This is a genomic window from Pseudomonas triticifolii (assembly GCF_014358015.1).
Classification (GTDB): domain Bacteria; phylum Pseudomonadota; class Gammaproteobacteria; order Pseudomonadales; family Pseudomonadaceae; genus Aquipseudomonas; species Aquipseudomonas triticifolii.
Map to the genome: position 1 here is coordinate 1 of NZ_JACONV010000006.1, position 115,343 is coordinate 115,343.

General features: G+C 59.4%; 99 protein-coding genes and 2 tRNA genes (1 of these 101 running past the window's edge). 41 read left to right on the forward strand and 60 right to left on the reverse strand.

Annotated elements, in window-relative coordinates; all coding sequences use genetic code 11:
- Nucleotides 1-61 precede the first annotated feature (61 nt).
- Nucleotides 62-502 carry an REP-associated tyrosine transposase gene (locus H8S56_RS11220; protein WP_187518683.1) on the reverse strand — a complete coding sequence of 147 codons (441 nt, stop codon included), beginning with the start codon at nt 500-502 and terminating at the stop codon, nt 62-64.
- A 182-nt stretch (nt 503-684) separates the two neighbouring features.
- Here H8S56_RS11220 and H8S56_RS11225 point away from each other — a divergent pair, with 182 nt between their 5' ends.
- From H8S56_RS11225 to H8S56_RS11240, 4 genes are all read left to right on the forward strand, one after another.
- On the forward strand, nt 685-1,071 hold the full coding sequence (locus H8S56_RS11225; RefSeq protein WP_024695528.1) for a DUF2946 domain-containing protein: 387 nt from the start codon (nt 685-687) through the stop codon (nt 1,069-1,071).
- A gap of 54 nt (nt 1,072-1,125) precedes the next feature.
- Nucleotides 1,126-1,587, forward strand: a complete 462-nt coding sequence (locus H8S56_RS11230) for a copper chaperone PCu(A)C (protein ID WP_024695529.1) — start codon at nt 1,126-1,128, stop codon at nt 1,585-1,587.
- A 13-nt stretch (nt 1,588-1,600) separates the two neighbouring features.
- The gene (locus tag H8S56_RS11235) at nt 1,601-2,044 is read left to right on the forward strand and encodes a DUF2946 domain-containing protein (protein WP_408003808.1); all 444 of its coding nucleotides are present in this window, start codon (nt 1,601-1,603) and stop codon (nt 2,042-2,044) included.
- Nucleotides 2,045-2,125: 81 nt separating this feature from the next.
- Nucleotides 2,126-3,499 carry a PepSY-associated TM helix domain-containing protein gene (locus H8S56_RS11240; protein ID WP_024688748.1) on the forward strand — a complete coding sequence of 458 codons (1,374 nt, stop codon included), beginning with the start codon at nt 2,126-2,128 and terminating at the stop codon, nt 3,497-3,499.
- A 270-nt stretch (nt 3,500-3,769) separates the two neighbouring features.
- Here the strand turns inward: H8S56_RS11240 and H8S56_RS11245 are convergent, their stop codons facing one another.
- On the reverse strand, nt 3,770-11,302 hold the full coding sequence (locus H8S56_RS11245; RefSeq protein ID WP_187518685.1) for an RHS repeat-associated core domain-containing protein: 7,533 nt from the start codon (nt 11,300-11,302) through the stop codon (nt 3,770-3,772).
- A gap of 499 nt (nt 11,303-11,801) precedes the next feature.
- Here H8S56_RS11245 and urtA point away from each other — a divergent pair, with 499 nt between their 5' ends.
- From urtA to ureC, 11 genes are all read left to right on the forward strand, one after another.
- Complete coding sequence (urtA, locus tag H8S56_RS11250) at nt 11,802-13,067, forward strand: urea ABC transporter substrate-binding protein (RefSeq protein WP_024688750.1); 1,266 nt, start codon at nt 11,802-11,804, stop codon at nt 13,065-13,067.
- 159 nt (nt 13,068-13,226) lie between these two features.
- Nucleotides 13,227-14,816: an urea ABC transporter permease subunit UrtB gene (urtB, locus tag H8S56_RS11255; protein WP_187518686.1), complete on the forward strand. Its 1,590-nt coding sequence runs from the start codon at nt 13,227-13,229 to the stop codon at nt 14,814-14,816.
- Nucleotides 14,816-15,895: an urea ABC transporter permease subunit UrtC gene (gene urtC / locus H8S56_RS11260; protein ID WP_024688752.1), complete on the forward strand. Its 1,080-nt coding sequence runs from the start codon at nt 14,816-14,818 to the stop codon at nt 15,893-15,895. Before urtB ends, urtC begins: the two co-directional genes overlap by 1 nt.
- Entirely contained in the window at nt 15,892-16,752 is an 861-nt protein-coding gene (gene urtD, locus H8S56_RS11265; RefSeq protein WP_187518687.1) for an urea ABC transporter ATP-binding protein UrtD, read from the forward strand. The genes urtC and urtD overlap by 4 nt, the downstream gene beginning before the upstream one ends.
- Before the next feature lie 103 nt (nt 16,753-16,855).
- Nucleotides 16,856-17,554: an urea ABC transporter ATP-binding subunit UrtE gene (gene urtE / locus H8S56_RS11270; protein ID WP_024688754.1), complete on the forward strand. Its 699-nt coding sequence runs from the start codon at nt 16,856-16,858 to the stop codon at nt 17,552-17,554.
- A gap of 48 nt (nt 17,555-17,602) precedes the next feature.
- Nucleotides 17,603-18,448, forward strand: a complete 846-nt coding sequence (locus tag H8S56_RS11275) for an urease accessory protein UreD (RefSeq protein ID WP_187518688.1) — start codon at nt 17,603-17,605, stop codon at nt 18,446-18,448.
- A gap of 183 nt (nt 18,449-18,631) precedes the next feature.
- Entirely contained in the window at nt 18,632-18,934 is a 303-nt protein-coding gene (locus H8S56_RS11280) for an urease subunit gamma (RefSeq protein WP_004887254.1), read from the forward strand.
- A 9-nt stretch (nt 18,935-18,943) separates the two neighbouring features.
- Complete coding sequence (locus H8S56_RS11285; protein WP_024695535.1) at nt 18,944-19,486, forward strand: GNAT family N-acetyltransferase; 543 nt, start codon at nt 18,944-18,946, stop codon at nt 19,484-19,486.
- A gap of 13 nt (nt 19,487-19,499) precedes the next feature.
- Nucleotides 19,500-20,033 carry a GNAT family N-acetyltransferase gene (locus tag H8S56_RS11290; protein ID WP_187518689.1) on the forward strand — a complete coding sequence of 178 codons (534 nt, stop codon included), beginning with the start codon at nt 19,500-19,502 and terminating at the stop codon, nt 20,031-20,033.
- Entirely contained in the window at nt 20,030-20,338 is a 309-nt protein-coding gene (locus H8S56_RS11295) for an urease subunit beta (protein WP_187518690.1), read from the forward strand. Before H8S56_RS11290 ends, H8S56_RS11295 begins: the two co-directional genes overlap by 4 nt.
- Nucleotides 20,339-20,437: 99 nt before the next feature.
- Entirely contained in the window at nt 20,438-22,138 is a 1,701-nt protein-coding gene (ureC, locus tag H8S56_RS11300) for an urease subunit alpha (RefSeq protein WP_024688759.1), read from the forward strand.
- Between the two features lie 59 nt (nt 22,139-22,197).
- Here the strand turns inward: ureC and H8S56_RS11305 are convergent, their stop codons facing one another.
- Nucleotides 22,198-22,407, reverse strand: coding sequence for a thioredoxin domain-containing protein (locus tag H8S56_RS11305; protein ID WP_187518691.1), 210 nt, complete (start codon nt 22,405-22,407; stop codon nt 22,198-22,200).
- Nucleotides 22,408-22,506: 99 nt separating this feature from the next.
- Nucleotides 22,507-23,133: a thioredoxin family protein gene (locus H8S56_RS11310; protein ID WP_187518692.1), complete on the reverse strand. Its 627-nt coding sequence runs from the start codon at nt 23,131-23,133 to the stop codon at nt 22,507-22,509.
- Nucleotides 23,134-23,292: 159 nt separating this feature from the next.
- Between H8S56_RS11310 and H8S56_RS11315 the strand changes: the two genes are divergently transcribed.
- Nucleotides 23,293-24,423 (forward strand): sensor histidine kinase, encoded by a 1,131-nt coding sequence (locus H8S56_RS11315; protein ID WP_187518693.1) that lies wholly within the window; start codon nt 23,293-23,295, stop codon nt 24,421-24,423.
- A 165-nt stretch (nt 24,424-24,588) separates the two neighbouring features.
- Here H8S56_RS11315 and cbpA read toward each other — a convergent pair whose 3' ends face one another.
- Nucleotides 24,589-25,530, reverse strand: a complete 942-nt coding sequence (gene cbpA, locus H8S56_RS11320; protein WP_024689407.1) for a curved DNA-binding protein — start codon at nt 25,528-25,530, stop codon at nt 24,589-24,591.
- A 325-nt stretch (nt 25,531-25,855) separates the two neighbouring features.
- Here cbpA and H8S56_RS11325 point away from each other — a divergent pair, with 325 nt between their 5' ends.
- The gene (locus tag H8S56_RS11325) at nt 25,856-27,121 is read left to right on the forward strand and encodes an Hsp70 family protein (RefSeq protein ID WP_187518694.1); all 1,266 of its coding nucleotides are present in this window, start codon (nt 25,856-25,858) and stop codon (nt 27,119-27,121) included.
- A gap of 24 nt (nt 27,122-27,145) precedes the next feature.
- Here H8S56_RS11325 and H8S56_RS11330 read toward each other — a convergent pair whose 3' ends face one another.
- Both H8S56_RS11330 and H8S56_RS11335 read right to left on the reverse strand, forming a co-directional pair.
- Nucleotides 27,146-28,156, reverse strand: a complete 1,011-nt coding sequence (locus H8S56_RS11330; protein WP_187518695.1) for an AI-2E family transporter — start codon at nt 28,154-28,156, stop codon at nt 27,146-27,148.
- A gap of 187 nt (nt 28,157-28,343) precedes the next feature.
- Nucleotides 28,344-28,634: a PsiF family protein gene (locus H8S56_RS11335; RefSeq protein ID WP_024689410.1), complete on the reverse strand. Its 291-nt coding sequence runs from the start codon at nt 28,632-28,634 to the stop codon at nt 28,344-28,346.
- 152 nt (nt 28,635-28,786) lie between these two features.
- Between H8S56_RS11335 and H8S56_RS11340 the strand changes: the two genes are divergently transcribed.
- Nucleotides 28,787-29,668, forward strand: coding sequence for a DMT family transporter (locus H8S56_RS11340; protein ID WP_187518696.1), 882 nt, complete (start codon nt 28,787-28,789; stop codon nt 29,666-29,668).
- Here the strand turns inward: H8S56_RS11340 and H8S56_RS11345 are convergent.
- Together H8S56_RS11345 and H8S56_RS11350 are read right to left on the reverse strand one after the other, a co-directional pair.
- Nucleotides 29,665-29,892, reverse strand: coding sequence for a hypothetical protein (locus H8S56_RS11345; protein WP_024695538.1), 228 nt, complete (start codon nt 29,890-29,892; stop codon nt 29,665-29,667). The two genes, H8S56_RS11340 and H8S56_RS11345, sit on opposite strands and share 4 nt — an antisense overlap.
- Nucleotides 29,893-29,951: 59 nt before the next feature.
- On the reverse strand, nt 29,952-30,842 hold the full coding sequence (locus tag H8S56_RS11350; protein ID WP_187518697.1) for a lipase family alpha/beta hydrolase: 891 nt from the start codon (nt 30,840-30,842) through the stop codon (nt 29,952-29,954).
- 186 nt (nt 30,843-31,028) lie between these two features.
- Here H8S56_RS11350 and osmE point away from each other — a divergent pair, with 186 nt between their 5' ends.
- On the forward strand, nt 31,029-31,367 hold the full coding sequence (gene osmE / locus H8S56_RS11355) for an osmotically-inducible lipoprotein OsmE (protein WP_024689414.1): 339 nt from the start codon (nt 31,029-31,031) through the stop codon (nt 31,365-31,367).
- A 72-nt stretch (nt 31,368-31,439) separates the two neighbouring features.
- Here osmE and H8S56_RS25105 read toward each other — a convergent pair whose 3' ends face one another.
- Nucleotides 31,440-31,538 (reverse strand): small membrane protein YohP, encoded by a 99-nt coding sequence (locus tag H8S56_RS25105; protein ID WP_445677831.1) that lies wholly within the window; start codon nt 31,536-31,538, stop codon nt 31,440-31,442.
- Nucleotides 31,539-31,730: 192 nt separating this feature from the next.
- Between H8S56_RS25105 and H8S56_RS11360 the strand changes: the two genes are divergently transcribed.
- On the forward strand, nt 31,731-32,264 hold the full coding sequence (locus tag H8S56_RS11360; RefSeq protein WP_024689415.1) for a ferritin-like domain-containing protein: 534 nt from the start codon (nt 31,731-31,733) through the stop codon (nt 32,262-32,264).
- Between the two features lie 165 nt (nt 32,265-32,429).
- Here the strand turns inward: H8S56_RS11360 and H8S56_RS11365 are convergent, their stop codons facing one another.
- Entirely contained in the window at nt 32,430-34,496 is a 2,067-nt protein-coding gene (locus tag H8S56_RS11365; protein WP_187518698.1) for an AsmA family protein, read from the reverse strand.
- A gap of 245 nt (nt 34,497-34,741) precedes the next feature.
- Between H8S56_RS11365 and H8S56_RS11370 the strand changes: the two genes are divergently transcribed.
- The 7 genes from H8S56_RS11370 (at nt 34,742) to H8S56_RS11400 (ending at nt 40,337) form a co-directional block, all read left to right on the forward strand.
- Nucleotides 34,742-34,879: a hypothetical protein gene (locus H8S56_RS11370; RefSeq protein WP_159372164.1), complete on the forward strand. Its 138-nt coding sequence runs from the start codon at nt 34,742-34,744 to the stop codon at nt 34,877-34,879.
- 87 nt (nt 34,880-34,966) lie between these two features.
- On the forward strand, nt 34,967-35,599 hold the full coding sequence (locus H8S56_RS11375; protein WP_024689417.1) for a TetR family transcriptional regulator: 633 nt from the start codon (nt 34,967-34,969) through the stop codon (nt 35,597-35,599).
- 259 nt (nt 35,600-35,858) lie between these two features.
- Nucleotides 35,859-36,359 carry an urease accessory protein UreE gene (gene ureE, locus H8S56_RS11380; RefSeq protein WP_024689418.1) on the forward strand — a complete coding sequence of 167 codons (501 nt, stop codon included), beginning with the start codon at nt 35,859-35,861 and terminating at the stop codon, nt 36,357-36,359.
- Complete coding sequence (locus tag H8S56_RS11385) at nt 36,356-37,030, forward strand: urease accessory protein UreF (RefSeq protein WP_187518699.1); 675 nt, start codon at nt 36,356-36,358, stop codon at nt 37,028-37,030. The genes ureE and H8S56_RS11385 overlap by 4 nt, the downstream gene beginning before the upstream one ends.
- 21 nt (nt 37,031-37,051) lie before the next feature.
- Nucleotides 37,052-37,669 (forward strand): urease accessory protein UreG, encoded by a 618-nt coding sequence (gene ureG / locus H8S56_RS11390; RefSeq protein ID WP_003347890.1) that lies wholly within the window; start codon nt 37,052-37,054, stop codon nt 37,667-37,669.
- 22 nt (nt 37,670-37,691) lie between these two features.
- On the forward strand, nt 37,692-38,264 hold the full coding sequence (locus H8S56_RS11395) for a HupE/UreJ family protein (protein ID WP_024689420.1): 573 nt from the start codon (nt 37,692-37,694) through the stop codon (nt 38,262-38,264).
- 894 nt (nt 38,265-39,158) lie between these two features.
- Nucleotides 39,159-40,337: an AGE family epimerase/isomerase gene (locus H8S56_RS11400; protein WP_187518700.1), complete on the forward strand. Its 1,179-nt coding sequence runs from the start codon at nt 39,159-39,161 to the stop codon at nt 40,335-40,337.
- Here H8S56_RS11400 and H8S56_RS11405 read toward each other — a convergent pair whose 3' ends face one another.
- The 6 genes from H8S56_RS11405 to H8S56_RS11430 all read right to left on the reverse strand — a co-directional run bounded on the left by H8S56_RS11405 (nt 40,338) and on the right by H8S56_RS11430 (nt 46,968).
- Entirely contained in the window at nt 40,338-41,102 is a 765-nt protein-coding gene (locus H8S56_RS11405) for an SDR family oxidoreductase (RefSeq protein ID WP_024685192.1), read from the reverse strand.
- Nucleotides 41,103-41,855: 753 nt separating this feature from the next.
- Nucleotides 41,856-42,572, reverse strand: coding sequence for an ABC transporter ATP-binding protein (locus H8S56_RS11410; protein WP_024685194.1), 717 nt, complete (start codon nt 42,570-42,572; stop codon nt 41,856-41,858).
- The gene (locus tag H8S56_RS11415) at nt 42,569-43,444 is read right to left on the reverse strand and encodes an ABC transporter ATP-binding protein (protein ID WP_024696327.1); all 876 of its coding nucleotides are present in this window, start codon (nt 43,442-43,444) and stop codon (nt 42,569-42,571) included. The genes H8S56_RS11410 and H8S56_RS11415 overlap by 4 nt, the downstream gene beginning before the upstream one ends.
- On the reverse strand, nt 43,441-44,742 hold the full coding sequence (livM, locus tag H8S56_RS11420) for a high-affinity branched-chain amino acid ABC transporter permease LivM (RefSeq protein WP_024685196.1): 1,302 nt from the start codon (nt 44,740-44,742) through the stop codon (nt 43,441-43,443). Before livM ends, H8S56_RS11415 begins: the two co-directional genes overlap by 4 nt.
- A 2-nt stretch (nt 44,743-44,744) precedes the next feature.
- Nucleotides 44,745-45,659, reverse strand: a complete 915-nt coding sequence (locus tag H8S56_RS11425; RefSeq protein ID WP_004883614.1) for an ABC transporter permease subunit — start codon at nt 45,657-45,659, stop codon at nt 44,745-44,747.
- Between the two features lie 172 nt (nt 45,660-45,831).
- Nucleotides 45,832-46,968 (reverse strand): branched-chain amino acid ABC transporter substrate-binding protein, encoded by a 1,137-nt coding sequence (locus tag H8S56_RS11430; protein WP_024685197.1) that lies wholly within the window; start codon nt 46,966-46,968, stop codon nt 45,832-45,834.
- 498 nt (nt 46,969-47,466) lie between these two features.
- Between H8S56_RS11430 and H8S56_RS11435 the strand changes: the two genes are divergently transcribed.
- From H8S56_RS11435 to nadE, 3 genes are all read left to right on the forward strand, one after another.
- Nucleotides 47,467-48,372 carry a LysR substrate-binding domain-containing protein gene (locus tag H8S56_RS11435; RefSeq protein WP_024685198.1) on the forward strand — a complete coding sequence of 302 codons (906 nt, stop codon included), beginning with the start codon at nt 47,467-47,469 and terminating at the stop codon, nt 48,370-48,372.
- A 99-nt stretch (nt 48,373-48,471) separates the two neighbouring features.
- Entirely contained in the window at nt 48,472-49,695 is a 1,224-nt protein-coding gene (gene pncB, locus H8S56_RS11440) for a nicotinate phosphoribosyltransferase (protein WP_024685199.1), read from the forward strand.
- Nucleotides 49,696-49,721: 26 nt separating this feature from the next.
- Nucleotides 49,722-50,549, forward strand: coding sequence for an ammonia-dependent NAD(+) synthetase (gene nadE, locus H8S56_RS11445; protein ID WP_187518701.1), 828 nt, complete (start codon nt 49,722-49,724; stop codon nt 50,547-50,549).
- Between the two features lie 167 nt (nt 50,550-50,716).
- On the opposite strand, the gene azu is transcribed toward nadE, so the two are convergent.
- The 12 genes from azu to rnr all read right to left on the reverse strand — a co-directional run bounded on the left by azu (nt 50,717) and on the right by rnr (nt 68,641).
- A complete protein-coding gene (gene azu / locus H8S56_RS11450) occupies nt 50,717-51,163 on the reverse strand; it encodes an azurin (protein WP_187518702.1) in 447 nt (148 codons plus the stop codon).
- Nucleotides 51,164-51,528: 365 nt separating this feature from the next.
- Nucleotides 51,529-52,419, reverse strand: coding sequence for a transglutaminase family protein (locus H8S56_RS11455; protein WP_024696328.1), 891 nt, complete (start codon nt 52,417-52,419; stop codon nt 51,529-51,531).
- Nucleotides 52,419-54,926, reverse strand: a complete 2,508-nt coding sequence (locus tag H8S56_RS11460; protein ID WP_187518703.1) for a circularly permuted type 2 ATP-grasp protein — start codon at nt 54,924-54,926, stop codon at nt 52,419-52,421. Before H8S56_RS11460 ends, H8S56_RS11455 begins: the two co-directional genes overlap by 1 nt.
- An 84-nt stretch (nt 54,927-55,010) precedes the next feature.
- The gene (locus H8S56_RS11465) at nt 55,011-58,298 is read right to left on the reverse strand and encodes a transglutaminase family protein (RefSeq protein ID WP_187518704.1); all 3,288 of its coding nucleotides are present in this window, start codon (nt 58,296-58,298) and stop codon (nt 55,011-55,013) included.
- Nucleotides 58,299-58,844: 546 nt separating this feature from the next.
- Nucleotides 58,845-61,160, reverse strand: a complete 2,316-nt coding sequence (locus H8S56_RS11470) for a YgiQ family radical SAM protein (RefSeq protein ID WP_024694072.1) — start codon at nt 61,158-61,160, stop codon at nt 58,845-58,847.
- Between the two features lie 160 nt (nt 61,161-61,320).
- Nucleotides 61,321-62,715 (reverse strand): replicative DNA helicase, encoded by a 1,395-nt coding sequence (gene dnaB, locus H8S56_RS11475; RefSeq protein ID WP_024685845.1) that lies wholly within the window; start codon nt 62,713-62,715, stop codon nt 61,321-61,323.
- A gap of 123 nt (nt 62,716-62,838) precedes the next feature.
- Nucleotides 62,839-63,285, reverse strand: a complete 447-nt coding sequence (gene rplI, locus H8S56_RS11480; protein WP_004883587.1) for a 50S ribosomal protein L9 — start codon at nt 63,283-63,285, stop codon at nt 62,839-62,841.
- Nucleotides 63,286-63,304: 19 nt separating this feature from the next.
- A complete protein-coding gene (locus tag H8S56_RS11485) occupies nt 63,305-64,201 on the reverse strand; it encodes a YybS family protein (protein ID WP_024685846.1) in 897 nt (298 codons plus the stop codon).
- A 39-nt stretch (nt 64,202-64,240) separates the two neighbouring features.
- Complete coding sequence (gene rpsR / locus H8S56_RS11490; protein WP_002551829.1) at nt 64,241-64,471, reverse strand: 30S ribosomal protein S18; 231 nt, start codon at nt 64,469-64,471, stop codon at nt 64,241-64,243.
- 28 nt (nt 64,472-64,499) lie between these two features.
- Complete coding sequence (gene rpsF / locus H8S56_RS11495; protein WP_004883583.1) at nt 64,500-64,925, reverse strand: 30S ribosomal protein S6; 426 nt, start codon at nt 64,923-64,925, stop codon at nt 64,500-64,502.
- A 321-nt stretch (nt 64,926-65,246) separates the two neighbouring features.
- Nucleotides 65,247-66,008 (reverse strand): 23S rRNA (guanosine(2251)-2'-O)-methyltransferase RlmB, encoded by a 762-nt coding sequence (gene rlmB, locus H8S56_RS11500; protein WP_024694071.1) that lies wholly within the window; start codon nt 66,006-66,008, stop codon nt 65,247-65,249.
- On the reverse strand, nt 66,005-68,641 hold the full coding sequence (rnr, locus tag H8S56_RS11505) for a ribonuclease R (protein WP_024685848.1): 2,637 nt from the start codon (nt 68,639-68,641) through the stop codon (nt 66,005-66,007). The genes rlmB and rnr overlap by 4 nt, the downstream gene beginning before the upstream one ends.
- 225 nt (nt 68,642-68,866) lie before the next feature.
- On the opposite strand from rnr, the gene H8S56_RS11510 reads away from it, so the two are divergent.
- Both H8S56_RS11510 and H8S56_RS11515 read left to right on the forward strand, forming a co-directional pair.
- Nucleotides 68,867-68,953: transfer RNA gene (locus tag H8S56_RS11510), tRNA-Leu, on the forward strand.
- A gap of 161 nt (nt 68,954-69,114) precedes the next feature.
- Nucleotides 69,115-69,201: transfer RNA gene (locus H8S56_RS11515), tRNA-Leu, on the forward strand.
- A 95-nt stretch (nt 69,202-69,296) separates the two neighbouring features.
- Here the strand turns inward: H8S56_RS11515 and H8S56_RS11520 are convergent.
- The 13 genes from H8S56_RS11520 to H8S56_RS11580 all read right to left on the reverse strand — a co-directional run bounded on the left by H8S56_RS11520 (nt 69,297) and on the right by H8S56_RS11580 (nt 87,506).
- Entirely contained in the window at nt 69,297-72,113 is a 2,817-nt protein-coding gene (locus H8S56_RS11520; protein ID WP_235986776.1) for a hypothetical protein, read from the reverse strand.
- Nucleotides 72,114-72,428: 315 nt separating this feature from the next.
- The gene (locus tag H8S56_RS11525) at nt 72,429-74,363 is read right to left on the reverse strand and encodes a methyl-accepting chemotaxis protein (RefSeq protein ID WP_187518706.1); all 1,935 of its coding nucleotides are present in this window, start codon (nt 74,361-74,363) and stop codon (nt 72,429-72,431) included.
- 194 nt (nt 74,364-74,557) lie between these two features.
- On the reverse strand, nt 74,558-75,850 hold the full coding sequence (locus tag H8S56_RS11530) for an adenylosuccinate synthase (protein WP_024687517.1): 1,293 nt from the start codon (nt 75,848-75,850) through the stop codon (nt 74,558-74,560).
- A 54-nt stretch (nt 75,851-75,904) separates the two neighbouring features.
- On the reverse strand, nt 75,905-77,092 hold the full coding sequence (locus tag H8S56_RS11535) for an ATP phosphoribosyltransferase regulatory subunit (protein ID WP_024687518.1): 1,188 nt from the start codon (nt 77,090-77,092) through the stop codon (nt 75,905-75,907).
- A 283-nt stretch (nt 77,093-77,375) separates the two neighbouring features.
- On the reverse strand, nt 77,376-78,245 hold the full coding sequence (hflC, locus tag H8S56_RS11540; protein WP_024687519.1) for a protease modulator HflC: 870 nt from the start codon (nt 78,243-78,245) through the stop codon (nt 77,376-77,378).
- Nucleotides 78,245-79,417, reverse strand: a complete 1,173-nt coding sequence (hflK, locus tag H8S56_RS11545; protein WP_024687520.1) for an FtsH protease activity modulator HflK — start codon at nt 79,415-79,417, stop codon at nt 78,245-78,247. The genes hflC and hflK overlap by 1 nt, the downstream gene beginning before the upstream one ends.
- 96 nt (nt 79,418-79,513) lie before the next feature.
- Entirely contained in the window at nt 79,514-80,815 is a 1,302-nt protein-coding gene (gene hflX, locus H8S56_RS11550; protein WP_187518707.1) for a ribosome rescue GTPase HflX, read from the reverse strand.
- A gap of 12 nt (nt 80,816-80,827) precedes the next feature.
- Nucleotides 80,828-81,088 (reverse strand): RNA chaperone Hfq, encoded by a 261-nt coding sequence (gene hfq, locus H8S56_RS11555; RefSeq protein ID WP_187518708.1) that lies wholly within the window; start codon nt 81,086-81,088, stop codon nt 80,828-80,830.
- Nucleotides 81,089-81,179: 91 nt separating this feature from the next.
- Nucleotides 81,180-82,151, reverse strand: coding sequence for a tRNA (adenosine(37)-N6)-dimethylallyltransferase MiaA (miaA, locus tag H8S56_RS11560; protein ID WP_187518709.1), 972 nt, complete (start codon nt 82,149-82,151; stop codon nt 81,180-81,182).
- Complete coding sequence (mutL, locus tag H8S56_RS11565) at nt 82,152-84,056, reverse strand: DNA mismatch repair endonuclease MutL (RefSeq protein ID WP_187518772.1); 1,905 nt, start codon at nt 84,054-84,056, stop codon at nt 82,152-82,154.
- 62 nt (nt 84,057-84,118) lie between these two features.
- The gene (locus H8S56_RS11570) at nt 84,119-85,543 is read right to left on the reverse strand and encodes an N-acetylmuramoyl-L-alanine amidase (protein WP_024687525.1); all 1,425 of its coding nucleotides are present in this window, start codon (nt 85,541-85,543) and stop codon (nt 84,119-84,121) included.
- A gap of 14 nt (nt 85,544-85,557) precedes the next feature.
- Nucleotides 85,558-86,028 (reverse strand): tRNA (adenosine(37)-N6)-threonylcarbamoyltransferase complex ATPase subunit type 1 TsaE, encoded by a 471-nt coding sequence (tsaE, locus tag H8S56_RS11575; RefSeq protein ID WP_024687526.1) that lies wholly within the window; start codon nt 86,026-86,028, stop codon nt 85,558-85,560.
- Nucleotides 86,016-87,506: an NAD(P)H-hydrate dehydratase gene (locus H8S56_RS11580; RefSeq protein WP_187518710.1), complete on the reverse strand. Its 1,491-nt coding sequence runs from the start codon at nt 87,504-87,506 to the stop codon at nt 86,016-86,018. Before H8S56_RS11580 ends, tsaE begins: the two co-directional genes overlap by 13 nt.
- 63 nt (nt 87,507-87,569) lie before the next feature.
- On the opposite strand from H8S56_RS11580, the gene queG reads away from it, so the two are divergent.
- Complete coding sequence (gene queG / locus H8S56_RS11585) at nt 87,570-88,649, forward strand: tRNA epoxyqueuosine(34) reductase QueG (protein ID WP_187518711.1); 1,080 nt, start codon at nt 87,570-87,572, stop codon at nt 88,647-88,649.
- A 148-nt stretch (nt 88,650-88,797) separates the two neighbouring features.
- Here queG and H8S56_RS11590 read toward each other — a convergent pair whose 3' ends face one another.
- Both H8S56_RS11590 and orn read right to left on the reverse strand, forming a co-directional pair.
- Nucleotides 88,798-89,409: a trimeric intracellular cation channel family protein gene (locus tag H8S56_RS11590; protein ID WP_024695743.1), complete on the reverse strand. Its 612-nt coding sequence runs from the start codon at nt 89,407-89,409 to the stop codon at nt 88,798-88,800.
- 112 nt (nt 89,410-89,521) lie between these two features.
- Nucleotides 89,522-90,055 carry an oligoribonuclease gene (gene orn / locus H8S56_RS11595; protein ID WP_024687529.1) on the reverse strand — a complete coding sequence of 178 codons (534 nt, stop codon included), beginning with the start codon at nt 90,053-90,055 and terminating at the stop codon, nt 89,522-89,524.
- A 109-nt stretch (nt 90,056-90,164) separates the two neighbouring features.
- Here orn and rsgA point away from each other — a divergent pair, with 109 nt between their 5' ends.
- Nucleotides 90,165-91,196, forward strand: coding sequence for a small ribosomal subunit biogenesis GTPase RsgA (gene rsgA / locus H8S56_RS11600; RefSeq protein WP_024687530.1), 1,032 nt, complete (start codon nt 90,165-90,167; stop codon nt 91,194-91,196).
- Nucleotides 91,197-91,259: 63 nt separating this feature from the next.
- Here rsgA and motB read toward each other — a convergent pair whose 3' ends face one another.
- On the reverse strand, nt 91,260-92,279 hold the full coding sequence (gene motB / locus H8S56_RS11605; RefSeq protein WP_187518712.1) for a flagellar motor protein MotB: 1,020 nt from the start codon (nt 92,277-92,279) through the stop codon (nt 91,260-91,262).
- A 3-nt stretch (nt 92,280-92,282) separates the two neighbouring features.
- Nucleotides 92,283-93,134 (reverse strand): flagellar motor stator protein MotA, encoded by an 852-nt coding sequence (gene motA, locus H8S56_RS11610; protein WP_024687532.1) that lies wholly within the window; start codon nt 93,132-93,134, stop codon nt 92,283-92,285.
- Between the two features lie 206 nt (nt 93,135-93,340).
- Between motA and H8S56_RS11615 the strand changes: the two genes are divergently transcribed.
- The 4 genes from H8S56_RS11615 (at nt 93,341) to H8S56_RS11630 (ending at nt 98,640) form a co-directional block, all read left to right on the forward strand.
- Nucleotides 93,341-94,876 carry an HDOD domain-containing protein gene (locus H8S56_RS11615; RefSeq protein ID WP_187518713.1) on the forward strand — a complete coding sequence of 512 codons (1,536 nt, stop codon included), beginning with the start codon at nt 93,341-93,343 and terminating at the stop codon, nt 94,874-94,876.
- A gap of 45 nt (nt 94,877-94,921) precedes the next feature.
- Nucleotides 94,922-95,737: a thiosulfate sulfurtransferase gene (rhdA, locus tag H8S56_RS11620; protein ID WP_187518714.1), complete on the forward strand. Its 816-nt coding sequence runs from the start codon at nt 94,922-94,924 to the stop codon at nt 95,735-95,737.
- Between the two features lie 55 nt (nt 95,738-95,792).
- Nucleotides 95,793-96,671 (forward strand): archaetidylserine decarboxylase, encoded by an 879-nt coding sequence (gene asd / locus H8S56_RS11625; protein ID WP_167525020.1) that lies wholly within the window; start codon nt 95,793-95,795, stop codon nt 96,669-96,671.
- 178 nt (nt 96,672-96,849) lie between these two features.
- Complete coding sequence (locus H8S56_RS11630; protein ID WP_187518715.1) at nt 96,850-98,640, forward strand: molecular chaperone; 1,791 nt, start codon at nt 96,850-96,852, stop codon at nt 98,638-98,640.
- Between the two features lie 42 nt (nt 98,641-98,682).
- On the opposite strand, the gene serB is transcribed toward H8S56_RS11630, so the two are convergent.
- Nucleotides 98,683-99,897, reverse strand: coding sequence for a phosphoserine phosphatase SerB (serB, locus tag H8S56_RS11635; protein WP_024687537.1), 1,215 nt, complete (start codon nt 99,895-99,897; stop codon nt 98,683-98,685).
- A gap of 130 nt (nt 99,898-100,027) precedes the next feature.
- Here serB and H8S56_RS11640 point away from each other — a divergent pair, with 130 nt between their 5' ends.
- Entirely contained in the window at nt 100,028-101,581 is a 1,554-nt protein-coding gene (locus H8S56_RS11640) for a HAMP domain-containing protein (protein ID WP_024687538.1), read from the forward strand.
- A gap of 244 nt (nt 101,582-101,825) precedes the next feature.
- On the opposite strand, the gene H8S56_RS11645 is transcribed toward H8S56_RS11640, so the two are convergent.
- The 8 genes from H8S56_RS11645 to H8S56_RS11680 form a co-directional block, all read right to left on the reverse strand.
- Complete coding sequence (locus tag H8S56_RS11645; RefSeq protein WP_024687539.1) at nt 101,826-102,521, reverse strand: PqiC family protein; 696 nt, start codon at nt 102,519-102,521, stop codon at nt 101,826-101,828.
- A 182-nt stretch (nt 102,522-102,703) separates the two neighbouring features.
- Nucleotides 102,704-104,959 carry a DNA topoisomerase IV subunit A gene (gene parC / locus H8S56_RS11650; RefSeq protein ID WP_187518716.1) on the reverse strand — a complete coding sequence of 752 codons (2,256 nt, stop codon included), beginning with the start codon at nt 104,957-104,959 and terminating at the stop codon, nt 102,704-102,706.
- Between the two features lie 10 nt (nt 104,960-104,969).
- Nucleotides 104,970-105,491 carry a retropepsin-like aspartic protease family protein gene (locus tag H8S56_RS11655; protein WP_187518717.1) on the reverse strand — a complete coding sequence of 174 codons (522 nt, stop codon included), beginning with the start codon at nt 105,489-105,491 and terminating at the stop codon, nt 104,970-104,972.
- Complete coding sequence (locus H8S56_RS11660; RefSeq protein ID WP_187518718.1) at nt 105,488-106,492, reverse strand: esterase-like activity of phytase family protein; 1,005 nt, start codon at nt 106,490-106,492, stop codon at nt 105,488-105,490. The genes H8S56_RS11655 and H8S56_RS11660 overlap by 4 nt, the downstream gene beginning before the upstream one ends.
- Nucleotides 106,489-108,393 (reverse strand): DNA topoisomerase IV subunit B, encoded by a 1,905-nt coding sequence (gene parE, locus H8S56_RS11665; RefSeq protein WP_024687543.1) that lies wholly within the window; start codon nt 108,391-108,393, stop codon nt 106,489-106,491. Before parE ends, H8S56_RS11660 begins: the two co-directional genes overlap by 4 nt.
- Before the next feature lie 76 nt (nt 108,394-108,469).
- The gene (locus H8S56_RS11670; protein ID WP_024696360.1) at nt 108,470-109,087 is read right to left on the reverse strand and encodes a YqiA/YcfP family alpha/beta fold hydrolase; all 618 of its coding nucleotides are present in this window, start codon (nt 109,085-109,087) and stop codon (nt 108,470-108,472) included.
- A gap of 88 nt (nt 109,088-109,175) precedes the next feature.
- Complete coding sequence (gene cpdA / locus H8S56_RS11675; protein ID WP_187518719.1) at nt 109,176-109,982, reverse strand: 3',5'-cyclic-AMP phosphodiesterase; 807 nt, start codon at nt 109,980-109,982, stop codon at nt 109,176-109,178.
- A 106-nt stretch (nt 109,983-110,088) separates the two neighbouring features.
- The gene (locus tag H8S56_RS11680) at nt 110,089-111,108 is read right to left on the reverse strand and encodes an AraC family transcriptional regulator (protein WP_024687546.1); all 1,020 of its coding nucleotides are present in this window, start codon (nt 111,106-111,108) and stop codon (nt 110,089-110,091) included.
- A 346-nt stretch (nt 111,109-111,454) separates the two neighbouring features.
- Here H8S56_RS11680 and H8S56_RS11685 point away from each other — a divergent pair, with 346 nt between their 5' ends.
- Both H8S56_RS11685 and H8S56_RS11690 read left to right on the forward strand, forming a co-directional pair.
- On the forward strand, nt 111,455-111,778 hold the full coding sequence (locus H8S56_RS11685; protein ID WP_024687547.1) for a DUF7673 family protein: 324 nt from the start codon (nt 111,455-111,457) through the stop codon (nt 111,776-111,778).
- A 195-nt stretch (nt 111,779-111,973) separates the two neighbouring features.
- On the forward strand, nt 111,974-113,605 hold the full coding sequence (locus tag H8S56_RS11690; protein WP_187518720.1) for a methyl-accepting chemotaxis protein: 1,632 nt from the start codon (nt 111,974-111,976) through the stop codon (nt 113,603-113,605).
- Between the two features lie 71 nt (nt 113,606-113,676).
- On the opposite strand, the gene H8S56_RS11695 is transcribed toward H8S56_RS11690, so the two are convergent.
- From H8S56_RS11695 to H8S56_RS11715, 5 genes are all read right to left on the reverse strand, one after another.
- The gene (locus H8S56_RS11695; protein WP_187518721.1) at nt 113,677-114,042 is read right to left on the reverse strand and encodes a hypothetical protein; all 366 of its coding nucleotides are present in this window, start codon (nt 114,040-114,042) and stop codon (nt 113,677-113,679) included.
- The gene (locus tag H8S56_RS11700; RefSeq protein ID WP_187518722.1) at nt 114,039-114,485 is read right to left on the reverse strand and encodes a hypothetical protein; all 447 of its coding nucleotides are present in this window, start codon (nt 114,483-114,485) and stop codon (nt 114,039-114,041) included. The genes H8S56_RS11695 and H8S56_RS11700 overlap by 4 nt, the downstream gene beginning before the upstream one ends.
- A 110-nt stretch (nt 114,486-114,595) precedes the next feature.
- Nucleotides 114,596-114,760 (reverse strand): hypothetical protein, encoded by a 165-nt coding sequence (locus H8S56_RS11705; RefSeq protein WP_187518723.1) that lies wholly within the window; start codon nt 114,758-114,760, stop codon nt 114,596-114,598.
- A gap of 27 nt (nt 114,761-114,787) precedes the next feature.
- On the reverse strand, nt 114,788-115,237 hold the full coding sequence (locus H8S56_RS11710) for a hypothetical protein (RefSeq protein ID WP_187518724.1): 450 nt from the start codon (nt 115,235-115,237) through the stop codon (nt 114,788-114,790).
- Nucleotides 115,230-115,343: the 3' end of a hypothetical protein gene (locus tag H8S56_RS11715; protein ID WP_187518725.1), read on the reverse strand. Its footprint extends 312 nt past the window's final position; the window shows 114 of its 426 coding nt (coding positions 313-426); its start codon lies beyond the right edge, outside the window — the gene reads right to left on this strand; it ends in the stop codon at nt 115,230-115,232. The genes H8S56_RS11710 and H8S56_RS11715 overlap by 8 nt, the downstream gene beginning before the upstream one ends.

A 115,343-nucleotide genomic window follows, 5' to 3' on the forward strand; every position in this document is an offset into this window, starting at 1 on the left:
CTGCGAGCTTGCTCGCGAAGGCGTAAGTGCTGCCAGTACAGATCTAAAGCCACACAGCGTCCTACAATGGGTACTCCCGAACGCTGTTGACCAGACCTGCGCGAACCGGATTGGCGACGATGTAGCGAGCAAAATGGACAAGATTACGCTCTTCTCGAACAGCGATATCATGAAAGCCACTCTGCCAAAACGTTCCGGAACAACCACTTGCCTTGTTCACCGCGATTGCGCTTCTCGACTTCACACGCTGGACCACGCCAGACAGAGAGTGACCTTTCAACTCAAGCAACCAATGAAAATGGTCTGGCATGACAACCCACGCCAATGAATCCGCCAACTGCCTCTCCTGAACATCTCGCAACTCGCTGACCAACAATCGACCCAGGCGCCAGTCGGAGAAAGCAGGCGCACGCTGAAATGTTTTTGCAGTCACCAGATAGATTTGCCCAACGTCAGAAGCCCGTCCAATACGCAGACGGTGTGAGTATGCTTTTCCAGCCATCCCTGGCCTCATTCATTGCCTGTTGAAAACTGACTCTAGCGCCTCGCCGAAGTGAAGGCGTGCTGATCGTTTACCCGAATATTTCCAGCCCGCGACACCCCACCACGCCCTGCCCTTTTTACTTATTCCCGCCATTCAGGCTAAATGGCGGGGTCGATTACCCAACAAGAACGGAACCTGTGATGTCTTCACGACGCACGACATCGGTCTGGATTGCCTGCTTTGCAGTGCTGTTCAGTCTGCTGGCCATGCCACTGTCACCCAGCACGCCACGTGCTGCAGGGGAACAGGTGCTGTGGGGGACGTTCTGTAGCGGCAGCGGCATTCGACTGGTCGCCGTTCCGTTGAACGAAGCGTCACAGAGCATTCCTGACGAGCAGCATCAATCTGCGATGCAGCATTGCCCGTGCTGTTCGGGGTCGGTGTTTGTGGTCATCCCGCCCGGTTTCAGCCATGGGCTGGTGGCGCGTCTGGAGCCCGAGCGCTTTGCGCCCGCGGTTTTCCTGATTCATGCCTCGCCGCGCCTGCAGTGGCCCAGCGCCAACCCGCGGGCCTCCCCGCCGGTCTGATACCCCGTTTGCCCGTGCCTGAATGCACCTGAATGGATTGACCGGAGAACCCCCATGCTCAAAAAAGCCCTCATGCTGGCCGCGCTGCTGCTGCCTGCTTGTTTTGCCCAGGCTCACCAGTACACCGCTGGCCAGATCATGATTGCCCATCCCTGGTCGATGGAGCTGCCACCCAACGCCCCGACCGTGGCCGCCTATTTCGTGCTCGAAAACAAAGGTGACACCGCAGACCGTCTGGTCAGCGTCGATACCCCGATAGCGGGTCAGGCACAACTGCATCAGCACATCCAGGCGGACGGCCTGATGAAGATGCAGCAGGTGCAAACCGTGGACGTGCCTGCCGGTGCCACTGTGACCTTTGCCCCCATGGCCTGGCACGTGATGCTGCTGGATATCAAAGACCGTTCGAAGCTGCTCGTCGGGCAACGCTTCCCGATGACGCTGCATTTCGAGAAGGCGGGCGATGTCCAGGTGCAGGTCGTGGTACAAAAGCAGGCACCCGAACACCAGCACTGAGTAGCCTTCCCGATTGAGCGCCATGCGCCAAACCCGCGAACGATCAGCCGTCCCTGTTAAAAACCGGGCCGCGTGGCTGAGCCTGTTCGCCATGTTGATGATTTTTATCGGTCCGCTGATTTCCCAGTCGATGCCGATGGATCAGCACGCCCCCAGGTTGATGCCGTCATCGATGCCCATGGAAATGGGCAGTTCGGCCGACAGCCACGCCCATCACGGCAGCGAACACGCCACATCGCCTGATGCGGGCATGGGTGATCATGCGCTGTGGGCCAAATGCGGTTACTGCACGCTGCTGTTCAGTTGCCCGGCGTTGCCTTATGTGCCCGTGCTGGTCGCCGACGCCCCGCCTCGCCCTGCGGACTTCTTTACTGCGCAGCCCCGACTCGGGCATGCGCAACGCGCCATCTTTCCCAATGCCCGAAGTCGGGCACCGCCAGCGCATCGCACAGCCTAGAACCAGAAAAATCCCACGACCGCCCTCGGCTCAGGCCCCGGGCGCGTTGTGCTGTGTTATCCCTCTTCGGGAGCGTTGACCGTGTCAAAACCCACTGTTTCTTTCTACAACCTGGCCTGGCGATGGCATTTTTACGCCGGGCTGTTCGTCGCGCCTTTCATGATCCTGCTGTCACTGACAGGGATCATTTACCTGTTCAAGCCACAGCTGGACAACCTGATGTACAGCGATCTGTTGAGCGTAACGCCCGCTCACCACACGATCAGCGCCGACGAGCTTCAACAGCGCGTGCTGAGCACTTATCCACAGGCCGCCATCAGCAAATATTTCCCGCCGGTCAGTGCCGAAGGCAGTGCGCAGTTCGTGATGCGTGATCAGGGACGTGAGGTGAACGTCTTTGTCGACCCGTACCGCGGCGAGATCCTGGGCACTCAGGACGCGAAGCAAAACCTGCAGGCCATCGCCCGCGCCCTGCACGGCGAGCTGATGATCGGAACGGTCGGTGACCGGCTGATCGAACTGGCGGCAGGCTGGGGCATCATGCTGGTGGTTTCAGGGCTCTATCTGTGGTGGCCACGCGGTTCACGCGTTGCCGGCGTGCTGTGGCCACGGCTGACCGCTCGCGGGCGCGTGCTGTGGAAAGACCTGCATGCGGTGACCGGTTTCTGGGGATCACTGATTCTGCTGTTCATGCTGCTCAGCGGCATGACCTGGACCGGCATGTGGGGCAAGCAGTACGCAGCGGTCTGGAACACCTTTCCTGCGGCAATGTGGACCAACGTGCCCACTTCCACGCAACTGGCCGGAGAACTCAACACCGCCAGCGCTCAGACCGTGCCGTGGGCGATGGAAAACACGCCGATGCCGCAATCCACTGGCGAGCATGCCGAGCACATGCATCAGCACGGCATGTCCGCAGGCCCCGCTGCGCCGAAGATCAGCCTGCAACAGGTGGTGGAGATCGCAACCGCCAAGGGTATCGAGCCTGGTTACAGCATTACTGCGCCCAAGAACGCCGAAGGCGTGTTCACGGTGTCGGTGTTCGCCGATGACCCGCGCAAAGACGCCACGCTGCATATTGATCAGTACAGCGGCAAGGTGCTGGCGGATGTTGGCTGGCGGGATTACAGCCTGGTTTCACGCGCGACCGAGATGGGCGTGATGCTGCATGAAGGGAAGTTTTTCGGCTGGCTCAACCAGTTACTGATCTTCCTCGCCTGTCTGATGATCCTGCTCAGCGCCGTCAGCGGGCTGGTGATCTGGTGGAAGCGTCGCCCTCAAGGCAGGCTGGGTGTACCGCCACTGCGTCACGACCTGCCACGCTGGAAAACTGCCATGGTGATCATGTTCGGCATTGCCATCGCATTCCCGCTGGTTGGGGTTTCGCTGGTCGCGGTGTGGCTATTTGATCGAATAGTTTTCTCCCGCTTTGCTAATTCCTCGGCAGCAGCTTAAATTGCACGCACGAGGCCTGAAACCGCCGGGCGGTTTTGTGATGAATTCCTCACCTGACAGGATCAGGCCTCGTGGTTTCAAGATATAAAAAGCCGCCTTCGCGGACTGTGTGAAAACGCAGTTGAAACGCCCCGACTTGTCGGGGCGTTTCCTTTTATGTCGTCAGCCAGTGAAAAAGCCCGGCCTGCCCGGACAACGCCAAGGGCGAAATCCCGGCGTTGTGCCTGCTCAACCATCGCGGCTAAACGCGGGTGAAGGCGTTTATTGCGTTCATGCAAGAGCTCCTGGCCTCAGCTCCCCCAGCGCGTCCAACACGCCCTGGCCCGACTGCTTGAGCTCGCGCCTGAACATTTGCGCCCAACGCATGCTACCCCTGTTTTTTTGGGGCTCTTCATCCTCCGCCTCTGGCAGATAGAGGCTCGCTACACCGGCATAGGTGTCGTAGTAGATCTTGCCCTCCAAAGCGGTACCCAACGCCTCTGCCCCCTCTGCCACCTGCGCCAACACCTTGGTGTGGTAAAGGTGCGCGACTTGGCGCATCACGTTGTGGGAGCCGGGAACATACCAGGCGATTTTCGCCCGCAGGCCCGTAACGGTCCGTACCGCCCCCTCTCCAAGGTACTCGACGTATTGCGTTCCCATCTCGGTCCACGCAATGCTTCCCACTTTTCGACCGGCCGCGACGTCTTTTACGGAAGTTGCCAACGAACCATAGCGTTTGAAGTGTCGCCAGCCTCGAATGGCGCTTCGCACGATCGCTTGGACACGATTGACAAGGCGCCCGATGCCACTGATCGCCCAGCGCAACATCCGGCCTGCTTGCTTGAGGATATTGGTGAAGTTACCGATGGATGCAAAACCCGTCACCATGCTCGCAATACCCAGTTTGTGAGCGAGTTCAGGATCGCTGTCTTCAAGAAACTTAGAGGTCACCTCCAGCGCCAGCGCAGTAAATGACAAAGCGCTGGTGATCGCAAAGAATGCAAGCGAAGCCCCGCCCGACGGAATGGCCAGCAATACCCCCACGACCGTCAACATGAACGACAGGGCGATGCCCCGCCATCGACTGCCCACGGGTTGGGGTCGGGTCTCGCGCAATGTTTGCTCAAGCCGGTCGATCAAATCGTCTTGCCCCCAACGACTGAGCATGATGTGCCCGCTGGGGTCGTGATAATCGATGGGATTACAGCAGTAACTGTATTCGTTGACTCCGCCACCATCGAACGGACTCAAGCTGTCCGGTTGTTGAAAACTTCGTATTTGCGGATGGTAGGCACGGTAGCCATTGCCCAGATGGTAGCAACCGGTCACGGGATCTCGACGCTCACCGTTATAGCCCTTGCAACTGCCCTCAAGGGGCGAGCCGTTTTCACCAAAGGGTGTGAAGGCACTTATAACCAATCCGTCGCAGACGCTTGGGTTATAAGCAATGGGACCGCTGTGAGGGTCGTCCAATGAGAGTGAAATACGGGGCCGTGCTCCGTTTTCCAGGGTCTGCTGCAGATAATCGCTCCCCAACATCACCTGCTTGATGACCTTGCCGTCACGATCAAACCAGACTTCACCGCACAGATGGTCGCCTTCGTAAACCAGCTCACAGGTTTGCCCGGTGGCTGCGACGTACTGAGCCGCGAGTCGCCCATATCCATCATAGGCGTAGCGGGTCAACAGCGTGTTTTGAGGGTCCTTCACTTCCAGCAGTTGCCCTTGAGCCGAATACTTCATCTTGTTGCCATCCGTGTCCTGCTCCATGCAACCATTCAAGCTCCAGGTCAACACCTTGCGGGTGGGTTGCGCACCTTCGATGCTGATCGATGCGCATTGGGTTGGCTCGCGTGTATCGTAGCCATAAAGCTGCGTCTGTTTAGCGTTGTCCACAAACGTCGTCTCACAGCGGTTAAGGCGCTGCAGACCGTCCCACTGGTAGACCTGCCTCCGGATTCGACGCCCCTGGGCATCGGCGGGGCAGTCATTGGCTGCAAAGGTGTCGCACTGATAAGTCGCCAACCGATCGCAGCTGTCGTGGCTGAATGTCTCGGTACGAACCCATTCATTGCCACGGTTCAGGGTCATGCCTGTCAGCAAGCCGTTGTCCGACCAGCGTTGATGCAGTGTCAGCAAGCTACTGCCAGCGCGTTGGTACTCTCGCAGAACTTCCTGCCCGAACACGTCGTATTGGTACCGAGTTGTCAACCGTGTGCCTTCCTGAGCGATCACTGCCGTCTGGCTGAGCAAATGGCCGTCCCGGGTGTAACAAAACGAGACGTCAATGCCGTTGTGACGTTGGCGCAAGGTGTGTTGGTCCCGGTTTAAAAACAGGCGCAGAACGCTACCGTCACTGCGTCGCGCGGCCAACAGATTGCCCATCAGCGAGCGCGTTTCGCTACCTTTACGCGAGCCTCGCGGGGTTCTCACCACGCTTCGCGTGTCGCCCAGCAAGCCGGGCCGGCTCAGGGTGTCGCTGTGGGGGCCGATCAAAAAGCCATCCTGCTGGTTGACGTTTTCGTGGGTGCTGACCGAGAGGGTTTTCCCCAACTCAGTGAATGCGAGAGAGCTCAGCAGATTGCTTGGGGATTTATGGGATGCTCCCATAGATTTTTCCTTAAAACACATGCCTCCCCCCTCCAATAACTCTGCGCGAAGGGACGTTCCGTCTGGTTGCATCATGGCCCCATCGACTAGTGCTACATAAGTACGGAGGCCCCTTCGACTGGTGTTGATTTCCGACGGTTCATCAATGGTTTGGGTGCCGATCTCGATGCCATTGACCGAAAGGCGAGTGACGTGGGTGCTAAAACCACCATATTCCCTGTCCTCCACACTCCCGTCGAGTTTTGTGATCCTGACAACGCGCCCCAGATCGTCATAAACCATCGACACGCCGCTTTGCGAATCACCTCGTTGAAGCTGAGTCAAGCGTCCTGCCACGTCATAGCAAACGCTGACTTCCGCGCGCGCCGATCCATCATCACCTCGATGCGAATGCATGCGCCGAACGGTACCATCCGCAAGCACCTCACTCTTCGACGTCTGCGTGATCACCTTGCCCTGCTCGGTACGCCATGACTGCACGGTCGTGCTTGAACCGGCACTCTCAATGGTTGTTTCTTCCTGATTCCAGAGCAGATTCTTCCTTACGGGCAACACCCTGCGTTTACCCAACTCCGAACGGCGACGCAGCCCGCCCGGCCAATAGTCGTAACGCGTGTGATCGCGTTTGCAGATCAGGCTGTCGAACTCAATTTCGTCCAGGACACACCAACCAGCATGGTTGGGTGCCTTCAGCTCTCTGCGGATGGGTCGCTGTAGTCCGTCGAAAAGCGTTCGAGTGATTTGCCCCATCGCCTGCAGGGTGGTCGCTTGAAGCCCCTTATCGTCGAAGCAGTAGGTGGTTTTCTGTTCCGAGACGGGTTGGGCGGATGGATCGACAGTCTTCTTGCCGGGCAGGAGGGAAAATCGCTGTTCGCTGACGACTCTCCCCATGGCGTCATAAGCCCAGCGAAGCTCTTCCCCCGCTCGACGGCGGATCAGGCAGCGACGCGTCAGACGTGAGCGAATCTCGGTTGATAATGTCTCCTGGCCCTCTGTGGGGTCGGAGGAGTCGGAGGAGTCGAAGGAGGTGGCGGAGGTGCGAACAACAAAGCCTCGCTCCACAGGATTGTCCTCCCAGTGCAATGTAGTAGTAAGGTAGGTTCTCGCCCCGCGGAGATAGGTTCTCTGAATGTTAGTTGATGACCAGGTGAACGCCTTGCACCCCTCATTGGACGTCTTGGTTTTGCGCGGTTCTTCACTGATCCGTTCATGACGGATCAGAGGGGCGGTGCGCCCTTCTGCCAGGCTCAACCTCCAAGTACTTGGCGCCGCCACGACACCTTCGATTTTTACAATATCGCAAGCAGACAAAACGGTGGAGTCGGCACGGCTCTGCCCGCAGTAACCATAGAGAACCAAGGCGAGCGGGACGTGCTTCCCGCCTAATACTTGATACTGATATTCGGCCATCGCCGGTGGCAAGGTATGGTCCGGAACCTGGGGACACTTAAGCGTCACTAAACTCAATTGCTCCAGGTTTTCCGACGCGCTTTCGTCTTCCAAATCATGAACTTCAAACTCTTGCAGAGGACCGGCGTATTCAATTGGCGACATGCCGTCACCACCCGAACGCGGGTAATATCGCCACTCCGTTATCGTGCCATCAGCGGCGATGCTTTGCGTCAGCTGTCCATCGCCGTTATAGGTAAAGGATCGAACGCTGGTCATCGACGAGGCGAATAGCTTCAGAGGATCGCTGCTATCCCTCTTCAATACATCAGGGCTTGTTAAGTCACGCCCACTGAAGTCATTGGAATAACAGTACATAAAAAAGAACCCCCCTGCCCAAGCGTTAGAAGCACAACATTCATTTGCAAGCCTGAACAATTCTTTGTCATCATTTTTCCAGCACGTCACCTCAAACCTTGGCAAGCCCGCCCCGCTCATAGCCTTTTCAGCGACGCCAATCGATTGGTAGCTTATGTACTTATACTCTGAACACCCGTTCCCCGTAACCGCACTCCCTATTTCCTGGTGGGCCGCGTCATAAAACTTTCTGGTCACGAAACGATACCCTTTTTCTACTGAAGCACTTTCTACCCAGTAAAAATACTTGCTCAGCGAATAGTGTCCTCTCTCGCCATTGAGCGCATTACTTATGTACCGATGATATTTATCACAATTAAGACCCTCCGCCTCCTGAATAACAACCAAGACGTCAAGGCTGACGTTCTCCAAGGGCGTCACATAGGTGGAGCTGGAATAACTATAAGTCGTTTGGATATTTTCCTGTTGCCCCCCGGGCATCAGGATATGCCGCGATACACGAGGCAGTGCCGGCTGGCCATTAGAGAACTTCACGGCCTCCACGTAATAGGATACCCACTCAACCGATCCGTCCCCCTCTTCCAGGCGTGTCAATATCCGGTCCAGCGTCGGGTCGACGCTGTAGCCACAATGCACAGACTCAAATAAGTGATCGGACTGCGTGCACCGGATATCGCACAACAAATAATTCGCTAACGTTAACGTTACCTGGAATGCCTCGCTCGAACCGGGCCAGACTTCCATCGAAACCTGCGTATGCGAATACTTTGCCGTGAACAAGACGGTGCTGCCGCTTCTTACTTCAGTGAGTTGAAACTGACCCCGCAGGCGGTTCCAGTTCAGCGACAACTGCCCCCCTGTGGCGGAAATGATCCTGGAGGGCACAAGTTGTACAAAGGGTCTGCGCCAGTAACCCAGTGCATCGTCGATCGCCTTGGTGTTTTCTCGCCATTTCTTTACCGCTTCGTCCCAGTCCAGTTGTTCAGCAATGGCATAGAGCGCCGGACTGCAGACTGCCAATATCCATTGCCACACGCCTTCTGGTTTAGGCGGACAGGGTTTCGCCTTGTTCTTGATTTGCTCTAAAAGGTCAATGATCTTCAAGCGCAGCGCATCATTGGGTTCTACGTTATCGCCTGTCGGTCTGCTCAAGACCTCGCGAGTTCCACTGGGGTAATGCAGGGTGAACTCGCTGTAATCGTTATTGCTTGAAACCCAGCAGGCTCGTTTGGTCAAGCGTTTTCCCTGACCGAGCGCCAACCATTCAGCATCATCGAATTTGATATGCACGCCATCTGCCAGCGTGAGCGCCCGGTCACGCACATCCAGACTTGAGAACCGAAACGCCCATCCATCACCGAGTCCGGCCTCATTGCCGCGCAGCGCAGAGTAATGCAGCGTCAGGTCGCAGACCGGTCCATTGCCCTCAACACCCTGCAAGGTTGCAACCGGGTAGTGGGCGTGAAACAGCCCGGTACGTGAGTCGACTCCGGTTTCACTGTGTCCGCTGACGTCGAACACCTCCGAGCGAAAGGTATTGCCGTAATCCTCGCAAAGCGGGCTCGAGGCCACATAGGGATCAACCGCTTTCGGGGTGACCCGCACAACGGGGTCCCGGCTAAACCAAAAGCTGAAAGCATGCACTTTACCAACGTGCCCCAGTGTCATTGACACCTCAGGAGGCATGCTTTCCGGATAATAAAATTCAAGCTCAATACCCGGAGTAGCCCTGGACGGGCCGCGCCAGTTCGCGGACTCCGCGGTCACGCGGCAGTCGGGGACGCTGGATGAAACCACTTTCACACCCAGCGCACGCGCTTGTGGAGTCAAGCGAAATGCGCTTTCCTCGCTAAAGTCGAGGCGGTTTGTCAAACTATCTACTGAAATCATTGGCGTCGCGGCTTGAACGACGTAATCCGTTATCCGGAACAGCGCACTGTCATCGGCAAGTGCCTGATCCATGTTCTGATAAGACGTAAACACTTCACCCGTTACATGGTCGATGACTTCAACGATATCGCTTGGAAACATTTTAACTTCCGGGCCCCAGGCAACAACCTCCAATGCGACCGTCAGTTCTGAGTCGCGCGGAACCCATAGCGCGATTTCATCCACAGCATTTGCCTTGCAGGCTAATGTTGCGGAGACACCATCAGCACTGCCGATCCTCAAGCAGGGCCACTGCCGTGACTTTATGAAGTCGCAGAACGCAAGAACCCACTGCGCCTTTCCTTTCTCACCTGTTGTCAGGGGCGCGAACCGCGCGCTGTACATGACCTCATGGCTGTGCGGATGGCGGACGATGACAACCAGCCCGGTCTCGTCACCGTGGTAAAGATCCGCCACGCACACGTCAGCCGGCAACCAGTTATCCAGACAGGGTTCTGTGCTGAATACCCTGAGCGCGTCGCCACTTTGCCAGAGCGTCGCCGTGACAGTATTTGGCGCGAGGGCATCGGTCAGGTCATTGCCTATCCGAACATACGGTGCTAACGCAGATTTACCGACAGCGGTTGACCAGGCCGATAACCAGGTATCGCTTTTACCCTTGACGGGAGTCGGAGCGACAAAACTGAACGCCGGGACCACTTCCCTGGCCGAAAACGCATCCATCACGTAGACATTCAGGCATTGTCCGGAGGGTAACGATTTCGCTCCGTCGACGGTCGCCTGGTTGATCCAGTCTGCACACGTCAGTGTCACCGACAGGTCAGAGTCCTGAGGCACCCATAGCGCATTACCTGCGTTCATAGGGGTAATGGTGCAGGTCTGCGCATTTTTAACCCCCGCACGCAACAGACGGCTGTCGCGATTGAGCGCAACACACAGGTCCTCTCCCCATTGTTCGAGGGTCAATCGGTCCTTTTTCACGTTGAAAAAGTGATTCTCGTACAGCGCCTGGGTGCTGATGTCCCGCACTTGAACGCACAAGCGCACGCCTTCCTTCAGCGTCTCGCCTGTTACCGCCAGTGCTTGAACCTGATTGGTGGAGAAAGGCGCCGTCGTAAATGCGCGATTTCGACAGCTGTGGTGCCACAGACGGATAGGCAGCGCTGTTCCGTCTGTCTTGAAGTTGTTGTTGTCGAAGTTGCCCGCGGTGATTGAGCGAAAAGGACGGTTGAATGCTTGTGCGAACGCCGCCGGCCACTGATGCTGCTTGCAGTTCGTGCTGTCCGCGGTAAACGTCACCTCATCTATCAACTTGCCGTCGCTCTGACGGATGAGGCAGGCGGTCAGCGTTTCCCCCACTGCGAGGTCGCGCCCGGCCCTTATCTCGCAAGGGCTGGTCCAGCCGTTTTCCGAGCTGCCGCAGTACAGCCGATCAAAGCCATCCATGTCTGGCAGCGTGTCGTCGGGATCGGTGGTTAGCACATATCCCATGTCGCTGTAATTGATGACACCGGTAGTCGGTGCTGTAGCAGGCGCGGCCGCTGAAGTGGACATTTTTCGGACTCCCTGTCTGAAAAACTCACCAAAAGATGAGGTTACGGTTCTCGATACTCGAAACAGTACTTAGCTTACGACCCGTGCGCCGCGGCGTGACCTGTCACTCTTGACAGCACTTAGACCGTATCGCGATCAGCGTCTGCCGATTGATTTCGTCTAGCGCTGAACGTGCTTGCATGTCTGTACGTGCCCCCAACGCAACGCCCTTTTTCGTCCGAGACAGATTCTGCGAACAGGGCGGCGGCGGGAACAGACCCTGGGTTTTCACACCGCCTGTTCGGGCGGCTTTTCTGGTTTGGCGCACCCAGCGCACCAACAATGCACGTCGTCGCGCACCAACCTCACTTCCGGGCTCCACATCAGTGCACCGCTCATCTTCCATGGCGCTCAAAGGCCCGTTCTAAAGCCGTTTTTCGGGCTGGGCACAGCCTTTGCTTGGGAGCCTTTAAAGAGTCGTTCTGCACAACCAAAAAAACAGATCAACGGAGCCCGTCCAATGAAGCGTCGCAGTCTGATCAAAGCTTTCACCCTGTCCGCATCCATCGCAGCCATGGGCCTGTCATGGACCGTTCAGGCCGCCGAAACCATCAAGGTCGGCATCCTGCATTCGCTTTCCGGGACAATGGCCATTTCCGAGACCTCGTTGAAAGACATGGCCCTGATGACCATTGACGAGATCAATGCCAAGGGCGGCGTAAACGGCAAGATGCTGGAACCGGTGGTGGTCGACCCGGCGTCCAACTGGCCGCTGTTCGCGGAAAAGGGCCGTCAATTGCTGACCCAGGACAAGGTGGCCGTGGTGTTCGGCTGCTGGACCTCGGTGTCGCGCAAATCGGTCCTGCCGGTCTTTGAAGAACTCAACGGCCTGCTGTTCTACCCCGTGCAGTACGAAGGCGAAGAAATGTCGCCCAACGTGTTCTACACCGGTGCAGCGCCTAACCAGCAGGCGATTCCTGCCGTCGAGTATGTGATGAGCGAAGACGGCGGCGAGGCCAAGCGCTTCTTCCTGCTGGGCACCGACTACGTCTACCCGCGCACCACCAACAAGATTCTGCGCGCGTTCCTGCACTCCAAAGGCGTGAAAGACAGCGACATCGAAGAGGTCTACACCCCGTTCGGCCACGCCGATTACCAGACCATCGTCGCCAACATCAAGAAGTTCTCCGCTGGCGGCAAAACAGCGGTCATCTCCACCGTCAACGGCGACTCCAACGTGCCGTTCTACAAGGAACTGGCCAACCAGGGCCTGAAAGCCACCGACGTACCGGTCGTGGCCTTCTCGGTCGGCGAAGAAGAACTGCGCGGCATCGATACCAAGCCGCTGGTCGGTCACCTCGCGGCCTGGAACTACTTCCAGTCAGTGGAAAACCCGGTCAACAAGAAGTTCGTCGCTGACTGGACCGCCTACGCCAAGAAGAAAAACCTGCCGGGCGCTGACAAGGCCGTGACCAACGACCCGATGGAAGCCACCTATGTCGGTATCCACATGTGGGCGCAGGCCGTCGAGAAAGCCAAGTCCACCGACGTCGACAAGGTTCGCGAAGCCATGGCCGGGCAGACCTTCGCCGCGCCGTCCGGCTTTACCCTGACGATGGACAAGACCAACCACCACCTGCACAAGCCGGTGATGATCGGTGAAGTCGAGGAAAACGGTCAGTTCAACGTGGTCTGGCAGACCAAGGAACCGATCCGTGCCCAGCCATGGAGCCCGTACATCCCTGGCAACGACAAGAAGCCGGATCATGCGGTGAAGAGCAACTGATAACGGATGATCGCTTCCACCGCCCTGTGGAAGCGAGCGCGCTCGCGAAGAGGCCCGTGCATTGAACAGCAATGCGCAGCTTGAACAACCGCTTTCGCGAGCAGGCTCGCTCCCACGGGCAGGTGGATTTATCCAGACGTGTCCAGCAAGGCCATTGATATGCCCTCTTACCTCTACCGCCTGATCCTCGCCATCGCCCTGCTGCTGCCTTTCACGGCGCAGGCCAGCGATGCGGGCGATTTCGCAGCGGCCAGTTCTTCGCAACAGGCAGATTTGCTTGAAGCCTGGGCGGCCAAGCCTGTTCCTGAGCGGGTCGAACTGCTTGAAGCGCTGCGCGACGGCCGGGTTGCTGCCGACAGCAGCAAGCGCGCCTGGATCGAAAACAATGACCAATATGTCGCTGTAGACGCCGCGGCCCCGGCTGCGGCAGATGCACCCACACCTGATGAACCGCGCAAACTGCGCCTGAACAACCGGCTGCGGGGTCTGGTCGAGACCGCGCTGGCCAGCCACCAATTGCTCGCGGCCGATGTAAAACTGCGCATGGCTGCCGCCCTGCAATTGCAGAAAAGCGCCCGCCCTGCGCAACTGGACCTGTTGAGCCAACGCGTGGCGACCGAGAAAGACTCCGGCGTAAAAGACGCACTGACCCTGGCACTGGCCAACCTGCAACTGGTCGACAGCAGCCCCAGCGTGCGCCTTGCCGCTGTACGCCTGCTGGGCGAAACCGGTGACCCGCTGGCCCGCACGCGCCTCGAGTCACTGTTGTCGCCGGGCGTTGAAACCGATGCATCCGTGCGGATTGCCGCTGAAACCAGCCTGGCGCAGGTCAAACGCAAACTGATGATCGGTGAGATCCTCGGCCAGGCGTTCAGCGGCATGTCGTTGGGCTCGATCCTGCTGCTGGCCGCACTGGGCCTGGCGATTACCTTCGGCCTGCTGGGCGTGATCAACATGGCCCATGGCGAAATGCTGATGCTCGGTGCCTACTCGACTTACGTCGTGCAGTTGATGCTCCAGCGCTACGCGCCGAGCGCCATCGAGTTTTATCCATTGGTGGCATTGCCCGTGGCGTTCTTCGTGACGGCGCTGATCGGCATGGCACTGGAGCGCACGGTGATTCGCCATCTGTATGGCCGCCCACTGGAAACCCTGCTCGCCACCTGGGGCATCAGCCTGATGCTGATTCAGGCGGTGCGCCTGGCCTTCGGCGCACAGAATGTCGAGGTCGCCAACCCGCAATGGCTGTCCGGTGGTATTCAAGTGCTGCCCAATCTGGTGCTGCCTTACAGCCGCATCGTGATCATCGCCTTCGCGCTGTTCGTCGTGGTGCTCACCTGGCTGCTGCTGAACAAGACCCGTCTGGGCCTGAACGTGCGTGCCGTGACCCAGAACCGCAACATGGCCGCCTGCTGCGGCGTGCCGACCGGGCGTATCGACATGATGGCCTTCGGGCTGGGCTCGGGCATCGCAGGCCTGGGCGGCGTGGCCTTGAGCCAGATCGGCAACGTCGGTCCGGACCTGGGCCAGAGCTACATCATCGACTCGTTCCTGGTGGTGGTGCTCGGCGGCGTCGGGCAACTGGCCGGCAGCGTGATGGCGGCTTTCGGGCTGGGCATCGCCAACAAGATTCTCGAACCGCAAATCGGCGCCGTACTGGGCAAGATCCTGATCCTGGCGCTGATCATTCTGTTTATCCAGAAACGTCCGCAAGGCCTCTTCGCGTTGAAAGGACGGGTGATTGACTGATGAGCCAGCCATTGATGGTAACCGCTGCACAAAAGGTCGGCCCCAAGGGCACGCTGACGGTGGGCATTCTGGTGCTGGCTGTCTTGCTGGCCATGCCGCTGCTTTCGCTGCTGCCCGCCGACAACAGCCTGCAGGTGTCGGCCTACACCCTGACACTGGTGGGCAAGATTCTCTGCTATGCCATTGTTGCCCTGGCGCTGGATCTGGTCTGGGGTTACGCCGGGCTGCTGTCGCTGGGCCACGGCCTGTTCTTCGCGTTGGGCGGTTATGCCATGGGCATGTACCTGATGCGCGAAGCCGCGGGTGACGGCCTGCCCGCGTTCATGACCTTCCTGTCGTGGACCGAACTGCCGTGGTACTGGGCAGGCACGGATCACTTCCTGTGGGCCATGTGTCTGGTGGTACTGGCACCCGGACTGCTGGCGCTGGTGTTCGGCTTCTTCGCCTTTCGCTCGCGGATCAAGGGCGTGTACTTCTCGATCATGACCCAGGCCCTGACCTTCGCGGGCATGCTGCTGTTCTTCCGCAACGAAACCGGTTTCGGCGGCAACAACGGTTTCACCAACTTTCGCAGCATTCTGGGTTTCAGCATCAGTTCGCAGGGCACGCGGGCAACGCTGTTTCTGGCGACCGTGATACTGCTGGTGGTCAGCCTGTACATCGGCTGGCGTCTGGCGCAGAGCAAGTTCGGCCGGGTGCTGACCGCACTGCGCGATGCGGAAAACCGCCTGATGTTCTGCGGCTATGACCCGCGCGGGTTCAAGCTGTTCGTCTGGGTCTTGAGCGCAGTGCTGTGCGGCCTTGCCGGTGCGCTGTATGTGCCGCAGGTCGGCATCATCAACCCGAGCGAAATGTCGCCGACCAACTCCATCGAGGCCGCCGTGTGGGTCGCGCTGGGTGGGCGCGGCACGCTGATCGGCCCACTGCTGGGTGCCGGACTGGTCAACGGCATGAAGAGCTGGTTCACCGTGGCATTCCCGGAATACTGGCTGTTCTTCCTTGGCGCGCTGTTCATTATTGTCACGCTCTACCTGCCTAAAGGCGTCATCGGCGTACTGAAGAAAAGGAACGAGTCATGAAAACCACGCCAACGCCCTCCCTCATGCTTGAGCCCGTGCTGGCCCCCAACTCCGACGCAGGCACCAGCCGCGAAGCGCTGGGTCTCGGCCAAAGTGCAGGCAAGGGGCTGAATACGCGCCACGGCACGATCCTGACCCTGGAAGACATCAGTGTCAGCTTCGACGGTTTCAAGGCGCTCAATGACCTGAATCTGTACATCAGCGTGGGTGAACTGCGCTGCATCATCGGCCCCAACGGCGCGGGCAAAACCACGCTGATGGACGTGATCACCGGCAAGACCCGGCCCAGCCAAGGTAAAGCCTGGTTCGGGGAAACGCTGGACCTGACCCAGATGAGCGAAGTGCAGATCGCCCAGGCCGGGATCGGACGCAAATTCCAGAAGCCCACCGTGTTCGAGGCACTGAGCGTGTTCGAGAACCTGGAGCTGGCGCAGAAGACTGACAAGTCGGTGTGGGCCAGCCTGCGCGCCCGCCTCAATGGCGAACAGCGCGACCGGATCAACGAGGTACTGGAAACCATTCGCCTGACAGGCTCTGCGCAGCGTCCGGCGGGGTTGCTGTCCCACGGTCAGAAGCAGTTTCTGGAAATCGGCATGCTGCTGGTCCAGGACCCGCAATTGCTGCTGCTCGACGAGCCGGTCGCCGGCATGACCGACGCCGAAACCGAATTCACTGCCGAACTGTTCAAGAGTCTGGCGGGCAAGCATTCGCTGATGGTGGTCGAGCACGACATGGGCTTCGTCGGCTCGATTGCCGACCACGTGACTGTGTTGCACCAAGGCAGCGTACTGGCCGAAGGGTCGCTCAATGATGTGCAGGCCGATGAACGTGTGATTGAGGTGTACCTGGGCCGTTGAAAAATCCAGCCCGGTCCGCCCCCACAAGCTGAAAGGCGCCGGGATGTCACTGGCAAGCCGCTCATGGCCAACGATCAAGCTGTCACAAACGAGAACATGAACCATGCTGCAGGTCGAAAAGCTTCATCAATATTACGGCGGCAGCCACATTCTGCGTGGCCTGTCCTTTGACGTGAAGGTCGGTGAAGTCACCTGCCTGTTGGGCCGCAACGGCGTGGGCAAAACCACGCTACTGCGGGTGCTGATGGGCTTGCTGCCGTCAAAGGAAGGCTCGGTGAAATGGGAAGGCAAGGCCATCACAGGCTTCAAGCCGCACCAGCGCGTTCACTCAGGTATCGCGTACGTGCCACAGGGCCGGGAGATCTTCGGAAGGTTGACGGTCGAGGAAAACCTGCTGATGGGCCTGTCGCGCTTTCCGGGCTCTGAAGCGAAGGAGGTGCCCGCCTTTATCTACGAACTGTTCCCGGTATTGCTGCAAATGAAGCACCGCCGTGGCGGCGACCTGTCGGGTGGTCAGCAGCAGCAACTGGCGATCGGCCGCGCACTGGCAAGTCGCCCGCGCCTGCTGATTCTCGATGAACCCACCGAAGGCATTCAGCCGTCGGTGATCAAGGAAATCGGTGCGGTGATCAAGAAGCTGGCCGAACGCGGCGACATGGCGATTCTGCTGGTGGAGCAGTTCTACGACTTCGCCGCCGAACTGGCGGACCAGTATCTGGTGATGTCGCGAGGTGAAATCGTGCAGCAGGGTCGTGGCGAGAACATGGAGGCCGAAGGTGTGCGCGGTCTGGTCACCATTTGATGCGCCAATCCGTTATCGTGCAGCCCTCGACACAGAATTGAAGACGCCATGAATCTGCCTGCCAACACCGCCCTGTTCACTCCCAGCTGGCACGCCGAGCTGGAGCTGGGTTATGGGCGTTTTGACGACAGCACGCGGCCTGTTCAGCGCCGTCACAAAGGCCCGCTGCGGGTGCAGAAACACCTGTACGCGGAAGGACCGCAGGTGTGTCAGCACATCATCGTTCACCCGCCGGGCGGTATCGCAGGCGGCGACCGGCTGGATATTTCAGCGAAGGTCGGCACCGATGCCTGGGCGCAACTGACCAGCCCCGGCGCAGCGAAATGGTATCGCGCGGCAAGCCCTGCCTTTCAGCAACTGGAACTGCAGGTCGAGCCCGGCGCGACGCTGGAATGGTTGCCTCAGGAAACCATCGTGTTCAGCAACGCTCAGGCCGAACTGACCACCCGCATCGAACTGAAAGGCGACGCGAAGCTGTGTTACTGGGATGTCGTGGCGCTGGGCCGTCCGGCCAGTGGCGAGCGTTTTGAGCACGGGCACTTTCAGTCCGCGCTGGATATCCGCCGCGACGGCACATTGATCTGGCATGAACGTCAACGCATTATCGGTGGCGACGGGCTGCTGGCTTCGCCCGTCGGGCTGGATGGCCATACGGTATTTGCTACCTTGCTGATCACCGGCGAAGTAGACAGCGAACTGCTTGAAGCCTGCCGCAGCCTGTCGATGCCCAATCCGGTGCGCGGCGATCTGACCCAACTGCCAGGGCTGGTCGTGGCGCGCTGTCTGGCCGATGAAGCCTTGCACGCGAGGGCCTGGCTGATCGAACTGTGGAAAAAACTGCGCCCGGCCATGCTGGGACGCGAGGCGGTGACGCCGAGAATCTGGAATACATGAAGTCGGGCAACTATAGACAGGCTGGACGTGGGAGCGGACTTGTCCGCGAATGCTGCACTTCAGCCGCTGCATCTTCACCGGACCTGCCGGTTTTTCCGCGGACAACCGGAACGCCGTCCGGTCCGCACACAAAGCACTAACGATGACTGCACAGCACCCCGAACACTACAACACGGAACGCCCATGGACCTGACGCCACGCGAAAAAGACAAGCTGCTGATTTTCACCGCAGGACTGGTTGCCGAACGGCGCCTGGCGCGCGGGGTGAAGCTCAATTACCCGGAAGCCATGGCCTACATCTCCGCTGCGCTGCTGGAAGGCGCGCGCGATGGCCAGACGGTCGCCGACCTGATGCATTACGGCACGACGCTGCTGACCCGCGAGCAAGTGATGGAAGGCATCCCGGAAATGATTCCGGAGATTCAGGTAGAAGCGACTTTTCCAGACGGGACCAAACTGGTCACCGTGCACCAACCGATAGCCTGAGGAACCGACATGCCAGACGCAATTCGCGATGCGCTGCCGGACGATCTGCCCGGCATCCTCGCCATCTACAACGATGCGGTGCTCAACACCACCGCCATCTGGAACGAGCAGCCGGTGGATCTGGCCAACCGTCAGGCATGGTACGCATCGCGCCAGACGCAGGCCTATCCGATTCTGGTTGCAGTGGATGCGGCGGGTGACGTCGTGGGTTATTCGTCGTTCGGCGACTGGCGTCCGTTCGAGGGCTTTCGTCATACGGTCGAGCACTCGGTCTATGTGCGCGCCGATCAGCGCGGCAAAGGTCTGGGGCCGAAACTGATGTCAGCCCTGATCGAACGCGCCCGCACGTGCGATAAACACATGATGGTCGCTGCCATCGAAAGCGGTAACGCTGCCTCCATTTCACTGCATGAGCGACTCGGCTTCACGACCACCGGCCAGATGCCACAGGTCGGCACCAAGTTCGGTCGCTGGCTGGACCTGACCTTCATGCAACTGGACCTGTCGCCCGGCGCTGAGGCGCCTGCTTCGCAAGCCCCCACATCCGCCTAGACGAGAGCCTTGAATGAACTCAGCACAGTTGCGTCGCGTCACCACCGAAAGCTTCGCGCATTACCGCCAGGGCCTGGCGCAGCTGTTGTTCGACACCGTCCACGACGGCGCATCGGTCGGGTTCATGGCCGACCTGAACCTGGAGCAGGCGCTGAGCTGGTGTGAGGGTTTAAGAGCCGACGTTGCCTCAGGCAATCTGCTGCTGTGGGTCGTGGTCGATAACGAACGCGTCCTCGCCAGTGCCCAGCTTGCGTTGTGCCAGAAGCCCAATGGGCTTAACCGTGCCGAGGTGCAGAAACTGATGGTCCTGCCTGCCGCGCGAGGCCGTGGTCTGGGCAGGCAACTGATGGACGCGGTCGAACAGGCCGCCACGAAGCACAAGCGCGGCTTGCTGCACCTGGACACCGAAGCAGGCTCGACGGCCGAAGCCTTCTATCGCTCGATGGCCTATATCCGCGTAGGCGAACTGCCCGATTACTGCGCCACACCGGACGGCCGCTACCGGCCGACCGCCATTTACTTCAAAACCTTGGGGCAACCGACATGATCCCTGGTCAATACCAGATCCAGCCCGGCGAGATCGAACTCAACGCCGGCCGCCGCACCCTGAGCCTGACCGTCGCCAACAGTGGCGACCGTCCGATTCAGGTGGGCTCGCATTTTCATTTTTTCGAAACCAACGACGCCCTGACCTTCGACCGTACCGCCAGCCGCGGCATGCGCCTGAACATCCCGGCCGGCACCGCCGTGCGCTTCGAGCCTGGGCAATCACGTGAAGTCGAGCTGGTGGATCTTGCCGGGTTGCGCAAGGTATACGGGTTTGCCGGTCGGGTGATGGGCGAGCTGGATTGATATCAGACCGGACGCAAACCCCGGGTCGTTCCTGTGCTCCGTGCAGGAATGCAGCCGTGACGCTTTGCGCAGGGCTCTTAAAGAACACAAGGAATCACCATGAAGATTTCCAGACAAGCCTACGCCGACATGTTCGGCCCCACGGTCGGCGACAAGGTTCGCCTGGCCGACACCGAGCTGTGGATCGAAGTCGAGAAGGACTTCACCACCTACGGTGAGGAAGTGAAATTCGGCGGCGGCAAGGTCATCCGTGACGGCATGGGCCAGGGCCAGTTGCTGGCTGCCGAGGTGGTCGACACGCTGATCACCAACGCGCTGATCATCGATCACTGGGGCATCGTCAAGGCCGACGTCGGCCTCAAGAACGGGCGTATCGCCGCCATCGGCAAGGCGGGTAACCCGGACATCCAGCCCGACGTGACCATCGCGGTAGGTGCCGCCACGGAAGTCATCGCCGGCGAGGGCATGATTCTCACCGCAGGCGGCGTCGATACGCACATCCACTTCATCTGCCCGCAGCAGATCGAAGAAGCGCTGATGAGCGGCGTGACCACAATGATCGGCGGCGGCACAGGACCGGCCACGGGCACCAATGCCACGACCGTCACACCTGGCCCGTGGCACATGGCACGCATGCTCCAGGCAGCGGATAGTTTCCCGATGAACATCGGCCTGACCGGCAAGGGCAACGTCAGCCTGCCTGGCCCGCTGATCGAGCAGGTAAAAGCAGGTGCCATCGGCCTCAAGCTGCACGAAGACTGGGGCACTACGCCTGCTGCCATCGATAACTGCCTGAGCGTGGCTGATGAATACGACGTGCAGGTGGCGATTCACACGGACACCCTGAACGAGTCAGGCTTCGTGGAAACCACATTGGGGGCGTTCAAGGGACGTACGATCCACACCTACCACACCGAGGGTGCCGGTGGCGGTCACGCGCCGGACATCATCAAGGCCTGCGGCTCGCCGAACGTGCTGCCCAGTTCGACCAACCCGACCCGGCCCTTCACGCGCAACACCATCGACGAACACCTGGACATGCTGATGGTCTGCCATCACCTGGACCCGAGCATCGCCGAAGACGTCGCGTTCGCGGAAAGCCGTATCCGCCGCGAGACCATTGCTGCCGAGGACATCCTTCACGATCTGGGGGCGTTTTCGATGCTCAGTTCCGACAGCCAGGCCATGGGCCGGGTCGGCGAAGTGATCATGCGCACCTGGCAGACTGCCGACAAGATGAAGAAACAGCGTGGCCCGCTGCCTCAGGACGGCCCCGGCAATGACAACTTCCGCGCCAAGCGCTACATCGCCAAATACACCATCAACCCTGCGATCACTCACGGCATCAGCCATGAAGTCGGCTCGATCGAAGTCGGCAAATGGGCGGACCTGGTGCTCTGGCGCCCGGCGTTCTTTGGCGTCAAGCCGACGCTGATCCTGAAGGGTGGCGCTATCGCCGCCAGCCTGATGGGCGACGCCAATGCCTCGATCCCGACGCCGCAGCCGGTCCACTATCGCCCGATGTTCGCCAGCTACGGCAGCTCGCTGCACGCCACCAGCATGACCTTCATCAGCCAGGCCGCGTTCGACGCAGGCGTGCCGCAATCACTGGGTTTGAAAAAGCAGATCGGCGTGGTCAAAGGCTGCCGCACCGTGCAGAAAAAAGACCTGATCCACAACGACTACCTGCCCGACATCGAAGTCGACCCGCAGACCTATCAGGTCAAGGCCGACGGCGTATTGCTATGGTGTGAACCGGCGGACGTGCTGCCGATGGCGCAGCGGTATTTTCTGTTCTAGAACCCTGAGGGGCCTTCCACAGGGAAGGCCCCTCAGGCCTGGCATGCTCATCAAGCGCTTTACTCTTGAGCCAGCCATTCGTTCAGCCGGGTCTTGAACCAGAACTTCAGATGAAAGTCAGTCACTGTTTCCAGCCTCTCACCCTGCTTGAAGAAAATGACGGTCGGTACAGATTCAACGTTGTAGGCCTTGACTGTCTTTTCACAACTCTCCATCGGCAAACGTAATATCACGACCTTACTGTCATACTCCAACGCAAGGTCATCCATGATTTTTCCCGTCCGGGTACTGTAATCATCTTCGCCGAACGTGTTTTTTCCGGGCCGGCTGAACTCTGCCAATAAAAGCGGCGTATCTCTGGCCGCAATCTAAGCCTTCATTTTTCCAATAAACGTCTCGTCTGCCTGAAGCACCTCAAGCATTTGCAGCACGTCGTTGATGGCATCCAGCATGCCTATATCCTGTGGCGTCGCCTTTTTTTTCAGCACCCTGCGCAAGGTCAGTAGAACGCCCAGTTTTCCAAAGGCGACTTCGTCCAGGCTTGTCGTTTTCTTCTCAACGATGCTGTTTGCGGCAAGATTGATACGCTCTTCAACCCAGTCGAGCGACTTTTGCAGGGAGGCCATCAACAGGTTGTCGATCACCTGAACCATCCGTTCCCTGGTCTGCTCCCCAACGAGTTCGCCCGCTTGCTTGCCGTTGAGCACCATAATCATGGTCGGGCCATGGTTGATGCCATAAGTGCCTGATGCGTCTGGATTTAAAGTGTCTTTCAAGTCCGAATCCAGCTCGATCTCTATTCGGCAGAACACGACCTTTGCGGCGTAATGCGTGCCCAACTCGTCAATGATCGCGTCCATTTTGGCGCTGGCATTGGGTTCGCCTTGTCGATTGAGCTTTTCTTTCGTGGAGAACTCGACCACCACCAGCTTCTTATTGCTGGCCTTGATGACCGCCTCATCGAAGCTCGAATCAGTAACCGTTTCTACGCTCATGCTGCGGACCTCCGCTCAAGTAATCCGTCGATCCACGATAGGGCGTCACAAAAACAGCGTCTACTGACAGAAATGTCAGTCAACCGTCTGTTTGTAGCGCCGTGTAAAGGCGGTAAGATGCGCCATCTCCGTCAAGCTCCCCCAGCAAGGTAACCGGCCATGCGCCTCTCCGAATTCATCGTTCTCCACGTGGATCGCATCGTCGATGAATGGGAAGACTTCGCCAGAACTCTGAAACCTGCTGCCGACACCATGAACAGCCTCGAACTGCGCGACCACGCCAAATCGATTCTGCTGGCGTCTGCGCGTGACATGGACACTGCGCAGAGCAAGAGCGAGGAAATCGCCAAAGCCCGTGGTGAGGAGCTGAACAAGACGCCGAGCCTGGATGAAGCGGCCGCCAGCCACGGCGAACTGCGTCATGAAGTGGGGTTTGATCTGGTGCAGATGACCTCCGAGTTCAGGCACCTGCGTGCCAGCGTCATTCGCCTGTGGGTCGACAGCCTGACCACGCCGCAACTGGCCGATTTTCGCGACGTGATTCGCTTCAACGAAGCCATCGACGAAGCCCTCGCCGAATCCACTGCGGCCTATGCCGAGCGTGTGGCGCGTTCGCGGGACATCTTTCTGGCGATTCTGGGCCATGACCTGCGTGCACCGCTCCAGGCGGTCAGCATGTCCACCGAGTTGCTGGCCCGCAAGCTGGTGATGGACGACAAGACCCAGGGCTATATTTCGCGCATCAAGACCAGTACCCGGCACATGGGCACGATGGTCGGTGACCTGCTGGAATTCGTGCGCAGCCGCCTGGGCGCCAGCCTGCCGGTCGAGCGCAAGTACATGGACCTGGCAGTTGCCTGCCGGGAAGCGCTTGAAGAGGCCAGCGCCGGCCAGCCGGGATCAGCGCCTGTATTGACCATCGAAGGCGACACACAGGGGCACTGGGACAGCGGGCGGATCGGCCAGATGTTGCAGAACCTGATCGGCAATGCCTTGCAGCATGGTGCGGCCAGTCACGAGATCAGCGTACGGATCAAAGGCGGACCGGACACGATCGAACTGGTGGTCCACAACGAAGGCAAGCCGATTGCCGAAGACGCCATCGGCACGATCTTCGACCCGCTGGTGCGCAGCTCGGAAGAAAACAGCGAAAGCCGCACGACCTCGACCAGCCTGGGCTTGGGGTTGTTCATCGTCAAGGAAGTGGTCAACGCCCACAGCGGCAGCATCACCGTCACCTCGACCATCGGCGACGGCACCACCTTTACTGTGGTACTGCCCAAGAGCTGATGGCTGCGATGGCAGTGCCTGCACAGTAAGACCGGGCATACGCCATCTTGTCGGAGATACCGCCGTATTTTCGGGGCTACTCTGTCTGGCAGCAAACACGGAATTGTGGTTTTGCTGTGAGACAGTGCTGCGTCAGACTGAGCAGCATCGCCCACTCACACGCGATCAGTTTCCCCACTGCGCCCGCGGGTCGAACGCCGAGCTGTCGGCCAGTTTCTGCCATAGCGCACGGCTTGCTTCATCAATCTGCTTGGGCATGACGATCTTGAGCTGGGCGTACAGGTCGCCGCGCTCGCCGCTCTTGCTCATCAGACCGTTACCCTTGATACGCAGACGCTGGCCGTTCTGGCTGTCGGGGCGGATGGTCAGGTTGATACGGCCGGTCAGGGTCGGCACCGCGACCTTGGTGCCCAGTGCAGCTTCCCACGGTGCCAGTGGAACGGTGATGACCAGATCATGCTCTTCGACCTCGAACATCGGGTGCGGTGCCAGACGAATGATCAGGTAGAGATCACCATTGGCCCCACCGGCAATTCCGGGTGCGCCCTGCCCTTTGAGACGAATGCGTTCGCCATCGACCACGCCTGCCGGAATCTTCACGTTCAGGGTTTTGGTGATGTCGCTCATGCGTTGCCCGTTGGGGCTATGTTGCGGCACCTTGAAGCTGACCTGTTTGGACTCGGCCGACAGCGTCTCTTCCAGGAAGACGGCCAGCTCCATTTCCACATCCTGCCCCTTGCGACCCGGATTGCGGCTGCGACCACCCTGCTGGGCGCGCCCGCCGAAAATGGAGCTGAAGAACTCGGAAAAATCCGCTGTTTCTTCACCAAACCCGCCCGCACCGGCACGGCTCTGCCAGCCCGGTGGCGCTTGAAAAGGACGTCCCTGACGCCCGTACTTGCGCAGCTCGTCATATTCGGCACGCTTGTCGGCGCTGCTGAGGACTTCATACGCCTCGGACGCTTCCTTGAATTTGTCCTCGGCCCCCGCCTCTTTACTGACGTCGGGGTGATACTTGCGCGCCAGCTTGCGATAGGCGGTCTTGATCGCCTTGTCGTCAGCAGTCGGCTCGACGTCCAGTATCTTGTAGTAGTCTTTGAAATCCATCTAACAATCACCCATCCCAATTATCCAGCGCAGCCAGATGCGCTGGTATAACACGCCCAGCCTCCTCGTGTTCGAGGCACCTGAAAGACTTCACGTCGAAAAATACACCGATAGCCAGCCACATTGGCATGCGGCTCAGGTCCTGGACCACCTGCGCTACCGGCAATCCCTTCAAGATTGGGGGTGATGGCCCTGAGTTCAAGCCCTGAGCGCAAATACCGATAACCCACAATAGATAACCCGCAATAAGCGACGCATCGCCCTACGCAATTGCCCCGCGCTGACATAAACTGCGCGGCCGTTTTTTGACTGGAACGTAAAAGACATGAATAACCAATCCCCGGCCCGTGCCTGCGGCATCGATTTCGGCACGTCCAATTCCACTGTCGGCTGGCAACGGCCAGGGGTGGAATCGTTGATCGCGCTGGAGGACGACAAGATCACCCTGCCCTCAGTGGTGTTCTTCAACATGGAAGAGCGTCGCCCGGTCTACGGCCGCCTGGCGCTTCACGAATATCTGGAAGGCTACGAAGGCCGCCTGATGCGCTCGCTCAAGAGCCTTTTGGGTTCCAAGCTCATCAAGCACGACACCAGCGTGCTGGGCACGGCTATGCCGTTCAAGGACCTGCTGGCGTTGTTCATCGGCGAATTGAAGAAACGTGCCGAAACGACGGCCGGGCGCGAGTTCGAACAGGTGGTGCTGGGTCGTCCGGTGCATTTTGTCGATGACGATGCACTGGCCGATCAGGAAGCCGAAGACACACTGGCCGAGGTCGCGCGCAAGATCGGCTTCAAGGACGTGTCGTTCCAGTTCGAACCCATTGCGGCGGCGTTCGACTACGAATCCACCATCACCCGCGAGGAGCTGGTGCTGATTGTCGACATCGGCGGTGGTACCTCCGACTTCTCGCTGGTGCGCCTGTCGCCGGAACGGCGTGATCATGAGGATCGTCAGGATGACATCCTCGCCACCGGCGGCGTGCACATTGGCGGTACTGACTTCGACAAGCAGTTGAGCCTGCAAGGTGTGATGCCGTTGTTCGGTTATGGCAGCCGCATGAAAAGCGGCGCCTATATGCCCACCAGCCACCACATCAACCTGGCGACCTGGCACACCATCAACGCCGTCTACGCGCAGAAATCCCAGCTGGCGTTGGGCAGCATGCGTTACGACATCGAAGACACCGGCGGCATCGACCGGCTGTTCAAGCTGATCGAACAACGTGCCGGGCACTGGCTGGCGATGGAAGTGGAAGAGACCAAGATCCAGCTGACCCAGGCCGATAGCCGTCACTTGCTGATGGACCGGATCGAACCGGGCCTGAGCGTGGACCTTGGCCGCGCGATGTTCGAAGCGGCAATCGACGCGCAGCTCGAGCGGGTACGCAACAGCGTGACCCAATTGCTGAACCAGGCAGGGGTGAGCGTCGAGCAGGTCAATACGGTGTTCTTCACCGGCGGCTCAAGTGGCATTCCGGCGCTGCGCAACAGCGTGTCGGCGATGCTGCCGAATGCGCGTCATGTGGAAGGCAACATCTTCGGCAGCATCGGCAGTGGCCTGGCGATTGAAGCGAAGAAGCGTTACGGCTGAAGCTGAACGCCGATCGTCACCACGCTAAACCAGCCCTTCCTTCTGCAACTCACTCTTCAGGTACGCGTAGTAAATCGGTCCTGCCACCACACCTGGCAGGCCGAACGCGGCTTCGAACAGCAGCATGGCCAACAGCAGCTCCCAGGACTTGGCATTGATCTGCCCGCCCACGATTCGCGCGTTGAGGAAATACTCGACCTTGTGAATCACGATCAGGTAACCCAGCGCCGCCAGGGCCACCCAGATGGAGATCGACATACCGACGATGAAGATCAGCGTGTTGGACATCAGATTACCCACCACCGGCAAGAGCCCGAGCAGGAAGGTCATGATGATCAGGGTCTTGGTCAGCGGCAGGTGAATGCCACACAACGGCAGGACAACGGCCAGAAACACCGAAGTGAACGCCGTGTTGAGCAGGGAAATCTTGATCTGGGCGAAGACGATATTGCGGAACGCGCGGCTGACCAGATAAAGCCGGTCAAACAAGGCCGAGGCCAGCGGCTTGCGGGTATGCACGTCGGAAATCCGCTGCAGGGCGATGATCGCACCCAGCACCATGCCGATCAGCATGGTGACGAACATATGTGCCGCGCCTTTGCCGATCAGTTGCAACTCGCCAACGTGTTTCTGCAGCCATTGAAACAGCGAAACCTGAAACTCCGCCGCGCTGGCGGGCAGGTAGGAATCAATGAATGGCGGAAGCTGACCACGGGCGCGGTCAACCAGCGTCATGAACTTGTCGAGCGACGCGCCAGGGTTTTCCGCCTCATGCAGGACGAAACTGATCACACCGGCGAAGATCAGGGTCAGCAGACTGACGATGAGGGTTCCCAGCAGCGCAACGGCCAGCCACCTGGCGCGCTCGCCAGCGATGAGTTTTTGCAGCTTGGGGGTCAGCATGTTAACCAGTTCGAAGACCAACAGGCCGGCCAGCAGACTGGGCAGCAGCTTGAAGGGCAATACCATCAACAGACCGCCAAACACGAGAATCCAGCTGGCTATTAACACCTGACGCGCAGAAAACGTTGGCATAGACCCTCAAAGGGCAACACGAAGAGGTGGGCAGTCTGCCAGCGTTCGCAGCCGAGAACCAGTCATCCAGAAGCCGGAAGGCCTGCCGCCTGATCATCGATGCGATGACCGGGGTCACAACGGGACGCAAGCGCAGTGTTTACCGCACTCGCGCCTGTCGCAGGGCGCAACAACCGTCTGCGAAAAATTATTTCTTCTTGAGACAGTCGCTCATGAACGTCTTGCGGGCGTCGCCCTTGAGCGCTTGAGTGGAGGCCGTTGCGTTGCAGGTTTTCATTTTTTCCTGCTGAGTCGCTGCAGGAGCAGGCGTGGCTTTCAGGCAGGTGCTCATGAATGCCTTGCGCTCGTCGCCCTTGAGCGACTTGGCACTGGCGTCAGCATTACAGGTGGTCATCTTGTTCTGCTGCGCTGTAGCGGCAAAACCTTGCGCGGAAAACATCAGGCTAACGAGCAACAAAGGAATACCGAGTGTCTTCATCGTTCGACTCTCCAGGTCCGCTGTACCGGTCGGCACAACTTGAGATCAGTGTAGTCAAGATGTTGCAAAATATGAGGTACAACGCGGCACCACGATTGGCATTCATTTGAAACAGGTGGATAGTTGCGCCTCGTTCAATTTCCGGCACTCCCATGCAATACGCTTTTCCATTGCTGACCATCTTCATCTGGTCCGTCAACACCGTCATCACCAAGGCGGCGTCGGAGGTCATCTTTCCGTCTGAAATCGGCTTTTACCGCTGGCTGCTGGCGGGATTGTTGTTCACGCCCTTCATGCTCATCCCGGTCTGGAAAAATCGCGCAGCGATCAGACCTTTGCTGGGCAAGATCGTGGTCCTGGGCGCGCTGGGCATGGCGGTGTATCAGAGCCTTGCGTATTTCGCGGCGGGCATGACCACGGCCACCAATATGGGAATCATTCAGTCGCTGGTGCCTGTCATGGCGCTGGGGCTGTCCATTGCCTGCCTGGGCATGCGCCTGACCTACGGTGCATTGCTGGGCGCAGTGATCTCTTTTGCGGGGGTGATCGTGGTCGTCGCGGCGGGCAACCTGACAGGGCTCATCGAGCAGGGGATGAATCGGGGGGATGCCATCGTGCTGTTCGCCGCAGCGGCCTACGCGCTGTACAGCATGCTCTTGAAGAAATGGCAGTTGTGCCTGCCGCCGCTGCACTTGCTGTACATGCAGATTCTGGTGGCGATTGTGGTGTTGTTTCCGCTGTTCATTCTGTCGCCGCGCACCGGGCTGAACGCAAGCAACGTTCCGCTGGTGCTGTATGCCGCGATTCCCACCTCGATGCTGGCACCCTGGTTGTGGATGACCTCGATCATGCGCCTGGGTCCAAGCCGCACCACTCTATTCTTCAACCTGATGCCAATTGCCACGGCATTGATTGCCGCCGTGGCACTTGGCGAACAGCTGGCGCTTTATCACCTGTATGGCGGCGCGCTGACCCTGTGCGGGGTCATCCTCGCGGAACGCTGGAAGACCCCGCTACAGTTCAAAGCAGGCTAGGCGGTTGCACTGCCCTCACCGCCCTCCACGCTGTGGATTGACACGTCCGTGATGCCGGCGGCGTGCGGCATGCCGGCTTCGGGAAGGTCATCCAGCTCGACCTGATGCTTGAGCGCCAGCTCATGCACGATTTCAATGATCGGCACGTCCAGGTCTTCGATGACATCTACATGGTGCTCGCCCAACAGGGTGTACTCGATCTCATACAGCTCTTTATCGCCCATCGCATCACTTCCTGGCCGCCCCTTACGAACGGCTGATTACGAATTACTGCCTGATTGAGTTAAAGACCGGCAGCCTTGAGGCGCGCGGCGTGTTCCATGAACAGGCGCACGGGATCTGCGCCTTTGCCGACCAGCCCGAAGGTCTGGTTGACGATGTCGAAATGATCGAGCGCAAAGTCATCCCCGATGACCGTGCCCAGGTGCGAACTGAAACGCCCGACCATGCCATCAGATTGACCTCGCTCTTTCCTGAACGTGCGAGCGAATATTCGACAGGTCACGTTGGTGCCATCAATCAGGTTGCGTCCGCGATTGGTAATGCCCGGTTTGAGGATCCCGGACCAGGAGTAATAGCGCACTCCGCCCACCTGCTCTTCGCCGCTACCACCCCATACTTCGGGTAATCCCTGAGGATATTGCTTGTTGAACAGCGCAACCCCGGTGGTGGTCAGGGACTGATGCGAAGCGGTGATGTCCATCGGCAACTTCGGCCCGCGGTAGCCGGTTTCAAACACGGCGATTGCCCAGGCCAACAGCCCGATCACCGCGTTGACCAAACGCCCGCCCGGCGTTCCCGGTGGATAATGCCGTTCCAGGTAGTCCGCCAGCTCCGAACCATGATTGGGGCCGGCCACGGACGTAACCGATGCCACCAGATCGGGCCGCTTGGCTGCGACATAGCGCACCGTCAGCGCACCCTGACTGTGGCCGATCAGATTGACCTTGGCCACGCCGGTTTCCCGGACAGTCTGCTCAATGATCTTGAGCAACTGCTCGCCGCGTATCTCAGTCGAATTGACCCCGGATACCATCACCGGGATCACCCTCGCCCCGCCACGCTCAAGCGCTTTCACGATGCCGAACCAGTAGGGATACACCAGCAGCCGCACAAACCCTAACAAGCCTGGTACCAGCAACAATGGATAACGCGTCGCCTGTTCTTGCGCCATGTAGATCTCCCTGTGCTGAAACGAGTTGAACAACCCTTTCAACCTTAGCGCTGTTTTTTGGCAAGCCCGAACAACGCGACCATCAGGGGTGCTGCCTAATCGCCATCTTTTTTCGAACTCTTGCACACCTCCTCAGCTCCAACGTGCAACGGGCCAAGACCGGCTCTGACATGTGGAGCAATAACGATGTACAACAAAATCCTCGCAGCAACTTTCGTGTTGGCGACAATGGCTGGCTGCAGCAACACAACCGTGCAGAATCCGGTGGACTACGTCACCTATCGCAATGAGCCACTGGTCAAGCAGGTCGAGAACGGCATGACCCGCCAGCAGGTCCTGACCATCGGCGGTGAGCCTTCGTCAACCATCGACCGCAAAGTCAATACCGGCACCTGCAACAACTACGTGATGAGCAAAGACGGCCATAAACAGGTCTACCACGTCAGCTTCAACAGCGACGGCCGTGTGACCAACAAAGGTTTTATGACCTGCGAACAGCGTGAAATGAACGAACGTTCGATGTAATTCGCGTCGCGAATAAAAAAGCCCGATGCGTGATGCATCGGGCTTTTTCATGTCGACGTTTTTGTGCCCGTGTCAGAACACCAGCTTGAACAAGGCAATCACCACGATCAGGCCGATCAGGAAAATGATACCGATGGTGCTTCCCAGAAACTTGAGCATGTGAATCTCCACGATTGAATAGGTCTCAAGGTTGGGACCGCGCCAGGACGCGCTCGTTTCTTATATTTTTAACAGTGCTGGCGAAGCATGAAACGTGCGAAATCCAATAAAACTTTCTCGCCGTTCGTCACTCACAAAGATTGATGATCTTGCCACGCAACACATAGAGCGAGACACACAACCTGATGAACCTGGAGATAACCCATGAATTCTGCACCACAGCTATCCGATGTAAACAGCCTGCGCCAGCGTGCGCGCCAGAACGTTGAGAATGGTGCGGTCACCGAAGGCTACAACGCCGATCGCGAAACAGTCCTGCGCCTGCTCAACGAGTCGCTGGCAACCGAGCTGGTCTGCGTTCTGCGCTACAAACGCCACTACTACATGGCAACTGGCCTGAAGGCCAGCGTTGCGGCCGCCGAGTTCCTGGAGCACGCACAGCAGGAAGCCGAGCATGCCGACAAGCTGGCAGAGCGAATCGTGCAACTGGGCGGCGAGCCGGAGTTCAACCCGGACACCCTGTCCAAAAACTCCCACGCGCAGTACGTGGCAGGCAACACCCTCAAGGAAATGGTTTACGAAGACTTGGTGGCCGAGCGCATTGCGGTCGACAGCTACCGTGAAATCATTCAGTACATCGGCGACACCGATCCGACTACCCGTCGCATCTTCGAAGAGATCCTTGCACAGGAAGAAGAGCATGCCGACGACATGGCGGACATCCTGAACGACCTGTGATTCGGGACTGAAAGCAGAAGCCAGGATTTTTATCCTGGCTTTTTTGTGCCGCCTGGATAAACGCTACTTTCTTGTGGGAGGCGGCTTGCCGGCGATGCGATGTGTCTGGCGACCTCTTGTTGGCGGCTGGGAGACCCCGCTGTGCCACAGTTGGATGCCAGGCGCTTATTTCACGGTCTTGGGCGCCTTGCCTGAGCGCATCTGCTCCAGCAGCGGCCCGCACTGGTTGGGCTCGCTGTCACCGGTTGCGACCAGCGCCAGCAGCCCTGCCGCAGGCCCGACGGTTGCGCCCAGCAGAATCATCCCCGCACCGCGCAGCAACAGCGGACCGGATTGCACGCCCGCATTGGGCTTGGCAAACGGGCCGTTGACGTACAAAGGCGAGCGCAGCGAGAACACGCGAAACCCTTTGGACTCCGGGTTGATCTGCAAGTCCAATTGCTCGGTCTTCATGTTCGCCGTGCCGCTGATATAGATGATCGCATTCTCGGTGTCGAACACGAACAAGCGACTGGTGGCCAGTCCGTCCTTGATGCCGAAGTCGGACGCCGCACAGTTGATTTTCACGTCCTTGTCGCCGAACAGTTTGCCGACCACGTAGTTGCCCACATTGAGCCCTGCGATTTCCATCAGGCCACGGCTGATCGCGCCGTCGTTGACCAGCATTTTCAGCTCGCCATTGGCCGTGCCCAGCAGCGCAGCAATCGAGTTGCCCCGCCCGCTGATGTCGGCATCACCATTGAGCTCACCGAAACTGGTCTTCATCGGCTCGAACGTCGGGAACAGTTGCTTGAGCTTGAAATTGCGCGCCGACACCTTCGCACGACCTTGCAGCGGCCTGTCGCGACCATCGAGACGAATGTCCGCATCCAGCTTGCCGCCCGCCACACCAAAACGCAGGGGCTCAAGGCTAAGCTGGCCGTCATTGAGGATCAGATGCGTATAAAGGTCGGTGAATGGCAGATCCGGGCTTTGAACAATACGCTTGCCGGTAAACTCGACGTCGGCATCCATCGCACGCCAGCGATCAGTCTGGAACTCCTCGACCGGCAGCACTTTGCCGGCAGGCTGCTTGCTCTCGCCGCCACGCTTTTTCTGCGCAGCATTGGAGTCGGCACCGATCAGCGGCGCCAGATCACTGAACAGCAACTGGTCTGACACCAGCACGCCGGTGAGCTTGGGCCGTGGCTGGCTGGCAACGAAGCCCAGATCGCCGTGAATGTCGCTGTTGCCGATCTTGCCGTTGAATTTTTCGTAGCTGAAACGAGCGCCGTCCGGGTCATGCAGCTTGGCGATCAGCCGACCGTCCGTTGAATACGCAGGCGAATCAGGCAGCGTGACGCCGGTCAGCGGGTAGAGATTGCTCAGGCTGGCACCAGACAGCTTCAAACGCAGATCAAGCGCACCCAGATTCTGAGGATCCGTGACCGTCCCGGCGATCACGCCATGGGTGTCGCCGACCTTTACATCAGCCTGCACCGGGAACGGCTGATTGGCATCTTTCAATGCCAGCAAGCCACCGATCTTGCCTGTGCCGTTGAGCTTCTGACCGTGATACTGACCTTTGACGGCCAGCCCGAACGCGTAATCCTGCGGCACCACACCCTTGTCCTGGGCCTTTTTCGCTTCCTTGCTGCCGACGATTTCGCCGAACGGGATAGGCTTGCCGAGCATCTCGATCACCACATCCAGCTGCGTGTTCAGGGTCTGATCATTGAAGCTGACCAGTCCTTTGTCGAACTTGATCGCACCAATGTCCACTTCCCACTTCGTAGGCTCGGCATTGGGGTCGGACTTGGGCAAATCGAACACCCAGTTGGCACGCCCATCAGCCAGCCGTTCCAGCTTGGCTTCAGGCCCGGTCAGATCAATACGCGGAATCACCACGTGTTGGGCCAGCAACGGCAGCAGCGACAGCCGAAATTCCACTTGCTTGAGCGTGACCATCTGCGGCTGTTTCGACCACTCGGGGTTGCCCAGCGTCAGGTCTTCAGCCACAAAATGCGGCGAGGGCACCCAGGCGCGCCAGCCGCCCAACTCAGGCTCACGCGACCAGCGCACGTCCAGATTGCCATTGATGGCGAACGGGCGATGCAGCGCTTCGCTGACCTTTTCATTGAGGGTGGGTTTGATGCGATTCCAGTCGAAAGTGACAATCACAATGACCAACACGGCCAGCACCACCAGCAAAGTGGCGCCTGTCCACGCGAAAATCCTACGGCTGCGCGTCATGCATGACTCTCCAGAAAACAGTGCCCCTGCCTTGGAACACTGAGTACGACATGCCCGTTCGACTGACAAAAGCGTCGAGGGTTTGATCGAGATGGGCAAATAAGCTGCAAACCTTGCGGCGCAGCGACAGCGACGGAATCATTTTGGTTGATTCCCACCATCAACTTTATGAACTTCTGTCTCGACGGGACCGGCGTCATAGTGCACGCCTGTACCCATCGTCCGCTCTTTCGAGGAGCACAACCATGAAACCCCACCTGTTACTGAGCCTGTTTCTGTCCGTCTTCGCCGCCAATGCCTACGCCGCTTCGGCATCCGAGCGCGAACTGCGCATTGCCGAGAACGGCCCTGATCGCCTGGTTCAGCAGTATCAAAGAGTCTGATCACGCCAAACGCCGAAAAGCCTTTCGACGCAGGCAAAGCGCATTTGTTAAAGTGCGACGCAGTCTATCTCCAGAATCGTTTGAGCCATGCTGCCCCGCGCCGAACAAAAACAACAGACCCGAAGAGCCTTGCTGGACGCCGCCCACCACTTGATGGAAAGCGGACGCGGTTTCGGCAGCCTGAGCCTGCGCGAAGTGGCACGCACGGCGGGCATTGTGCCGACCGGCTTCTATCGCCACTTCGAAGACATGGACCAGCTCGGTCTGGTGCTGGTCAGCGAAGTGGGCCAGACCTTCCGGGAAACCATCCGGCTGGTTCGGCATAACGAATTTGCCATGGGCGGTCTGATTCGCGCTTCGGTGCAGATATTTCTCGAGCGCGTGGCCGCCAATCGCTCGCAGTTCCTGTTTCTGGCTCGCGAACAATACGGCGGCTCGCTGAAGGTGCGTCAGGCATTGGGCGCGCTGCGCGAAGGCATCAGCGCCGACCTGACGGCCGACCTCGCGAAGATGCCCAAGTGGCAGCATTTGAGCGCTGACTCGCTGTCGATCATCGCCGACCTTGTGGTCAAGAGCGTGTTCGCCATGCTGCCCGAACTGATTGACCCGCCTCCCGCCTCGCTCGCGCCGCACCTCACGCCCCAAGCCAAGATCACCCAGCAATTGCGCTTTATCTTCATCGGCGCAAGGCATTGGCGTGGTCTGGGCAGTCACGACTGATCACTCAAAACCAGATTGTTCTGATCGCTCCTGCACTGCGTGCTCATCATTGTGCACAGATTCCGACAAGCCTTTAGAGCGGGCGCGATTCCCGCAAACCCAAACTCGCCCCACGCTGGGGCAGTCTGTCCATTGCGCACCAAAAATGCGCACGACTTATAATAAATAACCCCGCCCCGTCCGTCTTTTCCCTCGTTCTGCACTGTTGGCAAGCCCCTTGCTCTGCTTTGAGGCATCGCAATTGGCTGGAAGCTATCTGATGCTGGTGATTCACAACCGAATCGAACCCCAGGCCGAATGGGCCGCCGAACTGCATTTGAACTTCGAGGCGCGCAGCAAGAGCCGCCTGCGCTGCTTCAGTGCAGAAAACGAGGATGTGGGCCTGTTTCTGCAACGCGGGCAACCGCCGCTACGTGATGGCGAGTTTCTGCAGGCCGAGGATGGCCGTATCGTGCGGGTCTGCGCTCGCCCGGAAAAGCTGATGCATGTCACCTGCAGCAGCACTTTCGAACTGACCCGCGCGGCCTACCACCTGGGTAATCGTCACGTGGCCCTGCAAGTCGGAGACGGCTGGCTGCGATTGCTCGACGACTACGTGCTCAAGGCGATGCTCGATCAACTGGGCGCTACCACTGAAACCATCGAAGCCCCGTTCCAGCCGGAGCATGGTGCTTATGGCGGAGGCCATCATCATTCACGTGCAGGAGAAGAGGATTTCAACTACCCGCCTCGCCTGCACCAGTTCGGTGTGCGCACGTGAACAGCGCCTGGGCGCTTCTGCGCCTGGCCAGTCCGCAGCTACCGATTGGTGGCTACAGCTATTCGCAAGGGCTGGAGATGGCGGTGGAACACGCGATCGTGACCAACCCGCAAACCGCGGCTCGCTGGATCGGTGATCAATTGCTGCTCAACCTTGCGCGCTTCGAAGCCCCGTTGCTGCTGGCTCACTGCCAGGCCGCGGCCGATGAAGACTGGGGACAACTGCTGCAAGTCAGCGAGCAACATCGCGCCAGCCGGGAAACCCGCGAGCTGCATCTGGAAAGCAGGCAGATGGGCTATTCCCTGCAACAGTTGCTCAACGGCCTGCCGGAACTGGACCGCGATGCGCGACGCTTTCTGGAACAGACGACCGAGCCACACCTGGCACTCGGCTGGGCGCTGGCTGCCCGCGCCTGGCAGATCAGCCCGCAGGATGCACTGGCTGCCTGGCTCTGGAGCTGGCTGGAAAACCAGTTGGCGGTGCTGATGAAGACCCTGCCGCTCGGCCAGCAGGCCGCCCAGCGCCTGACCAGCGAACTGCTGCCGCTGTTGCAGCAGGCGCAGGCCAACGCTGGCACACACGATATCCACCAATGCGGCAGTGCGGCCTTCGGTCTGTCACTGGCGAGCATGGCCCACGAACGTCAATACAGCCGGTTATTCCGGTCCTGATATGCATCCATGGAGAACTCAATGAACAGCCAACCCCTGCGCGTCGGCATCGGTGGCCCGGTCGGGTCGGGCAAGACCGCACTGACACTCGCGCTCTGCCTGGCACTGCGTGATCGCTACAACCTGGCGGTCGTGACCAACGATATCTACACCCGCGAAGACGCCGACTTTCTGGTGCGCAACGAAGCACTGGCGCCCGAGCGCATCATCGGCGTAGAAACCGGCGGCTGCCCGCACACGGCGATTCGTGAGGACGCGTCGATCAATCTGGAGGCCGTCGACCAGCTTAATCGTCGCTTCGAGGGTCTGGACCTGATCATCGTCGAATCGGGTGGCGACAACCTGTCCGCGACGTTCAGCCCGGAGCTGTCCGACCTGACCATCTATGTCATCGACGTCTCGGCAGGCGACAAGCTGCCACGCAAAGGCGGCCCGGGCATTTGTAAATCGGATCTGCTGGTCATCAACAAGATCGACCTTGCGCCATTGGTAGGTGCCTCGCTGGAGATGATGGACAGCGACACCCGCCGGATGCGCGGTGAAAAACCGTTCGTCTTCAGCAACCAGAAAACCGGCCAGGGTCTGGAACAGATCATTGCCTTCATTGAACGCCAGGGCCTGCTGAACGCGGCCGCCTGATCCCACGACAAGGAAACTCTCGATGAACACCCAAAAAGTCCTCGGCGCTCTCGCCCTGCTGCTGGTGCCGACCCTGGCCATGGCGCACCCTGGCCATGGTGATAACGGTTTGATCGCCGGTATCAGCCACCCGCTGGGCGGTCTTGATCACTTGCTGGCGATGCTGGCGGTCGGTCTGTGGGCAGCACAACAACAAGGCACAGCACGCTGGGCACTGCCCTGCACGTTCGTCGGCACCATGCTGATCGGCGGCGTATTGGGCTTCGAAGGTTTGAACCTGCCTGCGCTGGAGAGCGGTATTGCAGCGTCGGTGCTGGCGCTGGGCCTGGCCGTCGCACTGGCTGTTCGTCCGCCTCTGCCGCTGGCGGTTGCAGCAACTGCGCTGTTCGCGCTGTTCCACGGCGTCGCACACGGCCTTGAGCTGCCGGACATGTCCAGCCCGTGGGCCTACGCCGCAGGCTTCGTTGCCGCTACTGCCGCACTGCATGCCGCGGGTTACGCCGTCGTTCGCGTCCTGCCGCGCGCCGCAGCACCGCTGGTGCGCCTGGCCGGTGCCGCGTCTGCCGCGACAGGTGTCTGGTTGTTGGCAGGCTGAATAGACATGCCGTGGGAGGCGGCTTGCTGGCGATGCGGTTTGTCAGGCAACGCTTTGGCGACGGGTACAACGCCATCGCCAGCAAGCTGCCTCCCACGATACGTCGGCGGCTGTGAGATCGTGCCGTTTCAGGCTCAGCTGACACAACGAAATGCCCTGGAGAAACACCGTGCTTTCGTGGAAGGCGGCTTGCTGACGATGCGATTTGTCAGGCAGCTCTTTGGCGACAGGTACAACGTAATCGCCAGCAAGCTGCCTCCCACGATCCGTCGGCGGCTGTGAGATCGCGCCGTTTCAGGCTCAGCTGACACAACGAGAGCACCGGAGAAACACTGTGCCTCCGTGGAAGGCGGCTTGCCGGCGATGCGGTTTGTCAGGCAACTCTTTGGCGACGGGTACAACGCCATCGCCAGCAAGCTGCCTCCCACGATCCGTTGGCGGCTGTGAGATCGCGCCGTTTCAGGCTCAGCTGACACAACGAAATGCCCTGGAGAAACACCGTGCTTTCGTGGAAGGCGGCTTGCCGGCGATGCGGTTTGTCAGGCAGCTCTTTGGCGACGGGTACAACGCCATCGCCAGCAAGCTGCCTCCCACGATCCGTTGGCGGCTGTGGGATCGTGCCGCTTCAGGCTCAGCTGACACAACGAAATGCCCTGGAGAAACACCGTGCTTTCGTGGGAGGCGGCTTGCCGGCGATGGCGTCAGGCCTGGTGGTGATGGGCCGGCTGAAAAAACGAATAGACGGCAAGTCGCATCCCACAGGGTTTGCAGTCATCCAGAAACACGTGTGGATAACCATGAGCGCGATGTAACGGGCGATCAAAAGGCCCATCGAGACTTGCGCGGCAATCCTGCTAACATGTCGCGCATCCCGATTCAGCTGCGACGACCCCGATGCCACACGCTTCCAGTTCCGCCCCCACGCCTGAGATGACCTCGGTCTTCGCTGCCTTGCAGGCGCATTTCCTGCAGGTCATCGTGCCGCTCTGGCAAGGCCCCGGCTGGAATGCGCAACTGGCGTTGCCGTACGAAGCCCTCGACGCGAATCATCAACCGCTGCCACCGCAACGCTATCGGGCCATGGCGTGTGCGCGGCAGCTGTTCCTGTTTTCCAGCCTGATTGGCCATCCCGACGTACCCGATGCCCCTGTGCGTGCCGGGGCGCTGTTTCGCTCGTTGCAGCAGCACTTTCACGATGGCGAACATGGCGGCTGGTTTTACAGCATCGACCCACAGGGCAATCCGCTGGATCGTCGCAAGGACCTCTACACCCACGCCTTCATCATCTTCGCCTGTGCGCATTACTGGGCCAAAGCCCGGGATCCGCTCGCGGAGTCGGTACTCAACGCAGCACTCAACGTCGTCGCCGAGCGCTTCGCCGATGAGGCGGGCCTGTACGAAGCACAATTGAACGAGGACTGGTCAACACTGGGCACGGGGCCTTTGCAGAACCCTCTGATGCATCTGGCCGAAGCCTTTCTGGCGACGCTGTCGGTACGTGCCGACCCGCAGACCCAATCGGCAATGGACGCGCTGGCCGTCAACATGCAGCAGCGTTTTGTGGATAAAACGACGGGGGTCATGCTGGAGAAACCGCTGGGGGCTGTGGATAACTGGTACGAGCCGGGCCATCAATTCGAATGGTTTTTTCTGCTGGAGTCTTCCCCCGAGATGCGCGGCAGGCCCCTGCATGCCGCCATGACGCGCGCCTTCGCCTATGCACAGGCGCAGGGCGTCGATCCACAGAACGGTGCTGTGACGGCAACCCTGACGCTGGATGGCAAGGTGCAAGACAGCACCCAACGCATCTGGGCGCAGGCCGAATACTTGCGTGCGATGGCGTTGCGTCCCGAATGCGAGTCAGCGCTGACCCGACAGTTGCTCGACTTCGAGCAGCGCTTCCTGCGTGCGACAGGCTGGAACGAGTGCGTCGACCCCGATGGCACGGTCAGCCGCAGCGACATGCCCTCGACCACGCCTTACCATCTGGCAACCTGCTACATCGGGCTGGCGGACTATCTGGAAAACCGCTTCGTCACGGCCTTCCCGCCGCCCACGCCCGAAAGAGACTGATCAGCCGCGATTACGATCGATCGCAAACCCTGCCCAGGTCTGGCTGACGGGCATCAGTTCCAGGCTATTGATGTTGACGTGGGCCGGGGTGTTCATGATCCAGAAGATCGTATCGGCGATGTCCTGAGGCTGAATCGGCTCAGCCCCGGCATAGGTCGCATCGTACTTGGCCTGATCGCCACCGAAACGCACCAGCGAGAACTCGCTTTCGCACAGGCCTGGCTCTAGATTGGTCACGCGCACGCCGGTGCCGATCAGGTCGTTGCGCAGGTTGAGCGAGAACTGCCCGACAAACGCTTTGGTGCCGCCGTATACGTTGCCGCCCGGATACGGATAGTTACCCGCCACCGACCCAAGATTGACAATGCTCGCGCCACGACCGTGGGCGATCAGGCGTGGCAGCAGCAGGCGTGTGCTGTAGACCAGACCTTTGATGTTGGTGTCGATCATGGTGTCCCAATCGTCCAGATCGCACTTGGGTGCCGGATCGATGCCCAGCGCCAGACCTGCGTTGTTGATCAGGCCCTGAATCGTGGCGAATTCTTCCGGCAGCTCCGCGATGGCGCTTTCCATGGCTGCACGGTCACGTACGTCCAGTACCAGCGTGTGAACCCTGGTCTGCTTCGACAACTCGGCGCTCAGCGTATCCAGGCGATCCTTGCGGCGACCGGTCAGCACCAGCGACCACCCTGCTTCGGCGAAGCGGCGCGCGCAGGCCTCGCCAAACCCGGACGTGGCGCCTGTAATGAATACGGTGGAAGTCATCTCGTTCTCCTGACGTGGCGCAGCCTGTCGTAAAAAAGCGGCGCAACCTGTTAATAAATAAACCCAAAAAAGAAGAATGCCCTTCGCGAACGCTCTGGATCAAGCATGGGGATAAATCGCACCGGCACGCACAGTCAACTGTACAAAAAACGACCAACGCAACCAAAGCCTTGCAGAACAAGGCTCACAGGCAGTTTTGCCCATGTTATCCACAGTCAGACCCACAAAATCCGGGGGCAACTCTTAAACGCCACAGGGCGCGCAAACCGCGGCCTGCAGCGCTCCCTGCAAAGTTTTTACCTTGACTTTGCCTCGCACAGCAAAAGAGGGGCTGCCACACAAATGCTACGGGATGACCTGCAGCCCAGCCAGTATGCCGCTTTCCTCACTATTTCCAACGCTTGCCCACAGACTTATCCACAGGCTATCGCCGTCGCCAAGCTGTATGAACAACCAGTCTCAAGACGGTTGACAAACAGCGTCAACGAACGCCTGAAATCGACTGATCAAATGTTGACCACAATCCTACACGCCTTATGAATAAAGGCCTGCAGCCAAATACACCCAAGTTATTAACAGCCGGTTCCACAGTAAACCTGAACAAGTCGAAACCGTGACAAAACAACCCTTTGCAGCGGTTTTATGTCGCAGTCTGGAGACCTTTCAAAATTGTTTTCCACAATTCTCAAAAACGACGCCCCGGATGTAAAACACCCGAGGCGCACGGTTGAAACAGCAAGCGTTGCGGCGAAATCAGTGCCCGCCCAGATAGGCGTTCCTGACCTCTTCATTGACCAGCAATTCCTGGCCGGTGCCGGACAGGCGGATCTCGCCGTTGACCATCACGTAAGCGCGGTCGGACAGTTTGAGGGCGTGGTTGGCGTTCTGCTCGACCAGAAAGATGGTCATCCCGCTCGCCGCCAGCTCACGCAGGGTGGCGAAGATCTGTTTGACGATGATCGGCGCCAGGCCCAGGCTCGGCTCGTCGAGCAGCAGCAGTTTCGGGCGGCTCATCAGCGCACGGGCGATGGCCAGCATTTGCTGCTCGCCGCCGGACATGGTCATGGCGCGCTGGTTGCGACGCTCCTTGAGGCGCGGAAACAGCTCGAACATGCGTTGCATGTCTTCGGCCGAGTGCTTGTCGCCAATCGGGATGGTACCCATCATCAGGTTTTCCTCAACCGACATGTCGGGAAACACCCGCCGCCCTTCCGGCGATTGTGCGATGCCGTTGGAAGCGATGTAGTGCGACGACTTCTGAGTGATGTCGGTGCCCTGATAGATGATCTGCCCGCTGGCCGCACGTGGCTGGCCGAAGATCGACATCAGCAGCGTGGACTTGCCCGCGCCGTTGGAGCCGATCAGGCTCACCGTCTCGCCTTCGTCGATGTGCATCGACACTTTTTTGAGGGCCTGGATCGGCCCGTAAAACACATCGATCTCTTTCAGTTCGAGGATCGGCTTGCTCATACCAACTCCTCTTCATCAGCGCCCAGGTACGCCGCGATCACTTTCGGATCGTTGCGGATCTGCTCCGGCCCGCCTGCGGCAATCACGTTGCCGTGGTCGAGTACCACAATGTCGTCGGATATCCCCATCACCATGCCCATGTCGTGCTCGATCAGCACAATGGTCATGTCGTGCTCGTCACGCAGCAGGCGGATCATGCCGCTCAGGGCTTCGGTTTCCTGAGGATTGAGACCTGCAGCAGGCTCGTCCAGGCAAATCACCTGTGGACGCGTACACATGGCGCGAGCGATCTCCAGACGGCGCTGCTGCCCGTAGGACAGTTCACCGGCCAGACGGTTGGCACAGTCCACCAGGTCCACCACTTCCAGCCAGTAGAACGCAGTGTTGAGCGCATCTTCCTCGGCCTTGCGATAACCGCGGGTGTTGAGGATCCCGCTGATCAGGCTGCGATTGACCCACATGTGCTGGGCAACCAGCAGGTTCTCGACCACCGACATTTCCTTGAACAGGCGAATGTTCTGGAATGTGCGCGCCAGTCCTGCCCGGTTGACCAGGTGGGTGCCGCCGAACATCTTGTAATACACGCGGTTCAGGAAGCTTTTCGGCGACACGAAATCGGTGCCTTTGAACGGCTCGCCCAGCAGTTTGATCACGTTGGTGGTCTTGTCACGCGTATGCAGCTCGATGCGTCCGCCCGTAGCCTTGTAGAAGCCGGTCAGGCAGTTGAACACCGTGGTTTTGCCTGCGCCGTTGGGGCCGATCAGGGCGAAGATCGAGTTGCGGCGAACTTTGAGGCTCACGTCGCTCAAGGCCTTGATGCCGCCGAAATGCATCATCAGGTGCTCGACAGAAAGAATCACTTCGTTGCTCATTGCGCGGCTCCTTCTTTAACCAGCGCACCCTTGCGCGGAACCACACCGGTACGGCTGATACGGATCAGGCCACGTGGCCGCCAGATCATCATCAACACCATCAGAATGCCGAACAGCAACACGCGGTACTCGGAGAAGCTGCGCAGCAGCTCGGGCGCGACCGTCAGCACGAAGGCTGCGATCACCACACCGACCGTCGATCCCATGCCGCCGAGCACCACGATGGCGAGAATCAGCGCCGACTCGAAGAAGGTGAACGAGGTCGGGTTGACGAAGCCCTGATAGCTGGCAAAGAACACACCGGCAAGACCCGCCGTCGATGCACCGATGGTGAACGCCGACAGCTTGACCAGCACGTGGTTGAGGCCCATCGAGCGGCAGGCGATCTCGTCTTCACGCAGGGCTTCCCACGCACGGCCGATCGGCATGCGGGTCAGGCGATGCTTGACGAACAGCACGGCCAGCACCACGAGGAACAGCACGGTGTAGATGAACAGGAATTTGAGGTCCGGGTTGTAATCGAAGCCGAAGTATTCGTGGATCGGAATCCCGCCGTCTTTCGCACGACGCCCGAACTCCAGGCCGAAGAAAGTGGGTGAAGGCACCGGCACACCATTCGGACCGCCGGTGAACGACAGCCAGTTGTTGAGCACCAGACGAATGATTTCGCCGAAGCCCAGGGTCACGATGGCCAGATAGTCGCCATGCATGCGCAGCACCGGAAAGCCCAGAATGCAGCCTGCCAACGCCGCAGCAATCGCCGCCAGTGGCAGCGCCGACCAGAAGCCCAGCCCGAGGTACTGATACCCCAGCGCCAGACCGTAAGCGCCGATGGCGTAGAACGCCACGTAGCCAAGGTCGAGCAGCCCGGCCAGACCGACCACGATGTTCAGGCCCAGCCCCAGCAGCACATAGATCAGCCCGAGAATGACCACGGTCAGCAGGTACTTGTTGGCGAAGATCGGGAACACGATGGCGATCACGATCAGCGCCGGGATGATCCAGTACAGGCTCGACTTGTGATCCGGCTTGAGCACGTGCACACCCGAGCCTGAACTCTCGAAGCTCTGGGAAATGCGTACGCCTTTGGGTGTCTGCAGAAACAGGCTCATCAGGAAGCGCCCGGCCATGACCACCGCCACCAGCCACGCCACTCGGGTCGGCTGCAGGTTGAAGCTGTAGCCGTCGAGCACAATGCCCACAATCGGGCCGAACACGATCAGCGCCAGCAGACCAGCCACCACAGCGTCGATCAGACTTTTCTTGATATCAACAGGTTTAGCGATAGGAGCGGACATACTTATACCTTCGCCACGAGTGGGCGACCCAGCAGGCCTTGGGGACGGAAAATCAGGATCAATACCAGCAGGCCGAAACTGAACACGTCTTTGTAGTCGGAGTTGATCAGGCCGGAGAACTGCGACTCGGCAACGCCCAGAATCAGGCCACCGAGCATCGCGCCGGGCAACGAACCGATCCCGCCCAATACCGCTGCGGTGAACGCCTTGATGCCGATGACGAAGCCTGCGTAGAAGTCGAAGGTGCCGTAGTTCATGGTGATCAGCACGCCCGCCAGTGCCGCCATGGCTGCGCCGATGATGAACACGTAGGAGATGACCCGGTCGGTGTTGATCCCCAGGATCGACGCCATCTTGCGGTCCTGCTGGGTGGCACGACACATGCGGCCCAGCTTGGTGTACTTGATGATGTAGGTCAGCACGCCCATGCCGACGAAGGCGGCGATGAGGATGAAGATCTTGGTGTAGGTGATCTGCACGAAGCCGGTGCCGATTTCGAAACGCCAGGCACCTTCAAGCAGCGTGGGCACGCCCTGTTGGCGAGCCCCCTGACTGATCTGCGCATAGTTCTGCAGAATCAGCGAGATGCCAATGGCGCTGATCAGTGGAGCCAGTCGGGTCGAGTTGCGCAGCGGCTTGTAGGCCACGCGCTCGATCACAAATCCGTAAACGCCCGTCACCACGATGGTGAAGATCAGCGTTCCCAGAATCAGGAATGGAAAGGATTCCAGTCCGAAGAAAGACAGTACCGCCAGGCCGATCGCGGCCAGGTAGGCGGAAATCATGTACACGTCGCCGTGGGCGAAGTTGATCATGCCGATGATGCCGTAGACCATCGTGTAGCCGATGGCGATAAGGCCGTAGACAGACCCGAGTGTCAGTCCGTTGATCATTTGCTGCAGGAATATACCGTCCATCACGCACGCTCACACACTTGAAAGGCAGCTCAGCATCCCGCCCGCCGAGCCCTCGTGAGGCGCGGCGAACAGGTCCGAAAGCAACAGAAAATGCAGGCTCGCTCATAGGCGAGCCCATCCACCCTTCAGCTCGCGCTCACCTCAAGCGAGCGCGGCTGACGAAGGCACGTTTTTATTTCTGTTTTTCAAGCTGGTGGTATTTACCGTCTTTATCCCACTGGTAAACCACGTAGTCGGAGACTTTCAGGTCGCCCTTGCTGTCCCAGGTCTTCTCGCCCATGACGGTCTTGACCGGGTGTGCCTTGAGCCATTCGGCCGCTTTGTCGCCCTTGTTGACCTTGGCGCCGTTGAAGCCTGCGGCCAGTGCCTGAATCGAGGCGTAAGCGTACAGGGTGTAGCCTTCAGGCTCGGTACCGCCTTTGCGGAACTGCTCCACGACCGCCTTGCTGTCAGGCAGCATGCGCGGGTCGGCACCGAAGGTCATGTACACGCCATCCACATACTGAGGGCCGCCAGCGGTGGTCACCAGTTCGTCGGTCACGACGCCGTCGTCAGACATGAACCTGACGTCCTTGAGGCCTTGCTCGCGCAGTTGGCGAACCAGCGGACCGGCTTCCGGGTGCAGGCCGCCGAAGTAGACCACATCGGCACCGGTCGAACGGATCTTGGTCACCAGGGCGCTGAAGTCTTTCTCGCCACGGGTCAGGCCTTCATACAACACCGGCGTCACGCCGCGCTTTTTCAGCTGGGTCTGGGTGGCATCTGCCAGGCCCTGACCATAAGTGTCCTTGTCGTGAATGACCGCAATCTTCTTGCCTTTCAGGACATCCACGATGTAGTCGCCAGCCACAATACCTTGCTGGTCATCACGGCCACACATGCGGAACATCTCTTTCAGGCCACGCTCGGTGACCTGCGGGTTGGTCGAGCCAGGAGTGATGGCAATGATGCCTGCGTCACTGTAGATCTCCGAAGCCGGGATGGTCGAAGACGAGCAGAAGTGCCCGACGACGCCAATGACCTTGTCCTGATCCGCCAGACGGTTAGCCACTGCGACCGCTTGCTTGGGCTCGCAGGCATCGTCGCCGGCAACCAGCACAATCTTCTCCCCGTTCACGCCGCCCGCTGCGTTAATGGCATCGGCAGCGGCCTGCGCACCCTTCATGTACTGCTCACCGAACGCTGCGTTAGCGCCAGTCATTGGCCCCGCAACGCCGATTTTCACGTCAGCCTGCGCCAACGAAGACACGCCCAATGCAGTTGCTACTGCAATTGTCAGAAAGCCTTTCCTGTAAAACGTATGCGACATGAGTGGTGCTCCTGGATTTTTTTTAATTGGCACTGCGACTACGCCATTGGTTAGAGCAAGGGGCGTGCCATCACTTTTTTTGTTCCGGAAAATGTCATGTTTAGCTTGTCATTCAATGACCTGTTCTCATTGCCCACACGCCGTGCAACCGTCTGGACCACGAAAGGTGCAACCATCGATCAAAAAGTGCAACCAAGACAAAACGGAACAGCAACCGCGACATTGACTGACGTGCAACCCGCCTGTAACAACGTACGTCACCGAAGTGCACACGCCCGGTGCGCAAACGCTACGAGACGCACCATTTGAGGCTAGTGGATCTGGCGAAAAATGCCGCCCCACCTGCAAGCCCATCGCAGCCCTCCTCTGCGATGATGCGGGTCCGCGTAGTAATAACCGGCCTGCAGCAAGGCAACAAACGACCTTTAGGCGAGATATCATTCCGATTATTCATGATGCTCATGCCCGCATCGCGCCCTGTAGAAGAGAAGCCACGCCATGCTCAACAAACGTCATCTGCCATCGATCGCTGCGCTGCAATGCTTTGAGGCGGTGACCCGGCATTTGAGCTTCACCCGTGCGGCCGAGGAGTTGAACCTGACCCAGAGCGCGGTGAGCAAGCAGGTGGCGCAGCTTGAAGAGCTGGTGCAGCACTTGCTGTTTCAACGTGTGCGCCGCCGCCTGCAACTGACCCCGGCGGGTGCGTTGTACCTGGCAGAAGTGCGCAAGATCCTCAATCAGGTCGAGATGTCTACCCACTTTCTGCGCTCTTACGGCGGCGAGACCGAAGTGCTGCGCGTCTCGACACCCTCGACGTTCGGCGCACGCTGGCTGGTGCCGCGCCTCAAGGGCTGGCGCCTGCGTCACCCGCACATTCACCTGGACCTGCTCAACGAACAGGAGTCCGATGATCTGATCAAGGGCCGCTGCGACGTGTCGTTCTACTTTGGCCAGGCTGCTATTCCCGGTGCCGAAAGCGTGAAGCTGTTCGGCGAGGAACTGATCCCGGTCTGCTCGCCCGATTGCCTGCCCGACGCGCCCTTCACCGACCCCACGCAACTGAGCGAACTGGTCCTGCTGCAGAACGCCTTCCGCCCTCAGGCCTGGCATGAATGGTTCGAAAGCCAGGGCTATCACACCGACCACAGCTATCACGGCCCGCGCTTTGAAACCTTCTACATGTGCATCCGCGCCGCACAGGTCGGTTGCGGCGTTGCCTTGCTGCCGCGCTTTCTGGTGGAAGAAGAACTGGCCGATGGCAAGCTGGTGATCCCTTGGGATTTTGCATTGCCCAGCACCAACAGCGCCTATTACCTGTCCTACCCGGAACACACCGCTGACGTGCCCAAAATCCGGGTGTTCCTGCAATGGATGCTCGAACAGTTGGATCAACCGGTCAGTTAAGGGCGACAATGCCCACCCAGCAGGCCGTGAGCTGTCCGTGGCAACAGGACAGGACCTCGCGAGCCCCCTGTTTTCCGGCTGCTCTGGAGACCCGAAACAATGAGCGAGAGCGCCTTCTCCAATCGCATCGTGCAAAGTCTGCTCGATACCGATTTTTACAAGCTGACCATGATGCAGGCCGTCCTGCACAATTACCCCAACGTCGATGTCGAGTGGGAGTTTCGCTGCCGCAACGGCGAGGACCTGCGTCCTTATCTGGATGAAATCCGGCTGCAGATCGAGCTGCTGTGCGAACTGTCGCTGAGCCCTGAACACCTGGCTTTTCTGGAACGCATCACGTTCATGAAGCCCGACTTCCTGCGCTTTCTGGGGCTGTTTCGCTTCAACACCCGCTACGTCAAAACCAGCATCGAAAACGATGAGCTGTGCATTCGTCTGCATGGCCCATGGCTGCATGTGATCCTGTTCGAAGTGCCGCTGCTGGCCATTGTCAGCGAAGTGCGCAACCGCCATCGCTACCCGAAAATCCTGCTCAGCCAGGCACGTGAGCGGCTTTACGACAAGTTCGAGTGGCTGAGCACCCACGCCACGCCCGACGAGCTGGCCGAACTCAAGGTCGCAGACTTCGGCACGCGCCGGCGCTTTTCCTATCGCGTTCAGGAAGAAGTCCTCGGCGTGCTCAAGCATGATTTTCCCGGTCAGTTCGTGGGGACCAGTAATGTCCACCTGGCGCGCCAGCTTGACCTGAAACCGCTGGGCACCATGGCTCACGAGTGGATCATGGCCCACCAGCAACTGGGACCGCGCCTGATCGACAGCCAGATTGCCGCCCTCGACTGCTGGGTGCGTGAATACCGCGGGCTGCTGGGCATTGCCTTGACCGACTGCATCACCACAGATGCGTTTCTGACCGATTTCGATCTGTACTTTGCCAAGTTGTTCGACGGTTTACGCCACGACTCGGGCGATCCGGTGAAGTGGGCCGAAAAATGCATCCTGCACTACCGCAAACTGGGCATCGATCCGATGAGCAAGACGCTGGTGTTCTCGGACGGCCTGAACCTGCCCAAGGCGCTGGAGATTTTCCGGGCACTGCGCGGGCGCATCAATGTCAGTTTCGGTATTGGCACCAACCTGACGGCCGACGTCCCCGGCATCGCACCGATGAACATGGTGCTGAAAATGACCGCCTGTGCCGGCCAGCCCGTGGCAAAGATTTCCGATGAGCCCGGTAAGGCACAATGCAAGGACCCGAACTTCGTTGCTTACCTGCGGCATGTGTTCAAGGTGCCGGATCTGCCGCCTTCTGATAAACCCGTTTGAAAATGACTACTCAAGAGGAGTGAATCATGCACGCCGTACAGCGCCAGATTGCTGAACAGCTCAAGGTCCAGCCACCTTTCGCGGACCAGAACGCCCTGCAGGCCGAAGTCGCCCGCCGCGTCGACTTCATCAAACAATGCCTGCAAAACGCCCGTCTCAAGTCGCTGGTGCTGGGCATCAGTGGCGGTGTCGATTCGCTGACCGCTGGCCTGCTCGCTCAGCGTGCAGTCAAGGAACTGCGCGAGAGCACAGGCGACAGTGGCTATCGTTTCATCGCCGTGCGCCTGCCGTACGTGGTGCAGGCCGATGAGCACGAAGCCCAGGCATCGGTGGATTTCATTGAGCCGGACGAGCGCCACACCGTGAACATCGGCACCAGCGTCAAGGCACTCGCGGCCGAAGTGAAGGCGTTTGAAGGGCATCACGCCAGCACGGTGGACTTCGTGCTCGGCAATACCAAGGCGCGGATGCGCATGGTCGCCCAGTACACCATTGCCGGCGCCTATCAGGGTCTGGTGATCGGAACTGACCACGCGGCCGAGGCAGTGATGGGCTTTTTCACGAAATTCGGCGACGGCGCATGCGACCTCGCGCCATTGAGTGGTCTGGTGAAAAATCAGGTGCGGGCCATCGCGCGTCACTTCGGCGCGCCGGAATCGTTGGTCGAAAAAGTACCGACAGCGGACCTTGAAGACCTGTCACCCGGCAAACCGGACGAAGCGTCCCACGGCGTGACCTACGCCGAGATCGATGCGTTCCTGCACGGCGAGCCGGTGCGTGAAGAGGCGTTCAGGATCATCTGCGACACCTACGCCAAGACCCAGCACAAGCGCGAACTGCCTTACGCACCGTAAGGCAGTCCCACAGCGGCGCGTCGCACGCAGTGCGGGAGTCGGCTTGCCGGCGATTCGTTTTTTCAGACGACATGTAAGCGACTGAAGTGACGCCATCGCCGGCAAGCCGCCTCCCACATTCTGTGGCTGGCGGCGAGGCCGAGCGACGCCGAGAACCCGTCGATGGGTTACTTCAGCGTCACGCTGCCTCTCATCATGCTGATGTGCCCAGGGAACGTGCAGAAGAATTCATAGCTCTCGGCCGGATCAAGCTTCGAAACGTCGAAGGTTACTGCGTCTTTCTCGCCGGCACCTATAAGCCTGGTGTGGGCGATTACGCGTGGGTCGCCTTCCTTGAGGTAGTCTTTGTCGATACCGACGCTCATGCCGTCAGTGGAAATACCTTGGGAATCGGACTTCTTGCTCAACACCCAGTTATGCCCCATGACGTTCTTCGGCAGGCTGCCGGAGTGCGTCAGGTTGACCGTGAAGGTCTTGCAGCTCTTGTCGATTTCGATGGCTTTCTTGTCAAACATCATCTGGTCAGTCGAGTCGATGGTGGTCGAGCACTCGGCGGCCAGCAATTGACCACTGGCCAGCGTCAACAGAGAAATCGCTACAAGCGTGCGGATCATTTGAATCTCCAGGGCAGTTCTTCAGATTTAAAGTGGCTTTAGATTTAAAAACAGACGATTGAAAACAGAGCGTCGAACAGCGGCAGGGTTCCAATAGCGTGAGCCGACCACGTGAACTATCAGGGCCATCGAAACAATCAAACAGCCAGCCATCGAGCGCCACTCTACCATCGGCCTATCACTCCCCTCATGGAAAGACCTTCATGCAGCTCAATAGCCTGTTTCGCAGTTTGCTTGCCGCCTACGCCTGTGGCGCGAGCGCCAGCTGTCCGCATGATGCGTACGACCGGGCCCGGCACAGTGCCTGATGTGCTCGATGCCGCCGAGTAATGAACGTTTGGCGGGCGAAGGGAATTAAGCGCCCGTCACGCGACCGGCATGACCGTGACCCGCACGTCGGGATCATGCGCCCCGCCGCCCAGAATGACGCCACGCAGCGGCGACACGTCCGAAAAGTCGCGCCCCCAGGCCAGGCTGATGTGCTCAAGCGCAGGCTGCACGTTGTTGGTCGGATCGAAATCCACCCAGCCGGACGCCGGGCAGAACACCGACACCCAGGCGTGCGAGGCGTCTGCGCCGATCAGGCGGGGCTGACCCGGCGGCGGCTGGGTCAGTAGATAGCCGCTGACGTAACGCGCAGCCAGCCCACGCGAACGCAGGCACGCCAGCATCAGGTGCGCGAAGTCCTGACAGACACCGCGCCGCCGCTCCAGCACCTCCACCAACGGCGTCGCGACTTGCGTGGCCTCGCTGTCGAAGGTGAATTCGTCGAAGATTTTTTCCATCAGCGCCTGCACGCCCAGCAGCAAAGGTCGCCCCGGCGGGAAGCAATCCTGCGAGAACTCGACGAACGAGCGCTTCAAATGCACATACGGTGACTCGAAGCGGTAACGACAGGCCTCAAGCACATCCTCGGACATCGGCTTGGCGCTGTAGGTCAAGGCACTGCGCGTGACTTCCCATTCCGGCGACAGGTTGAAGTCCAGATAGGGCCGCTCCAGCACTTCGATCTGCAGGCGCGCGTTGACCTGCAACTCATCGTGCGGGCGCTCGAAAGCCAGTCGGGTCAGCGGATTACCAAACACGTCCAGCTCATCGCGGCGCGAGGTGGGCGTGGGAAAAATCTCCAGGCTCTGCTCGGTACAGCGCTGCCATGGATTGCTGCGCGGCCACAGGTGCGCCAGTTGCTGGGCCAGCGACACCGGGCTGTCGTACTTGTAGTGCGTGTCGTGAAAAATCTGGTAAAGGGCGCTCATCAGACAGATACCGTGCGTTGGCTGACATCATCGACGTGGGCAAAGTGGCGCAAGGCCAGACGATCAGAAGCCTGGCCCGCGCACTCACCGATGCCTTGCAGCAGGTCGGCCAGCCCGTCCAGCACCGCGTCGATACTGCTCTGACCAAACAGCGGGTTTTCGAGGCTGCCGAGGTCAAAGCTGGCCAGACGCTGGGCCAGAACGGCCAGGCTGTTGTCACGCGGCGCGTCGAAATTATCGCTCAGGCGGCGCAACGAACGCTGCACCAGTTTGAGCTGAAACAGCACAGCGTGGGGGTTCTGGTCGTCGAGCAGCAACAGGTCCAGCACCGGAATCAGGTGTGGCACTGCCATATAGCGCGAGCGATAGGTGATGCTGCTGTTGCCCAGTTCCAGCAGCCACTCCAGGCCTGCCTGATCCGAAACGGTGGTGCCGCGCAGAAAAGCCGCCAGGCTGATGCTGAGAAACTTCAGGCGCTCGATACGCCGCCCGATCATCAGAAAGCTCCAGCCTTCATCGCGGGTCATGTCGTCCAGTGCGAAACCGGACAGTGCCGCCAGCGACATCACCAGACGGTTGAGGAAATCCAGCAGCTCGCCAAAGTCCGGCTCCTCGGTATCCAGACTCAGCGCTTCACGTTGCAGTTCGACCAGCGCTTGCCAGTTCTCCCGAGACAACTTGCCGCGCACTTGCGAGGCCGCCCACTGCAGACGCTGCAGGTTCGCGCGCAGGCTGAACGGCCACTCTTCACCCAGCAACGCCGTCAACAGACGATGCTGAAGCGTTTCGTCTTCCTCGACCTCAGGCAGCACGCCCAGGCTTTCGGCCAGCGTCACGGCGGCCTGCAGGGCCTGTGGATCGTCATCGTCGACATAACGCGTGAACATGATGCGCAGCAGGCGTGCGCTGTCATCACAACGCTCGCAGTAGCGGCCGAACCAGAACAGGTTTTCCACGACCCGCGACGGCAGGTAGGGATCGCGTCGGATAAGGTCATAGACGCCCAGCGCACGCTGACCTTTCAAGGGTTCGCCAGGATGAACACCACTGTAGGACCGCTCGCCCAACACCCAGGTGTCTTTACTGGCACCGCCCCGCTGCATCGAAACCACATCTGCATCGGCATCGGCCGCCACGCGTGTCAGCCCGCCCGGCAGGACGCGATAGCCATCCAGGCCCGCGACGGCATAGACCCGCATGCCAATGGCACGCGACTGCAAGGCCTCGCCATCGGCCTGCAAAACGGGCGCGTGAGACAGCTGCGCCAGCTCTTGTGCGACATAGGCGTAAGGTCGGGCCTGCATACGGGTCGCAAGCGCCTTGCGCTGCTCCTCATTAAGGTCGCGGCCAAACACCGGCACGAAGTGTTGCGACGGAAACGCAGGCTTGATCAGCAGCTCAGGGAGCTTTTCCAGCGCCTGCGCCAACACCGGCGGCTCGCCGCACCACCAGGTCGCCACGGAAGGCAGGATCAGTTCTTCGCCGAACAGGTATTCGCAGATCTTGGGCAGAAACCCCAACAGGCCAGGCGATTCCAGCACACCGCTGCCCAAGGCATTGGCCACCAGCACGTTGCCTCGACGAACCGCTTCCAGCAGCCCCGGCACACCGAGCGCCGAGTCGGTGCGCAGCTCAAGTGGATCGCAGAAATCATCGTCCAGACGACGCATGATCGCGTGAACCCGGCGCAGGCCGCTGAGGGTCTTCAGGTAAACCGTGGCATCGCGCACCGTGAGGTCGCCACCTTCGACCAGTGGATAACCCAACTGGCGTGCCAGATACAGGTGTTCAAAATAGCTTTCGTTGAATCGCCCCGGCGTCAGCAACACGATCAGTGGTGCTTCATTGCTGGTCGGAGCCTGACGGGCCAGAGTCTGCTGCAAGGCACCGAAGAAGCCGGAGAGGTGCCGGACCTGCAGATCGCGATAGGCTTCCGGCAAGGCACGCGCCACGATCTGGCGATTTTCCAGCGCGTAACCTGCGCCGGACGGGGCCTGGGTTCGGTCAGCCGTGACCCACCAGCGGCCATCCGGCGTGCGGGCCAGATCCACGGCATACATGTGCAGGAACGTGCCTTCGGGCGGTTTCACGCCCTGGCACGGCCACAGAAAGTTGTTATGCCCAAACACCAGTTCAGCGGGCAGCAGGCCGTTGGCGATCAAGGTCTGCGGGCCGTACAGGTCGGCGAGCACTGCGTTGAGCAAGCGCCCGCGCTGGGCAATACCGGCAGCCACGTGTGCCCACTCGTCAGCCGGAATAATGTGCGGCAGCAGATCCAGCTCCCACGGACGGTCAGCGCCCTTGGGATCGGCGTAGACGTTGTACGTCACACCGTTTTCCTGAATCTGCCGGGTCAGCAGTGCCTGACGCTGGGTCAGTTGCGCAGGCGAACTGCGGCGCAGGTGCTCGTACAGACGCCGCCAGTGCGGACGAACCGTGCCATCGGCATCGAGCATCTCGTGGTAGGTACCCTCGGACAGCGGGTATCGGTCAAGCAAGTCGGGCATGGAAGGCTCGGCAGGGCAGCAAAAGGACTTCAAGGGACATGGTCGGGTGTCACGTCCGTGCGCACCCGACTCGTGGAGCCGCTGTTAATCAGGTGAATGCAGGCGCATATCCAGCGTCATCGGCAGTTCGTCGTTAATGTTGAGCGACGGGACCTCCAATTTTCCCGGTGTATGGCCGATGCGGAAGAACCGCGACATGCGACGGCTTTCCGCTTCGTTGGCGTTGACCGGCAAAGTTTCGTAGTTGCGACCGCCCGGATGGGCGACATGATACTCGCAGCCGCCCAGTGAGCGCTGCATCCAGGTGTCGAGCAGGTCGAACACCAGCGGCGCGTGCACCCCGATGGTCGGTTGCAGGCAATTGGCTGGCTGCCAGGCGCGATAGCGCACACCCGCGACGAACTCCCCCGCCTGACCGGTCGGCTGCAACGGCACCGGAACACCGTTGCAGGTCAGCAGATAGCGTTGTGGCGGCAGACCCGTGAGATGGACCTGTAGGCGCTCCAGCGACGAATCCACGTAGCGTACCGCGCCACCGCCCGAGCCCTCTTCACCCAGCACGTGCCAGGGCTCCAGCGCCTGACGCAGCTCCAGTTGAATACCGTTGACGGCGTAATCGCCGACTTTCGGAAAGCGGAACTCCAGGTGGGCCGCGAACCAGTCGGCGCGCACCGGGTAACCGGCGCTGTTGAGGTCGGCCACCACGTCTGCGAAATCCTGCTCGATGAAGTGCGGCAGCATGAAGCGGTCATGCAGTTGCGTGCCCCAACGCGCCAGCTTGGCGGGTGCGTAAGGCTCACGCCAGAAGCGGGCCACCAAGGCACGCAGCAGCAACTGTTGAGCCAGGCTCATGCGCGCATGCGGCGGCATTTCAAAGGCACGCAGTTCCAGCAGACCCAGTCGGCCGGTGGCACCGTCGGGCGAGTACAGCTTGTCGATGCAGAATTCGGCGCGGTGCGTATTGCCCGTCACGTCGATCAGCAGGTTGCGCAGCAAACGGTCGACGACCCAGGGCGCGACCTCTTCACCGGGCTTCGGCATTTGCGAGAAGGCGATTTCCATCTCGTACAGCGAGTCGTTGCGGGCCTCGTCGATGCGTGGAGCCTGCGACGTCGGCCCGATGAACAGACCGGAAAACAGGTACGACAGCGACGGATGATTGTGCCAGTAGCTGATCAGGCTGCGCAGCAGATCGGGACGGCGCAGGAACGGCGAGTCGGCAGGTGTAGCGCCGCCCATGACGAAGTGGTTGCCGCCACCGGTGCCGGTGTGACGCCCGTCGATCATGAACTTCTCGGTGGTCAGGCGCGTGAGACGCGCTTGCTCATAGAGAAACTCGGTGCGCTCCACGAGTTGATCCCAACTGGCGGAAGGCTGCACGTTGACTTCGATTACGCCCGGGTCCGGGGTAATACGGAAGTTGCACAGGCGCGGGTCGCTGGGCGGCTCGTAGCCTTCCAGCAATACCGGGCAGTTCAGCTCTTGGGCTGTCGCTTCGATCACCGCGACCAGCTCAAGGTATTCCTCAAGTTTCTGCAGCGGCGGCATGAACAGGTACAAGCGCCCGTCACGCGCTTCGGCGCACAGGGCCGTGCGGGTCAGCCAGTCGGCGGACTCGTCGAGCTCGGGGGCACGCTCGGCATCGGTGTCGCAGGCTTTGGACTGCGCGATCAGCGAGTCGCTGTCCGCCAGCTCCGGGAAGGCCTGGTTATGGTCAGTCGGATGAATGAACGGGTACTCGGCCGCCTTGACCCACGGCTGCGAAGCCAGTGGCAGGCGATAGCCCAGCGCCGAATCGCCCGGCACCAGACGGCAATGATCGTCACGCAGGTACCAGCGGCCACTCTGCCAGCTGTCGCCGTCAGCCGTGCGCGCCAGCGGCAGGACCTGGCCGATGACCTTGTCCAGCCCCTGAGCGAAGACCTTGCGCAGACGCGACCGCTCCATCTCGTCGCCCAGCCTTGAATCCTCGGCCGTGACGTTCACCGGCAGCGCACCCTCGCGCCACAGGTAGTAATAATTGTCTTCGTAGGCCGGGAACACGAAGCGGGTCGGCAGCTTGAGCCGCTCGGCAACGCTGGCCAGAAAACGCCCCGCCAGCTCGCCCGTGACACCGTAGTTTTCGGTCTCGCTGGCGATCAACGCATTGTTGCGCCAGACCGGCTGGCCGTCCTTGCGCCAGAAACAGTTCAGCGACCAGCGCGGCAATTGCTCGCCCGGATACCATTTGCCCTGACCGAAATGCACGATGCCCAGCGGCGCGTAATGGTCACGCATGCGCTGGAACAGCTCGGCAGACAGCTCGCGCTTTTTAGGCCCGAGTGCAGCCGTGTTCCATTCCGCGCCGTCACGATCATCAATCGACACGAACGTCGGCTCACCGCCCATGGTCAGGCGCACATCATCGCGTAGCAGGTCGGCGTCGATCTGATGACCGAGGGCCTGAATGTCCTGCCATTGTTCTTCCGTATACGGCTTGGTAACACGCGGCGCTTCCCAGACCCGCTCTACCGACATCTCATGACTGAACTGAGTCTCGCAAGGCTCCACCAGCCCGCTGATCGGCGCGGCAGACGACGGTTCCGGGCTGCACGCCAACGGAATATGCCCCTCGCCTGCGAACAGGCCTGAGGTCGCGTCCAGGCCGACCCAACCGGCACCCGGCAGATAGACTTCGCACCAGGCGTGCAGGTCGGTGAAATCGACGTCGGTGCCGGACGGGCCGTCCAGCGCCGCGACATCGGCCTTGAGCTGAATCAGGTACCCCGACACAAACCGCGCCGCCATGCCCAGGTGGCGCAGCAACTGCACCAGCAACCAGGCCGAGTCCCGGCATGAGCCGGAAGCATGCTCGAGCGTGTACTCAGGCGTCTGCACGCCCGGTTCCATGCGGATCAGGTACGCGACGTCCTGACTCAGGCGCTGGTTGAGCCCGACCAGAAAATCGATGGCCGGTATCGGCTCGCGGCTGATGCTGTCCAGGTAGGCTTGAAACCTGGGCGTCAGCGGCAGTTTTTCCAGATACGGCGCCAGCTCGCGCTGTTCCTCGCTGGCGTACAGAAACGGAATGTTCTCGGCGTAAGGTTCGAGGAAAAAGTCGAACGGATTGAACACCGCCATCTCGGCGACCAGATCGACCTCGACGCGGAACTCGTCGGTTTTCTCGGGGAACACCAGACGTGCCAGGTAATTACCCTGCGGATCCTGCTGCCAGTTGATGAAATGATTTTCAGGCAGCACTTTCAGCGAATAAGACAGCACACGCGTGCGGCTATGGGCCGCCGGACGCAGGCGAACAATCTGCGGCCCCAGTTCGACAGCGCGTTCGTAGCGGTAATGCGTGACATGGTGCAAGGCAATATGAATCGACACGGCGTGCCTCCTGCGAGCCTGAACGGTAAATGATCCGCGCAAGACTTATGCCATCCGGTCAAAGTCCTGCGTCTGCGACGCTGGCAATACGTGCCTGAACGGACAAGGCACCAAAATCGCGCCAGCCGACGCCAAGCGTGCAAGGGTCGCACGATAATGTGGCAGACAGTGTGGCAGAGGGATGAGGCGGGAGGTGAAGTATCTGAGTGAAGCGAGGGCGCTGCGGGGAAAGCGGCTTGATCCACGTCATCAGTGCCAGTGGGACGCATGCCAACGCAGGGCATTGGCACGATCAGGCTCATGGCCGTACACACGTCTTGCTGCAACCAACGGACCGTGGGAGGCGGCTTGCCGACGATGCGTTTTTTGACGCGACACATCAGCGGCTGGACAGACGCCATCGCCGGCAAGCCGCCTCCCACCGGGTATGCATTCAGTCAGACACTTTCGTTTTGGCCCGGCTTTGCGCGTCTTTCGGAGTATCACAGCGTGGGAACGATCAGCCTGAGGTGATCGCTACCACGCGCCGCGTCCGCGTGTAGCGACCTAGCGCGGCACCACAGGCTTGCGAGCAGGCTTGCCGCCCTTGCCTTTGCCACCCTTGGCCGCTTCCATACGCTCCTTGGCCGCTTGTTTGTTACGGGCCATGGCGGCAGCCTTGGCCTCTTCGCGCTTGTCCCATGGCTTGCTACCGTCACTGCCGCGTGGCGGCAGACCGGTGTGCTGGGTCTGAATCAGCGTGGTCTTGGCCGCCTTGGCAACCTTGTGGCTGCCAGCAGGCGTCGAATTCTTGCGACGCGCACTCTGGTAGCTGTCAGTGGCAGGCTGATGCAACGGAATCAGTTGATCCTTGCCCGGGCCGATCAGATCGGAACGCCCCATACGCTCCAGCGCCTCACGCAGCATCGGCCAGCCCTTCGGATCGTGATAACGCAGGAACGCCTTGTGCAGACGACGCTGCGCCTCGCTCTTCACGATCGTGACCGCATCGCTCTTGTACGTGACCTTGCGCAGCGGGTTCTTGCCCGAGTGGTACATGGCCGTGGCCGTGGCCATTGGCGAGGGATAGAACGCCTGCACCTGGTCGGCACGGAAGCCATTGCCCTTAAGCCACAGCGCCAGGTTCATCATGTCTTCATCGGTAGTGCCCGGATGGGCCGCAATGAAGTAAGGAATCAGGTACTGCTCCTTGCCTGCTTCCTTGGTGTACTTCTCGAACATGCGCTTGAACTTGTCATAGCTGCCAATGCCCGGTTTCATCATCTGGTTGAGCGGACCTTCCTCGGTGTGTTCCGGGGCGATCTTCAAGTAACCACCGACGTGGTGAGTGACCAGTTCCTTGACGTACTCAGGCGACTCGACTGCCAGGTCGTAGCGCAGACCAGACGCGATCAGAATCTTCTTCACGCCCGGCAAGGCACGCGCGCTGCGATACAGCTGGATCAGCGACGAGTGATCGGTATTCAGGTTCGGGCAGATGCCGGGGAACACGCAGGACGGCTTGCGGCACGCGGATTCGATTTCCGGGCTCTTGCAGGCGATGCGATACATATTCGCCGTCGGCCCGCCGAGGTCGGAAATGACGCCGGTGAAGCCTGGCACCTTGTCGCGGATCTCTTCGATTTCTCGAATGATCGACTCTTCTGAACGGTTCTGAATGATGCGGCCTTCATGCTCAGTAATGGAGCAGAAGGTGCAGCCGCCGAAGCAGCCACGCATGATGTTCACCGAGAAACGGATCATGTCGTAGGCCGGAATCTTTTCCTTGCCGTACGCAGGATGAGGAACACGTGCGTAAGGCATGCCGAACACGTAGTCCATTTCTTCGGTGGTCATCGGAATGGGCGGCGGATTGAACCAGACGTCCACGTCACCATGCTTCTGCACCAGCGCACGGGCGTTACCCGGGTTGGTTTCCAGGTGCAATACGCGGTTGGCGTGAGCATACAGCACGGCGTCGTTGCGGACCTTTTCAACCGATGGCAGGCGGATGACGGTCTTGTCACGGGTCATGCGCGGGCTGGCGAGAATCTGCACAACCTTCGGTTCGTTCGGGTCTTCGACCGGACCTTTTTCCTGTTCGATGGCGCAGGCTTCAGTGTCCTGAGTGTTGACGTACGGGTTGATGATCTTGTCGATCTTGCCCGGACGGTCGATGCGCGTGGAGTCGACTTCGTACCAGCCTTGCGGCGTGTCGCGACGAATGAACGCTGTGCCGCGCACATCGGTGATGTCTTCGACCTTCTGACCGTAGGACAGACGCTGGGCGACTTCGACGATCGCGCGCTCGGCGTTGCCGTAGAGCAGGATGTCGGCGCAGGCGTCGATCAGGATCGAGTTGCGAACCTTGTCCTGCCAGTAATCGTAGTGCGCAATACGGCGCAGGGACGCTTCGATGCCGCCCAGCACGATCGGCACGTGCTTGTAGGCTTCCTTGCAGCGCTGGCTGTAAACCAGACTCGCACGGTCTGGACGCTTGCCCGCCATGCCGCCTGGGGTGTAGGCGTCATCGGAACGGATTTTCTTGTCCGCGGTGTAGCGGTTGATCATCGAGTCCATGTTGCCGGCAGCGACACCGAAGAACAGGTTCGGCTCGCCGAGTTTCATGAAGTCGTCTTTGGACTGCCAGTTCGGCTGGGCAATGATACCCACGCGAAAACCCTGGGATTCGAGCAGGCGTCCGATGATCGCCATGCCGAACGAGGGGTGATCCACGTACGCATCACCGGTCACGATAATGATGTCGCAGGAATCCCAGCCAAGCAGATCCATCTCTTCCCGACTCATGGGCAGGAAAGGTGCTGGTCCGAAACATTCGGCCCAGTACTTGGGATAGTCAAATAACGGCTTGGCTGATTGCATGTTCAGGACCTACGTTTGCACGTTGGAAAAATCGCGGGCGCGGAATATAGCACATTTTTTGATCAAGTCCGACGGCAATGGTCGGAATTGAGTGGATGGCTTCAGCGCCAGCCTCTTCGCGAGCACGCTCGCTCCCACAGGGATAAGTTGTCACCTGATATCAATCATCATCGAAGTTGTAACTGCCCGGCGCCAGGTTCTCGAAACGGGTGTATTTGCCGATGAACGCCAGGCGGGTAGTGCCGATAGGGCCGTTACGCTGCTTGCCGATGATGATCTCGGCGATGCCCTTGTGCTCGGTCTCCGGGTGATACACCTCGTCGCGGTACACGAACATGATGACGTCGGCGTCCTGCTCGATCGCTCCGGATTCCCGGAGGTCGGAGTTGATCGGGCGCTTGTTCGGACGTTGTTCCAGGGAGCGGTTGAGCTGCGACAGGGCAATGACCGGACAGTTGAATTCCTTGGCCAGCGCTTTCAACGAGCGGGAAATCTCGGAAATCTCGTTGGTCCGGTTGTCACCGCTCGATCCCGGGATCTGCATCAACTGCAGGTAGTCGATCATGATCATGGCGACATCGCCATGCTCACGCACCACGCGGCGGGTACGCGCGCGCATTTCCGACGGGCTGATACCAGCGGTGTCGTCGATGAACAGCTTGCGGTCATTGAGCAGGTTGACCGCTGATGTCAGGCGCGGCCAATCGTCGTCATCCAGCTGACCGGCACGCACCTTGGTCTGATCGATGCGACCCAGCGAGGACAACATACGCATGATCAGCGACTCACCTGGCATCTCGAGGGAGTAGACCAGCACGACCTTGTCGCTGCGCAACACGGCGTTTTCGACCAGGTTCATCGCAAAGGTGGTCTTACCCATCGACGGACGACCGGCGACGATGATCAGGTCGGCCGGTTGCAAGCCGCTGGTCTTTTCGTCCAGATCGGTATAGCCGGTCGAGAGTCCGGTGATCGCGTTGTCACTGTTGAACAGCGTATCAATCCGGTCGATGGCCTTGGTCAGCAAGTCGTTGACGCTGACCGGGCCGCCCGTCTTGGGCCGCGCTTCGGCAATCTGAAAGATCTGCCGTTCGGCCTCGTCGAGGATCTCTTCGGCGGTACGGCCTTCGGGGTTGAACGCGCTGTCCGCAATTTCGGTGCTGATGCCGATCAGTTGTCGCAAGGTTGCCCGCGCACGAACGATCTGCGCGTACGCCTTGATGTTGGCGACCGAAGGCGTGTTCTTCGCCAGCTCACTGAGATAGCCAAGGCCGCCGACCTGAGAGGTCTGCCCTTCCTTGTCCAGCTGTTCGGCCAGTGTAACGACGTCTATAGGGCTGTTCTGGTCAGCCAGGCGCGCAATGGCCCGGAAGATCAGGCGGTGGTCGTGTCGATAGAAATCACCGTCCGAGACTTGATCGAGCACCCGCTCCCAGGCGTTGTTGTCCAGCATCAGACCACCGAGCACAGCCTGTTCGGCCTCGATGGAATGGGGCGGCACCTTGAGGGCAGCGGTTTGTAGATCGTATTGCTCAGGGCTGGAGATTTCGTTCATGGCCACTTGAATTCGAGGTTTACAGAATAGGGATGCCATAAAGACAAAGGGCACGACCTGTGAACAGGATCGTGCCCGATGTTAATCCTCTGACGGCAATGCCGCCAGACGATCACGTACTGCTTAAGCAGCCACTACGACAACGCGTACGGTCGCTTCTACGTCGCTGTGCAGGTGCACGGCTACGTCGAATTCGCCAACGTTGCGGATAGTGCCGTTCGGCAGACGAACTTCGCTTTTTGCAACTTCAACGCCCGAGGCGGTCAGTGCATCAGCGATGTCGTGGGTGCCGATCGAACCGAACAGCTTGCCTTCGTCACCAGCAGTGGCAGTGATAGTCACTTCCAGCTCAGCCAGTTGGGCAGCGCGAGTTTCGGCAGATGCTTTCTTGTCTGCAGCCAGTTTTTCCAGCTCGGCACGACGCTCTTCAAACGCAGCCAGGTTGGCAGCGGTTGCAGCGGTGGCTTTGCCGTAAGGCAGCAGGTAGTTACGACCGTAACCGGCCTTAACGTTTACTTTGTCGCCCAGGTTGCCCAGGTTGGCGACTTTTTCCAGAAGGATCAGTTGCATGTGGAAATCCTCTTAACTTTTAACCTTCACCGTTCGCAGGACCATTGCCGGAATCTTTCGATACCCGGCGACCGCGAAAATCAATCAGGCTGTCGACAATGGCTATCACCACGAGCAACGGATAGATCAGCTGCATGAATACCAGCAGCGTGATGTACATCCCTACCAGCCAGAACCTGGACAGGCGCTTTTCAGCGACAAGTCCGTGGATCAGTGCCAGCCCTGCAAATACCAGCGGTACGCTGCAGAGCGGTGTAAGCATGGCCATCTGAGGACCGAAATTCGGCCCCACCAGCATGCACACCACCAGCACCAATGCCGGCACCAGCGGGATTCTCACGGCGCGAAACTCGCGCCCGAAACCACCAGGGTTGTACAACAACGCTTGCCAGTAGCGCCCAAGAATCAGGCTCAGCACACTGACGATTTGCAGCAAAGCCGCTATCAGGCCATTCAGGACGGGGGCAATCAGTGCTCCCAGACGCGCGCGCTCTTCTACGTTCATTTGCTCGTAGAGCCCAGAGAGCATTGCCGGCAGGTGTTTCTGCAACTCCTGCGACATCGCTTCAATGGGTTCGCGAAAAACCGCACCCAGTACCACTGCGTACACCACACCCAACGCTACGCTGACCAGCAGCACGCGGACCCAGGACTCGCTGGCACGCAACACCATTGCCAAGCTCAGCGAACCGGCCAGCACCATGGCTGTACGCGGTTCGCCGAAATACCACCAGACCAAAGCCGGCAGCAGAGCCCAGGACAGGACACCAACGGCATCACTGAACCCGCGCCGCAGAAGCACCAGGCAACCTGCGGCAGCACTCAACCAGAAAAACAGCGGCAATGCCGCACATCCAGCCACTACGAGAGTGGCTTGCATGCGGCCGCGCATGATGAATTCAGCCAGGGCACGCATGCTTTCTATCCCTTGTTACGATTTGTCGACTACCCGGTCTCAGCGGCCGTGGCTGTCGGTGTAGGCCAGCAGGGCCAGGAAGCGGGCGCGCTTGATAGCGGTGGCCAGCTGACGCTGATAACGTGCTTTGGTACCAGTGATACGGCTTGGAACGATTTTGCCGGTCTCGGATACGTAAGCTTTCAGAGTGTTGAGATCTTTGTAATCGATCTCTTTGACGTCTTCAGCGGTGAAGCGGCAGAATTTACGACGACGGAAGAAACGTGCCATGTAATTGGCTCCTCAAAAGGTCCGTGGATTACTCGTCAGCGTTATCGCTAACGTCACTGTTGTCGCCGTCATCGCCATCGGCGCTGTCGGAGTGCTCAGGACGGTCACGACGCTCACGGCGCTCACTGCGGTTTTCTTCAGCCTTGAGCATCTCGGACTGGCCAGTGACGGCTTCGTCGCGACGGATGACCAGGTTACGGATCACAGCATCGTTGTAACGGAAGTTGTCTTCCAGCTCGGCCAGAGCCTTGCCAGAGCACTCAACGTTCAGCATCACGTAGTGAGCCTTGTGAACATTGTTGATTGCGTAAGCCAGTTGACGACGGCCCCAATCTTCCAGACGGTGGATTTTGCCGCCGTCTTCTTCGATCAGCTTGGTGTAACGCTCTACCATGCCGCCGACTTGCTCGCTTTGATCCGGGTGGACCAAAAAGATAATTTCGTAATGACGCATGAATGCTCCTTACGGGTTGTAGCCTGCCGCTGAAAGCGGTCAGACAAGGAGTGAATGACACTGTTAGTCTTGCTCAGGAACAGGCACATGCGCGCCTGCCATGACAGCAAGGGGCGCAATTGTAGAGAAGGGTCGTGGGCGGCGCAAGGCAATTGGTGATTATTTGAGCAGGGCACACAGCGCCCGAAGAATGTTCGGGCAAGGCGAGCGCCGGATGTGGGAGTGAGCCTGCTCACGAACTGGCCGCTACATCCGCCAGACATTCAGCGATTGAAACGCACTATTCGCAAGCACGCTCGCTCTCACACATCAGCCAGTGATTCAGCCTTTCTTGCCAGCCGGCTTGGCACTGCGCTGGCGCAACGCTTCGAACAGGCATACGCCGGTCGCAACCGAGACGTTAAGGCTGCTGACGCTACCCGCCATGGGCAGGCGTACCAGGTAGTCGCAGTGCTCACGGGTCAGGCGACGCATGCCCTTGCCTTCGGCACCCATGATGATGATCGTCGGCCCGGTCAGGTCCTGCTGATACAACTCCTGCTCAGCCTCGCCCGCCGTACCCACCACCCACAGACCGCGCTGCTGGAGTTTTTCCAGCGTGCGGGCCAGGTTGGTCACGGCCACCAACGGAATCACTTCCGCCGCACCGCATGCCACTTTTCGGACTGCTGGCGTCAGTGTTGCAGATTTGTCCTTGGGAACGATGACCGCCAGCGCACCCGCTGCATCCGCCGTACGCAGGCAGGCGCCCAGGTTATGCGGATCGGTCACGCCATCGAGCACCAGCAACAGAGGCGGGCCTTCAGTGCGATCAAGCAACTCGTCGAGCATCGCCTCACCCCAGACCTGGCTCGGACTCACATCCGCGACAACGCCCTGGTGCACACCCTCGACCCAGGCGTCCATTTCGCGACGCTCGGCCTGGCCGATAGTGACGCGATTCTCACCGGCCAACTCGACCAGTACTTGGACGCGAGGGTCGTTACGACCCTCCGCCAGCCAGATATGCTTGACCCGCTTCGGATGATGACGAAGCAACGCTTCCACGGCATGCACGCCGTAGATTTTTTCCAACTGACTCATGAATTAGCCTTGGGTTTACGAGCGCCGCCGCTTTTCGACGATGACGCGGAGCCCGTTTTCGACGAGCCACCTTTACGATGTTTACTGGTTTTGCCTGAGGAAGGTGCAGAGCCCGAAGCGGGCCTGTCAGACTTTCCCGACGATGCCTTGCTACCGCCCTTCGCTTCAGCCAGAAGGGCTTTTTTCATTTCACGACTTTTGCGCACTTCTGCGTTCTTCGCGGCCGCATCGCTCGGGCGATAAGCCTCGACCGGTGCTTCCTTGGAGGCGGCCGTACGGCGCCCGGACTTGGCCGGAGCCTTTTCTTTCTCGGCAGTCGTCGCAGGTGCTGCGGTCTCCTGACCACGGCGCTTGCGCCCGGGCGAGGACGTGCTCGCTGCAGACTGCTCGGAAATCTCGAAGTCGATCTTGCGCTCATCCAGATCGACGCGCATGACCTTCACCTCAACCGTGTCGCCCAGGCGGAAGTTACGGCCTGTGCGCTCGCCGGCAAGGCGGTGGTGCAACGGATCGAAGTGGTAGTAGTCGCCAGGCAATGCGGTGACATGCACCAGGCCTTCGACATAGATATCGGTCAGCTCGACGAACAGACCAAAACCGGTGACGGCAGTGATCACGCCCGGGAACGACTCGCCTACGCGGTCCTTCATGTACTCGCACTTGAGCCAGTTGACCACGTCACGCGTGGCTTCATCGGCACGGCGTTCACTCATCGAGCACTGCTCGCCCAACTGCTCCAGCAACGCTTCATCGTACGGATAGATGCGCGCTTTCGGAATGGTTGCCGCACCGGCACGCCGTACATGCGGTGTGTCCTGCTTGGAGCGGATCACGCTGCGGATCGCTCGGTGAGTCAGCAGGTCCGGATAACGACGGATCGGCGAGGTGAAGTGCGTATAGGCTTCGTAATTCAGGCCGAAGTGGCCGTTGTTGTCCGAGCTGTACACCGCCTGACTCAACGAACGCAGCATCACGGTCTGGATCAGGTGGTAGTCCGGGCGATCGCGAACGGTTTCAAGCAGCGCTTGATAATCCTTCGGCGTCGGCCCTTCCTTGCCCTTGTGCAACGACAGACCCAGCTCGCCCAAGAAGGCGCGAAGCTTTTCCAGACGTTCTGGCGGCGGACCATCGTGCACGCGATACAGCGCAGGGATCTCGTGCTTTTTCAGGAATTCAGCCGTGGCAACGTTGGCCGCCAGCATGCACTCCTCGATCAGCTTGTGAGCATCGTTACGTGTGGTCGGACGAATCTCGGCGATCTTGCGCTCGGAGCCGAAGATGATTCGGGTTTCCTGCGTTTCGAAATCGATGGCACCACGCACATGGCGTGCACCCAGCAGCACCTTGTACAAGGCATAAAGCTGCTTGAGGTGCGGCACCACATTGCCGTACTCGCCACGCAGGCTCTTGGCTTCAGCGGTTTTCGGCTGTTCCAGAATCGTGCTGACCTTGTTGTAGGTCAGGCGCGCATGGGAGTGGATGACGGCTTCGTAGAACACGTAGTCCGTCATCTCGCCAGTCTTGGAGATGGTCATCTCGCAGACCATGGCCAGACGATCGACATGCGGGTTCAGCGAGCACAGACCGTTGGACAGCTGCTCAGGCAGCATGGGCACGACGCGCTCGGGGAAATACACCGAGTTGCCACGCACCTGGGATTCGGCGTCCAGCGCCGAACCAATCTTCACATAGCTGGAGACGTCGGCAATCGCCACGTAGAGCTTCCAGCCGCCGGAGAACAGGCGCAGCTTGCCAGGTTTCGCTTCACAATAGACCGCATCGTCGAAGTCGCGGGCATCTTCGCCATCGATGGTCACGAACGGCAGATGACGCAGGTCGACGCGGTGTTCCTTGTCCTTGTCTTCGACTTCCGGCTTGAGCCTGGCCGCTTCCTTGAGCACGGCTTCAGGCCACACGTGAGGAATGTCGTAGGTGCGCAGCGCGACATCGATTTCCATGCCGGGCGCCATGTAGTTGCCCACCACTTCGACCACGTCGCCTTGCGGCTGGAAGCGTGGCGTTGGCCAGTGGGTGATCTTCACCTCGACGAACTGACCGATCTTCGCGCCATTGTTGCGACCGGGGGTGACCAGCACTTCCTGCTGAATCTTCGGGTTGTCCGGGATAACGAAGCCGATGCCGCTCTCTTCGTAGTAGCGACCCACAATGCTTTCGTGGCCACGAGAGATGACTTCGACGACCACGCCCTCACGACGTCCGCGACGATCCAGACCGGAAACACGTGCCAGCGCACGGTCGCCGTCGAATACCAGACGCATTTGCGCCGGGCTCATGAACAGGTCATCGGAACCGTCGTCGGGCACCAGAAAACCAAAGCCGTCACGGTGACCGGAAATACGACCGAGGATCAAGTCGAGCTTGTCCACTGGCGCATAAGTACCCCGGCGGGTATAGATCAGTTGAGCATCGCGCTCCATCGCGCGAAGGCGACGGCGCAGGGCCTCGAATTGATCCTCAGTGACCAGGCCGAACTCTTCGACCAGTTGCTCACGACTCGCTGGCGAGCCGCGCTCGGCGAGGTGCTGAAGGATCAGCTCACGGCTGGGAATGGGGTTTTCGTATTTTTCCGCTTCACGAGCGGCCTCGGGATCGAGGGACTGCCAATCGGCCATTAGATAGTTTTCACCTTGTATATATGTGGGTTAGTTTGGCATAGACCTTATGAAACGGGAAATTTCACGCTCAAACAGCCCACCGAAAAACGTCCTGGACTGCCCTGAAACACCTGATGCACACCGCTGGCGAATTATTTTAAGTTTTTTTCACCCTTGGGCTTTACAGCCCAAAAGGCGCTCCGTATAGTGCGCGCCATCGACAGGCTGATGCCTCAAGATACTGCCCAGATGGTGAAATTGGTAGACACGCCAGCTTCAGGTGCTGGTGACCGCAAGGTCGTGGAAGTTCGAGTCTTCTTCTGGGCACCAATTCAAGGCAATAGCCTACAACAGGTTGATGCCTCACAAGAACCCGCGAAAGCGGGTTTTTGCATTTCGGGGTTTTGATTATTAAATCAAAACAGGGGTTTACAGAATAAAACGATAGCCGTATAGTGCGCCCCATCAGCAACGCAGGCGTCGCTGATACTGCCCAGATGGTGAAATTGGTAGACACGCCAGCTTCAGGTGCTGGTGACCGCAAGGTCGTGGAAGTTCGAGTCTTCTTCTGGGCACCAATTCAAAAAAACCGAGCCAATGGCTCGGTTTTTTGCTTTCAGACGTGCACCATGCTGTCGATGAGCAAGCCACTTCTATAAAGAACACGCTCGACTTATGGTTTCAAGCCGAAGCCATAGGCTGCCTCCCCGCCTATTAATATGTCTTTCAGATATTTATCCGTGTCGTTATCAGGAAAGTAGCTCTTCCTGGTAAACAAACCACTATCACTCGCCCAGACCCGTCGATCCCACTGCTGCCCCGCAGGTGCAGCCGGGAAATCGACATCCAGCTTTCCACCACCTTCAGCGCGGAGTTTGCGCCAAGTTGCCAGATCCGGTATGACAAGACCTCTGCTGTCGGCAATTTTCTTACACTCTGTATAGGTATTGAAATTCAGGTACTCCAGCGCGGAGATACCCTGAACAACGACCGTCACAAACACAACCTGCCCATCGGAATCTCTCACCTGGACAAAGACAGATCCATTCTTCCTGGCCATCAACAGACCTGTCGAATCGACCTCGACGACAGATGGATCTCCCGACAGGAACGTGTACGGCCCCTTGCCGCCACTTACAAGCACTTGCTGACTCGAACCTGGCGGCACCGCAGCAGTACTGCCAGACTTCGGATACGCAGCTGTTAAAGAGACAGCTGAAAACGTAACACTCAAGGCGTTGCCTTGCGGCTTGATGACCACGCTCAGCACAGGAAAGTCTTCTGCATAAGTGTCATTAAAGTCGCCATCGAGTGTTACCTTTGCAAATACCTGCATCTGACTGCCTCCCGCCAATTTATCGAACTCCGCACGAGCGACAGTAATCGACAGATCCTTCTGCGCTTCGGCGTCAGTCAATAGTCTGGCCGTCCAGACGTTGATCTCCAGAAAACTACCATCCTTGGCAGTACCCTCAAGACGCAGCCACACTCTTTGCCCGGCAGCTATGAACGGCCACTTCTTGAGTGTAACCACGATGTCGGTTGTTATCGCGGTGAGATCCAGCAGATCTCCGGGCGCTTGCCCGATCACCGGCACAGGCAAGTCGTCCGCGCCCAGCATCTCGACCTCAATGATGGTGTCCTCAGACTCTATCGGCGAAGCCAGTCCATTACGCGTGACCTGATAGTAAACCCAGACCTCTGCCCCGGTATCGGCACCAATTGCAGAGGCAGGAATAGTGAACTCCAGCGACTCGCTTACGCTACTCACCGCCTGTTCCGCTATGACTGGCGTCCCGGGGCCGTCAGTACCGATCCAGAAGAGCTGAACCTTGTCACCGACGGCGATAGTAGGGTAAGGGCGAACAACGACCGTCGTGCCGTTTTGTACGGCAACCGGATCAAGTACCCACTCTAAAGACGCTGGAACCTCTGGAGCGGGAAGCAACACGCCAGCCAACTGAGGACCGACCGAGAATGATTCTTCCTGAGACCTGAACTTCTGAGTCTTGCCATCCAGCCCTTTTCGCTCTATGACGTAATAGACGGTCGCCCTCTTGTTGAGCGCTGCGTTGACGGTTGCAGCAGGTATGTTGAACACCAGATCCAGATTGACATTGGCAGCATCAACAGCTTGAGTGCCTAAAACGATGGGATCTCCACCGTCAGCCGACTGCCAATAGGCGGTAACGCTGTCGCCTTCCTGAGTCTCGACATAAGGCACGGTGAGTTTTGTACCGGAGTTCGCCAGAGCAGCATCCATCGCCCCATCTTTGACACCCTCTACCACAGCCCCAGCCAACACCCTGGAATCCGCAGCCTCCCGATCCTTCTGACTGCCTACAAAAAACTGATAGTCGGCAGAGCGAAAGCTGACTTTCCGTCCGTCAGGTAGAACACGCTCAAGCAGATAGAAAACAGTGACTATCTTGCCCCGGTTAAACTCGATGGTGCTGTCAAGATAGACGTCAAACGACATGTCTCCATCGACATTCTGCTGAGTCACGACGCCCTCATCGGTGAAAGTCGTCTGTTTTGAAGAATCACTCCAAAACAGCGTAACCTTGTCATTGACAAGGGTACCGGCCGATGGAACATGAACATTAATGGAGTCGGCAATGCCATCTGGATCCAGGCGATTGTCAACAACCTCGTTGATAAAGGGCGGCAAACTTGCAAGGCTTGGACCGACGTAAATAGTGCGCTTGGGTGAGGTGTACCAGATGCCGTCTCTGTAAACCTTGTAATAGATACTCATAACCCCATTTAGCAGCGGTTTGATATCGGTATCTGTCCAGGTGACTTTCAAAGGACGACGCTGCAGATTACTGGCGCTGATAGGCCTATCCTTGTCGGTAAAGTTAATAGACTTCTGGTTGGCGTCTACGCCCTCTCTGATGAGTTTGACGGTGTCGCCAAGTTTCATATCAGCATAATCAAGACTGACCGTCACAAAGTTGACCTTTACCTTGGTGCTGATATGATCGGGATCGATCGTATCATTCACAGCTTCAATCAACTCGGGCGGCGGAAGGTAAATGCCTCGAATCTCGATGAGAAGAGGTCTCGACGTACGAATTTTAGCAGACGTTGTCGCCCGAGCCGGCCTGACAACATACTCAAGCGTTGCTGTTTTACCCGCCAGTTTCTTTATAATATCCGACGGTACCGTAATGATCCGGACATCACCCTTCGTCACATTCCGCGCGTAGAAAGACTCACTCCAACTGACCGACGACCCCGCAGGCCCCTTGAAGTTTAGTTGAACATGCTCACCCGCCTTGAAATTGAAAAACCCGCTACTCGGCACTGCAGATACTTGAACACTGAGCCCACGCCCAGCCAAGTAAGACATATCCGATAACGATGGGGGCGATGACGGCTTATCAGGATAACCCAACTGAACATAATCAACTTTTTTAACAGCATCATACTTCTGCACCCCTCCAGCAATGATCGGAGCAGAAGGTGTTCCTAACAAAAAAGCCATATTCATTCCATCCATAGAATTGAATGCAAAAAGTCACACCGTGCGTTCGGACTGAGCACAGCGTAGAAGGCTTATCCAGCAGCATAAGCGCTTACATACTCTAGACGACCTACGACCACAGGCATGACTATCAGAAGTAACAGGTAGACATTCAGGAAAGATAAAATCTTTAACAAGGCCCCAGAGGCACTAAAAATGAAACGATCAAAATAAATGCGCCAGACCGACTTTCCATTGGCAGGCTTAAAGTATCTTTCTACGCATCCCACAGGCCAAGGCATAAGCCAAGGCCTTTTCACAACGACATTCGCGCCTTTAAGCCCTGAACTGCCCCAAACTAGCCTTCAATCGCGCCGACAATGTATCCAGCGTCCGGCCACTCGCCGTCGTCTCGACAACGGCCTGAGCCGCTTTTTCGGCCTGGGCATGAATCACCTCTACACGCCCTCTCACCGCCTGCGCACCCTGCGCCTGGTGCTCGGCGGCACGCGTGGCCAGCCCGATAGCCGCATGGACCTGCTCTACCGAGGTCTGCACCGTCTGTTGAAGTCGCGCACTGTCGCGCAGAACTGCCAGACCTTCCTTCGCCTGTCGCCCGGCCAGACCGATAGTCGCCACCGCCTCTTTGGCACCGGCCTGCAATTTGGTGATGTGCTCTTGAATATCGCCGGTCGAACTCTGGGTCTTGCTGGCCAGCGCGCGAACCTCATCGGCCACCACCGCAAAACCGCGCCCCGTCTCACCCGCTCGCGCAGCCTCAATGGCTGCGTTGAGCGCCAAAAGGTTGGTCTGCTCGGCAATACCATGAATGACTTCCAGCACCACCTCGATCTGCTGACTTTGCTGCGCCAGACGCTCGATCACTTGCGAGCCGGTTTCGACCTGGCCAGCCAAAGCCTCGATCAATCCGCCGACCTGATTTGAAGTGCGGGTATTCTCGTCGGTCGCCTGCTTGATATCGATGACCTGACGCAACGCCTCCTGCATGGCCTGACTTTCGGCCTGAGCCTCATCGGCCATTTGCGCCAACGCCTGCAGACTGGCGGCCACTTCGTCACGCTGCAAGGCCGCTGCGGCATCGGCACCTGCGTTTCTGCGGCTCATCGCACCAATTTCAACCCCGGTCAGTTGCGCCACATCTCCAGCCTCGCGAACAATCGGCTGAAGCTTGTCGATGAACCGGTTGACCGCTGCCGACATGTCGCCGATTTCGTCATTGCTGTCGAGTTTGACGCGACGCGTCAGATCACCCTCGCCCGCTGCCAGATCGTTGAGCGCCGCAATCAGCAGGTGCAGTTTGTTGACCACACGACGCCCGAGCACAACAGCCAGCAACAGCAACACCGCCAGACCGATCAGCGCCAGCCCCAGGCCGATGTTCCAGCGTAGGGTCTCAGCCGCTTCCTGGACAGCGGAGCGAGTGTTGCTGGCCATTGCCGTCGCGGCCGACTGCGCTGACTCCAGGCGAGTGCGCAACGCTGCCGAACTGTCCTTGGAAGCGCCTGCCAGGCTCTCGGAGACCAGTTGCTCGCCACTGGTGATCAAGGTCGCGAAACGCTTGTCCAGCGCAGCCAGGTTCTCTTCGACCGATGCAGTGGAAACGCCCATGCGTACCTTGCCGATTTCGACACCATTAGGACTGATGGAGGCTTCGACGTAGTAAACCGACGGGTCGTTTTTCGCGGCGTTAAGGATTTTGTCCATGGCCCGCTCGCCCTCACCTTTGGCGAGAAGCGCCTTGACCAGAGGATTGTCACGATTCATGTACCGCGTCAGGTGCTCGCCCGCCGCATCGTCATACACCACGAACAGCACGTTGGGATTGCGCTGGGCACGACGGGCAAACTCGGACAGCGTCGGCGTGTCGTTATCCCACATGGCGCGCGGCGCCACGGCGGCCAACAGTTCGGCCATGTCGGTAGCGGATTCCTTGAGGTCTTTTTCCAGCGTGGTACGCAGTTGCGCCTGCTCGTCTTTCAGCCGTGTGGACAGGCCGCCACTGAGTCTCTGACGCGTACTGGCCGAGAGCGCCTCCAGACTGGATGTCACCTCGCTACTCGCGCGCTCCAGTTCGGACGATACATGTTGCGAATCTACCCCCAGCCGATTGGCAAGATCCGCTTCAAGCGCGGCGATCGTGCTCCGGGTGAGCGCAACCGCGACCACCACCTGCACCAAAAGGGCAATGCCCAGCGCAATAAAGACTGGGCGCAACAAACGACTTCGTAACAGAGATAAGACAGCCGACACAGGAGAATCCCTCCACCTTGAGCGCCATTAAAATAGTGGCACTAATTTGTCGTTTGTATAGCAAGCGCCGTGCCGTGATGCAATTCACATTTTGTTTGCCATGCAGTACCGGACGCGCAGACCCTCCCCTACAACGAAGCGGACAAAAAAAAGGCCGCACATGGCGGCCCTTCTTTTTTGCAGCTAGCGAGGTATCACGCGAACGGGTGACGCAGAACGATGGTTTCGTTACGGTCAGGACCCGTCGAGATGATGTCGATAGGTGCGCCTACCAGCTCTTCGACACGCTTGATGTAAGCGCGCGCGTTGGCTGGCAGCTCTTCCAGCGTGCGGGCACCCAGGGTGGATTCGGTCCAGCCTGGCATCTGCTCGTAGACCGGCTCAAGGCCGATGTAGCTGTCAGCGTCGGTCGGGGCTTCGATCACCGCGCCGTTTTCGTTCTTGTAACCTACACAGATGTTGATGGTTTCAAGACCGTCGAGCACGTCCAGCTTGGTCAGGCAAAGGCCCGAAATGCTGTTGATTTCGATAGCGCGACGCAGGATGACGGCGTCGAACCAGCCGCAACGACGCGCACGGCCGGTGGTTGCACCGAACTCATGGCCGCGCTTGGCCAGAAACGCACCGACATCATCGAACAGCTCGGTCGGAAACGGACCGGAACCGACGCGAGTGGTGTAAGCCTTGGTGATGCCCAGGATGTAATCCAGGTACATCGGACCGAAACCCGACCCCGTGGCGATGCCGCCAGCGGTGGTATTGGAGCTGGTGACGTACGGATAGGTACCATGGTCGATGTCCAGCAACGAACCCTGGGCACCTTCGAACATGATGTCCTTGCCGTCGCGACGCATGCCATGCAGTTCGGCGGTCACATCGAGCATCAGCGGCTTGAGCAGCTCAGCGTATTCCATGCACTCGTCGAGCGTCTTCTGGAAGTCGATGGCAGGCTCTTTGTAGTAATTGACCAGTACGAAGTTGTGGTAATCCAGCAACTCGCCCAGCTTGGACGCGAAACGCTCACGGTGAAACAGGTCACCGATGCGCAGACCGCGACGTGCAACCTTGTCTTCGTAAGCCGGGCCGATGCCGCGACCGGTGGTGCCGATCTTGAACTCGCCACGCGCCTTTTCACGCGCCTGGTCCAGCGCAACGTGATACGACAGGATCAATGGGCAGGAAGGGCTGATGCGCAGACGCTCGCGCACCGGAATGCCTTTCTCTTCCAGCTTGATGATTTCGCGCAGCAATGCGTCGGGAGCAACCACGACACCGTTGCCGATCAGGCACTGCACGCCTTCGCGCAGTACACCGGACGGAATCAGGTGCAATACGGTCTTTTCACCGTCGATCACCAGGGTGTGACCCGCGTTGTGGCCACCCTGATAACGAACTACGGCGGCAGCATGTTCGGTCAGCAGATCAACGATCTTGCCTTTGCCCTCATCACCCCATTGGGTGCCCAGGACTACGACATTCTTACCCATAACACTCGTCCTCATTCACGCAAACTTGGTGCCGGCAGCGGCCGGCAGGAATACTCAATAAGCCAGCGGCATGACCTGCCATTGCTCGCCATGCTGAATCAATTGCCGGTCACAGTCGGCTTCACGCGCGGCGCTCACCTGCTGCCCAGGCAAGGCCTGAACCACACGCTGACCTTCGCTGCGCAACTGGCACACCTGCTGCCAGAGTGCCGCATCCGTACTGTCCGGCACCCAGATACCGCCGGACGGTAATACGATTTCTGCCTGACCCAGGGTGACCAGGGTTTTCAGGTCAGTGGAAAAGCCAGTCGCCGGACGGGCACGACCAAAGTCGGCACCGATGTCGTCATAACGACCGCCCTGAGCAATCGACTGCCCGACACCCGGCACGAACACCGCGAACACAACACCGGTATGGTAGTGATAGCCGCGCAGCTCGCCGAGGTCGAAGTACAGTGGCAACTGCGGGAATCGCGCAGCAAGGCGATCAGCAATGCTCACCAGATCGTCCAGCGCAGCCAGCACCGGCGCAGGCGCGCCAGCCAGACGGTCACGGGCCGCGGCCAGCACGTCGTGACCACCGCACAGGTCCACCAGCGCACGCAGCATCGAAGCCAGTTCCTGCGGCAGATTGGCCGTCAGGGCGACCACTTCGTCGATGGCCTTGCGCTGCAGTGCGTCGAACAACTGTTGCTCGACTTCGCCTGACAGGCCAGCGGCACGCGCAAGCCCACGGTAGATACCGACATGCCCAAGGTCCATGTGCACATCCGGTACATCGGCCAGTTGCAGCATGGCGAGCATCAGACTGATGACTTCAACGTCACTGCTCGGGCTTGCATCACCATACAACTCGGCACCGAGCTGAATCGGGCTGCGCGAGGAAGACAGCGCACGCGGCTGGGCATGCAGCACACTGCCTGCGTAGCACAGACGGCTTGGACCTTCACGCTTGAGGGTGTGCGCATCAATGCGCGCAACCTGCGGCGTGATGTCGGCGCGGAAGCCCATCTGCCGACCCGATTGCGGATCGATGACCTTGAAGGTGCGCAGATCCAGATCAGAGCCTGCGCCCGTCAGCAGAGACTCCAGGTACTCGATATGCGGGGTGACGACGAACTCATAGCCCCAGCTCTGGAACAGATCCAACACCTGACGGCGCGCTACTTCAATGCGCGCCGCTTCTGGTGGCAGTACTTCTTCGATGCCATCTGGTAGCAGCCAGCGGTCAACCGTTGCCATTACGCCATTCCCCTGTGATCCGGGCGGCCAGCCTTTAGGCCAGCCTTGAGTGAAGCAGAAAGTGGTGCGCTGTACGACGGGCACGACAAACGCCCGAGACAGGCCTTGCAGACCACTTTCCTCGAAAAATCTTGCCGCTCGCCCTGCAGGCTGCGACCAATCAATCGTGCAGACGCAAAAAAGCCGGGAATTTCCCGGCTGCCGCATGATACACACGTTTTACCGTACGATCACCCCACCGGGCGGTTTTGCCGCCCGGCGGATGATTTATTACAGCCAGGTATTACGGCTTGGCTTTTTCCAGATAGCGGAAGAACTCGCTATTGGGGTCAAGCACCAGCATGTCGCTCTTGCTCGCGAAGCTTTCACGGTAAGCACGCAGGCTGCGATAGAACGCGTAGAACTCCTGATCCTGACCATAAGCCTTGGAGTAGATCGCGGCGGCCTGTGCATCACCGTCACCGCGCGCCTCTTCAGACTCACGATAAGCTTCGGCCAACAGCACACGACGCTGACGATCGGCGTCGGCACGAATACCCTCGGCCAGTTCGTTACCCTTGGCACGGTGTTCACGGGCTTCACGCTCACGCTCGGTGCTCATGCGCTCGAACACGCTGCGGTTCACTTCCTTGGGCAGGTCGATGGCCTTGACGCGAACGTCGACCACTTCGATACCCAATTCCTTTTCAGCCATGCGGTTCAGCGAGCCGGTGATATCGGCCATCAGTGCGTCCCGCTCACCCGACACGACTTCGTGCAGGGTGCGCTTGCCGAACTGGTCACGCAGACCCGATTCCAGACGACGCGAGAGGCGCTCGTCGGCAATCTGCTTCAGACCGGAAGTCGCCGTGTAGAAACGCTCGGCATCCTTCACGCGCCATTTGGCATAAGCGTCGACCATCACCGCCTTCTTCTCGAGCGTCAGAAAACGCTGAGTCGGGGCATCAAGGGTCAGCAGACGGCCATCGAACTTGCGCACCTGGTTGACGTAAGGAACCTTCACATGAAGGCCCGGCTGCACATCGGCCTGCACCACACGACCGAATTGCAGCAGGACTGCACGCTCGGTCTGGGACACGATGTAGAAGCTGTTCCAGGCAACGACTGCCAGTACCACACCAACAATTAGGGTGATCAGCGATTTATTGCTCATCAGCGACTCTCCCTGGTACGTACATCGCGCTGAGTATCCGCCGCTCGCACGCCAGCATCAGTTCCGGTCGAAGATGAATTAACGGAGCCCGGCGCATTGCCGGTACCGCTGCGACTGTTTTCCATCATCTTGTCGAGTGGCAGATACAACAGGTTGTTCTGACCCTTGTCGCCGGTCACGAGCACCTTGCTGGTATTGCTGAAGACTTCCTGCATGGTGTCCAGGTACAGACGCTGGCGGGTCACTTCAGGTGCCTTGCGGTATTCGGCAACCAGCTTGGTAAAGCGGTCAGCTTCACCCTTGGCGCGGGAAACCACTTCGTCACGGTAACCATTGGCGTCTTCAAGAATACGCTGAGCCTGACCACGGGCTTCCGGGATCACGCCATTGGCGTAGCTTTCAGCCTGGTTGCGTGCACGCTGCTCGTCTTCACGGGCGCGGATCACGTCATCGAAGGCTTCCTGCACTTCACGCGGCGCAGCCGCACTCTGTACGTTCACCTGAGTGACGGTGATACCTGTGCGATAGGTATCGAGGAACCGTTGCAGACGCTCCTTGATCTCGCTCGCCATCAGCTCACGGCCTTCGGTCAGCACCTGGTCCATCGCCGTGGAACCCACGACATGGCGCAGCGCACTTTCGGTGGCATGCTGCAGGCTGATTTCAGGCTGATCGACGTTCAGGACGAAATCCTGAAGGTTGCTGATCTTGTATTGCACGGTCAGCGGCACTTCGACGATGTTCTCGTCTTCGGTGAGCATCTGGCCCTGCTTGCTGTAGGCACGCTCGCGCGTCACGTTTTCCATGTACTTGCGATCGAACGGCGGGAAATAGATGTTCAGGCCCGGGCCCACGGTTTCGTGGTACTGACCGAAACGCAGCACGACAGCCTGCTCCTGCTCATCAACGACATAGATCGCGCTGTAGAGCCAGAAAGCGACGAGCACCACCAGACCAATGCCGAGCAAGCCGAAGCCGCCGCCTTTGCCTGGGCTGCCACCACTGCCATCACCACTGCGTTTCTTACCGCCGCCGAACAACCCATTCAGGCTCTCCTGCAGCTTACGGAAGGCCTCGTCGAGATCAGGTGGTCCCTTGCGGTCGCCACCACGGCGTTTGCCACCCCAGGGATCTTGATTATTCGAGTTGCCACCCGGCTCATTCCAAGCCATAGCGCTCTCCATCTGATAAAGCAAAGGCGCACCTTCGGCGCGCCGCCCCATGCTACAGAATGCCCGAGAAACCCGTACAACGGCTTTCTCGTGCTTTTATTGCAAAGTGTGTTGCTCGATGAACTCCAGCGGCTGCAATCCTTCGCGAGTCACCAGACGATTGAGTTCAACGCGCGGTATACGCACTGCCAGCAGACTTGAGCCTTCCTCGTCGTGCGTTTCGCCCTGTACGGCACCCAGCTCGAAAAACTGGGCCCGCAGTCGAGCAAGACGCTGAGGCAGGCGCAGGGTGCCGACGAACAGATCGTTACCCAGCAGTTCGGCTACAGCCTGCTTGAGCAGGTCCAGCCCTCGACCATCCCGGGCAGACAACCAGACACGTTGCGGCTTGCCATCGGCATCGCGCTGTATCTGGGGCTCAACGCCCTCAAGCAGATCGAGTTTGTTATAGACCTCAAGTATCGGCAAGCCCTCTGCCCCGATCTCACCGAGCACGGCCATGACCTGCTCGATCTGCGACATGCGGTCCGGCTCGTGGGAGTCGATCACATGCAGCAGTAAATCGGAGTTGCTCGATTCTTCAAGCGTGGCGCGAAAGGCCTCGACCAGTTTGTGCGGCAAGTGGCGAATGAAGCCCACTGTATCGGCCAGCACGATCGGACCCAGGTCATCGAGCTGCAGACGACGTAGCGTAGGGTCCAGCGTGGCGAACAACTGGTCGGCAGCAAACACGTCCGAATCGGTCACGGCATTGAACAGCGTGGACTTGCCGGCGTTGGTGTAGCCCACCAGCGATACCGAAGGGATGTCGGCGCGACGACGGCCACGACGGGCCTGATCACGCTGACTGCGAACCTTTTCCAGCCGCCCCTTGATCTGACGCAGGCGTACCCGAAGCAGACGACGGTCTGTTTCAAGCTGGGTTTCGCCTGGACCCCGCAAGCCGATCCCGCCTTTCTGTCGCTCAAGGTGAGTCCAGCCGCGTACCAGACGGGTACTCATGTGTTCAAGCTGGGCCAGTTCGACCTGCAGTTTGCCTTCATGGGTACGCGCGCGCTGGGCGAAGATGTCCAGAATCAGACCGGTGCGATCAAGCACGCGACACTCGAAAACACGTTCGAGGTTACGTTCCTGACTGGGCGTGAGGGTGTGATTGAAGATCACGATGTCGGCCTGTTCGGCCTTGACCTGGTCGCGAAGCTCCTCGACCTTGCCAGAGCCGATCAGGTATTTGGCAGATGGCCGATGACGCGGCACGTTGATAAACGCGACGGTATCGGCGCCAGCCGACAGGGCCAGCTCCTGAAACTCCTGCGGATCTTCGCGCGCCTCAGGGTCCTGACCATCCAGATGAACGAGAATTGCCCGTTCACCACCACTGTGGCGCTCAAAGAACAAGGCAGACTCCTATCAGGTGTTACCTGGCTCGGCATCGCCGCCGTCAGCGTCGGTAGCGCTGGGCAGACGAATCGGACGAACCGGTACAACGGTGGAAATAGCGTGTTTGTAGACCATCTGGCTGACAGTGTTCTTCAGCAAAATGACGAACTGGTCGAAAGACTCGATCGTGCCCTGCAGCTTGATACCGTTGACCAGGTAGATCGATACCCCGACCTTCTCTTTACGCAAGGTATTCAGGTAAGGGTCTTGTAGCGAATGCCCTTTTGACATGTGCCGCACTCCTTTAAGGATCAATAAATAATAAATCGAATTCGATTGGCTTACCGGCCACCCCCCAAGGATAGACGGCTATTGCAGGGACTCAGCTCAATATGGAGACCGATCCCAGGTATTTCAAGGCGCGTGGCAGATTGTCGCTGGCCAGGCTGTCCAACCAGTGCAGATCCCCCCAGCTACGTAGCCAGGTGAACTGCCGCTTGGCCAGTTGACGCGTTGCAATGATGCCCCGCTCCTGCATTTCGTCCCGTGTCAGTTTTCCATCCAGGTGATCCCAGACCTGGCGATATCCGACGGCTCGTATCGATGGCAGACCTGAATGCAGGTCGCCCCGTGAGCGCAGTGCCAGTACTTCGTCCAGAAACCCTTGGTCCAGCATTTGCAAAAAACGTAGTGCGATGCGGTCATGCAGCACCTTGCGATCAGCCGGAGCTATCGCAAGACTGGCAACAGTATAGGGCAATTGCTGACGCCCCGATGCGGCTGCTTCGGTACTTTGCGCAGTTTGTTGCTCGCGGTGTGCGGTCATGCTCATTCCGCTGACGCGATAAACCTCCAGTGCACGGATCAAGCGCTGCGGATCGTTGGGATGAATGCGCGCAGCCGACACCGGGTCGACCTCCGCCAATTGATCGTGCAACGACTGCCAGCCGTTTGCCTGAGCATCGGCCTCAAGCTGTGCCCGAACCTGCGCATCGGCGGCCGGCATATCCGCCAGCCCGTCCAATAGAGCCTTGAAATACAACATAGTGCCGCCCACCAACAAAGGAATATTTCCTCGGGCAGTGATTTCGGCCATCGCGGCCAGTGCATCGGTACGAAAATCGGCCGCGGAGTAGCTCTGCGACGGGTCGAGAATGTCGATCAGACGGTGCGGATATTGAGCCAGTTGTGCCTTTGAAGGCTTGGCGGTACCGATGTCCATGTCGCGATAGACCAGCGCCGAATCGACGCTGATCAGCTCGCACGGCAAGACCTTGCTCAGCTCGATCGCAAGGTCGGTCTTGCCTGCAGCGGTTGGCCCCATGAGAAAGATGGCCGGAGGTAAAGCGTTCATTCATTGACCGCGCAGGAATAATTTATCCAGGTCATTGAGACCCATCTGGGTCCAGGTAGGACGACCGTGGTTGCATTGTCCGCTGCGCTCGGTGTTTTCCATGTCGCGCAGCAGGCCGTTCATTTCCGGGATAGCCAGACGGCGATTGGCCCGGATAGCGCCGTGGCACGCCATGGTGCCCAGCAATTCGTTCATGTGCGCCTGCACCCGATCACTGGTGCCGTATTCCATCAGGTCCGCAAGCACATCACTGACCAGCCGGTTGGCCTCGGCCTGCTTGAGCAACGCCGGGATCTGCCGGATGGCCAGCGTCTCGGGCCCCAGGCGCTGCAATTCGAAGCCCAGGCGCTGGAAGGTCGCCAGGTGTTCTTCGGCACAATCCGCTTCGCGCTGACTGACCGCAATGGATTCGGGCACCAGCAGCGGCTGCCCGCTCAAGCCCTCGTTGGCCATGGCGATCTTGAGGCGTTCGTACATGATCCGCTCATGGGCAGCGTGCATATCGACCAGCACCAGCCCATGAGCGTTTTCAGCCAGGATATAAATGCCCTTGAGTTGCGCGAGCGCATAGCCCAACGGAGGAATATCAGCAGGCGACTCGGGCAATGAGCTCGTCGCAGCGCCCGGCAGTGGCGCGAAGAACTCACGGTAGGCGCTTTGCACCTCGGCCACCGGCGCACCGGGCGACGCAGGTCGAGGTGAATATTGATACTGATAACCGCCACCTGCGCCTGAGCCCGAGCCTGCAGAGCGCGTATAGGTCTCGCCCTGCGGCTGCTCAAGCACATTGTTGGCCAGACGCATCTCGCCCTGCGGCCCGAATTCGCCCGCCTCAGGTCCCGTCGGACGCACGATGGCGGGTGCAGGCGCACTGCCTGACAACTGATCTTCGGGGCGCACATCACCCAGCGCACGGTGTAGCGTGCCATACAGAAAGTCATGCACGGTGCGCCCGTCACGGAAACGCACTTCGTGTTTGGTCGGGTGAACGTTGACATCCACCGCCGCCGGATCGACCTCGAAAAACAGCACAAAGGTCGGATGACGGCCATTGAACAGCACGTCGCGATAAGCCTGGCGCACCGCATGGGCAACCAGCTTGTCCCGCACCGCACGGCCGTTGACGAAGAAATATTGCAGATCAGCCTGACTGCGCGAGAACGTCGGCAACCCGACCCAGCCCCACAGATGCAGGCCGTTACGCTCGATCTCGATGGGCAGCGCCTGCTCAAGGAAACCCGGCCCGCAGATCGCCGACACGCGACGCGCCCTGGCGGTATCGTCATGGGCTTCGTGCAGGCTGAGGATGGTCTTGCCGTTGTGTCGCAAATGAAAGGCCACGTCGAAGCGGGCCAGCGCCATGCGCTTGATCACTTCCTGCAGGTGATCGAACTCGGTCTTTTCGGCCTTGAGAAACTTGCGGCGTGCCGGCGTGTTGAAGAACAGGTCACGCACTTCCACCGACGTACCCACCGGGTGCGCAGCAGGCTGAACCCGTGGCGCCATGTCACGGCCTTCGGTTTCGACCTGCCAGGCCTGATCGGCATCACGTGTGCGGGACGTCAGGGTAAGGCGCGCGACCGAACTGATCGATGCCAAGGCCTCGCCGCGAAAACCCAGGCTCATCACGCGCTCAAGGTCTTCAAGGTCGCGAATCTTGCTCGTCGCGTGTCGCGCCAGCGCCAACGGCAGGTCATCGGAAGAAATACCGCTGCCGTCATCACGGACTTTAAGCAGCTTGATACCGGCCTGCTCGACATCGACGTCAATGCGCCGCGCACCGGAATCAAGGCTGTTTTCCAGCAGCTCCTTGATCACCGACGCAGGTCGCTCGACCACTTCACCCGCTGCGATCTGGTTGGCCAGCCTGGGGCTGAGCAGTTCAATGCGGGCTGCGTTCAGAATGACCTGATCGGTTTCCGGCGCAGCGCCGTCGAGCAAAAGGTCGCTGCTGGCGGCATCGTTATTCATGGCTGTGTCGCGACCTCGGAACTCGGAATTCGCAGGTCCTGACCAATTTTCAACTCATCCGTTTTCAGGTTGTTGGCGCTGCGCAATGTGGCGATGTTCATGTCGTAACGGGCAGCGAGCATGGCCAGCGTTTCGCCGGAACGCACCACATGGTTACGCGGACCCAGGGCGAGTTTGCCGGTGTCACGCAGCCAGGCAATGTAAGTCCCCTGGGGCGGATTCTGTTGAAAGAACTGCTTTACGCCTGAGTTGATCGAACGCGCCAGCGCCTGCTGGTGCGAGGTCGAACTCAGCTTGTTGGCTTCGTTGGCGTTGGAGATAAAGCCGGTTTCCACCAGAATCGACGGGATGTCCGGCGATTTGAGCACCATGAAGCCTGCCTGCTCGACGCGCGACTTGTGCAGCGAGGTCACGCGGCCAATGTTACTCAGGACTTTCTGGCCCACGTTCAGGCTCGACGACAGTGACGCGGTCATGGACAGGTCGAGCAGTACGCCCGCAAGCATGCGGTCTTTATCATCAAGACTCACGGCCCCGGCGCCCCCGATCAGGTCGGAACGGTTTTCACTGTCCGCCAGCCAGCGCGCGGTTTCAGACGTTGCGCCACGATCGGAAAGAGCAAACACCGACGCGCCAAAGGCTGCCGTGGACGGCGCGGCATCGGCGTGAATGGACACAAACAGATCAGCCCCTTTGGCGCGGGCGATCTCAGTGCGTTTACGCAATGGAATGAAGTAGTCGCCGGTGCGCGTCAGTTCGGCGCGATAGCCCTTCTCGGCATTGATCTGGCGCTGCAGTTCGCGCGCAATCGACAGCACCACGTTTTTCTCTTTCTCACCGGCCCGGCCGGAAGCGCCGGGATCTTCGCCACCGTGACCGGCATCGATCACAACCACGATGTCGCGCTTGCCATTGGGCACCGGCGTCAGCTTGACTTCAGGCTTGGCCGGGCTGATTGGAACCGCTGGCGCGGTGTTCGCGGGAGTATCTGCAATGGTCGGGACCGGCGAAGGGTTGGCGTCGGCAGCGTTGTCGAACAGGTCGACGACCAGGCGATTACCGTATTGCTGGTTCGGTGCCAGTGTAAAACTCTTGGGCGTCACCGCCTTCTTCAAGTCGATGACCACGCGCAAGTCGGTCGCGGTGCGCTGGGCAGAACGCATGCTGGTGATCGGCGTATTGGCGGTCGACACGTTGAGCGGCCCGCCCAATGTCGCACCGTTGATGTCGATGACCAGACGATCAGGCGAAGTCAGGGTAAACACGCTGTGCTGGACAGGCCCCGAGAGGTCGAACACCAGTCGAGTGTTATCCGGCGCTCGCCATAAGCGGACACTTCGTACTTGCGTAGCGGCCAGCGCTTCGACAGCCAAGGCCATCAACAGCAGACCTACTACAGTAACCAGCGCGCGCATGCGCATACCTAACCCCATATCTATTTGAATTCCAAAGCCAAAGTGGCACACCAGCGTTCGCCACGCGAACCCGTGGGGCTCAATATCACGGAACGACCTTCTCCGTGCGGCCTAATGGTAATGGTCAGGTCCGGCTTTGGCAAAAAGCCTGCACCACGCTGGGGCCATTCGATGAGACAAAGTGAGTCGCCCTCGAAGTAATCGCGCACGCCCATGTACTCCAGCTCTTCCGGATCCACCAGGCGATAGAGGTCGAAGTGGAACGCCTTTACTGCCCCTATCTCGTAGGGCTCGACCAGCGTGAAGGTCGGACTCTTGACGGCACCCTCATGCCCGAACCCCCTAATCAACCCGCGCGACAGCGTGGTCTTGCCCGCACCCAGATCGCCTTCGAGAAAGATGACACCCACCCCTTCGGTGACCAGGGCCAGAGATGCACCGAGGCTCATCATGGCCTCTTCGCCGATCACATCAAGCGTTAAATCTGACACGGTTGCAGCTCCTCCAATAACTGACGAATGGCGGGAATAATATCGCTGGCTGCCATGCCGCGCCCGGCAGCACCGACCTTTTGTCCGGCACTGGCGTGCAACCACACGGCAAGGCACGCGGCATCGAACGGGGTCATGTGCTGGGCCATCAGCGCACCGACAAGGCCGGCCAGCACATCGCCAAGACCCGCCGTCGCCATGGCTGGATGGCCGCGGTCACACAATGCCAGGCGCTCGTCGACATCGGCGATCAGGCTGCCAGAGCCTTTAAGCACGCAAACGGTATTGAATTTACGCGCCAGCGCATGGGCCGCCGCCGCGCGGTCGGCCTGAACCTCCTGGGTGCTGATGCCCAGCAGACGTGCCGCCTCACCCGGATGCGGGGTAATGACGCTCTGCTTCGGCAGCACCACATGCCCGGCCGCCAGCTGATTGAGGGCATCAGCGTCCCATACCTGCGGCCGATCCGCATCGGCCGCAGCCGACAGCAGACTGCGACCCCAATTGTCCTGACCCAGTCCAGGCCCGACGACCAACACACTGGCGGCTTCGATCAGGGTCATAAGCTGGTTGGCCGAACTGACACCTGCGCTCATGATTTCCGGCATTCGCGTCAGTGCTGCGGGCACATGCTCCGGGCGAGTCGCCAGGGTGACCATGCCTGCACCGCTGCGCAGTGTGCTTTCGGCACTTAACAACGCCGCGCCGCCGAAACCACGATCACCGCCAATCACCAGCACACGACCATACATACCTTTATGAGCCGTATGCGGACGAGGGGCCAGGACAGGCAGGCAGTGGGGGTCAAGACGCCGCGCAGTGCTGGACGCCTGCGCAACAAGCGCTGGATCGGCCTGCAAATCGTCGAAAATCAATTGCCCGATCAAATCGGGAGCATCACCTGTCAGCAGCCCCATCTTCAGGCCGATAAACGTCACGGTGAGGTCTGCACGAACGGCAACGCCCAACGGACGGCCAGTGTCGGCACACAGACCTGAGGGGATATCCACTGCCGCCACTGGCAGACCACAGGCGTTGATGGTCTTGATGGCCGACAGATAAGGTTCGCGCACCTGGCCGTTGAGGCCCGTACCCAACAACGCATCGACGACAACACCCGCGAGCGGCTGGCCAGTCCAGGGCTGAACATCGACGCCCGCCGCGGCCGCGCACGCAAGCGCAGCGTCGCCCTTGAGGGCCGCGGGATCACCGACTGCCAGGACACGCACCTGCCAGCCGGCCTTGTGCGCCAGAGACGCGACCAGATACCCGTCGCCGGCATTGTTGCCATGGCCGGCCAGTACTGTCAGCTCACTAGCCTCAGGCCAGCGTCTGCGGATCGCCCGCCACATCGCATGCGCGGCGCGCTGCATCAGTTCAAAGCCTGAGGTGCCTGCGGCGATCAGTCGGGCGTCGAGGTCGCGGACCTGCGCAGCACTGTACAGCGCGTCGGGTAATTCGGGTTTCGTGTCTAACATGCGTCTCTAGGCTCCGATGTCTGGCAGAATTATACGCACCTTGGCTCTGGTTTCTCTCTGCGCATGTCCGCTATTACTGCTGAAAGTCTCACCTGCGACGACCTTGTCACCCTTGCGCAATCAATCAAGGCGTGGGGCCGTGAACTCGGCTTTCAGGAAGTCGGCATCGCAGGACTTGATCTTGCCGAGCACGAGCAGCATTTGCAGCGCTGGCTCGAGGCGGGTTATCACGGCGAAATGGACTATATGGCAGCCCACGGCAGCAAACGTTCCCATCCGGACGAACTGGTGCCCGGAACGCTGCGTGTAGTATCGCTGCGCATGGATTATCTGCCAGGCGATACGCACATGGCCCAGCGTCTGAACGAACCTGAACAGGCTTACGTGTCTCGCTACGCGCTGGGCCGCGATTATCACAAACTGATTCGCAAGCGCCTGCAGCAACTGGCTGAACGCATCCAGAAGACCATCGGCCCCTTTGGCTTTCGAGCGTTTGTCGACAGCGCACCCGTGCTGGAGAAGGCCATCGCTGAACAGGCCGGTCTGGGCTGGATCGGCAAGAACACGCTGGTGCTCAACCGCAAGGCCGGCAGCTTTTTCTTTCTTGGCGAATTGTTCGTGGATATTGCGTTACCGGTCGATCCGCCACACGCCACCGAGCATTGCGGGCGCTGTACTGCATGTCTCGATATTTGCCCGACGGCGGCATTCGTCGGCCCCTATGTGCTGGATGCACGGCGCTGCATTTCTTACCTGACCATCGAGCTGAAGACGGCCATTCCCGAGGAGTTGCGCCCACTGATTGGTAACCGGGTATTCGGCTGCGACGACTGCCAGATTGTCTGCCCCTGGAACCGCTTCGCCCGCCCCACCGACCAGAGCGACTTCCAGCCACGTCACAATCTGGACAACGCCGGGCTGGCCGAGCTGTTCCTGTGGGATGAAGACAAATTCCTGAGCAACACGGAGGGCTCACCGTTGCGGCGCGCCGGGTATGAGCGGTGGTTGCGCAATCTGGCCGTCGGCTTGGGTAATGCGCCTTCTACCATTGTGGTCATAGAAGCGCTGGAGGCGCGGCGTGAGTATCCGTCAGAAATGGTCAGGGAGCATGTGGAGTGGGCGCTGGGCAGGCATGGCCGCTAGACCTTTGCGCCTTTGCAATGATCGGACCTCGCGCTCTGCGCTCATCGCTACACGCGTCCCACTGGATAGATGCTGAAGCCGTATCCCACGGTATCGGTATCGGTATCCACCCCGCTCCGCCGCTTTAGACACCTATAGGCCAATCAGATCAAGGCTCATCCTTGTAGACGAACTTGGGCATTTCCCAGTGGAAACGGATCGCCAGCAGGCGCAGCAGAAGGCCGCCGAACAGGGTGATCAGCACGCCCTGCTCGGCAGGCAACTCCAGATAGCCGCACAGCAGGAAGCACCACGCGGCCAGAAACGACACGCTGGCGTAAAGCTCGCGGCGGAAGATCAGCGGGATGTCGTTGCAGAAGATATCCCGCAGGATGCCGCCGAAGACGCCCGTAATGACGCCGCACACTGACGCGATCAGCATGCCGTGCCCGGCTTCCAGCGCGGTCATGCAGCCAATCAGGGTGAAGGCCACCAGCCCCAACGCGTCGAGCACCAGAAACAGTGAACGCAGGTGACGCATCAACGGGGCAATGAAGATCGTCACCAGTGCTGCAACGCTGGTCAGCACCAGGTATTCAGGATGCTTGACCCAGGTCAGCGGGTAGTGACCGATCAGCACGTCGCGCACCGAACCGCCACCCAGCGCCGTGACACACGCGATCAGCACCACGCCAAACCAGTCCATGCCCCGCCGGCCAGCCGACAGCGCGCCGGTCATGGCTTCAGCGGTGATGGCAATCAGATAAAGCATCAGCAACATGGTGGCGACTCGGCAGCAAGGGCGCGCAGTTTAACCAGCACGGCGGCACGCCGAAAGGCTTGCGCACTGAAAGAGTGCAGTGAATCCGTGGTCACTGCACCGGCACTGCGTGTTACTTGATGAAATGCTCGCGATAGAAGCGCAGTTCGGCAATCGACTCGCGGATGTCGTCCAGTGCCAGGTGGGTGCTGCCCTTCTGGAACTTAAGGTTCGGCGACCAGCGCGCAGCCAGTTCCTTGAGCGTCGAGACGTCCAGATTGCGGTAATGGAAGTAGTGTTCCAGGCTCGGCATGTGGCGATACAGGAAGCGGCGGTCCTGACAAATACTGTTGCCGCAGATCGGCGAACTGCGCTCGGGCACCCACTGCATGATGAACGCCAGGGTCTGCGCTTCGGCGTCGGCCATGGTGACCGAGCTTTCACGTACCCGCTGCGTCAGACCGGAGCCGCCGTGCTGACGGGTGTTCCACTCGTCCATGCGCGCCAGCGTTTCGTCGCTTTGATGGATGGCGAGCACCGGGCCTTCGGCCAGCGTGTTCAGCTCGCTGTCGGTGATGATCGTGGCCATTTCGATGATGACATCGGTGTCAGGGTCCAGACCGGTCATTTCCAGGTCGATCCAGATAAGGTTCTGCTTGTTCTGCATGTGACGACTCCTCAGCGTAGGCGCGCAGTTTAGCTCACCCTGCCGTGCTAGACTCCCGCCCGATTCAACGTACTGCCTAATTCATCGGTTTCATCACATCGGAACACCCATGGCCAAACGCCAACTCAATCGTCGTCAGAACTGGCGCATCGAAAAGATCCAGGGCGAACGTGCTGCCCGCGCCGCCAAACGCGAGTCTGTCGCGCTCGAAACGCTGGAGGGCGGCGACCTGGGCCCCGAACAAACGGGCCTGGTGATCGCACACTTCGGCGTTCAGGTTGAAGTCGAAGCCCAGGAAGGCGAGCAGATCGGCCAGGTGTTCCGCTGTCATCTGCGCGCCAACCTGCCCGCACTGGTCACCGGGGATCGCGTCGTCTGGCGTGCCGGCAACCAGGGCATTGGCGTGATCGTCGCGCAATTGCCCCGCTCCACCGAGTTGTGCCGCCCGGATTCGCGCGGCCAGCTCAAGCCGGTAGCGGCCAACGTCGACTTGATTGTCATCGTCTTCGCGCCAATGCCTGAGCCGCACGCCAACCTGATCGACCGCTATCTGGTCGCCGCCGAGCACGCCGGGATTCATCCGCTGCTGCTGCTCAACAAGGCCGACCTGATCGACGAGCAGAATGCGCCTGCGCTCAATGCGATGCTGGCCGTCTATCGCTCGCTGGGTTATCCGGTGCTTGAAGTATCCGCGCATCACGGCGACGGCATGCAGCAGCTGCAAAGCCAGCTCGACGGCCACATCAGCGTGTTCGTCGGTCAGTCGGGTGTCGGCAAGTCTTCGCTGGTCAACAGCCTGCTGCCTGAAGTCGAAACGAGAGTCGGCCCGCTGTCCGAGCTGTCCGGCCAGGGCACGCATACTACGACCACCGCGCGACTGTTCCACTTCCCGCGTGGCGGCGACCTCATCGACTCGCCGGGCATTCGCGAATTCGGTCTGGGGCACGTCAGTCGCGCCGATGTGGAAGCCGGCTTTATCGAGTTCAACGACCTGATCGGCACGTGCCGCTTCCGTGACTGCAAGCATGACCGCGAACCGGGCTGTGCCTTGCTCAAGGCGCTCGAAGACGGTCGAGTCCATCAGCAGCGCATGAACAGCTATCGCTCGATCATTGCCAGTCTGCCGGAAGAAAGCTACTGATCAACGCCTGAACCGCACACAAAAACGCCGCGATCATCGCGGCGTTTTTGCAGGTGCTGTGGCTCAGTTCTGCGCCGGCTCGACCTTTAACGCGCCCTGCTCGAAGATATTCAGCTTTTGCCGGATCTCGTGGGGCTGCGCGTAGGCCTGCGGATCGACGGGCGCTGGCGCCGCAGAGGCACCGGGCGCGCCTGGCGAAGAACGTGTCGCAGGCGTCTGCGGTGCGCCGCCCGAGTTCTGCGAACCCTCGATACGCGCCTGAGCCTTTTTGGTCAGCACGACAATATCGATACGACGGTTCACCGGGTTGGTCGGGTTCTCACGATCGTACAACGCCGAAGACGCATGACCCACCACGCGCGCGACCTGTGGATCCGGGTAGCCGCCTGCAATCAGCGCACGACGTGCCGCGTTGGCGCGGTTGGCCGACAGCTCCCAGTTGCCGAAACCGCCGTTGCCAATGAACGGTGTGGCGTCGGTGTGGCCGCTGATGCTGATCTTGTTCGGCACGCTTTTGATGGTGTCAGCCATTGCCAGCAGGATGTCTTCGAAGTAAGGCTTCAGACGCGCGCTGCCAGAGTCGAACATCGGGCGGTTGTCGGCGTCCATGATCTGGATGCGCAGGCCGTCCTGGGTAATCTCGAACAGGATCTGGTCCTTGAATTTCTGCAGTTGCGGGTTCTCTTCGACCTTGTTCTGCAATTCCTGCAGCAACAGTTCGAGGCGTTCCTGCTCAACGGCCTCAGCCTTGGACTCGGCCGAATCGGATTCGATGGGCACGGTGTCCGGAGACGGCGTGGCTTTCACTTCAGGGTTGAGGGTCTGATCAGGCGACATCTCGGGCGAGCCGCCCAGATCGATCACATACGGCGAACCGCTGTCAGTGAAGCCGACAGGGTCCTTGAAGTAACCGGCCACTGCGATCAACTGTTCAGGCGTGGCGGACGACATCAGCCACAGCACCAGGAAGAACGCCATCATTGCCGTCGCGAAGTCGGCAAACGCGATTTTCCAGGCACCGCCGTGGTGACCGCCACCGAAGCGCTTGACGCGCTTGATGATTATCGGCTGATTATTTTCCATGGCTTAGCGACCGCGAACCGCTTGTTCCAGCTCACTGAAGCTGGGGCGATGCAGCGGGTAAAGCACCTTGCGGCCGAACTCGACGGCCAGCGAAGGCGGCATGCCTGAAGCCGAGGCCACCAAAGACGCCTTGATGCTCTCGTAGACGTTCATTTCTTCCTTGGCATCGTGGGCCAGGCACGTCGCCAGCGGGCCGAAGAAACCGTAAGCCGCAAGAATACCGAAGAAGGTACCCACCAATGCCGCACCTACGTGCATACCGATGGCAGCCTTGTCGCCCGAACCCAGGGACGCCATGGTCACCACGATACCCAGTACTGCCGCCACGATACCGAAACCAGGCATGCCGTCGGCAATACCGGTGATGGCGTGGGACGGATGTTCGAGCTCTTCCTTCATGCTCAGCAACTCCATGTCGAACAGGCCTTCCAGCTCGTGGGGAGCCATGTTGCCCGACGACATGATGCGCAGGTAATCGCAGATGTACGCGGTCATGCGCTCGTCTTTGAGCACACCCGGGTATTTGGCGAAGATCGGGCTTGAGGCCGGTTCTTCGATATCGCCTTCAATCGCCATCATGCCTTCGCGGCGGCTCTTGTTGAGGATCTCGTAAACCAGGCCCAGCACTTCAAGGTAATAGGCATGCGTGAAGCGCGAGCCGAACATCTTCAGCGACTTCTTGAACACGTGCATGGTCATGTAGCCGGGGTTGGCCTGCAAGAATGCACCCAGCGCCGCGCCGCCGATGATCAACACCTCGTAGGGCTGAAACAAGGCCATGAGCTTGCCGTGAGACAGGACGTATCCGCCGAGAACACTCGCGATTACGACGATGATGCCGATAATTTTAGCCATAGGAGAAAATACTTTACTGAGTCGGGTTCAGGGACAGTCCGGAAGTTCTTGAAACTCTTCTTCTCCTTATCGGCCTAACTGGGCCAGACTATAGTCAGTTCTTGCTAAAAACCAGTTCGGCCCGGAATTGCCGGATCGAAAATGGCTGTTGCGCCCCTGAACGCTGGCAGCCTCCCAGCTCGAAAATCAGCTGTACAGGCCATCGAATGTCGACAACGCATGCTTCACATTTGCCAGTTCCAAAGACGCTCGACGCCTGGGTCAGGCTGCTGGACGGCGTCGACCTGCCAGTGCCCGCCGTCAGTCATGACCGGGTCCGGTTAGCGCTGAACGACAGTCGCCGCTCGCTGCGTGAAATCGCGGAAATGATGCAGGAGAGTCCTGCGCTGGTGCTCAGCGTGATGCGCGAGGCCAATCATCACACCCACGGTATAACCGAGCAGGCCGAGAGCCTGGAGATTGCGATCAACCGCTTGGGGCTGGCGCGGACCGAAACCCTGCTGGGCCGCCTGCCCGCCAAGCCGACCGAAGACATTCCGGTGGCCTTCCGGCAATTGATTCTGATCAGCCAGCACGCCACGCAACAGGCCAGTGGCCTTTTCGCCAGCCGTCTGGCGCGCCTGTGGCAGGACATTCATCTGGGCAGCCTGCTGTTTCTTGCGCCGCTGTGGCCCATGGCCCTGGCTTACCCCAAGCTACTGGAAGAGCTGGAGCTGCGGGTCATTCATAAAGGCCATTCCAGTATTGCCGTCGAAAAGGAACTGTTCGGCGTTAACCTGCTGGAACTGGGGCTGGCCCTGGCCGAGCACTGGCGGCTGCCGGTATGGGTCACGCGCGGCTACAAATTACTGCTCAACGAACGCCGAGATCTGGTCAAGGTATTGCGTATCGCACGCGAGGATCACGACCCGCTGCATCAGCAACAGATGATGGACGCCGACCCTAATCTGCGCCGCTGGCTGAATCAGCCGGCCAATACTGTGCTGTTGGGCAATGGCCTCGCGCTGGCGGCACAGCACGCCTGGAACAGTCCGCACTGCCTGCGTTGGGAGCGGCTGACCAGCCTTTATCTGCAACAGCCGTTGAGCGATGTGCAGCAGCAGGCTCACCAGAATGCGGTGAGCAGCGCACGTCACCACAGTGAAAAAGACTTGTGGCACCCGGCAGAATCGCTGATCTGGCCCTGGGATGCGCGCCGTGTAAGACGAGATAACGAACCGGCACCACCGCCCTCGGCCGATGCCCTGCAGCAGTGGCGCAAGCAGTGCGCCGAACTGCTGCAGGACCCAACGCCCTTCATCAATGCGATGCACCTGACCACGTCGGCGCGCGATGCACTCGTCGCCTGCGGCATGCAGCGAGTCATGCTGCTGATGATGGACAAGACCGGCACCGTGCTGCGAGTGCATCAGTCTGCGGGACTTGCGCCCGAGGCTGGCGCGTTACAGCTGTTTATCAAGGAGAGCACGGTCCTGCAGCGGCTGCTGACCCAGCCCACCCAATTGCGCATGACGCCCGCCAACATCGCACAGTTCTCGGCCCTGCTGCCTGCGCCGCTCAAAACGCTGTTCAGTGGTCAGCACTGGCTGATTCGCTCGCTGAGCAGCAATGGCAAAGTCATGATGCTGGTGATTGCCGATCAGGGCGGCGGCGCGCTGTCAGAAATTTCCGTTCAAGCATTCGGAAAAACCGCGCAATGTATTGAACGGGCGCTGGGCATCTTTAGTCATCGCAAAGCGTGAGGGCTGGCGTACAATTCGCCCCTTTCTTTATATCGGAGGCTGCACATGTCCGTATTCGCCAGCTTGCCGCTGGTCATCGAAACCGATGACCTGCTGGAGCGCCTGGACGCCCCGGAACTGATTCTGGTCGACCTCACCAGCAGCGCTCGTTACGACGCCGGGCATATTCCTGGCGCTCGCTTTGTCGACCCAAAGCGCACCCAACTCGGCCAGCCACCCGCACCCGGTCTGCTGCCGGCGCATACAGACCTCGAAAAGCTGTTCGGCGAACTGGGCCACAACCCGGACGCGGTCTACGTGGTGTACGACGATGAAGGCGGCGGCTGGGCCGGGCGCTTCATCTGGCTGCTGGACGTGATTGGTCACCACCGCTATCACTACCTGGATGGCGGCCTGCTGGCCTGGGAAGCGCAGTCACTGCCGCTGACCCGCGACGTCCCGCCGATGGCAGATACTCCGGTTGCGCTGGAGCTGCACGACGAACCCACCGCCACCCGTGAATACCTGCAAAGCCGACTGGGCAGTGCTGACCTGGCTATCTGGGATGCACGCGGTCCGACCGAATATTCGGGTGAAAAAGTACTGGCTGCCAAGGGCGGGCACGTGCCCGGCGCTGCTAACTTCGAATGGACCGCTGGCATGGACAAGGCGCGCAACCTGCGCATCCGCAAGGACATGCCGCAGATTCTGCAAGACCTGGGTATCACGCCAGACAAGGAAGTGATCACGCACTGCCAGACTCACCACCGCTCAGGGTTCACTTATCTGGTGGCCAAGGCACTGGGGTATCCACGGGTCAAGGCATATGCCGGATCGTGGGGTGAGTGGGGCAATCACCCGGACACCCCTGTCGAAAAATGATTACGGCCCGGCTCGCCCGCGTGAGCCGCGCCAGCTTCTTTACCAAGATTCAGGAATATCAATGAAAGATCGCTTGTTCATCCTCAGTCAGTACCTGTTGCCTCATCACCTGCTGTCCCGTCTGGCGGGCCTGATTGCCGAGTGCCGCGTGGCCTGGTTCAAGAATGCCTTCACGGCCTGGTTCGTCCGTCGTTATCAGGTCGACATGTCGCAGGCACTGGTCGAAGACGTGACGGCCTACGAGCACTTCAACGCATTCTTCACCCGCGCGCTCAAGCCCGATGCGCGCCCACTGGACACCACGCCTGGCGCAGTGCTCTCGCCCGCCGATGGAGCCATCAGCCAGCTGGGTTCGATCGATCACGGCCGCATATTCCAGGCCAAAGGCCACAGTTTCAGCGTACTGGAACTGCTGGGCGGCGACCCGAAACTGTCAGCACCGTTCATGGGCGGTGAGTTCGCCACGGTTTATCTGTCGCCCAAGGATTACCATCGCGTTCACATGCCTCTGGCAGGCACCCTGCGTGAAATGGTCTACGTTCCTGGCCGCATCTTTTCGGTCAACCAGACCACTGCCGAAAACGTGCCGGAGCTGTTTGCCCGAAATGAGCGCGTCGTCTGCCTGTTCGACACCGAACGCGGCCCGATGGCCGTTGTACTGGTCGGCGCAATGATCGTTGCTTCGGTCGAAACAGTCTGGGCCGGGCTGGTCACACCGCCCAAGCGCGAGCTGAAGACCTTCAGCTACGACGAAGCGGCCCGCGCGCCGATCCATCTCGAAAAAGGTGCCGAAATGGGCCGCTTCAAACTCGGCTCCACTGCAATCGTGCTGTTCGGACCGAATCAAGTGAAGTGGGCCGAGCAACTAAGTGCTCTTTCAAAGGTCCAGATGGGCCAGGCAATTGCCGTACCGGCAGACGCCCCGGCCGCTTAATGGCTCCAGGCCATAATAGCTGCGTCACGGCATCGATGCTGGTAAAGTCGGGCCATCGGTGAAGTAGGAAACTTCGCACTTTCATGGGCGTCACTTCACATTCAATCCGTAAGAATGTGAAGTGACTCCCATTTAAAGCTACCGTTCGGGCCAGTGAGCATTGGAGTTCGCCTGTCACATGAGTAATTTGAGCCTCCCTATGTTGTTGCGTGCTCCCACGCCGACACAGTCGAGCCTGTCATTCAGTGAAGCCACACCCCGCGACCTCAAACGCTGGATCTCCCGCCTGCCCAAGGCAAACCTTGGCGAAATGGCCCGGCAGCTTTATCAAGGGCTGTCCGAGCTCAACCAGTTGATCACTGCCAGTGACAACCGCCTGCAAATGCTTGAACTGCTGCGACCGGAAGTTTATTTCGTCTGCAAGCACCTTGAACGCCACTTTCTCAATCAGGCCATCGTGCTCGATGAGCGGCCGCGCAAGGTCGCCAACCTTTGTCAGGCCCTGCAAAATCATCTGGCAACCGGGTACAAGCAGGTTATCCAGCAGGTCGCCCCGACGTACAGCAAGGATCAGAGCGTGCTGCTCGCTACTGCCTTGCAACGCGCACTGCACGGCCTCAACGGGCCGTTGATTCGGGCCAATCAATTGTACTGCCCGGTGCAGGACGGGCTCTGGCTGGAGCTGCATCAGCTCTATCAGATCGCCCGGCAGTTCCAGCTCCATCAGGTGCAGGTCGATGAGCCCGTTGCTCACCACACCAGTACCCTGAGTCCTGAACAGACGTACGTGATCGCCCTGATCATGGGCTGCTCACGCTGCAATCAGATGCGCCAGCTGAATATCGGCAAACTCGCTGACGCCCTGGAAGCCTGGAGTGCGCTGGTCACGCTGCAGGTGCCAGCCGATGACAGCAGCCTGTTTGCCCTGGACCTCACCTCGGACAAACCACCGCTGTACAGGACCCTGTTCAGCGACGAGCAATTGTCCAAGCTGATGGGGATCAAACCCTTGGCACTGGCTGATTCCATCAATCATTACCTGGCACTGCCGGACGGTCAGCGCGCACCGTCAAAGCTGCTCATTCCGACCGGCATCAACACTGACCTGCTGCAACACCTGGCAGCGGCCTGGGGCGACGTGGCAGAACGCACGTTCCAGCGCACAGCGGGCCAGGGCACCCTGAAGTTATGCATCGGCATGAGCGCCCTTCACTACTATGTGGCGGGCCAGAAACCCTTCAGTGAATTGCTGCAATTGAACAAAGCCAGCATCGTGGCGGACTTTTCCCTCAAGGTGGTCAATGATAACGAGGACGATCCCTGGGCTGGCGCGTTCGACACTCATCGCGGCAATTCCTCGTCAGTCCTGCTGCCGTATGAAGAAATTGCGTACGAGAAAAGCGAAAACGACACAGACGCTTTGTCCAACGCGCAGAATACGTTCCCCACGTTCGATGTGAATATCGTCAACCACAGCCCTGGCGGCTACTGCCTGGCTTGGCAGAGGGAGGTGCCTGCGCAATTGCAGGCCGGAGAGCTGTTGGGAATTCAGGACGATTCGGGTCAGGGCTGGAGCATCGCGATCGTGCGCTGGGTCCGGCAGGTTCGCGGCGGCGGCACGCAGATGGGCATCGAGCTGATCGCACCGTTCGCCCAACCCTGCGGCATGCAACTGGTTCGGGAACAGCAGAGCAGTCAGTACCTGCGCACGCTGATGCTGCCCGAGGTCCGCGCCATGGGCAAACCCGCCACGGTCCTCGCCCCACGCCTGCCCTTCCAGGACGGCAGCAAGGTCATGATCAATCTCAATGGTGAAGAGCGACGCGCCACGCTGAGCAATCGCCAGATCAGCAGCACCAGCTACAACCAGTTCGAATATCAGGTCTACGACGCACCCAAGGCTACTGAAAGCGAAAAGCCCGGACCCAAGCCAGGACAGGAATTCGATTCGCTATGGGGAACGCTGTAACCGCCGCACCCATTCACATGGGCGCAGCAGTTACGGGATGATTCAGCCCCTGGCTTCGCGGTCGCGGAAACCCAGCAGATACAGAACACCATCCAGACCCAGCGTCGAAATCGCCTGCTTGGCCGACTGCTTGACCAGAGGCTTGGCGCGGAATGCCACGCCCAGACCGGCAATCGCCAGCATCGGCAGGTCATTGGCCCCATCCCCGACGGCAATGGTCTGCTCAAGACTCAAACCTTCCTTGTGCGCCAGCTCACGCAGCAGGTCGGCCTTGCGTTGCGCATCGACGATAGGCTCGACGGCGACGCCGGTGACCTTGCCATCTACCACTTCCAGTTCGTTGGCGAACACATAGTCGATGCCCAGCTTCGCCTGTAGCTGCTTCGCAAAGTAGGTAAAGCCGCCGGACAAAATCGCGGTTTTGTAACCCAGACGCTTAAGCTCGGCAAACAGCGTTTCGGCACCTTCGGTAAGACGCAACGAAGCACCGATCTCATCCAGCACACTGACGTCCAGCCCCTTGAGCAAGGCCAGACGCTCCTTGAAGCTGGTACGAAAATCCAGCTCGCCACGCATCGCCCGCTCGGTGATCTCGGACACCTGCTCGCCGATGCCGGCTGCCTTGGCCAGTTCGTCGATGACTTCAGCCTCGATCAAGGTCGAGTCCATGTCGAACACGGCCAGCCGACGATTGCGCCTGAACAGCGAATCCTGCTGGAACGCGATGTCGACGTTCAGGTCCTGCGCCACACTGAGAAATTCGGCCTGCATGGCTTTCGGGTCGGCGGGCTCGCCACGCACGGAGAACTCGATGCAGCCCTTGCCCTTATCGGCAGGCGTATCGAGGGGCATGCGACCGGAAAGGCGATCGATCTGATCGATATTCAGACCGTACTTGGCCGTGATGGCGCTGACGCACTGCAACTGCTCGGCCGTCACCTTGCGGGTCAGCAGCGTCACAATATGACGTGCCTTGCCCTGGCCTTCGACCCAGTGCTGATAATCCTCTTCGGACACCGCCGTGAAGCGCACCTGCTGATCCAGCTTGTAGGCAGTGAACAGGATGTCCTTGAGCACAGAAGAGCCTTGCTCGGTTCCCGGAATTTCAACCAGGATGCCGAACGACAGGGTGTCATGGATCACGGCCTGACCAATATCGAGAATGTTCACGCCACCCTGGGCAAGGACGCCGGTAATGGCCGCAGTGAGACCGGGACGGTCTACACCGGTGATGTTAATCAGGACGATTTCGCGCAAGGCGCACCCCCGCAGTGGAAAAAAACCGCATTCTAACCACTTTCAGTGACCACCGGGCACCAGCAGCGCTTTGCCGCTACAAGGTCGGTCGTTATACTGCGCGGCAACTTCACCGAAAGAGCCGTGCTCTGTGAACCGGCCCACGCCCGTTAAAACCGATAATTTCTTCCTGCTCATCTTTCGTGCCCTGCGTCATCGCCGCGTACCGATCGCTTTGCGCATTGCCAGCCATAACGTGATCCTGGTCGCGTTGGCGTTGGTGATCTACGCCGGTGTCATGGGCCTGCAGTTCAAGCAGGCCATGCATGAACAGGCCGACGCACTGGGGCAGGCCCTGACGACCCAGACCGCCACCTCGGCCACCGAGCTGTTGGTGTCCAACGACATCCTCAGTCTGAACGTGCTGCTGGGCAATCTGGTCAAGAACCCGCTGGTGGCGCACGCCGCTATCTATAGCGTGGATAACCGCATTCTTGCCGAAGCGGGTCAGCGCCCGAAAAACGGGCTGCTGGGCGAAGCTCAGGGCTTGTATGAAATCAAGATCACGTTCCAGGATGTGATGGCGGGCCATCTGCGCATCAGCCTCGACATGTCGCAGTTTCAGCAGCCGATGACCATCAGCCTGCAGAGCATGGGCATACTGGCGGGTATCCTGCTGGCACTGGCGCTGGCCCTGAGCCTGCGCCTGGGTCGCCATATTTCCACGCCATTGATGCAGATGCGTATCTGGCTGCGCGACATCGACCCGTACACGCCTGCAACCGATCGCCAGGATGAAATCGGCGATCTGGCGCGTCAGCTGCGCACCTCCTTCGCCCCGCCTGTCCCGGAACCCGAACCGGTGCCGGAGCCTGAGTACGAAGAAGACGAAGGCGACGACCCCTACCTTGAGCCGGACGAAAAACCAGGCCCGTCCTTCTCCGCACGGGACACCGCACCTGTGGCCAAGCCTCGACTGCCTGCACCGCCGGTACAGCGTCGTATCGTGGCCGAGGAAGATGAAGACGACGACGGTGATGATCCCTTCGCCGAGCTGCGTGATACGTCCGAACATACGGGCTCAGCCCCGGTGGCGCGTCCTGTAGCGGCACCGGTGGTCTCCAGCGAGCCGCAGCACAGCGCTGTTCTGGCTGTGCAACTGGGGGCGCAGGATCAGTTGCGTCGCCTGCCGCGGGCCCGACTCACCGAGTTGCTGCAGCGCTACCGTGACTGCCTCGATCAGGCAGCCTCTCTCTATGAGAGTGAACTGCATACCCTGAACGACGGCAGCACTCTGATGCTGTTCCACAGCCAGGAAAGCGGCGACGACTACCTCACCAACGCGATTTGCTGCGGCGAACTGTTGCGTGCGCTAAGCCACGCGCTGCAGATCGAAGTCGCAGATAGCGGCATCACCTTGCAGCTGCAACTGGGCCTGACGCTGGGCGAGGACCTTGATGGCCTGAGCCAGATCGACTTGTTGCTGACCGAAACCGCTCAGGATGCACTGGCGCTGTCGCAACACAGCCGCAACCTGCTGCTGGTGGAGCGCAAGATCAACGACGATGCGCTCATCCGCCAGCGTGCGCGCATCCGCCCCATCGCCAGCCCCGAAGGCGCGTGCTGCGTCGAACGCCTGATGGAACCCTACCCGTCCATGCTGGAACGCCAGTTGGCGCGCATGCACGAGACGAACAAGGCCTGACCAACGCCGGACCGTCGGAGGCGGCTTGCCAGCGACGGCATAAGGCCAGCGGCTTGGGTGGCGAACCAGATATCGCACCGCTGGCAAGCCGCCTCCCACAGGGTAGTCACTCCCACCGTTCATTCGTTGCTCAGGACGTGGGCATGCCGCAGCGACGCTTTGGGCCACATCAAGACGCTGACCGGCATCGGAATAGCACCCAACAAAAAGCCCGCATCGCTGCGGGCTTTTTTGTCTCTGAGCGTTAGAAGCGAAACACTTCCAGATCAGTGCGGATCGGCGAAGCCATCGGTATACGAGGCTTGTCGGGATCCTTGGCTTTCGCGACCGGTGCCTTTTTCGGCTCTTCGATCGGCTGCCAGGAAATCGGTTTGATCGCGGTGCTGACCTGATCGGCCAGGCGTTGCAGCAACATGCCCTGCGCCTTGACCTGATCGGCCGAACTGCCGGCATGAACCTGCTCAAGGTGTACCAATCGGCTGTCGCGCACATGCCCTTTGCGGTCCAGCAGACGCCATTGCGCGTCCAGAACAGCGGGTTGCTTGGCACCGGAATCAAGACGGGTAATCGACAACACCACCTGAACATCCGGTGAAAAATTGGCGACCGCAGGTGCCAGTACGACACGCTGACTGTCGAGTTTCCAGGCCAGTTGGCGTAGCAGCAGCTGATCGATGTCAGAAGACAGATTGCCCGCCCAACGCCCATCGGACGAAGCGGTCAACGTGCCGTCAGGCTGTCGTTGCAGGAGGGTTTCACGTTGCAGATAGTCGGCTACCGAGACAGGACCCAGCAATACAGCCAGGCCACTCGCTTGTTTCGGTTGGCCTGGCTCGCCGCTGTCGAGTTGATAAAGCGCGGTCGGCTGGTTCACGCTGCAACCGGCCAGACCCAGAACGCCGGTCATCAACAGGACAAGGGGAAGGCGTAGAAAATTCATCATCCCATCCAGGTGGCTGCCCAACGGGGAAGCCACAGTATAAGTACTTTCAGACGCATACAGGCACTGAGCCTGCATTCGCCCCAAGACCTCATATCATCCGTGAATATTCATCATGACTCCAGCGATTATGCATCGTACTTCGTGGCAAAACGAAGAACGCTGGCGGCAGATCAATATTTTTAGCTGTTTTCCACCAACAGGGCATCGACTCTCTGGAAGCCACGCGGGAGTTTGTTGCCACGACGGCCGCGCTCTCCCTTGTAATGCTCAAGGTCTTCGGGCTTGAGGGACAGCGTGCGCTTGCCCGCCTGAAGCAACAGCGTAGCGCCCTGCGCGATGACGGCCAGATCAGTCACGTACTCTTCGCGACTGGCGACACGCTCGCCGGGGATGCCGATGATCTTGTTGCCTTTGCCCTTGCCCAGTTGCGGCAAGTCGCTGATCTTGAACACCAGCAGGCGCCCTTCCGTCGTGACCGCCGCCAGCCAGTTCTGCTCGCGATCGGAGACCGGGCGCGGCAGGATGACTTTCGCGCCGTTCGGCAGACTGAGCAGCGCCTTGCCCGCCTTGTTCTTGGCCTGCAGATCCTCGCCCTTCACGACGAACCCGTAGCCAGCGTCGGACGCAATCACGTACAGCGATTCATCCTCGGGCAGCAACACGCACTCAAAGGTCGCGCCTGGCGGCGGCTGCAGTTTGCCGGTCAACGGCTCGCCCTGCCCGCGTGCGGACGGCAAGGTGTGCGCAGCCACCGAGTAACTGCGCCCGGTCGAGTCGATGAACACCGCAAACTGGTTGGAGCGCCCGATGGCCGACGTCTTGAAGCCATCGCCCGCCTTATAGGAAAGTCCGGTGGCGTCGATGTCATGCCCCTTGGCGCAGCGCACCCAGCCTTTCTCGGAAAGCACTACGGTGACCGGCTCGGTCGGCATCAACTCGTTTTCGGACAACGCTTTGGCTTCGGCGCGCGCCACGATCGGCGAGCGACGGTCATCGCCATAGGTTTCGGCATCGGCGATCAGCTCGGAACGTACCAGCTTGCGCAACTTGGACTCACTGCCCAACAACGACTGCAGCTTGGCCTGTTCCTTGCGCAGCGCATCCTGCTCGCTGCGCAGTTTCATCTCTTCCAGGCGCGCCAACTGACGCAAACGGGTGTCGAGGATGTAGTCAGCCTGGATTTCCGACAGGTCGAAACGTGCAATCAGCTCGGCCTTCGGGTGCTCGGCCGTGCGGATGATGTGAATCACTTCATCCAGGTTCAGGTACGCGGTCAGCAAACCGTCCAACAGGTGCAGGCGATGCTCGACCTTGTCGAGACGGAACTGAAGACGACGGCGCACGGTGCCGATGCGGAAGGTCAGCCACTCGCTGAGCAGCGTTTTGAGGTTCTTGAGCTGCGGTTTGCCGTCCAGACCGATGATATTGATGTTGACCCGGTAGCTGGATTCCAGCTCGGTGGTCGCAAACAGGTGCTGCATCAACTCGTCGAGTTCGACGCGGTTGGAGCGCGGAATGATCACGATGCGGCACGGATTTTCGTGGTCCGACTCGTCACGCAGGTCCGCTACCATCGGCAGCTTCTTGGCCTGCATCTGGGCCGCGATCTGCTCCAGAACCTTGGCACCTGACACCTGATGCGGCAGCGCGGTGACCACGATGTCACCGTCTTCGATGCGATACACGGCGCGCATGCGCACCGAACCGCGACCGGTTTCATAGATTTTCAGCAGATCAGCGCGGGGCGTGATGATTTCCGCTTCGGTCGGATAATCAGGGCCCAGGATGTGCTCGCACAGCTCTTGAATCGTCGCCTTGGGCTCGTCCAGCAAGCGCACGCAGGCGCTGGCCACTTCACGCAGGTTGTGCGGCGGCACGTCCGTGGCCATACCCACAGCGATGCCGGTGGTGCCATTGAGCAGGATATTCGGCAAACGTGCAGGCAAAACAGCCGGCTCGTCCAGGGTTCCATCGAAGTTCGGCACCCAGTCCGCAGTGCCCTGGCCCAGCTCGCTGAGCAGCACTTCGGAATAGCGCGACAGACGCGCCTCGGTGTAACGCATGGCTGCGAACGACTTGGGATCGTCCGGCGCACCCCAGTTACCCTGGCCGTCCACCAGCGTGTAGCGGTAGCTGAACGGCTGGGCCATCAGCACCATGGCTTCGTAACAGGCCGAATCGCCGTGCGGGTGGAACTTGCCGAGCACGTCACCCACGGTGCGCGCCGACTTCTTGTGCTTGGCGTCTGCGCCCAGGCCCAGCTCGCTCATGGCGTAGACAATACGGCGCTGTACAGGCTTCAGGCCGTCGCCGATATGCGGCAAGGCACGGTCCATGATCACGTACATGGAATAGTTGAGATAGGCCTGTTCGGTGAAGTCAGCCAGCGAGCGGCGTTCTACGCCATCCAGGCTGAGGTCAAGGGAGTCGCTCATGCGGGCCTCATCATTGTGTTGACTGGCGCAGCAGCAAGTTGCCGCCACGCTGTGTGAATTCGAGTTGTTTCATTGCACTCATGCCCAGCAGCACCTGATCACCGTCCAGACCGGGCGCCACCAGGGCGCGCACGTTGGTCAGGACGATGTCGCCCAGTTGCAGCCGGTCGAGCGAGGTCCGAAAACCCTGGCTGTTGCCATTGGCTGTACTGACCGTCACCGGCAGGCCGCGTTTAAGGCCCAGGCTGTCGGCCATGTCACCGGGGATGGCGACGTCGGTCGCCCCGGTGTCGATCATGAATTCTACCGTCCGGCCGTTGATCTGGCCGGTACTGACGAAGTGCCCCTGACGATTGCCCACCAGTTGCACTTCGATATAACCATCGCCGTGCTGCGATGAGACCATAGCGTTAGGATTCAGCTGCTTGTCTTCCCACTCACCGAAAAAACGCGTGGCCAGAAAGATACCTGCCGCCCAGGCCATGATCATCAGGATCTTGCCGGCACGCCTGCCGGGAACCGCCTGATTCATTTGACGTCATCCCAGTCGATTGCCTGACCACCGCCCCAGCCGGCCTTGGGCGCAGCGAAACGCCAGACGATCGGGCGCTTTTCGCCATCAGCGCGAGCACCAAAGTTGTTATCGATGCCGATCCAGGCGCCCGTCTCGTCCACCACCAGCGCTTCGGTCAATCCATAAGGCTGATCATAGCGGCGTGACGGCAGCATGGCTTCCCTGGCAAACGACCAGCAGCGCTCGATCTGCCCGGTTTCCAGCTCACGGCGGCAGATGCGGTACACCGAACGCTCCAGGGTGAACAGCTTGCCGTTATACAACGAGATATCAGAAAAATCCGTCGAGACCTTTTGACGCTTTTGTTCTGGCGGCAGCGTGTCTTGTCCGCCTTCGGCCAGCAGCACGCAGCTCTGGCCGCAGGTCCACTGTTCCTTGTCACGCTGTACCACCAGCAGCCCACGCTTCTCGCGCTCGGCCGCCAGCCAGATGCGGTCGCCTTCGGCGTTCACCGCAATGCCTTCGAAAATCGCATTGAAGTGCTGCAGCATGCCGTTGGCCCGCGCTTGCGCCACCAGTTCATGGGGCAAAGCCAGCCAGGCGGGAGCGCCGTCCACCGGGACTTTGAGGACAGTGCCATAGGCTTCGCTGACCAGATAGCGATTGCCCTGTGCGTCACAACTGACGCCTTCGAAATCCATGCTGCCGCCACGCACAACCGATGACAGGTTGGCCAGCGAACGCAGGTTCAGCGGCAGATCACTCTCGGGTGCTGGCACATCAATCACATGGGGCTCGGCCTTCCAGATGCGATCAGACACATCCAGGCTGTACAACAGGTTGTCGTCACGGTCGGAAACCGTCCACAGCCGGCCGTTGCACGTGGCCAGACCCGACAGATTGCCTCCGACCATGCCCTCCACGGGATGCTCGGATTGCAACTTCAGGGCCTCCAGCGGTTGCATCGCAAAAGCCGGGGCCACCACCAGAGAGAGGGCTGCGAGCCAGGCTCGTGTCAAATCATGACCTCGGCCAGATTGCCTTTTGATTCGAGCCAGCTCTTGCGGTCACCGGCGCGCTTTTTGGCCAACAGCATGTCCATCATTTCCGAGGTCGCCGCGTAATCGTCCAGCGTGAGCTGCACAAGACGACGGGTGTTGGGGTCCATGGTGGTTTCACGCAATTGCGGCGGGTTCATCTCGCCCAGACCCTTGAATCGGGTGACCTGCGGCTTGCCGCGCTTCTTCTCGGCCACCAGACGATCGAGAATCCCGTCGCGCTCGCTTTCGTCCAGCGCGTAGTAGATTTCCTTGCCCAGGTCGATGCGGTACAGCGGCGGCATGGCGACGTACACGTGGCCTGCGTCAACCAATGGACGGAAGTGCTGCACGAACAGCGCGCACAGCAGGGTTGCGATGTGCAGACCGTCCGAGTCGGCGTCGGCCAGAATGCAGATCTTGCCGTAGCGCAACTGGCTGATATCGGCAGCACCTGGATCGACACCGATAGCGACGGCGATGTTGTGCACTTCCTGGCTGGCAAGCACTTCGCCGCCGTCCACTTCCCAGGTGTTCAGAATCTTGCCACGCAAGGGAAGAATCGCCTGAAACTCTTTGTCGCGGGCCTGCTTGGCCGAACCGCCTGCCGAATCACCCTCGACCAGGAACAGCTCGGAACGCGCCGGATCCTGTCCGGCGCAATCGGCCAGCTTGCCGGGCAGTGCCGGGCCTTGGGTGATGCGCTTGCGTTCGACCTTCTTGCTGGCCTTCAGGCGGCGACCGGCGTTGTTGATCGCCAGATCCGCCAGTTGCAGGCCCAGCTCGGAGTGGGTGTTGAGCCACAGGCTGAACGCGTCCTTGACCACGCCGGACACAAACGCGGCCGCTTCACGCGATGACAGACGCTCTTTGGTCTGGCCGGAGAACTGCGGTTCCTGCATCTTCATCGACAGCACGAACGCGATGCGCTCCCAGACGTCTTCCGGCGCAAGCTTCACGCCACGCGGCAGCAGGTTGCGGAACTCGCAGAACTCGCGCATCGCATCCAGCAGCCCCTGACGCAGACCGTTGACATGGGTGCCGCCCTGCGCCGTCGGGATCAGGTTGACGTAGCTTTCCTGCACACTGTCGCCGCCTTCCGGCAGCCAGAGCAGCGCCCAGTCGACCGCTTCCTTGTTACCGGCAAAGCTGCCACAGAAAGGTTCGTCCGGCAGACGCAGGAAGTCGGTGACCGAATCCTGCAGGTAGGAGCGCAGGCCATCTTCGTAATGCCACTCGACCTTCTCGCCGCTGGATTTGTCCTCGAAGCTGACCAAAAGGCCCGGGCACAACACAGCCTTGGCCTTGAGCACATGCTTGAGACGGCTGACGGAGAACTTCGGTGTATCGAAATACTTGGGGTCCGGCGCGAAATACACGCTGGTGCCGGTGTTGCGCTTGCCGACCGTACCGATGACGGCCAGCTCGGTGGCCTTGAAGCCATCGGCGAAGGTCATTTCGTATTCGTTGCCATCGCGCTTGACGCGCACCCGAACCTGGGTGGACAGCGCGTTGACCACTGAAATCCCCACGCCGTGCAGGCCGCCGGAAAACTGGTAGTTCTTGTTGGAAAACTTGCCGCCTGCGTGGAGCTTGGTGAGGATCAGCTCGACGCCCGATACGCCCTCTTCCGGGTGAATGTCCACCGGCATGCCGCGACCATCGTCGGACACTTCAAGGGAATTGTCGGCGTGCAGAATGACCTGTACCGAGCGGGCGTGACCGGCCAGAGCTTCGTCGACACTGTTGTCGATGACTTCCTGCGCCAGGTGATTGGGCCGCGAGGTGTCGGTGTACATGCCAGGACGTTTGCGAACCGGATCGAGGCCCGAGAGGACTTCGATGGCGTCTGCGTTATAAGAGCTAGCGCTGGGATTGGCCATGGGTTCTCGTTATCAATCGTTCATGAAATTTCGGGAGTTCAATGTTCTTTTATCTCTGTGACCGCAAGTGGGTCACTTACAGCGCCGACAGATCGATCCCCTGCAAAAGGGTCGGAGCAAAACCGGCAAAGCTCAGCAGCGCTGGCAGTTGCTCGGCAAAACCCTGATAGCTGTGGTCGCCGCCGGGCTGGATGCGCAGTGCGCAGGCGCGGTAAAAAGCTTCGGCGCGGCGGTAATCGAGCGTCTCGTCGCCCGTCTGCAGCCACACCTGAATCTGCTGCGGATCCTGAGGTGCAGGCACTTCCAGCTCCGCCAGCGCTTCAATGTGACCTTGCGTCAGTTGCCACTGCTCGCCGGTGTACAGATTCTGCTGCATGCCCAGGAACCCGTCGAACAACTGATGCGGGTTGACGGCAGGGTTGATCAGCACCGCCTTGAGGCCGTGGCGCTGCGCCAAATGAGTCGCATAGTAGCCCCCGAGCGAGCTGCCGACCAGCAAAGGCCGACCCAGCGTCTCTATGGCTGACTCCAGTTGAACCATGGCCTGACGTGGATGATGATGCAGTTCAGGGACTTGCAGTCGTTCGGCAAGTCCCAATAATTTCATCAGGGCGAGCAACTGACAGGCTTTTTTCGAGCGCGCAGAACTGTTCAGGCCATGGATGTACAGCAATGATGGTATTTCGCTGGTCACGCTGCCGCTCCTGAGTGCGATGCAAAGCCGCGTAGTTTACAGGGACTCACGCTACAACACCTCACTGGAAACGCATGTGTCCAACGTTTCAGTAACCGGTGCCGCCGTAATCGGCCTCGAAAACCATGCCGACCACGCGGGAAACACCAGTCTCCAGCTGCCCGTCATCGTGAAGACGCAACCATCTATAGCCTGGCGCAAGGGTGTCGAGCCTGAAATCTTCGCTGCCCGGTGCGAACTGGATGCAGGTCGAGGGCGAAGCCAGCAGGCGCACGCCTTGGCGTACTTGGTCGAATTCTTGATGCACGTGACCCCAGAGCACCGCTCGCACGTGAGGGAATCGATCCACAACATCGAAAAAAGCATCGGCATTGCGCAACCCGATCGGTGCCATCCATTCACAGCCGATAGGGACAGGATGGTGATGCAGGCAGACCAGATGATGCCTGTCCGGCGCTTCGCTCAGCGACCGCTCCAGCAGCTGCAACTGTGATTCAGCCAGCAAACCGGGCACCGATCCTGGCACTGAAGAGTCCAGTAACGTCACTCGCCACGCGCCTACATCCAGAACCGGATCAAGAAAACCGGCAGCCTGTGCCACATGCTCCATCTGCGGCAATTCATCGTGATTGCCGGCGAACCAGCGCGCTGACGCCTTGATTTGCTCGCTGATACGCTGAAATGCCTCATAAGACGCCACGCTGCCATCCTGGGAAATGTCCCCGCTGGCAATCACAGCATCGACCTGCGGCTGCTCGGCAAGCACCCGCTCGACCACCTTTTCCAGGCTGTCACGGGTATTCATGCCCAGCAATGTGCCATCCGCCTCGGCAAACAGGTGGCTGTCGGATAGCTGGACCAGCAAAACTGACGATGAAGGGGCTGCGCTCGGCAAGGCCGTCTCCCGATGAGGATTCAGCGCGATTATGTGACGGCGAGCGGTACGGGTAAACCCGGAATATGGAGGTGGCAGCGGATATGGGTCACATTTTCATTCAAGATCATTGAGCGGATTGCGTGCGCTGATCCCTGAACTGTCCCGGCGTGATGCCGAACCAGCGAAGGCAGGCCTTGTGAAAGCCACTGGGCTCACAAAAGCCTAATACCACGGAAATGTGCTGCACGCTGCGCGGGGAGTGCAGCAACAGGTTGCGCGCCAACTCTTGACGGCATTCATCGCGCAGCGCTGAAAAGCTCGTTCCGTCTTTATCGAGCATGTTCTGCACGCTCCTTCTGCTCATGCCCAACTGAACGGCCACATCTTCCAAAGACAGGGAAACGCCTCGGGTCATGGACTCGAAGAGCAGCCGGTAAACCTGCGCCGTCTGCGAGTGCTTTAATTGCTCGTGAAGTTGTGCGTCGGCGTACTCGCAATGGATCGCTTCCAGCGCGCGATTGGCCGTGATCAGCTTTAAATTCAAGATCTGCGCCGCAAAGGTCAGGGACAGGTGCGGTGAACCAAAAACAAGATGGCTTCCGAAGCGCTCTTTCAAGCGTACGGTGTTGGCGGGCTCTGGATAGGGAAGTTCTACACGCAGCGGCATGATGTTTTCTTGAGGCACCAGCCAATGCAACAGCCCTAATAATAACGACGCGCAGGCATCTATAAAACCTCGCGGCACGGGCGCATCGAGTATGACCTCCTCGACTCCCGTGATCTTCAACCCAAGTTCATCGCATTCCAGAACGATATCCCCTCCACTCATGAGCAGAGGAAAATACTTCGTTAATCGTTCTAGCGCGGTGCCGAGATCAGGGCTGGTGATGATCGGATAGCCGCAACCGCCTAGAATGCCCACGTGCAAATGAGCATAAGCATCCAGGCCGAGATCAGGGTTGCCCGTCCTCTCTACAGCAACATTTATGATCTGGTACGCGAGTGCCAGACTTAGTCGATCTTTGTGATACAGATCAAGCTCCGCCGGCCCGGCAAGCTCGTTCAGCAGTGCGTCAAAATCGGCACCGGCCTCGCTAATGGCTGTCGCAATCGAACGAAAACCAGACAGCGCAAGGCTATTCATTTTTTATCATCCATTGACGCTCGACTGTACAGACCTGACCAACACGACAGATCATCTAATAACAATGAAGCGATTGATAAATCGCCCGACCTTACAGCGCGCCATTATTACCGATGTTTCCCGGGACATGAAACGGGTTTGACAGGCCACTGTTCAAACAAATAGAGCCGATGGCAGAATGCTCACCGACCGCGTTACTTGATGAGCCACCCGTAGATGCGGTCGTTAAAATCTATAATAAAGCTCTGAACACCCCTGACTAGCGTTGAAACTTACGTCCTCTTTCCCGATGTGAAACCTTCCTTTTCCGTGCAGGCGCGTGCTGCTCACAATGACGCTTTCAAGATTGAAATCTGATGACTTTCTGGGTGCCGGGTGTGGTGAGGTGTCCGCCGGTGTTGATGCCAATATGACCTGGGCACTCAGAACACTGATCATCACCGCCATTGAAGAGGGCCCGCAGTCCGAAGCGGCCGCCAGCTTTCTCCTGGCCTGGTACGACGCCGACACCCACGGCGGCTTCAGCTTTCAGCAGCTTTGGAACATGGACGACACGCTGCTGAGCGCCGTGCGATTGGTTTTTCATTGGCTGGGTGAGCGAGAAGTGAGGCCCGAAGATTTGGGCCTGGAGTTGGCGTTTAAAATCATCGGTCGCCGTCAGACGCCCTGAGCCAAGGCGTGTTCAAAGCACCTAAAACAATGCCCCATTTTGCCAGGGCCGGGCGCTGTGCGCCTCCGGCCTATCCCGGCATGACTCACCTGCCCGTGCGCGTTCGCGTGCGCTGATTGCCAGAAACGTGCTGTCTCTGGCCTGCGCCGTCGATAACCTTGACTGTAAAAAACTCCACGATGGAGTGAGGCCCCTATGAACCTTCGTTCGATGAACATCGCTCGACGCAGTATTTTTTGTTTTGGCGTTATTGTGACGCTGGTTGTCGCGCAGGGACTGTTTGGTTTATTTCAAATGTCCCATGTTCGTAACGAAGCAGAGCTTGTCGAGCGAGACGCTATTCCCGGGATCATCTCGAGTGACACACTGGCGCTCCAACTGGCCAATCTACGCCTGGAGAATGTGCGACTGATCGCGCAGCCCGACAACGTCGACGCGGGCTACTCAAAGATCGAGAGCATGGGCAGGTCCATCGAAACGGAGTTCGCGAAGTACCGTTCCATGATGGGTAATACTGAAGTAGAAAAAGAAGAACATGCGGTCGTGGACAAACTGGCGGCTACCTACACCACCTACCGCGAACAGGTCAGCAAGATCGTCGCCTTGATAAAACAGGGCAAGGTGCAGGAGGCTCGGGAATCGGTCATGCCTGCCATGGCCACCCTGGGGTCAACGATGGACGAATCTGCCGCAAAACTTCAAAAGATCAATTTTGATTACGCCAACTACCACGGAGAAATCGGTCGTTCTCTTTACGGCAAGTCTCAGCAAATCACCTGGATCGCGATTTTCGTTGCCATTTCGCTGACCGTTTTTCTGTCCTGGCGCATGACGCTCAGCCTGACCCTCCCCTTGAAAGCGGCCATCCTCTCGGCACAGACAATCGCCGCGGGCAACCTGACCCAAAGCCTCGACGTATCGGGCACCGATGAAGCCGCTCAGCTGTTGCAATCCATGGGTTCCATGCAGAAAACCTTACGCGATACGCTGGAGCATATCGGCCGCTCAGCAGAGCAACTCGCCTCGTCCACGGAAGAAATGAGCGCCGTAATGAGTGAAAGCGCGCAGGGTCTGCAACAGCAGAATAATGAAATCGAAATGGCCGCAACGGCGGTGACCGAGATGAGCCAGGCGGTCGAGGAAGTCGCCTCCAATGCCGTCACGACGTCGACGCAATCCAAGGCGGCCTTTATGACCGCGCGCCAGGGCCAGGCTCAACTGACCGATACCCTGACCGCTATCGGTGCACTGACCGACAACGTGATGGATGCATCCGAACAGGCCCGCAATCTCGCCGCGCAGACCCAGAACATCAGCAAGGTGCTGGACGTCATCCGTGCAGTGGCTGAACAGACCAACCTGCTGGCGTTGAACGCTGCCATCGAAGCAGCCAGGGCCGGTGAGGCCGGGCGCGGTTTTGCAGTCGTTGCGGATGAAGTCCGTTCACTGGCTCATCGTACCGGTGACTCTACACGCGAAATCGAGACGATGATCGGCAGCATCCAGTTGGGCACCAACCAGACAGTGGACGCCTTGCTGACCAGCGCCGAACAGGCCCGACAGACCCAGACTCAGGCCACGTCCGCCAATGAAGCACTGCGCACGATTGCGCAGGCGGTCGGTGACATAGACGAGCGAAACATGGTGATCGCCAGCGCTGCGGAAGAACAGGCTCAGGTGGCGAGAGAAGTCGATCACAACCTGGTGCGCATCCGCGACCTGTCGATCCAGACCTCTGCCGGGGCAGAACAGACACACTCCGCCAGTCAGGAACTGTCACGTCTGGCTGGAGACCTCAGCGCTCTGGTGCGTCGTTTCAAGGTGTAAGGCAGGTCGCGGTACAGGACTTCTGATGAAGATCAGGAGTCCGTCGCCAACCTGGACCGCCTGATGCCACTTCACCGCACACGCCGAAGCCTCGCCTTCCGAACAGTCAAAAAAACCAACGCCCCCGCTACCATCCCGGCCAGCCCTGCATATGACAGATAACCCAGCGCTTGCTCGTAAGGCATCTCAGGCCACCAGTGCCCCATGATGAAGAATGCGAGCAGGGTGCAGAGGGTCATGGTTGAGAGGGATGTCAATGAAATGCTCGCTGATACTTGTCGAAATGACGACGCACCGGTTATCAGCCCCACAACTGCTGCCAATCCGTAATACTCCAGACTCAGGCCTTTATCCAAAGCAAACGAAAGGCATGCCATGATGAGCGTACAGAAAATAATGGCAGTAAAGCACGCCAATACTATTCGAATCACCATCATCGCCATCTCACCGGGCAGTTGGAAAGCAGCGATTCAGAAGCCCCACCCGCATTGAAAATTTCCTCGACATAAGAGACGCAGTTATTGGGAATACCCAGCCAGTGCCAGGGTCTTGCGCTCAAGGCCTCGAGCTTTCGCTGGGCTGCCTCGGAGTTTTTAACCATAACCCTTCGCCGAAATATCTCTATCTTTGATGACTCAGCAAGATAGCGCTTATAGCCAGCTTCGTCCATGTAGTAGGGCCGAGCTACCAGCCCAGCGATATGGAAATAAAACTTTCCAACTCTTAGCAATGCATGCCCGCAGATATTGGGTCCGTCCCCACTGACCACTACCAAACCTGCGTCATACCACTCAAAGGGTACGGCTCGACAGAAATTTAAATGAACGCCTAAATAGCTCATTCCCATTCCCTCAACCAATGACCAGAGAATGTACTTCAAAGAAAATCCTGCATTCAAGTTAGCAATCCGAATAGTAGAAAATTCAGAAACAACCTACAGGCACCTGTAAAAAACCTGACAGAATAAACCTACTGACCTTCCAAAACATACTAAAACGCAATCAACATAACTTTACATACCTGAGCATCCAAAGCAGCCTCACCCAACACAAAAAAAATCAAGCCTTGCACAAACACCCCCATGACGCCCTTGACTATGCCCTTACCGGGAGTAACTGCTTCAAGCCTGAACACATCGAGTAGTTTAAAATCCACTTAACACATCCAGACCCTTCAAGGGCGTTAATCCGAAAATCCGATCGTCACAAATACTTCGCAATACTCATCATCGATAAGCGCTCTGGCTTGAGCAAAAGACGGGCCGAATTCAGAGGCAAGTTTAGCGTTCCAGCTTCCTGCCAATGCATTCGCGACAACCGTCGCTTCAGGCACTGAAAGATTCTCAAAAAGTCCCGTCACCTCAAGCAGGTTCATCCAGCACTGATTCCTGGCTGGAGAATTATCCGATTCCAACAGCGAGTGGTAATAAGCGTCATCAAAGTTCTCCTTAACAAAAACCCAATTATCCACACGTATGAATTCGGGCCAGTACAGCTTTGCCATCCAGAGCGCAAAATCAGCAGGCAGGCGCTGGGTATGGTGAATCGCATGGATGTAATCGAAACCCGAGACAGGACGATGAGCGTTATCGGCTCGAAACGACGCAAAATCAAAAACTTCACGCTCAGCCATTTGATTCACGCAGCACCGAAAACGGACTCAGCAATTCGGGAACGTCACTCCATATGATCCACTCATGACTGTCAAAGGCCTCCAGCGCGATGAAACAGCTTTGCGG

Coding starts and splice junctions, on each gene's coding strand:
- H8S56_RS11220 (WP_187518683.1), bottom strand. CDS start 502: ATGGCTGGAAAAGCATACTCACACCGTCTGCGTATTGGACGGGCTTCT.
- H8S56_RS11225 (WP_024695528.1), top strand. CDS start 685: ATGTCTTCACGACGCACGACATCGGTCTGGATTGCCTGCTTTGCAGTG.
- H8S56_RS11230 (WP_024695529.1), top strand. CDS start 1,126: ATGCTCAAAAAAGCCCTCATGCTGGCCGCGCTGCTGCTGCCTGCTTGT.
- H8S56_RS11245 (WP_187518685.1), bottom strand. CDS start 11,302: ATGTCCACTTCAGCGGCCGCGCCTGCTACAGCACCGACTACCGGTGTC.
- urtA (WP_024688750.1), top strand. CDS start 11,802: ATGAAGCGTCGCAGTCTGATCAAAGCTTTCACCCTGTCCGCATCCATC.
- urtB (WP_187518686.1), top strand. CDS start 13,227: ATGCCCTCTTACCTCTACCGCCTGATCCTCGCCATCGCCCTGCTGCTG.
- urtC (WP_024688752.1), top strand. CDS start 14,816: ATGAGCCAGCCATTGATGGTAACCGCTGCACAAAAGGTCGGCCCCAAG.
- urtD (WP_187518687.1), top strand. CDS start 15,892: ATGAAAACCACGCCAACGCCCTCCCTCATGCTTGAGCCCGTGCTGGCC.
- urtE (WP_024688754.1), top strand. CDS start 16,856: ATGCTGCAGGTCGAAAAGCTTCATCAATATTACGGCGGCAGCCACATT.
- H8S56_RS11275 (WP_187518688.1), top strand. CDS start 17,603: ATGAATCTGCCTGCCAACACCGCCCTGTTCACTCCCAGCTGGCACGCC.
- H8S56_RS11280 (WP_004887254.1), top strand. CDS start 18,632: ATGGACCTGACGCCACGCGAAAAAGACAAGCTGCTGATTTTCACCGCA.
- H8S56_RS11285 (WP_024695535.1), top strand. CDS start 18,944: ATGCCAGACGCAATTCGCGATGCGCTGCCGGACGATCTGCCCGGCATC.
- H8S56_RS11290 (WP_187518689.1), top strand. CDS start 19,500: ATGAACTCAGCACAGTTGCGTCGCGTCACCACCGAAAGCTTCGCGCAT.
- H8S56_RS11295 (WP_187518690.1), top strand. CDS start 20,030: ATGATCCCTGGTCAATACCAGATCCAGCCCGGCGAGATCGAACTCAAC.
- ureC (WP_024688759.1), top strand. CDS start 20,438: ATGAAGATTTCCAGACAAGCCTACGCCGACATGTTCGGCCCCACGGTC.
- H8S56_RS11305 (WP_187518691.1), bottom strand. CDS start 22,407: ATGGATGACCTTGCGTTGGAGTATGACAGTAAGGTCGTGATATTACGT.
- H8S56_RS11310 (WP_187518692.1), bottom strand. CDS start 23,133: ATGAGCGTAGAAACGGTTACTGATTCGAGCTTCGATGAGGCGGTCATC.
- H8S56_RS11315 (WP_187518693.1), top strand. CDS start 23,293: ATGCGCCTCTCCGAATTCATCGTTCTCCACGTGGATCGCATCGTCGAT.
- cbpA (WP_024689407.1), bottom strand. CDS start 25,530: ATGGATTTCAAAGACTACTACAAGATACTGGACGTCGAGCCGACTGCT.
- H8S56_RS11325 (WP_187518694.1), top strand. CDS start 25,856: ATGAATAACCAATCCCCGGCCCGTGCCTGCGGCATCGATTTCGGCACG.
- H8S56_RS11330 (WP_187518695.1), bottom strand. CDS start 28,156: ATGCCAACGTTTTCTGCGCGTCAGGTGTTAATAGCCAGCTGGATTCTC.
- H8S56_RS11335 (WP_024689410.1), bottom strand. CDS start 28,634: ATGAAGACACTCGGTATTCCTTTGTTGCTCGTTAGCCTGATGTTTTCC.
- H8S56_RS11340 (WP_187518696.1), top strand. CDS start 28,787: ATGCAATACGCTTTTCCATTGCTGACCATCTTCATCTGGTCCGTCAAC.
- H8S56_RS11345 (WP_024695538.1), bottom strand. CDS start 29,892: ATGGGCGATAAAGAGCTGTATGAGATCGAGTACACCCTGTTGGGCGAG.
- H8S56_RS11350 (WP_187518697.1), bottom strand. CDS start 30,842: ATGGCGCAAGAACAGGCGACGCGTTATCCATTGTTGCTGGTACCAGGC.
- osmE (WP_024689414.1), top strand. CDS start 31,029: ATGTACAACAAAATCCTCGCAGCAACTTTCGTGTTGGCGACAATGGCT.
- H8S56_RS11360 (WP_024689415.1), top strand. CDS start 31,731: ATGAATTCTGCACCACAGCTATCCGATGTAAACAGCCTGCGCCAGCGT.
- H8S56_RS11365 (WP_187518698.1), bottom strand. CDS start 34,496: ATGACGCGCAGCCGTAGGATTTTCGCGTGGACAGGCGCCACTTTGCTG.
- H8S56_RS11370 (WP_159372164.1), top strand. CDS start 34,742: ATGAAACCCCACCTGTTACTGAGCCTGTTTCTGTCCGTCTTCGCCGCC.
- H8S56_RS11375 (WP_024689417.1), top strand. CDS start 34,967: ATGCTGCCCCGCGCCGAACAAAAACAACAGACCCGAAGAGCCTTGCTG.
- ureE (WP_024689418.1), top strand. CDS start 35,859: ATGCTGGTGATTCACAACCGAATCGAACCCCAGGCCGAATGGGCCGCC.
- ureG (WP_003347890.1), top strand. CDS start 37,052: ATGAACAGCCAACCCCTGCGCGTCGGCATCGGTGGCCCGGTCGGGTCG.
- H8S56_RS11395 (WP_024689420.1), top strand. CDS start 37,692: ATGAACACCCAAAAAGTCCTCGGCGCTCTCGCCCTGCTGCTGGTGCCG.
- H8S56_RS11400 (WP_187518700.1), top strand. CDS start 39,159: ATGCCACACGCTTCCAGTTCCGCCCCCACGCCTGAGATGACCTCGGTC.
- H8S56_RS11405 (WP_024685192.1), bottom strand. CDS start 41,102: ATGACTTCCACCGTATTCATTACAGGCGCCACGTCCGGGTTTGGCGAG.
- H8S56_RS11410 (WP_024685194.1), bottom strand. CDS start 42,572: ATGAGCAAGCCGATCCTCGAACTGAAAGAGATCGATGTGTTTTACGGG.
- H8S56_RS11415 (WP_024696327.1), bottom strand. CDS start 43,444: ATGAGCAACGAAGTGATTCTTTCTGTCGAGCACCTGATGATGCATTTC.
- livM (WP_024685196.1), bottom strand. CDS start 44,742: ATGTCCGCTCCTATCGCTAAACCTGTTGATATCAAGAAAAGTCTGATC.
- H8S56_RS11425 (WP_004883614.1), bottom strand. CDS start 45,659: ATGGACGGTATATTCCTGCAGCAAATGATCAACGGACTGACACTCGGG.
- H8S56_RS11430 (WP_024685197.1), bottom strand. CDS start 46,968: ATGTCGCATACGTTTTACAGGAAAGGCTTTCTGACAATTGCAGTAGCA.
- H8S56_RS11435 (WP_024685198.1), top strand. CDS start 47,467: ATGCTCAACAAACGTCATCTGCCATCGATCGCTGCGCTGCAATGCTTT.
- pncB (WP_024685199.1), top strand. CDS start 48,472: ATGAGCGAGAGCGCCTTCTCCAATCGCATCGTGCAAAGTCTGCTCGAT.
- nadE (WP_187518701.1), top strand. CDS start 49,722: ATGCACGCCGTACAGCGCCAGATTGCTGAACAGCTCAAGGTCCAGCCA.
- azu (WP_187518702.1), bottom strand. CDS start 51,163: ATGATCCGCACGCTTGTAGCGATTTCTCTGTTGACGCTGGCCAGTGGT.
- H8S56_RS11455 (WP_024696328.1), bottom strand. CDS start 52,419: ATGAGCGCCCTTTACCAGATTTTTCACGACACGCACTACAAGTACGAC.
- H8S56_RS11460 (WP_187518703.1), bottom strand. CDS start 54,926: ATGCCCGACTTGCTTGACCGATACCCGCTGTCCGAGGGTACCTACCAC.
- H8S56_RS11470 (WP_024694072.1), bottom strand. CDS start 61,160: ATGCAATCAGCCAAGCCGTTATTTGACTATCCCAAGTACTGGGCCGAA.
- dnaB (WP_024685845.1), bottom strand. CDS start 62,715: ATGAACGAAATCTCCAGCCCTGAGCAATACGATCTACAAACCGCTGCC.
- rplI (WP_004883587.1), bottom strand. CDS start 63,285: ATGCAACTGATCCTTCTGGAAAAAGTCGCCAACCTGGGCAACCTGGGC.
- H8S56_RS11485 (WP_024685846.1), bottom strand. CDS start 64,201: ATGCGTGCCCTGGCTGAATTCATCATGCGCGGCCGCATGCAAGCCACT.
- rpsR (WP_002551829.1), bottom strand. CDS start 64,471: ATGGCACGTTTCTTCCGTCGTCGTAAATTCTGCCGCTTCACCGCTGAA.
- rpsF (WP_004883583.1), bottom strand. CDS start 64,925: ATGCGTCATTACGAAATTATCTTTTTGGTCCACCCGGATCAAAGCGAG.
- rlmB (WP_024694071.1), bottom strand. CDS start 66,008: ATGAGTCAGTTGGAAAAAATCTACGGCGTGCATGCCGTGGAAGCGTTG.
- rnr (WP_024685848.1), bottom strand. CDS start 68,641: ATGGCCGATTGGCAGTCCCTCGATCCCGAGGCCGCTCGTGAAGCGGAA.
- H8S56_RS11520 (WP_235986776.1), bottom strand. CDS start 72,113: ATGGCTTTTTTGTTAGGAACACCTTCTGCTCCGATCATTGCTGGAGGG.
- H8S56_RS11530 (WP_024687517.1), bottom strand. CDS start 75,850: ATGGGTAAGAATGTCGTAGTCCTGGGCACCCAATGGGGTGATGAGGGC.
- H8S56_RS11535 (WP_024687518.1), bottom strand. CDS start 77,092: ATGGCAACGGTTGACCGCTGGCTGCTACCAGATGGCATCGAAGAAGTA.
- hflC (WP_024687519.1), bottom strand. CDS start 78,245: ATGAGCAATAAATCGCTGATCACCCTAATTGTTGGTGTGGTACTGGCA.
- hflK (WP_024687520.1), bottom strand. CDS start 79,417: ATGGCTTGGAATGAGCCGGGTGGCAACTCGAATAATCAAGATCCCTGG.
- hfq (WP_187518708.1), bottom strand. CDS start 81,088: ATGTCAAAAGGGCATTCGCTACAAGACCCTTACCTGAATACCTTGCGT.
- miaA (WP_187518709.1), bottom strand. CDS start 82,151: ATGAACGCTTTACCTCCGGCCATCTTTCTCATGGGGCCAACCGCTGCA.
- H8S56_RS11570 (WP_024687525.1), bottom strand. CDS start 85,543: ATGCGCATGCGCGCGCTGGTTACTGTAGTAGGTCTGCTGTTGATGGCC.
- H8S56_RS11580 (WP_187518710.1), bottom strand. CDS start 87,506: ATGTTAGACACGAAACCCGAATTACCCGACGCGCTGTACAGTGCTGCG.
- queG (WP_187518711.1), top strand. CDS start 87,570: ATGTCCGCTATTACTGCTGAAAGTCTCACCTGCGACGACCTTGTCACC.
- H8S56_RS11590 (WP_024695743.1), bottom strand. CDS start 89,409: ATGTTGCTGATGCTTTATCTGATTGCCATCACCGCTGAAGCCATGACC.
- orn (WP_024687529.1), bottom strand. CDS start 90,055: ATGCAGAACAAGCAGAACCTTATCTGGATCGACCTGGAAATGACCGGT.
- rsgA (WP_024687530.1), top strand. CDS start 90,165: ATGGCCAAACGCCAACTCAATCGTCGTCAGAACTGGCGCATCGAAAAG.
- motB (WP_187518712.1), bottom strand. CDS start 92,279: ATGGAAAATAATCAGCCGATAATCATCAAGCGCGTCAAGCGCTTCGGT.
- motA (WP_024687532.1), bottom strand. CDS start 93,134: ATGGCTAAAATTATCGGCATCATCGTCGTAATCGCGAGTGTTCTCGGC.
- H8S56_RS11615 (WP_187518713.1), top strand. CDS start 93,341: ATGTCGACAACGCATGCTTCACATTTGCCAGTTCCAAAGACGCTCGAC.
- rhdA (WP_187518714.1), top strand. CDS start 94,922: ATGTCCGTATTCGCCAGCTTGCCGCTGGTCATCGAAACCGATGACCTG.
- H8S56_RS11630 (WP_187518715.1), top strand. CDS start 96,850: ATGAGTAATTTGAGCCTCCCTATGTTGTTGCGTGCTCCCACGCCGACA.
- H8S56_RS11645 (WP_024687539.1), bottom strand. CDS start 102,521: ATGAATTTTCTACGCCTTCCCCTTGTCCTGTTGATGACCGGCGTTCTG.
- parC (WP_187518716.1), bottom strand. CDS start 104,959: ATGAGCGACTCCCTTGACCTCAGCCTGGATGGCGTAGAACGCCGCTCG.
- H8S56_RS11655 (WP_187518717.1), bottom strand. CDS start 105,491: ATGAATCAGGCGGTTCCCGGCAGGCGTGCCGGCAAGATCCTGATGATC.
- parE (WP_024687543.1), bottom strand. CDS start 108,393: ATGGCCAATCCCAGCGCTAGCTCTTATAACGCAGACGCCATCGAAGTC.
- H8S56_RS11680 (WP_024687546.1), bottom strand. CDS start 111,108: ATGAATAGCCTTGCGCTGTCTGGTTTTCGTTCGATTGCGACAGCCATT.
- H8S56_RS11690 (WP_187518720.1), top strand. CDS start 111,974: ATGAACCTTCGTTCGATGAACATCGCTCGACGCAGTATTTTTTGTTTT.
- H8S56_RS11695 (WP_187518721.1), bottom strand. CDS start 114,042: ATGATGGTGATTCGAATAGTATTGGCGTGCTTTACTGCCATTATTTTC.
- H8S56_RS11710 (WP_187518724.1), bottom strand. CDS start 115,237: ATGGCTGAGCGTGAAGTTTTTGATTTTGCGTCGTTTCGAGCCGATAAC.